Genomic DNA, 114,712 nt, shown 5'->3' on the forward strand with positions numbered 1-114,712 from the left:
CTGGTCATGATTGACAGCGGGGGGGGCCACTGCATGGCGGAAACGGCCGGCCAGCTGGTCAGCAATATGAACGCATCAGGGTACCGTCCCGAGCAGGTCGATACCATTTTTCTGACCCACCTGCATCTTGACCACGTGTGCGGCCTGAGCGATGCAGAGGGTAAAGCATTGTTCCCCAATGCCACCGTCTACGTACCGCAGGGTGAGGCCGACTACTGGCTTGACCCCGCAAAAGAAGCGAGCGCGCCGGCTAATGCGAGGGAGTATTTCGCTATCGCCAGGCAAGCGCTGTCTGCGTATAAAGCCGCCGGGCACCTTAAAACCTTCGTCCCGCCAGCTTCGCCTGTCCCGGAAGTCCAGACGGCATATGCCATCGGGCATACGCCTGGCAGTACCGTTTATCGCTTCGCGTCGCAGGGAACGGCTATCAACTTCATTGGGGATTTGATTCATGCTCCTGCCGTCCAGTTCCCGCACCCTGAAGTGTCTATTCGCTTTGATGTCGATCCGAAAAAAGCCATCTCATCCCGGGCGCAGGAATTTAACGCGCTGGCGAAAGACGGTGAGTGGATGGCCGCGGCGCATCTGCCTTTCCCCGGTATCGGTCATATCACCGCCTGGCAGCAGGGCTATAGCTGGAATCCTGTCGATTACGGTCCTTATCAACGTGCGGCCAACGTGCCTCTGCTGAAATAAAGTGAGGTGACGAGCATGAAAAGTTACACCGTAATGGCAAACGGTATCCGTCAGTTTGTGGTTGAAGAGGGTGAAGGCGCACCGGTTATTCTCCTGCATGGTTTTCCTGAAACAAACTATGCCTGGCGCTACCAGATACCCGTACTGTCCCGGCACTACCGCGTGATTGCACCGGATTTACGCGGGTATGGCGAAACGGATAAACCTGCTTCTGGCTATGATAAGCGCAACATGGCGCGGGACATCCGGGAACTGATGCGTGTGCTGGGTTTACAGAAAGTGGTGCTGGTAGGGCACGATCGCGGCGCGCGCGTCGCGACGCGGTTTGCAGAAGATTACCCTGAGCTGGTGGATCGACTGGTGGTGATGGATAACGTGCCAACGCGTATTGTGGCGCGCGATCTAAATGCGTCGATTGCGCGTGCGTACTGGTTCTTCCTGTTTCATCTTGTGCCAGACCTGCCGGAAGCGCTGATTGCGGGTCGGGAGCATATCTGGCTGCGCCACTTTTTCTCGGACTGGACCTACAATCCGTCGACCATCAGCGGCGAGGCGTTTGACACTTATGTTCGGGCGTATCAGGCACCGGGTGCCGTGCGTGGCGCAATGGCTGACTATCGCGCCAACGCAGAGGATGTGGCGCAGGATATGGCTGACGCTGAGGTGAAAATTACTTGCCCGGTAATGTCGCTGTGGGGTAATGATTTTCATGCGGTCGGCAAGCTTTTCGATATGGAAAGCGTCTGGGCCGAAATGGCGGAGAACCTGCGGGCGCAGGGGATTGATGAGTGCGGCCATCTGCCGCAGGAGGAGCAGCCAGAGAAAGTGAACGCGCTTCTGCTGGATTTCCTTGCTGGATGGAAAAGTTAGCGGGCAATAAAAAACCCCTCATGCGAGGGGTTTTGCCGTTTACTGCTGCGGTGCCGCCGGTTCGGCTGGCGCTGCGGGTTCAACCGGTTCCGGCATCCCCAGCGTCGGCATACCAAACATGCCGACGAAGTCTTCCAGCGGCATCTTGTCGCCGTTCAGCGTTACCTGGCCGTTGGCGTACTGCAGGCTGGTGGAAATCGTGTTGTTTTCCACTTTAGTGATGCGGAACATCTGGCCCATTGCCGCCAGACCTTTCACCTGCTGGTTCGCCAGCTTGCCAGCGTCTTCATCGCCGTAGCCTTCCAGCTTCGCAATCTGGGTCATAAACTCGGTCGCCATATCCATCGGGATGGTCAGCTTGCTGTCGAGCGACTTCACGCTGCGATCCACTTCCTGCGCCAGCGTCTGCGGTTCACCCGTTGCGGTTGCCGGATCTTTCAGGAACAGCGACAGGTTAAAGCTGGTTTCGCCTTTGCTGTTTTTCCAGCTCAGCGGCGCAACGGTGATCACCGGCTCGCCTTTCAGCAGGACAGGCAGGTTGTTGAACAGTACCGCCATCGCCTGCTGCTGATACACCTCAGGGTTCTGCTGGAGTGCGGCATCGGTCAGCAGCGCCTGGCTCTCTTTGCTGTATTTCTGGCTAAACTCGTGCCACGCCTGGCCGTCGATATTGCCGATCTTCAGCGATAGCTTGCCGGTGCCCAGATCCTGATTCTGCACCTTCAGGCTCTTCAGCGTGTAATCCAGCTGCGTGTTGATGCTTTTACCGTCTTTGGAAACGTCGGATTTGCCGTTGACGTCCATGCCTTCCAGCACGGCCATCTCTTTTCCTTCAACCGCAATGGCTACCTTGTCGAGAGAGAGTTTCTGATCGCCGATACGCTCCTGGAAATCGGTCATTCGGCTGTTGCCGTCGGCTTTCAGGTTGTTGAAGGTGAGCTGAACCTTTTGGTTATATTCGTTCACGGCATTGACCAGGCCGCTTTCCGCTTCACCCGTCAGGGAGAACACCTTTCCGTCGCGGTCAGCGTCAAGTTTGAAGTGACCGCCGCTGAAGGCGACTTTCTCATTCTCTTTCTCGTAGTTCAGCGCTTTCAGAGCAATATCGGAGCTCGTGTCACCGGCATAGCTGATGCGGGTATTAATATCGAAAGGCGATTCATTCTTCGCCAGGTCAAACAGCGGTTTGGTGACGTCGTTATTCACCAGCACGGTATGAACGGACGCCATCGACGGGATCAGGTTAAAGGACTTCAGCTGCGCCAGCGGCAGCGGACCGTGGCTCACCACCTCGTCCAGCACCACGCTCTGACCCGGTTTCAGCCAGCCGTTTTCAGCACCGGCCACTGGCTTTACCACCAGCTGCATACGGCTGGTAAACACGCCGCGATGATAATTCTGGTAGCTCAGCTCCAGGCCCGCCTCCGGCGCGCTGCGCTTAATCTCTCCGTTAGCCTGCGCCACCATCTCAGCCAGACGGCCTTCCAGCTGTTTCCCGGTAAACCAGGAGGCACCCGTCCAGACCACGCCTAACGCTACAATCACTCCAACCGCTACGACCGATTTTTTCATTGCGACTATCCCTAAAATGAAACCAGGCGGTAAAAACCGCCTGGAGATATTAAGCCTGCATCTAGCTTAGCAAGAGTTGTTAAAAAATTCAGTAAGTGCTTAAAGCTTATTGAAAACGCGCGCTAGGCGACCGGCGCCGCTTACGCTGACCGGTGATTCACTGGCTGCAACGAATGCTGACTCACCGGGCTTAAGCACCAGACGCTGTTCGCCTTTGCGCAGCGTCGCTTCGCCCTCGGCGCAGAACAGAATCGCCGCGCTTTCCTGCGCGATGACGGCTTCGGCCTGGCTCAGGTCGTGCAGGGAAAAAGCAAAATCCTCAACCGGAATTGGGAAGTCCAGCTCTGCGCCGTTTTTCACCGGCTGAGTCAGCAGCTCCGCGGCAGGTTTCGCCACAAACTTCACGTTGGCAACCAGTTCAAGAATATCGATGTATTTCGGCGTCAGGCCTGCGCGCAGCACGTTATCGGAGTTAGCCATTACCTCCAGCGCCACGCCCTGAAGGTAGGCGTGCGGGGTTTCAGCGAACAAGAACATCGCTTCGCCCGGGTTGAGCTTCACCACGTTCAGCAGCAGAGGGGAGAACAGGCCGCTGTCGTCCGGGTAGAATTCGGAGATCAGGCGGATAGTCTCCCAGGGTTCACCCTGCTGGCTGCCCAGAGCCGCTTTCAGCACCGCCAGCGCGTGAGATTTCTCTTCACCCTGCATATTCAGCAGGCTGGCAAACAGCTGGCTCAGCGCGTCCGCGTTCGGGTTTTCAAGGAAGTGGGCGATAGCCTTGTGGGCACCCGCGACCGGTTGCAGCAGAGAAACGATCTCTGAAAACTCGCGGAACGCGTTCATCGCCAGGAACGGGGTCAGCGCAAAGACCAGCTCCGGCTTGTGGTTAGGATCTTTGTAGTTACGCTCGGCGGCGTCTAACGGAATACCCGCCGCGTTCTCTTTCGCAAAGCCGATTTCAGAGGCTTTCTTGTTCGGGTGAACCTGGATGGAGAGCGGCTGGTCGGCGCACAGTACCTTGAACAGGAACGGCAGTTCGCCGAAGCGCTGAGCCACCTTGTCGCCCAGCAGCGCGGCTTTATCGGCGTCAATCACGTCACGCAGGCTGCGAACCTGGCCGCTGGCGTCTTCAATTTTTGAGCTGCTCTTCGGGTGCGCCCCCATCCACAGTTCTGCCATCGGCAGGTTGTTCGGGTTCGCGATACCGTAGAGATCCGTTAACGCAGTTTTACTTCCCCAGGCGTAGTTTTGCACTGAGTTAATGAGTTTTTGCATTATCAAGCCCTGATTCAATTGTGGAATTAACTCCGGGTATTAAAGCAATAAACCTCATGGAAGTAACCTGTGGATGTAAAAAGTCGTACTAGTCTCAGTTTTTGTTAAAAAATTGTGTAGGATAAGCTGACTCGCTTTTAAGCCGGGCAGCGGAACATCTGCCCTGAATAAACAGACCGAAGCAGTAAGTGAGAGACCAATGTCGAATAAACCCTTCCATTATCAGGATCCTTTCCCCCTCAGTAAGGATCGGACCGAGTATTACCTGTTAACCCGCGATCACGTCTCCGTCTCTGAGTTTGAAGGACAAGAGATCCTCAAGGTGGATCCGCAGGCGCTGACGCTGCTGGCGCAGCACGCTTTCCACGACGCCTCGTTTATGCTCCGCCCAGCGCACCAGCAGCAGGTTGCCGATATTCTCAGCGACCCGCAGGCCAGCGAAAACGATAAATACGTTGCCCTGCAGTTCCTGCGTAACTCAGACATCGCCGCGAAAGGTGTTCTGCCTACCTGTCAGGACACCGGCACGGCGATCATCGTCGGTAAAAAAGGCCAGCGCGTCTGGACCGGCGGCGGTGACGAAGCGGCCCTGGCGAACGGCGTCTACAACACGTACACCGAAGATAACCTGCGCTACTCGCAAAACGCGGCGCTGGATATGTACAAAGAGGTCAACACCGGCACCAACCTGCCGGCACAGATCGATCTCTACAGCGTCGACGGTGACGAGTACAAATTCCTCTGTATCGCCAAAGGCGGCGGTTCAGCCAACAAAACCTATCTCTACCAGGAAACGAAGGCGCTGCTCACCCCGGGCAAGCTCAAGAACTACCTGGTTGAGAAGATGCGCACCCTCGGCACCGCGGCGTGCCCGCCGTACCATATCGCGTTTGTGATTGGCGGTACGTCGGCGGAAAGCACGCTGAAAACCGTCAAGCTGGCCTCAACCAAATATTATGACGGCCTGCCTACCGAAGGTAACGAGCACGGCCAGGCGTTCCGCGACGTGCAGCTTGAGCAGGAACTGCTGGAAGAAGCGCGTAACCTGGGCCTCGGCGCGCAGTTTGGCGGCAAATACTTTGCCCACGACGTGCGCGTGATCCGTCTGCCGCGTCACGGTGCCTCCTGTCCGGTCGGGATGGGCGTGTCCTGCTCCGCGGATCGCAACATCAAGGCGAAGATCAACCGCGAAGGCGTGTGGATCGAAAAACTGGAAAACAATCCGGGCAAATACATCCCGGAAGAGCTGCGCAAAGCGGGTGAGGGTGAAGCGGTTCGCGTCGACCTGAACCGTCCGATGAAAGATATTCTGGCGCAGCTTTCGCAGTATCCGGTCTCGACCCGTCTCTCGCTGAACGGCACGATCATCGTGGGCCGCGACATCGCGCACGCGAAGCTGAAAGAGCGTCTGGACAACGGCGAAGGGCTGCCGCAGTACATTAAAGATCATCCGATCTACTACGCAGGCCCGGCAAAAACGCCTGAAGGCTACGCATCCGGCTCGTTAGGCCCAACCACGGCAGGGCGTATGGACTCGTACGTTGACCAGCTGCAGGCCAACGGCGGCAGCATGATCATGCTGGCGAAAGGCAACCGCAGCCAGCAGGTGACGGACGCCTGCCACAAGCACGGCGGCTTCTACCTCGGCAGCATCGGCGGCCCGGCTGCGGTTCTGGCGCAGGGCAGCATCAAGAGCCTGGAGTGCGTGGAATACCCGGAACTGGGTATGGAAGCGATCTGGAAAATTGAAGTGGAAGATTTCCCGGCGTTTATCCTCGTGGATGACAAAGGCAACGACTTCTTCAAGCAGATCCAGTCGTCCCAGTGTTCGGCGTGCGTGAAGTAATTCTGTAAATTGCCGGGTGGCGCTGACGCTTACCCGGCCTATATTCTCGTAGGTCGGGTAAGGCGCAGCCGCAACCCGACACCAAAAAGAGCGCACAAAGCGCCATATCGTTTCCCAGAAGTCATCAATACTTATCCCTTAAGCATGTGAGCAATCCCTCTTTTGTTATCAAGGAGAAAGTAATGACCACGGTACGCCATGAGAAAGACTCGATGGGCGCCATCGACGTCCCGGCCGACAAGCTTTGGGGCGCACAAACCCAGCGTTCGCTGGAGCACTTCCGTATTTCGACCGAAAAAATGCCCGTCTCGCTGATTCAGGCGCTGGCGCTCACCAAACGCGCCGCCGCGAAAGTGAACCAGGATTTAGGCCTGCTGACGGCAGACAAAGCGACCGCCATCATCAACGCCGCCGACGAAGTGCTGGCGGGCAAGCATCCCGACGAATTCCCCCTCGCCATCTGGCAGACCGGTTCCGGCACCCAGAGCAACATGAACATGAATGAAGTGCTGGCAAATCGGGCCAGCGAACTGCTTGGCGGCGTGCGCGGCATGGAGCGTAAGGTCCATCCGAACGATGACGTCAACAAAAGCCAGAGTTCCAACGACGTCTTCCCGACGGCGATGCACGTGGCGGCGGTGATTGCTCTCCGCGAGCAGCTTATCCCGCAGCTTAACGTCCTGAAAGCCACGCTCAACGAGAAAGCGCAGGCCTTCCGCGACATCGTCAAAATTGGCCGTACGCACCTGCAGGACGCCACGCCGCTGACGCTCGGCCAGGAGATTTCCGGCTGGGTGGCGATGCTGGAACATAACCTGAAGCACATTGAATACAGCCTGCCGCACCTGGCGGAGCTGGCGCTCGGCGGAACGGCGGTCGGGACCGGGTTAAACACCCATCCAGAATACGCGGTGCGCGTGGCGGAGGAATTGGCAAACATCACCGGACAGCCGTTCGTCACGGCGCCCAACAAGTTTGAAGCGCTGGCGACCTGCGATGCGCTGGTCCACACCCACGGCGCGCTGAAAGGGCTGGCGGCCTCGCTGATGAAAATCGCCAACGACGTGCGCTGGCTGGCCTCGGGTCCGCGCTGCGGCATCGGTGAAATCAGGATTCCGGAAAACGAGCCGGGTAGCTCCATCATGCCGGGTAAAGTGAACCCGACCCAGTGCGAAGCCATGACCATGCTCTGCTGTCAGGTGTTGGGCAACGACGTGGCCGTCAACCTGGGCGGTGCGTCCGGCAACTTCGAGCTGAACGTCTATCGCCCGATGGTGATCCACAACGTTCTGCAATCGATTCGTCTGTTGGCGGACGGTATGGAGAGCTTTAACGAGCACTGCGCGGTAGGGATTGAGCCGAATCGCGAACGTATCAGCCAGTTGCTCAACGAATCCCTGATGCTGGTGACGGCGCTGAATACCCATATCGGCTACGACAAGGCCGCCGAGATCGCTAAAAAAGCGCACAAAGAGGGGCTGACGCTGAAAGCCTCCGCCCTGGCGCTGGGCTATCTGACGGAGGCGGAGTTCGACGCCTGGGTTCGCCCGGAAGCGATGGTCGGCAGCCTGAAATAGTCATCCCGCCACGTACAGGTGCAGCCGCGGAATAATCAGCTGCAGCGGCTGCGCCTGAGGTTTGTAACGGTGCTGGACATTGTCCGCATCGTAATTCAAAAGCTCACCAATATCCGGCACGATGGCCCCCCGATCGGCATCATAGAGCGCAATCAGCGGCGTAGGGCAGGCATACTGAACCTGTTTTTGCTGGCCGGAATACCAGACGCGGGCGATAGGCTGTACCTTCACCGGACGCTTTATCTTGAGGCGCGCGTCCGCCGGGAGTGAGGCGATGCTGTGGTACTCCTGCTCCAGGCGCTCAATCCACTGCTCACGCGACCACGGCGCGACGGTGCGCGGCGTCTTCAGGCTTTTTTCCAGCTGCGCCAGAATCTCATCCCGGGTGAAGTTTTTAATGATGTGCTTATTCGCCCAGCCGAAGCGCAGCGTGGCGGGATGACGCAGTACCGTCAGCGTGCGATAGGCGTTCAGGGTAATCAGCCCCGGAAGCTGACGGTGCACCCATTCAAACCGGGCGGCAGGGGCGAGGCCGGACTCTTCGGTAACGATCTTTTCAAAGGCCGCTTTCAGGGTGTTGATGTGGGTAATCTGGCTTTCCAGCGCGTCGCGCGTTGTCGCATCGGTTTGCAGGCAGATCACGCCAGGCAGACGCACGGCGGCCTTACTGCTGCGGTTTTCTGACTGCTGCTGGATAAACAGGCGGCGATAGTGCTTCAGCGTCAGCTCAAGGGCGGCGCTGCCGATGTGCTGTTCAACCGCGATGGTGTCCAGCGGGTCGTGCTCGGCCCCTTTGGCCACCTCGGGCAGGGTAAAGACGCGCGCGGCCAGCAGACGGCAGCTCTGCAAACGTTCGGTCAGGGTCAGGAGCTCGTGTTCTATTTCCCGAAACGTGCTGTTCAGCCGTTCGAGGAGATCGTAGGTCGCCATAAGCACTCTCGTTAGTTACAACATACTTATCATATAGCACAGCACGCCGGGTCAGGCCAGCGTGCGGTTGAAGTCAGGCAGGGACGGGAAGGGCGATGTTATGGTATACCGGCCAGCTAAAGCAGAAGCGCGCGCCGCCGAGCTCGCTCTCTTCGCAATGCACCGTGCCGCCCATCGCCTGCGCGATAGAGTAAACAATCGCCAGCCCCAGGCCGCATCCGCCAGTGGCGCGATCGCGGCTGGGGTCGAGGCGGACAAACGGTTCAAACACGGTTTCTCGCGCTTCCGGGGCAATCCCCGGACCGTCATCCTCCACCGTCAGGCTGGCCTGATTGCCCTGCAAATCCAGCCCAATCTGTAGCGTGCTTTCGCTGTAGCGCATGGCGTTGTTCATCAGATTGTCCAGCACGCGCTCCATCAGGCGCATATCGAGCGCGCCGTAATCACCCGGCGTGACGCGCGTTAACAGCGTGCGCTGCGGGTTCACGCTCTGAACGTCATCGATGTGGGTTTGCAGCCAGGCAGGCAGGTCCGGTGTGCTGAGGTTCAGTTCGTTTTGCGGACGATCGAGTCGTGCGTAGGTCAGCAGCTCCTCAATCAGCGCCTCAAGCTGGCCGATATCGCGGTTAAGCGCCTGAGACTCCGCTTCCGTCAGATTCTCGCTCATCTCCAGACGATAGCGCAGGCGAACCAGCGGCGTGCGCAGCTCGTGCGCAATCCCGTCGATCAGCTGCTTTTTACTGGCGATCAGGGCATTGATGTTATCGGCCATCTGGTTAAAGGCCACGCCCAGACGTTCAAAGCTGGAACCGCTGTCGAAGTGAATGCGTTCGGTAAAATGCCCTTCGCCAAAACGCTGCGCGGCGGATTCCAGCTTCAGCATGTCCTGCCAGTGCGGGCGCATCCAGATAAAGACCGGAAACGCGAGCGAAATGGCGATAAAGGCCATCAGCGCCATGTCCAGCAGACGCATCTGGTGCAGGTAATAGAGATAGGGCACCGGCCCGACGGCCAGCACGTAATGGCTGCGCGGAATACGCTGGATAAAGGTGTATTTCTCGTCCAGCGCGACGATGTCCCCGTCGCGCAGACGCTGCATGGCGGGCGGATCCAGCTCAAAATCTTTTAACGGCTCGATGCGTAAATCGAATGACAGGTTCAGATCCAGCTCTTTGAGGGTTTTCGCCCAGTCGTGCGGCGGGATCTCTCTCAGCTCGCTGCGCATCAGATAGAGCGAGCTTTTCATCAGATCGTCCAGCGACTGCCTGCCCGCACGTTCGGCGGTGAATTTATAGACCAGCCCGACCAGCATGGTCATGACCAGGAAACAGACAAACAGCAAAAGATAAAACTGCACAAACAGCTTTTTCATTGGATCTCACCGAAGAAACGCTTTGTGCAGAATATACATGAAAACCCGTCGATATTTTCATGTCTGTGGAGCGCGTTACATGGCAATTGCGCTGTTTTTTACCTTGGCGATGAGTGTTTCCGTTACGGCCAGTCCTTCCGCAATGTGCATATCAATCACATCGGTACCGAATTCGTTAATTAAATCCAGAAGTATTTCGTAAGTCTGGATGAGCTCAAGGAGATCAAAGAGCGCTTTTTGATCGGCGCGTGAGGGGGAGGAATGGCTAAGCGCAGCCTGATTAACAATCCATTCAAGATTGGTTTTGATGGCCTCTACCTGACTGTAGCTATACATATTTCATGGGCTTAAATCCTCATTTCAAGATTTTATGGGAGAGGTATCGTGAGAGCTTCACGGTGAAAAAGAGTCTGCATGTCGCCGGGGCAGTGCTGGCTGTAGAAAGGATGGCTGAAGATTTAATTATGGGATAGTTCGCGTGCTTAGCAAGTTAATTGTTGCGCAAACGTAAAAATAAACGCGCGAAAGGGAGGACATCGCGGTGTAATGCCTTCATTTCGCGCACGTTATGCTAGCCAGATAACGGAATCAGGTTTCCCAGGCGTGCGGGGCAAACAGATAACCCTTGTTACGCACGGTTTTAATGCGGTAGGGCTCGGTAGCGTTATCCTGCAGCTTTTTGCGCAGACGCGAAATCGCCACGTCAACGCTGCGGTCCATTCCGTCATAGCTCACGCCACGCAGGTTTTTCAGCAGCGCGTCGCGGTCCATGATTTGCCCGGCGTGCGTTGCCAGCTCCCACAGCAGGTCAAAGTCTGCGGTGGAGAGGGCGATAAGCTCGCCGGAGAGCAGCACCTGGCGGTTAATGGGGTCAATAGACAGCGTACCGAAGCGCATCGCTTTGTGCGGCGTCAGAGACGGCGCGGGCGCTTCGCGTTCGATGCTGGCGTGCTGGCGCAAATGCAGGCGCAGGCGGGCAAGCAGGACGGCAGGCGGTGTGGTTTTCAGAATGTAGTCATTGGCGCCCATCTCCAGCGACAAAATGTGGTTCATATCGCTGTCCAGTGAGGTGAGCAGGACGATAGGACCCTCCCACCGGGCGCGCAGGTCACGGCAGAGCGTCATGCCGTCTTTGCCTGGCAACATAATATCCAGCAGTACCAGATCCGGGTTTTCACGGACGACCACCTCTTCGGCACGATCGCCGCGAGGTTCAACAATGACGTCCATATCATGTTTACCCAGATAGGCGGCGATCAGTTGCCCGACCTCGGGTTCGTCTTCAACATAAACAATCTTATTCATACAGCGTCTGTTTTCGTGAAAAAAGCCAACATACACCGCGGAACCTTAACCTTCCATTAATCTTTCAAAATTAACGCCGGTTCCGTTATTCTGGCTCTTATTGTGAGTTGATTATTCCAGGGAAAAGTATGGGGCTGGTGATCAAAGCCGCACTGGGCGCGCTGGTGGTGTTACTGATTGGCATTCTGGCAAAAACGAAAAACTACTACATTGCCGGGCTAATCCCGCTGTTTCCGACCTTTGCGCTAATTGCTCACTATATTGTGGCTTCTGAGCGGGGTACGGAAGCGTTACGCACGACCATCGTGTTTGGCATGTGGTCTATCATTCCGTATTTTCTCTACCTGCTTTCGCTGTGGTATTTCACCGGTTTTCTGCGTCTTCCCCTGGCGCTGAGCGGGGCGGTGGTCTGCTGGGGACTCAGCGCCTGGGTGCTAATTTTCTTCTGGAGCCGCTTTCACTAGCGCAGCGGGCGCCCGCCGTCCACGGCAAAGGTTCTGCCCGTGACGTAGCAGCTGGTGAGCAGGTAATCCACGAGGTCGATCACCTCTTTCTCGCCCGGCGCGATTTTCATGAGCGACTTATTCAGCGCCTGCTGGCGATACTCCGCATCATCGTTTTCGTTAAACAAAATCATCGCCGGGGCGATGGCGTTTACCTTCACCTCGGGCGCGAGCTTGCGGGCGAACGAGCGCGTCATATTATCCAGTGCGGCTTTACTGGCCGCGTAGGCGATGTGCTTGTCGCTGCCGCGCTCCACCACATAATCGGTGAAGTGAATAATATCGCCGGCCGCGTGCCCATGGCCGCGCAGCAGATCCTGCAGAGCGTGGTTAAGCAGGTAAGGCGCATTGACGTGGATCTGCAGCATGGCGGAGAGCGTTTCGCTGAGTGACGTACCGGGTTTTTCGGCTCGCCATGCGCTGGCGTTATGGATCACGGCGCGCAGTCCCGTCGTGGTGGCTTTTACCTTTTCCGCGAAAGCCAGAATGCCTTCATCGGTCGAAAAATCAGCCTGAATGCAGACCGCCCCGGCTTTGCGTAACCCTTCAATCGACGGGTATTCCGTACGGTAGCTGACAATGACCGGATGGCGAAGGTTGAGAAAGTGATGGGCGAGGGCGAGGCCGATACGGCGGCCTCCACCGGTAATCAGTATTGGGCGAAGCGGTGCATTTCCCATCGTATTCTCCTTTACAGTTCAACAATGGGAAAGGCGATGCTATCCCATTAACATCCAGGTTGCCGGTAGGGCAGCAACCAGTAACAATCCAATTAAGGCCATCTCACGGCGCTTCAGCGCGTTCTCCAGCTGATGCGTGCGGCGGGCGTAGATAAACACCAGCAGACCCGGTGCGTACAGCACTACCGACAGCAGCAGATGCATAGGCCCGGAAGCATACAACAACCACAGGCCGTAAATACAGGCTCCGACACCCACGACATAATGCGCCGGGCGTGTGGCAATTTTTAACAGATACGCACCTACTAGGAAATAGGGTACCAGAATCATCTCCGAGGCGATGGTCAGCAGGGTGTTATAGTCTGAACCTGTGAGCCAGATCAGCACCAGACAGACCTGAACGCTGATGTTGGTTAGCCAGAGTGAGGCCGACGGCGCGCTGTTTTGGTTTTGACGGGCGAACAGGCGTGGAAACGCCTTGTGCGTCGCGGCCAGGAACGGCACTTCAGCCGCCATGATGGTCCAGCTCAGGTAAGCGCCGCAGACGGAGACAATCAGCCCTGCGGCAATCACCACGTCGCCCCAGGGGCCGAGCATTTTCACCATCAGGCCCGCCATTGACGGGTTACGCATTTCAGCCAGCTCAGGACGTGCCACCACGCCCAGCGACAGCAGCGTGACCAGCAGATAGACCCCCAGCGCGGCCAGAACTGCCAGCAGCGTGGCGCGGCCCACATCGCGTTTATTCCTGGCCCGGGCAGAAACCACGACCGCGCCTTCAACGCCGATGAACACCCACAGGGTAATCAGCATCGTGTTTTTCACCTGCTCCCAGACGGGCACGCCCAGCGCAACGCCGCTGAAATCAAGCTTGAAAACGTCCATACGGAACGCAATAAAGGCCAGAACGATAAACAGGCCGAGCGGAACCAGTTTCGCCAGCGTCGCCACCAGGTTGATGCTGGCGGCCGTTTGTACGCCACGCAACACCAGCCAGTGGACGAACCACAGCAACACCGAGGCGCCCACAATAGACTGCCAGGTATTTCCATCGCCAAAGAGGCCCAGCTCAGGCGTATCGGTAAAGAAACTGAGCGCCGAGAAGACGATCACCAGGTAGGAGACGTTGGCGATAACGGCACATAGCCAGTATCCCCACGCGGAACAGAAGCCAATCAGCTCGCCGAAACCTTCACGCGCATAGGTGAAAATGCCGCCGTCAAGATCCGGACGAATGCGGGTGAGCAGCAGCATGGCGAAGGCCAGCAGCAGTATGCCGACACCCGTAATGCCCCAGCCAATGATGAGCGCGGATGGGCTGGCAACGGCCGCCATATTTTGCGGCAAACTGAATACGCCTGCACCCAGCATTGAGCTTAAAACGAGTGCAGTCAGAGCACTCAGGCCAAGTTTCTTTTCCATTGGCTTCCTGTTATGAAAGGTCAAAATCCAGAATAATTATTTCGCTCAGGCGCATAAAAATGGTGGATCACACTAAGGCGCGGAATTTTACGGAGTGTAACGAATGCATGCAATGACGTGAGGCAGAAATTCAAAAAAAGTAACAAAAAAAGGCGGCATTGCGCCGCCTTTCGTCAACGATGTTGTTACTTGTACAGATCGGCGCTGATGGTCACATTGTTACCACGTTCCTGCCACTGGCGGGTGATGTGGTAGTACTTCGCCCCTTTCTTCGCCGCACGCTTCGCGACCTGGTAAGAGACTTCCGTCATGTTGCCGTAGTTGCCGGTAAACTTGATGCTGTCGAACGGCACCATCTGCGCTGCAGTGGCGTTGTTCAGCTCTTCAATTTTGGTACCGTCAGGCAGCGTAACGGAGTAACGGCCACCTTTCGTGGACTGCGTTTCGAAGAAACGTCCCACTTCAGCGCTTGGGGCAGCCGTCGTTGCTACGCCTGGAATTTCAACTTTCTTCGCTGCTTCGCCGCCTTTCGCTATCGCCGCGCGACCTGCTTCTGAATTCGCCGGGATGGCATCCGGGCTCTGCAGAACACGTTTTTTCGCATCTTTTTTATAGATGAACGCGGTAATACGCTGGTTGCCACCCTGGTTAGCATCGACCTGACGCACGATGAAGAAAGAGTAGGCCCCTTTCTCTTTCGCGGCTTTGGTGATGGCATCGTTCACTTCAGGCTGGCTGCGATAGAAGCCCTGAACGGTGACGGTGTCGTATGGTTCCAGCTCAATCGCCTGATCTTTCGGCAGTTCAACAACACCGTTGATCACGCGGTTTTTCGGTGCGTCAGCTTTTGGCGCATTGTCTTTGAACAGCGCGATGGTCACGCGCAGGTTACCGCTGTTGCCGTAATCGGACTGGTCAACGACATAAAACGAGGCCGCCCCGTTTTTATCAGCGGCTTTTGATGCAGCGGCGACAGCGTCGCCAATAGAATTATAACGACCCACAATGACCGTATGGTCAAAAGGTTTTAACGCTGCCGCTTGCTCCGGCGTTAACTCTGTTGCGGCATTCGCAGACAGGGCGGTCGCGGAAAGAAGTGCGGACGCCAGGAGTGTGTTCTTAAGCTTCATAAAAATGATCCTTCGCCTTGCGCAAACCATGTACTGGTATTGTTGTTAATTTGAGACGGTCCCGATTATTGCATTTAAAACCCGTCGCTGTCTGCGCCATTTTTCACTGCCTGTGCTTACTGAATCACCGAATTCGATAACATTTAGTGATATGTTGAAAAAACACGCGTTTGACAAGTAAAACTGATAAAGCATATGACTTTTACAAGTTAATTTAATGTTAATAAGTTGTTCTGTCATGGCGCTATATCATGTTTTTACCGCTTCGCTTGCGCGATTTATAGGTTCTGGCAGTGAATTTAAGGTAAATATCACTGTCAGTGACGCCGATCGCTTATTTTTCACAGATAAAGTAAGAAATAGTGTTTTCTGGCGGTAGATCACGGGCGCTATTTTCAGTAGGTTATAGACAGTTTGTTACTGTTTTATTTTCCGGGGTTAATCATCTCTCGTCGCTCGCGCGATGGCGAAAATTGATACAAACCGCGGGCATTTATCGATAAACCATCATCAAAAACCGATGGAAGGGAAAACTATGCGTATTGGGGTACCAAAAGAACGGTTAGCCAATGAAACCCGCGTAGCGGCAACACCGAAAACGGTGGAGCAACTGCTTAAACTGGGTTTTACGGTCGCGGTTGAAAGCGGCGCGGGCAAACTGGCGAGTTTCGATGACGAGGCCTTTATCCAGGCTGGCGCGGAAGTGGTCGACGGTGCTGACGTCTGGCAGTCGCCGGTGATTCTGAAGGTCAACGCACCGGAAGAGAGTGAGATTGCGTTGCTGAATCCGGGAACAACCCTGGTGAGCTTCATCTGGCCTGCGCAAAACCCGGAGCTGATGGAGAAGCTGGCGGCCCGCGGCGTGACCGTGATGGCAATGGACTCCGTGCCGCGCATTTCGCGCGCGCAGTCGCTGGATGCCTTAAGCTCCATGGCAAACATTGCCGGCTACCGCGCCATTGTTGAAGCGGCCCACGAGTTTGGTCGCTTCTTTACCGGTCAAATCACCGCCGCGGGTAAAGTCCCTCCGGCGAAAGTGATGGTGATTGGCGCAGGCGTGGCGGGCCTTGCCGCAATCGGTGCGGCAAACAGCCTGGGCGCTATCGTACGCGCTTTTGACACCCGTCCTGAAGTAAAGGAACAGGTCCAGAGTATGGGCGCCGAATTCCTTGAGCTGGACTTCAAGGAAGAAGCAGGCAGCGGCGATGGTTACGCGAAGGTAATGTCCGAAGCCTTCATCAAAGCCGAAATGGAACTCTTCGCCGCTCAGGCGAAAGATGTCGACATTATTGTCACCACCGCGCTTATCCCGGGTAAACCGGCGCCGAAGCTGATCACCCGTGAGATGGTTGACTCCATGAAGCCGGGCAGCGTGATTGTCGACCTGGCCGCCCAAAACGGCGGTAACTGTGAATATACCGTTCCAAATCAGGTAACCACGACCGCTAACGGCGTGAAGGTGATCGGCTATACCGATCTGCCGGGCCGTCTGCCAACGCAGTCTTCTCAGCTCTACGGCACTAACCTCGTTAACCTGCTGAAGCTGCTTTGCAAAGAGAAAGACGGCAACGTCACGGTTGATTTCGACGATGTGGTGGTGCGCGGCGTCACGGTGGTCCGTGAAGGTGAAATTACCTGGCCTGCGCCGCCTATTCAGGTTTCTGCTCAGCCTCAGGCGGCAACGAAAGCGGCACCTGAGCCAAAAGAACCCGCCAAACCCGCTTCTCCATGGCGCAAATACGCGATCATGGCGCTGGTGATTATTCTGTTCGGCTGGCTGGCTGACGTCGCACCAAAAGAGTTCCTCGGCCACTTTACCGTCTTCGCGCTCTCCTGCGTCGTGGGCTACTACGTGGTGTGGAACGTCTCCCATGCGCTGCATACGCCGCTGATGTCGGTAACTAACGCCATCTCCGGGATCATCGTGGTGGGGGCGTTACTGCAGATTGGTCACGGCGGCTGGATCAGCTTCCTGAGCTTTATCGCGGTGCTGATCGCCAGTATCAATATTTTCGGTGGTTTCACCGTGACTCAGCGCATGCTGAAAATGTTTCGTAAAGGCTAAGGGGTAGCATATGTCTGGAGGATTAGTGACAGCTGCATATATTGTTGCTGCAATCCTGTTTATTTTCAGTCTGGCGGGGCTTTCCAAACACGAAACGTCTCAGCAGGGGAATAACTTTGGTATCGCCGGGATGGCGATTGCGCTGATTGCCACCATCTTCGGGCCGGATACCGGCAACGTGGCGTGGATCCTGGTAGCGATGATCATCGGCGGCGCGATTGGTATTCGCCTGGCAAAACGCGTTGAAATGACCGAGATGCCGGAGCTGGTTGCCATTCTGCACAGCTTCGTGGGTCTGGCTGCAGTGCTGGTGGGCTTCAACAGCTACCTGTATCACGAACCGGGTCTGGAACCGATTCTGGTGAACATCCACCTGACGGAAGTGTTCCTCGGTATCTTCATCGGTGCGGTGACCTTCACCGGCTCCATTGTGGCGTTCGGCAAGCTGCGCGGGAAGATCTCCTCTAAACCGCTGATGCTGCCAAACCGTCATAAGCTGAATCTGGCGGCGCTGGTGGTGTCGTTTGTATTGCTGGTGGTCTTCGTGCGTACCGAAAGCGTCGGCCTGCAGGTACTGGCGTTGCTGGTAATGACCATCATCGCGCTGGCGTTTGGCTGGCACCTGGTGGCGTCCATCGGCGGTGCGGATATGCCGGTGGTTGTCTCGATGCTGAACTCCTACTCCGGTTGGGCGGCAGCGGCGGCAGGCTTTATGCTGAGCAACGACCTGCTGATCGTCACCGGTGCGCTGGTGGGTTCTTCCGGTGCGATCCTGTCTTACATCATGTGTAAGGCGATGAACCGCTCGTTCATCAGCGTCATCGCCGGTGGTTTCGGGACCGATGGATCTTCTTCCAGTGCGGATGAAGAAGTGGGTGAGCACCGTGAAATTTCTGCGGAAGATACCGCAGACATGCTGAAAAACTCGCATTCCGTGATCATCACTCCGGGCTACGGCATGGCGGTGGCGCAGGCGCAGTATCCGGTTGCGGAAATCACCGAGAAGCTGCGCGCGCGTGGCATCAAGGTTCGCTTTGGTATTCACCCGGTGGCAGGGCGCCTGCCTGGCCACATGAACGTGCTGCTGGCGGAAGCGAAAGTGCCTTACGACATCGTGCTGGAAATGGATGAGATCAACGATGATTTCGCCGACACCGACACCGTGCTGGTTATTGGTGCTAACGATACCGTTAACCCTGCGGCGCAGGACGATCCGGGTAGCCCAATCGCAGGTATGCCTGTTCTCGAAGTGTGGAAGGCGCAGAACGTGATCGTCTTCAAACGCTCCATGAATACCGGCTATGCCGGGGTTCAGAACCCGCTGTTCTTCAAAGAGAACACCCACATGCTGTTTGGCGATGCCAAAGCCAGCGTGGATGCGATTCTGAAAGCGCTGTAAGTTGCGTTGAAACGAAAAAACCGCCGAATTCGGCGGTTTTTTTATTGCCGGGTGGCGCTGACGCTTACCCGGCCTACGGTTTTGTTGGCCCGGCAAGCCTGCGCCGCCTGGCGTCAGGCGTTAATCGTCTTCAGGATCGTCCAGCTCAACCGGCGTCTGATACTCATCCGGCTTAATGACCAGCAGGTCGCAGCGCAGATGGTCGATCACCTGTTCGGCGGTATTGCCGAGGAAGGCGGCAGAAATACCGGTTCGGCCAATGGTGCCCAGCACCACAATCCCCGCCTGCAGGTGTTCCGCCAGGTCCGGGATCACCTCTTCAGGCAGCCCTTTTTCCACGTGAGTCATTTTCTCATCGATGCTGAATTTCTGGCGCAGCGCTTTCATGGCCAGCAGATGCTGACCGCGGATCGCGTCGTTGTACACGCTCGGGTCAAATTCAGGGAGCTCAATAGCAATGTTAATCGGGGTGACCGGATAGGCGCCAACCAGATGCACTTCGGTATGATTCACCTGATCGGCAAGCTGGATGGTCTCCTTCACCAGCTTCTCGTTCAGCGAATTGTGGTAATCCTCTTCGCTCGCGAGGTTTACCGCCACAACGGCTTTCCCGCCTTCAGGCCACGGCTGGTCTTTCACCATCCAGACCGGGCAAGGGCATTTGCGCAGCAAGTGCCAGTCGGTCGGAGTGAAGATCACGGATTCCAGCTTGTCGTGCTGGTGCGCCATCTTCAGCAGCAGGTCGTGCCCACCGGCGACAATTTCCTGGATGATGGCTTCGAAAGGTCGGTTATGCCAGACCACTTTAATATCAATGGGCACGCCCGCTTCCAGGTAATACTTCGCCTGTTCACGGATCCACGCGGTACGCTGGCTGATGACGCCCTGACGCATAGCGGTGCGCTCGTCAGGCGACAGAAGGGTGGTCATCTCATACGAGAAGTCATAGATCGGCAAAAACGCTTTGATTTTGCCACCAATCCGTTGATGTAAATACACAGCACGTCGTAATGCCGGCTGATCGTCCTGATTCGGATCGATAGCTACCAGCATGTTTTGATACTTGGCCATACAGGTCTCCTTACTACTGTCACCACAGTCTGTAATTAAAAGAGTAACCTATATATCCTGAATGAAACAGAGGGGAGGTTTTGCCAGATCAATAATTCATGAAAATTTATCAGAGGAAAAGTACCGTCGTCGTCACCGCGATAAACGCAATAAACAGCAGCACCATCACCGCTATCGCAAAGGTCGTGGAATCCTGGACGTAGGTTTTTTCTTCCCCCTTCATCGGGCCGACAAGCATGATCCAGATGAAGATAAAGGTCACAGAGGCAATCACGACTGAAACGAAAAACAAACTTTCTCTCAATTCATAACCTCAACGAGAACCTTTCGGGCGCTGTGTGGGGACGTGCTACGGTGAAAATTTCTTGAAACGGAAGTGATTACACCAGACCAATAAATCACAAGAATTTATGGTCTGGTCATCAACATGCGGAGAGTTACGCCACGTTGCGGGCGTGCCCGGCAAGAACGGCAAGCGCTTCACCGTTTTCGATAGTGATGTATTTACCTTTAACGGCCAGCATCCCGCTTTTCTGGAAACGGCCCAGCAGACGGCTGATGGTTTCCACGGTCAGACCCAGGTAGTTGCCGATATCGCCACGCGTCATCGTCAGACGGAATTCACGCGGCGAGAAGCCACGCTCGGCGAAGCGGCGGGAGAGGTTGTAGATAAACGCGGCCAGGCGCTCTTCTGCGTTCTTTTTAGAAAGCAGCAGAATCATGTCCTGATCGCCTTTGATCTCACCGCTCATCAGACGCATCATCTGCTGACGCAGGTTAGGCATCTTACCGGACAGATCGTCCAGGGTTTCAAACGGGATTTCGCAAACCATTGAGGTTTCGAGTGCCTGAGCAAAGCTCGGGTGATGGCCCGTGCCGATGGCATCAAAGCCCACCAGGTCACCCGCCAGATGGAAGCCGGTGATCTGCTCATCACCCTGTTCGGTGATGGTGTAGCTTTTGATGGTGCCAGAACGGATAGCATAGAGCGATTTCAGTTCGTCTCCCGCTTTAAACAGCGTCTGCCCTTTCTGAATAGGCTTTTTGCGCTCGATGATATTATCAAGCTGATCGAGTTCATGCTCATTCAGGGTAAACGGGATACAGAGCTGGCTGATGCTGCAATCCTGGCAATGGATAGCACAACCGCCAGACTGAATGCGTCGTATAATTCGCTTTTCCGGGATCATAGGTTTGCTCAAGCCTTAATTGATATTGGTCAATTTTAACATCTTTTTGGTAAGTACGTAAGCCTGACAAACCCTCAATAAGGACAAGAGACGGCAACGTGTCGCCATCTTCTTGAAATTCCACAGCTTGATTATGGATTTTTAGCCTAACCGGTAGAAAATTAAGCACAAAAAGCCTGGGAGCTAGAGCAGGAGATACCCTTCGTGACGCAGTAACCACTCTTTGCGCTGCACGCCGCCGGCATAGCCTGTCATGGTACCGTTGCGGCCAATGACGCGATGGCAGGGCACCACGATGCTGACCGGGTTAGAGCCGTTGGCGGCACCCACCGCGCGTGCGGCCCCCGCGCGGCCTAGCTGTTCCGCGAGCTGGCCGTAATGCATCACCTGCCCGCACGGAATCGACCGCAGCGCCTGCCACACCTCGCGCTGAAAAGGCGTGCCTGCCGTGGCGGTCGGCAGAGTATCAATGATGCTGAGATCGCCTTCGAAATAGGCCGCAAGCTTGTCGCTCAGCCCGCCCGGGTTGGTGGCGCGGATACGTTCATACCCCTGCGAGCGGTAGTGAACATTGAGCAGTTCTTCCATCCGGTCGCTGTGCTCTTCCCATTCGACGGCGCGCAGGCAGAACTGCTCGTCCGCGATCACCCACAGCGGCCCGAGCGGCGTCGCAATCTTATCTTCGAGTAATCTCAGCATCCTCATTCCTTTAGTTCAGCCTCGGGTAAATCCCCGGCCCAATCGGCAGGCCGACAAGATACCATGCCACCAGCATCACCAGCCATACCCCTAAAAAGATAAGCGGGTAGGGTAAAACCAGCGAATAGTAGGTACCCAGTTTGGCCTCGGGTTTATAGCGCTGCAGGAAGCCTAAAAACAGCGGAACAAACGGCGAAACCGGCGCCAGCGGAATCACCGAGGAGTCCGCGATGCGGAACAGGATCTGGGCAAACGCAGGATGAAAACCCAGCATCATAAACATCGGTACGAAGATCGGGGCCAGAATCGACCAGATGGCGGAGCCGCTGGCGATAAACATGCACAGCAGGGATGACAGCAGCGCCAGGCCGACAAACGCCGGTACGCCGCTTAGCCCGGCCGCCTCCAGCGCGTCGGTCAGGCCCACGGCCATAAACTTGCCCATATTGCTCCAGTTAAACATCGCCACAAACTGCGCCAGCGGGAACACCATCACGATAAAGCCCGCCATCTCCTTCATCGGCTCGATCATCAGCTGCGGCAGATCGCCCTGACGGCGGATCTTACCGGTCGCGATACCGTAGGCGAGCGAAACGACAAAGAAGAAGAGGATAATCAGCGGCACGATGCCCTGAATAAACGGCGACGGCAGGATGGTATGTTTAACCGGATCGCGCAATATACCGTTTTCCGGCACCACCATCAGCGCCACCAGCGCGATAAAGGCCAGCGAGACAACGCCCGCCACGCGCAGGCCGAAGCGCTGCTCTTTGCTCAGGGTTTCCAGCTTTTCATCGCTACGGCCTTCCCATTTACCCAGCCGCGGCTCGATGATTTTATCGGTAATCAGCCCGCCGACAATCGTCAGGACAATCACTGAGCTCGCCATAAAGTACCAGTTGTCGATCACGCTGACGTGCATGGCCGTATCAATGGTCTTCGCCGCCTCCGTGCTGATGCCAGAGAGCAGCACGTCGGTGGTGACGATCAGCAGGTTAGCGGTAAATCCGCAGCCCACGCCCGCAATCGCCGACAGCAGGCCTGCCACGGGATGACGCCCGACGGCGAGGAAAATCAGCGCCCCCATCGGCGGCATGATCACCAGCGCGGCGTCGGAGGAGATATGGCTGAAGAAGGCGATAAACAGCACCATATAGCTCGCGTAACGCGCGCTGACGTGAGAAGCCATCTTCACCATTAATGCGGGCAGCAAGCCCACGCGTTCAGCCAGCCCGGCGCCCAAAACCAGCGCCAGAATGGCGCCCAGCGGGGCGAAGCCGCTGAAGTTTTTGATGACGTTGGGTAAAAACCAGTGCAGCCCGTCAACGCTGAGCAGGTTTTTCACCGCCACCAGGCTGCCGTCAGCCGGGCTGCGCACGCTCACGTCAAAGGCGGAGAGCACGGCGGTGGCGACCATTAAAATCACAATCAGATAGATAAACAGCAGGAAAGGGTGCGGCACTTTATTGCCGATCCTTTCAACCCAGCCATAGAGCTTACCGGATGGGGAATGCGAAGGTATGGATGACATACTCATGGGCGTTCCTCGGGAGTGTTGTGTTGTTGTGTTGTGTTTTTTTATTTTAAAGGTGACGGTGTCACGCCCTGTGGGATCGGACACACGTACGGTTTTTCTTGTATTTGTTGTTCGAACTCTTCACGGCATTTTTTCAGCAGCGCCGCGTCCTGCAGCAGATTGAGCGCGGTTGCGCCCATCACTTTTCCGGCCAGCAGCATGCCTTTGTGGGCAATGGAGGTACGGCCCTGCGCCACCAGCTGCCAGGTGTGCAGCGGCGTGCCGACGGTAAAGCAAGGGCTGAAGCACTGGGCGACCGGCATTTTCCAGCTGACGTCGCCCACGTCGGTTGAACCCGCCAGCACGTTGTCGGTGATGGCATAGGGCGCGACTTCATCCACCAGCAGCGTCTCCTGATGGCGCCGGGCAAAGGCTTTACCCGCGTCACCGCCCGTCGCGGCAATATTTTTCAGGCTGTTTTGCAGATCGTTGGGCGTCAGGGTGGCGCGGATCTCGCGGGCGAAGGCGCGTTCCTCCTCCGTCCAGAGCGGCGTGCCGTAGTGCTGCAACGCGCGATACATCGCCGCTTCAAGCGTGCGGTTCGGCAGGTAGCTGGAGCAGGCTTTATCAAAGCGGCACTCGACGGTGGTTTCGGTCATCATCGCCGCGCCCTGGGCGATTTTTTCGATGCGTTCGTAGATCTGCTGCGCATCGGCCATCTCCGGGGCGCGGATCAGGTACAGCACCTCCGCCTGCGCCTGCACCACGTTGGGCGAAATCCCGCCGGTGTCGGTGATGGCGTAATGGACGCGCGCTTTCTCAATGATGTGTTCGTTGAGGAAGTTTGTGCCGGTGGTCATCAGCGTCACGGCGTCAAGCGCGCTGCGTCCCAGATGGGGGGAGTTGGCCGCGTGTGCCGCCACGCCGTGAAAACGCCAGGCGGCCTGAATATTCGCCAGCGTGCTGACGTTAAACATCCCGGCGAAGGCTTCCGGATGCCAGGTGACGGCGGCATCGACGTCATCAAACAGGCCTTCGCGCACCATAAAGGTTTTCCCGGAGCCACCTTCCTCGCCGGGACAGCCATAAAAACGCACCGTTCCGCTGCCGCCGTGCTGCTCCAGCCAGCTTTTCACCGCCACCGCGCCCGCAAGCGCCGCGGTGCCTAAGAGGTTATGCCCGCAGCCGTGGCCGTTGGCTCCCGGCGTGGCGGATTGCGCCGTCGCGCAGTGCGCCTGCTGGCTTAGCCCGGCCAGCGCGTCGTATTCGCCCAGCAGGGCGATGACCGGTTTCCCGCTGCCGAAGCTGGCGATAAAGGCATTTGGAATACCGCCGGCCTCGCGCGTCAGCGTGAAGCCCTCGGCCTCAAGCTCGCTGGCGAGCCGCTCGGCGGACCAGAACTCTTCAAAGCGGGTTTCAGGACGATCCCAGATCGCGTCGGCAATATCGGTTAACGTCCGACATCGCGTGTCGATCGCATCGGCAATAAAAGCGTAGTTCTCCTGCATTACACACCTCGCGTCCACGGGAAATTGAGCGCAGTTCGCGCCAGCGTTTCAATGGCAATCGCCATGACCTGCTCATCGAAGTCGAATTTTTCGTTGTGATGTCCGGCGCTCAAATCCGTGCCGAACACCATATAGGACGCCATGCCGCCGTTCTCCTGCACGCGGGCCATCATCAGCGTGGCGTCTTCGGAACCCGCTGGCGCTTTCACCTTGTCGATGGCGTGAATAACCCCGGAAACCTGGCTCGCCTGTTCGCGCAGGTAATCCACCCACGCCGGTGTCGGCGCGCTGGACGTCGCGGCCCCCATCAGGCGCATCTCAGCGCGCACGCCGTAGAGCGCCGCTGCGCCGGTAATGACCGCCTGCGCGCGTTCAAAGACGTACTGATTAATCGCTTCGCTTTCACCGCGGGTTTCAACCTTTATCAGAGCATTCGCGGGCACCACGTTGCGTCCGCTGCCCGCCTGCATCACCCCGACGTTCACCCGGGAGGCGCCGTCGCTGTGCGGGGCGATGCTGTGCAGGGCGAGGGCGGCCTGCGCGGCGGCGAGCAGGGCGTTACGTCCGTCCTCCGGCTTACCGCCCGCGTGTGCGGCAACGCCGGTAAAGTTCACGTCGAACTTGGTGGTGGCCATAAAGTTATCGCTGCCGCAAATCACCGTTCCGGCAGGGACGCCGGTACCAATATGGATGGCCGTAAAATAGTCCACGTCGTCCAGCGCCCCGGCGGCAACCATGGCGCGCGCCCCGCGGGTGCCTTCTTCGGCTGGCTGGAAGATCAGCTTGATGGTGCCGTTGAGCTGTGCGTCATTCTGCTTAAGCACCTGCGCCAGCCCCAGACCAATAGCGGTGTGGCCGTCGTGCGCGCAGGCGTGCATCATGCCCGCGTTGCAGGAGGCAAACCCGTCGCGGAACGGGCGATGGCTTTCATCCAGCGCTTCGCTTAAGTCAAGGGCATCCATGTCGACGCGAAACGCCAGGGTCGGTCCAGGGCGGCCGGTATTGAGGGTCGCCACAATGCCGGTAAACCCGCCTTCAAACGGCGCCAGCCATTTCTCAGGCGCGCCCTGCGCCCGCGCGCGGGCAAACTCTTGCGCCAGGGTAGCGGCATCGGGCAGCCCCATCCGGCTTTCGGCATCGACGACGTCGCGGCCCATCGCCAGTTCGTAGCCCAGCGAGTCGAGGATTTCCGCGACTTTCGCGGCCGTTCGAAACTCTACCCAGCCGGATTCCGCAAAATGGTGAAAATCGCGACGCCATGCGCTCAGCTGCGGGGATAGTGTCTGGATGTACTGCGCCAGTGTGTCCATATCTGTTCCTGTCATCATTAAAATATGTGAACTGCTTCACGCTGTGATAGATTTTACTTATCACTAACCGATTTTTCACAGTTTTAACCGTTCAGGAATTACCCTCGCACATCCCTTTCCATTAAGGTAGATGACAGTTTCTTTACTCTGATAAACAACGGTTATCGGTCGGGCTATGACATTCCAGATTAAATTTCATCAAATCCGGGCGTTTGTTGAGGTAGCGCGTCAGGGCAGCATTCGCGGTGCCAGCAGGACGCTGAATCTTTCCCAGCCGGCGCTGACCAAATCCATCAAAGAGCTGGAGGAGGGCATGGCGGCGCAGCTTTTCGTGCGCAGGAGTAAGGGCGTCGCGTTGACCGAATGCGGTGAGGGTTTTTACCAGCGTGCCAGGTTGATTCTGGAAGAGCTGCGCGCGGCGCAGGATGACATCCGTCAGCGGCAGGGTGAGCTGGCCGGGCAGATCAACATCGGGATGGGGGCCAGCGTTTCACGCACGCTGATGCCCGCCGTTATCACCCGCTTTCATGCGCAGCATCCGCAGGTCAAGGTGCGGATTATGGAAGGGCAGCTGGTATCGATGATCAATGAATTACGCCAGGGCGAGCTGGACTTCACCATCAACACCTATTATCAGGGACCTTACGACCAGGAATTTACGTTTGAAAAGCTCTTCGAAAAACCGTTTGCGGTATTTTGTCGGGAGGGGCATCCGGCAATGGGGGCAACGTCAATTAATGAGCTCCTGCATTATAACTGGACAATGCCGACGCCGCGGGGAAGTTATTATAAGCAATTAGAGGAGGTATTTAGTCATCGTTCGCAAATACCGCGAATTGGTGTGGTTTGCGAAACATTTTCTTCCTGTATTAGCCTGGTCGCGCAAAGTGATTTTTTAAGCATATTGCCGCAGGAGCTAGGCTGTGACCCGCTGCTGGCACACCGTCTGGTCATGCTGCCGGTTGTCGAATCGCTTCCTAAAGCAACCTATTATTTAATTCAGCGCCGTGATTCACGTCAGACGCCCCTTGCTGAGTCATTAATTACGCAGTTCAGAAGGGAAGCGAGAAAAATAATCGTCGCGTGAAATGCAGATTAAAAAAAACAGGATCTGCCCGACATCAGACAGACCCTATAGTACACACAGCAGTGCGTCCTTTCGCCAATCCTGGGTATTATTTCCATGAGGCAGGTATATTTAGGTATAACACCTTTTCTGAAAAATGAAAGGCGGGCGAGTGATTGATTTCACGAAATTTTAACATAAATCACGTATTTTACCTTTGCTGAAATTTTAGTTAAGTCTGATTTAAATCTATTTAATAATTACTATATATATTCATCAGGTTAATATTATTACCGCGCATTGCCCCGTAACGGTGATTGAGGCCGGTCTCTGGCGCAGGTATAGTACAGCCCTCGGATGTAGCCGGAGGATGTCCATGAACCCTGACGACAAATCATTTTTTCTTGACGCCATGGAAGATGTCCAGCCCCTGAAGCGCTGCGCGGATATTCACTGGCAGCCCAGCCGCAATACGCGGACGCGCGAGGAGGTGGATAGCGAACAGCTGGATAACTTCCTGACGCTGGATTTTCTTGACATGCTTCCCCTGGAAGAACCGCTGGCGTTCCAGCGCGAAGGGGTACAGCAGGGCGTTATCGATAAGCTGCGCTCGGGGAAATATGCCCGCCAGGCCAGCTTAAACCTCCTGCGCCAGCCCGCCGAACGCTGCCGTCAGATGCTCTATTCTTTTATTCGCCAGGCCGGACGCGACGGGTTACGCAATCTGATTATCATTCACGGGAAAGGGCGCGAGCAGAACTCGCATCCCAATGTGGTGCGCAGCTATCTGGCGCGCTGGTTAACCGAGTTCGAGGAAGTGCAGGCCTTCTGCGCGGCGCTGCCGCATCACGGCGGCAGCGGGGCATGTTATGTTTCACTGCGAAAATCGGATGAGGCAAAACGGGAAAACTGGGAGCGGCACGCCAAGCGCAGCCGCTAGCGGGCGATCTCCTCGCCCGCCGGTGACTCAGAACGTTTCCCAGTTGCTGTCGGTGGAGGCGGTTGTCGTTGCCGGGCGCAGCAGCTGTGGCGTTTTCAGACTGGCCGGGCGCGGGGCGACCGCTTTTTCTTTGCCGTTCAGGCGAAACGCGGCTACCGCCTGGCGCAGCTGCTCGGACTGATCTTCCAGTGCCGCAGCCGCCGTGGCGGACTCCTGCACCAGCGCGGCGTTTTGCTGCGTCACGCTGTCCATCTGCGAAACGGCCAGGCTCACCTGCTCAATACCGCGGCTCTGCTCGTCAGAGGCTGATGAAATCTCACCCATGATATCGGTCACGCGGGTGACGGCGGCGACAATTTCCTTCATGGTGGTGCCAGCCTCGCTAACCTGCTCAGAACCGGTATTCACCCGGCTGACGGAGTTCTCGATAAGCCCTTTGATCTCTTTCGCCGCCTGCGCGCTGCGGCTCGCCAGCGTACGGACTTCACCTGCAACAACCGCAAAACCACGGCCCTGTTCCCCGGCGCGTGCTGCTTCCACCGCGGCGTTAAGCGCCAGAATGTTGGTCTGGAACGCGATGCTGTCGATCACGCCGGTAATATGCGCAATTTGCTGCGAACTGTCGGCGATTTCGTTCATGGTGCGAACCACGTTATCCACGACGTGACCGCCGCGCGCGGCCGTTTCAGAGGCGTTTTTCGCCAGCAGCGTGGCCTGACGGGCGTTATCGGAGTTCTGCTTAACCGTCGCGGTCAGCTCTTCCATGCTGGCGGCGGTCTCTTCGAGCGAGGCGGCCTGCTGCTCGGTGCGGGCGGAAAGATCGTTGCTTCCTGCGGCAATTTCGCCTGCGCCGGTGTAGATGGAATCCGTACTTCCCCGTACGGCGCTGACGGTGGTCACCAGCGACTGCTGCATCTCATGCAGGCCCGCGGCCAGCTGGCCCATCTCATTGCGACCGGAGATAGCGATCTCCTGCGTCAGGTCACCCCCTGCAATGGCGCGAATATGGTTCATAATGGAGTGGAGGGGTTTTAACAGCAGGTGTTGTAAACCCTGCCAGATGACCACCAGAACCGCGATAACGGCCAGCAGAATCGCCGCCAGCGTCCACTGCATCTGCGTGAAGCTGCTCTGGTTCTCTTCGGTTGCGGCCTTCAGCAGGGTGTTGTTTTCGGCGCGCCAGCGGTTATAAACCGCCTCCATCTCGTCCTGCGCCTGCTGGGCGTCCAGATCGCCATAGGCCTGATAGTTGTCGGCACGCAGATACTCAATCGATAGGCGCATCACTTCGTGCATCTGGTTCCAGGACTTCTGCATCTCGTCGGTTAATGCCGCCTCCTGGCCGTTAACCTGCGGCAGCTTCTGCCACTCTTTGTTATAGGTTTCGGCTTTTGCCAGCGAGTCGGCTGCGGTGCCAAGCAGTTTATTGATCGCCGCAAGGGAAGCCGGATCGCGCTGGTTTTTCAGGTAGCGGATCGCCACCCGGGTGACGGTGACGCGCGTTTTCACCAGCGTGTTCACGCTGTCGCTCAGGCTTTCCTGCTGGGCATTGAGCACGCCGGAATTCTGGAAGTTATGGCGATCGTTGCTGACGGCAGAGTAGAACAACCCTCCCGTGACAACTTGCAACAGACAGAATATGGTGAGGGCAAAGATAATACCGGTAATCACGTGCAAATTTTTCAGCATAGCGGTCGTCCGTTAGAAAGGATGCAGAGGTACACCAATACTATCGTCGTATAGAATTTAAACTTTAATTTAACTCGCGCTTAACTAAGGGCTCCGGTGAGGAACCTGTTGTAAATCCGGATCATTTTTATGAGGAAGGTTAACATGAGCAGCATTGATAAAAGCGGGACGTACGCGCTCGGGACGCGGACGGTAAAACGACTGGGCTACGGTGCGATGCAGCTCGCCGGGCCGGGCGTCTTTGGTCCACCGAAGGATAAGCAGGCCGCGCTGGACGTGCTGCGCGAAGCGGCGGCGGCGGGGGTGAACCACATTGATACCAGTGATTTTTATGGTCCTCATGTCACTAACCAGCTGATCCGCGAGGCGCTTCACCCTTATCGGGACGATCTAACGCTCGTCACCAAGATTGGCGCCCGTCGCAACGACAAAGGTGCCTGGCTACCGGCCTTTTCCGCGCAGGAACTGACCCAGGCGGTGCATGACAACCTGCGTAATCTGCAGCTGGACGTGCTGGACGTGGTGAATCTCAGAATCATGTTTAGCGCGCACGGGCCGGCGGAAGGGTCAATTGCTGAACCGCTCTCCACCCTGGCCGAATTACAGCAGCAGGGGCTGGTGCGTCATATTGGCCTGAGCAACGTCACGGCCACCCAGGTTGCGGAAGCCCAGAAAATGGTTCCGGTGGTGTGCGTGCAGAACATGTACAACATTGTGAACCGGGGTGACGACGCGCTGGTGGATCTGCTGGCGCAGCAGGGGATCGCGTATGTGCCGTTCTTCCCATTGGGAGGCTTTACGCCACTGCAATCTTCCGGGCTGAAGGCCGTCGCGGATTCACTGGGCGCCACGCCAATGCAGGTTGCGCTGGCATGGCTGCTGCAGCGTTCCCCGAATATTCTGCTGATCCCAGGCACCTCTTCCGTAGCGCATCTGCGGCAAAACCTCGCGGCGGGGGAGCTGCGTTTGCCGCCTGAAGCACTGGAAACGCTGAATTCGCTGAGGGATTAAAAGTGACACGCGCAAAGCCTGGAGGGTGCTTCCGGCTTTGCGCGCTTAGGCTCCTGTCTGACTTTTCTGCCTGTGAAGCGCTAACGCTTCCGCCACAATCTCCTGCTTGCTCTTACGCGTCTCAAAGGCGGTGGTTCTGATGTACTCCATCAGATCGGGATCGATGCGGGCGCTCAGCATCCTGAGATCGGCCTCCTTTGCCAGACCGCGTGCAACACGCTTGTCTGGATAGTCACGGGCTGGCATTGAAAATATTCTCCAGTAAGTCTTGTTAATTCGTGCCGTAAAATATGCTTTTATCTGACTTAAAAGTCAACATGTAGTTATTGCATAGTGATGTTATTTTTTATAAGTCATAAACTAGATGACTTTTATATGACTTGTGCTGTCAGGCCTGTTAACGGCGGGCAACGTTGCTAAATTAAAACCGCTCAAACTTCAACGCGTTTGGGTTCGCCTTTGGAAATGACCTTGATCCTTGTCCATAATCCGTAATACTGTATTTATATACAGTACCTGGCGAGAAAGGCATTATGGACACTCTCTTTTCTTATCACCCAAAACAAGACATTGAATTACCTTTGTTTTTAGAACGCGTTGCCTGTGGTTTCCCCAGCCCGGCGCAGGATTATGTGGAGGATCGTCTCGATCTTAACCGGCTGGCAGTCAGACACCCCAGTGCGACCTATTTTATCAAGGTGAGTGGAGACTCCATGATTGGGGCGGGGATCGGCGACGGCGATCTGCTGGTGGTCGATCGTTCGTTAAATGCCGAACACGGGGATATCGTCGTGGCGTCGGTCGCCGGTGAGTTTACGGTGAAAGAGCTACAGACCCGTCCGGTTCTGAGACTTCTGCCGCATAATGCCCGCTATCAGCCGATTACCTTTCAGTCTGAAGAGGAGCTGCAGATCTTCGGCGTCGTCACCCACACGCTCAAAACGCATAAACATGTTCGCGCTGGTTGATGTGAATAGCTTTTACGCCTCCTGCGAGCGGGTCTTCCGCCCCGATCTGCAGGGGAAACCCATCGTGGTGGTGTCCAATAACGACGGCTGCATCATTTCGCTGTCGCGGGAGGCAAAGCAGTTCGGCATAAAAATGGGTGAGCCGTATTTTAAATTCAAAGAAAAGCTATATCCGTCAAAAGTTTACGTCTTTAGCTCGAACTATGCGCTGTATGCCGATCTCAGCAGTCGGGTCATGCAGACGCTGACCGATCTCGCCCCGGCAATAGAGATTTACTCCATCGATGAAGCGTTCGTGAACGTTTCAGGGGTCAGCCACTGCCTGTCGCTGGAAGCGTTCGGTCACCAGATGCGCACAGAGGTCTTTAAAAATACGGGCCTAACCGTTGGCGTCGGTATTGCCCCGACCAAAACCCTTGCATTATACAGTGATCAAGTTTTTTGTGATTTTTTTTGAATGATGAGAACTTTCACATGAGCTAGCAGCATATGTAGCTCCGTACTGTGAGATCATCAGCTGGTATTGAGAAAACCTGCATGAAACGCATGGCGCAGCTGCTGGCCCACGCCGTAAACAGGCTGGAGTATTTGCCCGGGGACTCCTTGGCAGTATCTTCATGCTGCTCGATTTGGGTGACAAATACCGTAGTCAGTTTTTTCCCCTTATGGATCCATGTTAACTATTATTTTTTATTAGGTTTAACAATATCAATGAGTTGCATTGATACTTTTAACTAATTATTTTTGCGCGCTAAACATGCATGCCACTTTATATGAAAAAGATCTTTACTCATTTTCCCCGTGAAAAGGAGGCCATACAGTTGTTTTTCGGGAAAGGATTAGAAGGGTTATGACATATTCATATTGCTCGGATTGTATTTTCATTTCACGAACTGAAGCGTCTTTATCTGCATGAGGGAACCAAATTGATGCTGGGATCTTCATTCCTGCTCTTTCCATTGAAACGTTCTGGTTTGCAGCAAGCGATCCTTCTGGAATACATACAACATTGCGTTGTGTGCGAAAGAAGGCTCCGTTACGGCGAGCCGCCGGGCTGGAAAAGGCCCATTTCATGTACCCGTCACGAGATAAAATGAATACGGCATTTTCTTCAGTACATTCAAGCCATTTCAATGCAGCTGCTGTCAGCGATACCCCATAACGAATCGCATACTGGCGTAATACTTCAATATCAACGTCTGGCGTCAACTGTTTCCGGAAGTCATTGAATGGCATCAGTAAGTAAGAAGCAAATAAATCTGCTTCTGATTCAATATTTTTATCTTCCCAGGATAGCATATCATCACTGCTACATCTGAACTCATCACGATTTAGACGATGAAGTATGTAATGTCCCAGTTCATGTGCCTGAGTGAATCGAATTCTACCAGGGGATGTTAAACCGTTATTGTAAAGTAACATCCAGCGGCTTCGGGCTTCATTGGCAATTAATGCACCATCAAATCCTTTGATGTCAACGGGTTCTATTTTTACTATAGGGTCAGCCCATTGGAATAACTCTGCTGCCCCCAGAGACAACTCACCAACGTTAACAGGAAATCGTTCTGTGCCGTGAATCTCACTGAAAGTATCGCAAATTTTTGTTAGCCGAATAGCTGCTTTTTGAGGCGTCCATATCTCTTTTTCGGACATAACTAAAAGTCCTTTTTAAAGGTGTCCAATATTTTTCTTAACTGTGCTTTAGCCTCAGGTTCAAGGTTTTTATAGCCCCGGAAGAAAGCATCATCAAGATGCCTTTCTTCCGGTTCTCGAAGATCATCTTCTAAAAAGAAACTAGTCCCAACTCCCAGTGCATCTGCCAGGGCAGTGAGCTTTTCTGCCGAAGGACGTTGAGACTCGCGATTTTCCAGTTCCCATAGATAGCTTTTACTGAGTCCAGCCATGTCAGCGAGTTTTTCCAGTGTTAATCCACGCTGTTTACGCAAATCGCGAAGTTTTTCGCCAAGACGGGTTGCCATTGTTACATCTCCTCATTTAACTCTTTCATCATTGTACCACTATTCCGAACAAAAAGTTTGACAAGTATGAAAAATGCACTCATTCTTATAAAAAGTTCGCTATACCGAACTTTGTGGCCGACGAAAATGAACATGACATGTCGTCCGGCTTGGATAGAGTGAAGACTTCTAGTGAGGATGAGATGTCAACAGAACATGTCGACCATAAAACTATAGCGCGATTTGCCGAAGATAAGGTAAATCTTCCAAAAGTAAAGGCTGATGATTTCAGGGAACAGGCCAAGCGATTACAGAACAAACTGGAAGGGTATCTTTCTGATCATCCTGACTTTTCATTAAAGCGAATGATTCCATCAGGTAGTCTGGCTAAAGGAACTGCTCTTCGCTCGTTAAACGATATTGATGTGGCTGTGTATATCAGCGGCTCTGATGCACCACAGGATTTACGTGGGTTGCTTGACTATCTTGCTGATAGATTGCGTAAAGCATTTCCTAATTTTAGCCCTGATCAGGTTAAACCCCAGACATACTCTGTAACGGTTTCCTTCCGGGGCTCTGGCTTAGATGTCGATATTGTCCCTGTATTGTATTCGGGGTTACCTGACTGGCGAGGTCATTTGATAAGCCAGGAAGATGGCTCGTTCCTTGAAACCAGTATTCCTCTGCACCTTGATTTCATCAAAGCCCGCAAGCGTGCTGCCCCGAAGCATTTTGCTCAGGTTGTTCGTTTAGCGAAATATTGGGCTCGTTTGATGAAGCAAGAGCGACCGAATTTTCGCTTTAAATCGTTCATGATTGAATTGATTCTTGCAAAATTACTGGATAATGGTGTGGATTTCTCGAATTATCCGGAAGCTTTACAGGCATTTTTTTCCTATCTGGTGAGCACCGAATTACGTGAACGCATTGTCTTCGAAGATAATTATCCTGCGTCAAAAGTAGGCACGTTGTCAGACTTAGTGCAGATCATCGATCCCGTTAATCCTGTTAATAATGTTGCTCGTTTATATACGCAGTCTAATGTGGACGCCATCATTGACGCCGCAATGGATGCCGGTGACGCTATTGATGCTGCATTCTATGCACCAACCAAGCAATTAACCGTAACCTATTGGCAGAAAGTTTTCGGTTCTTCATTCCAGGGGTGAAATCATTATGTCTTCTTATAGTTATACGGTAGCAGAGACGCAAACTTTCAGCGTAACCCACGCTCGTCACATGGCTGCTAAAGTTGCAACTGACTTGCGGCGCATGCAACGTTTTTATGGTTACCCCAGTGATGCCGACATTGAAGCATACGAAGAAGAATTGGTTGTGTTTCTTAAGGCTGGATATTTGGGTGAGGTCTCTTATGGTTTTCAGAAAAATAATAACTGGATCGAGCCGACCCTTCGATATACCGCAGGCGACTTGCTTGGCTCAGGAACAGATGACGATCCCGGAAAAATCCGCCCAGGAAAAGATGTATCGGGTGCATCCTTCTACAGTTTTATGACTTATAGCTCGAAATATCTGAATGCTACTCAATCGGAAAAAGATACTGCTTTGAAAGATCTACCATTCAAACGGGTTGGTGCCCAGTCTCCAGGGATTAATGGCTACCTCGAAAATGATAAGACTTACTCGGCCGGTGGCCGCTCCCTCACTCGCACTAGCGTAAGGAATTTTGTATGAACGTAAAACCATCACTTGATGAATTGTTTGAGCGGCGTATTAACTTCCCTGACTTTGAGCCTCAGGAGCGTCTGGCTCGTTTAGTTGGTCTTGATGAGCACAAAGATCGATTATCAAAAATATTAGGCTTGCTTGTAAATCCTTATGGGATTCAGGAATGGGCCAAAAAATATCATCCAGATGCTCGTGCGGCTGTTGATACAGTACTCAGACGGCCACCTTTAGTTGTATTGGCTGGGGACGTGGGCTCAGGTAAAACAGAGCTGGCGGAAACCATTGGTGATGCTGTAGCCCGGCAGGAAGATATTGATATTACGTTGTATCCTTTGAGCCTTGCTACCCGAGGGCAAGGTAGAGTTGGCGAAATGACTCAGCTGGTTTCAGCTGCATTTGATTACACCATTGAGGCCGCAGATAAATTAAAAAACACGAATGGAAAAGCTCGTGGTGCGGTTTTGCTGCTGATTGATGAAGCTGATGCATTGGCTCAGTCCCGGGAAAATGCCCAGATGCACCATGAGGATCGTGCTGGTGTAAACGCTTTTATTCGCGGAATAGACCGGATCGCCAATCAGAAACTACCAGCGGCAGTTCTTATGTGTACTAACCGGTTGAAAGCTCTCGATCCAGCTGTCCAGCGTCGTGCTGCTGAAATTTTAACATTTTCCCGGCCAAATGATGAACAACGGCACTATTTGCTGCATTCAAAACTTACGGGATTGGGGTTAAATTCCACGGCGGTAGAAGAATTAGTCAGGTTAACCGGTCCAAGGGACCCTAATTCTCCTGGATTTACTTTCTCAGATATTACGCAGCGGCTAATCCCATCAATAATTCTTGCGGCCTACCCATATAATGCAGTGTCAGTCCATTCTGCGCTACAGGTAGTCAATAAAATGACACCAACACCCGCATTTATTGACCGCCAGTAATATAGAACAGATAAAAGCCCATAAATAGTATTATGGGCCATGCATGCTTATGCAGCGTATAAATATTAATGAATAAAGGAATCCATTATGTCAGATTGGTCGCTTTCTCAACTATTTGCATCGTTACATGAAGACATTCAGCTTCGACTGGGAACTGCACGTAAAGCTTTCCAGCATCCCGGGGCTAAAGGGGATGCCAGTGAAGGAGTATGGATTGAAATGCTTGATACATATCTTCCCAAACGCTATCAGGCAGCTAATGCTTTTGTAGTTGATAGTTTGGGTAATTTTAGTGATCAGATTGATGTGGTTGTTTTTGACAGGCAGTACTCACCATTCATTTTCAAATTTAATGAACAAATAATTGTTCCAGCAGAAAGTGTCTATGCGGTTTTTGAAGCAAAGCAATCTGCGTCAGCAGATCTTGTTGCTTATGCACAGCGAAAAGTTGCAAGTGTTCGCAGACTTCATCGTACCAGCCTTCCAATTCCGCATGCTGGCGGGACATATCCAGCAAAACCACTCATTCCAATTTTGGGAGGGTTACTTACTTTTGAAAGTGACTGGAGTCCTGCATTGGGGATGTCGTTTGACAAAGCCCTCAATGGGGATTTATCTGATGGACGACTTGATATGGGCTGTGTTGCATCGCATGGGCATTTTTACTTCAATAACATTGATAGCAAGTTCAATTTTGAACATGGAAATAAACCAGCTACCGCTTTTCTTTTCAGGCTTATTGCGCAACTTCAATTTAGTGGCACTGTGCCAATGATTGACATTGATGCCTATGGAAAATGGTTGGCTAATTGAATGCTGGTTTATTTCTTATTTATTTCGAGAGGATTTGTTTTTTAGATTGTAATTCAGCATTTCATTGATGGTTGTCAGTTTTAATACTCTAAGCTGAAGTTAGTGGAACTCACTTCATAATACTTTGTTATCGTTCAGCTTTTCATGTTGCCTGGGAACGCTATCTGCTATCGCCACTTTCGTAGAACGTCATTCCCGCTTTGTTATGCTGGCATATCTATGCTGCAGGGTATGTGCCGTGCATATCATGAAAGAAGCATTAATTGTTGATTATTTCGTCAGTAACACTTCAAATGGTATAATAAAATAACCAAATGAAGGAATAAGTATGACCATGAAAGTTTTTTCTCCCTCGGTACCCCATACTCAGCCACGGGATCTCTGGAATGTTGTTGGCCTGGAGGAACATAGCGGCATAGCGCTGATGGATAAAATTAATCAGGGGCTGGAAGGCGAAGTCGCTAAGCGTATTTCTGCCTGGGCACAGATCACACCGGCTGAACTGAGGAAAATGTCGGGCATCCCCAACACCGCATTTAACCGTAGCATCAGGGATCGGTTTACAGCCGACCAGAGTGAGCGGATCGTTCGCGTCATCCGGGTCTTAACCCATGCAGTTAAATTGTTCGAAGGAGACAAGGATGCAGCTCAGCACTGGCTTAACGAAAATAACAGGGCTCTGAGCTGGCAAAAACCTGCTGACGTTCTGGCGTCAGAAACTGGAGCACTGGAAGTGATGCGTCTCATCACCCGTATTGAACACGGCGTCTATTCATGATCCTCTACAGGCTGACCAAAACGCGCTGTCAGATGTCGGCATGGCCCGAACCAGGCGCGAAAGAGGCAGGTGTCCGCAGGAATAGCGTGGGTACTGAAATGGTCTACCTGTCTGGAGCAGCATCATTGATGATGCTGGGAACACTGGTGCATCTGAACGCGTCGCAGTTGAACGATGATTTTACCCTCACAGGAAGCACTGAAGTCCTTGATAGCCAGGTAATGGCGTTTGATATAGACATGTTCCATCTGGGTAGGATGAGACGTTGTTTTAGTCGTCGTAAAACAATGCGCCCTGCATTTCCCGAGCGCCAGGGCGGGACTGCATGGCAAGATGGATTATAGCGTTCAGGATTTGCTGTGTAGCCAGGATACAGCTGAGACATTCGACAAATTTTTCATGCCTAAGTAAAGACGAGTATCTCTTTTCCAGTGCCAGCAAATATTTCGCTTCGCCCGATGACTTTAATATATCAATACGTCGAATTTGGCAGATGAAACGATAGTATTTTCTCCCGCAAATTGCAGTTCTGTTCTTCAAGCTTTTTCAGTTCCCGTTCAATCAGAATAATGGTTGTAATAAGGGCTGTTTTGTCCTTACTGGCAAGAAGGTGAGCCCGCCGTAGTTCTGATGCGGTCGGGTCATTAAGAGCCTTGCTTAATGAAATATGTTTTTTGTGACTACCATTTTTTGATAAAGAGTGTTTTTTATATAGTGCATGACATTGCTTGTTCCTCAGTATAGTAGAAGCGGACACACCTTTACCCGCAGGATCTATGTCTTTTGATGCTTGTGCAATGGTAGTGAGGCTAATCCTCTGCTTTCCTGCCAATAGTTCATCAATCGCGCCTTCAACCAGCGATACACTGTTTTCAATACGCCCGCGCTGCCAGGTAAGAATGCCATTCATATTTTTCTTTGCCATATTGTGTATTTCACAAAAGTTAAAATGGGGGCTGTAAATGACGTCTGATGGAGTCAACCTGCTCAATCAGATCCATTTCTTCCAGCATGTCGTTACAACTTCCAATAATTTCTCGCGCTTTTCTCTCTTCCGCCGGTAATTTCTGTTCTCTGGACAGAGAAGCCATCTTTGACCAGGCCTCTCTGTAAATTAAAACATCACTGCGTTTGGCTGGGTCCGGGGCGTTCCCTGCACAACCAATGCAGGCAAACTTGGCCGGGCATGCGTTAGCGATAGTACAGCATCCACCGATAACCGGTATTAATGCACCAACTTTACCCACGGCTTCTGTAAGTTGCTGAGATATCTCATCTTTAGTGCGTATATGACTCTTGGTATAATCATGGCGTTGTGTGAAGATTTGTTGTTGTAGTTCAATCAGTTGAGATGGTGTATGTCTTGCATAATACTCAGTGACGTTGACATCTTTTTGCTTCATCAACTGCGCCAGAACATCCAGCGGTGTATTCAGCGTGCGCATTTCAGTTGCAAAACTATGCCGGAGCAGATGACTGGTGACCTTTATATTCTCTCCGGCTGAAGTTTTTAGCGAAAGACCGTGTAACATGAAGGAAAGTGCGCCATTGATATTTTTTTGAGTAAAGTGTTTTTCATCATTTTGCCAGAGGTAGCTGGCGTTTTTTAATTTTGGCCCCAGACATGCGGCTGCTTTAATTACAGAAAATTTCTGCATTCTGCTTATCTGATAACGCCACCATTCATACAAACTTTCCATGCATTTATTATCAATATAAAAAGGCTCCTCTTTTGTTCTCCCTTTAGGTACTGCATTAAATAATATACATTCTTTATTCTCTGTCAGATTCAATCGATAAAGATGCTCAGGTACCAGCCTTATCTGCAGGAACTCATGCGCCCGAGCGCCAGTCTTTGACATTATCTGCACGGCAGAATGCGCAAGCAGAGCGTCTGTCATTAAAATTTCAATAGGGATAAATATCAGACCTAAATCTTTACTCAATAAATATTGCCATCGACTGGTCGTGGGGCCGTATGGCGTCGTTATTGGTCCCTGAAAAGACCTCTTTGAGACACCATATCGGCTAGTGATTTCAGATGAGGGAGAACCTGATAACGCAGCAAGAGTGATGAGTTCGATGAACCAAAGCCCTTCAACAGGCTGATGATGTTTATCATAACTTCCCTCAAAAGTGACAAACTTAGCATCTTTGTTGTGAATGGTGTGAGAGGGATCAATATCGCGCCATGAATAGGTTTTTTTTGCTGCAACCGGTTCATGTGCTTGTCTCAGTAACATCGCATCCCAGACTTTAAACCTGTGGGTATATGTCTGCTCTGCCCGATTTTCCATAATAACAGATTCTGTATACTCAAATAAAAGGGGGACATTTTTTGCAGATTGTTCAAACAGTATAAAAGCCTTGTCAATCTCCTGTTGAAGCCGATTAATCTGTAACTTTCGCCTTTCCACAAAATCCCGAAGAAAATAAAACTTCTGATGTAAAACAGCTGTTTTAGACTTCCTTTTATGTTTTTGTTCCTGCGAGACCTCTCTGTGCAATGTGGATTTTTTCCAGAATAGATCATCTGACAGACGCGGCAGAGTAAAAGGTAAAAATATTTCCCGCTGATTTTCACTGAGTTTGCTTAGATAATCACCTTGCTTGACTAACAATCGAAAATAAGTCTGAATTATTCGTGCCCGCTGTCCGGCATTGTCTTCAGGAATTAACTCTCCCTGATGGTATGCTTTAAAAAAAGACTCATAGTCAAGTTTGTCTATATCATTCAGCCCCATTGCATAGAGAAATCTGGACATATAATAGAAAAAGGTTATGTCATTCACTCTGTTACTGTAACAAGTTGCCATAATGAAAAATGCAGTATTCCTGAGTCTCGGTTGTTTAATTTCATAAATCATACGTACCTGCGAGTCAGTCAACGGTTTACCCGTTGTAGATGAATCTAAAAATGTTAGCGGTATGGTATGAAGATGTGGATGGACTGTGGATATAAGTTCGCTTAATGGGATGGTTTTCCAGATCCTTCTTCTGGCAATTTTAGTATTATTGCTTTCCTCCCATTTATTGACCATCTCTTTTACTAACCGATAATCCAGGTTAATTAAATTTGTTATATCTGAATGAGTTACTTCACATTTGTTTCTAACTAAATATTCAATGACCAGAGTAACTTTTTTTGCTCTTATTTCTCGTGATTTCTTCGAATTTTGAAGAGGATATCGGAAAGTGGTTACTGTTCTGTTCCATTCAAAGTAGGCAAGGTCATCGGAGACATCCTCGTCAAGCAAACTTATAGCCAGTTCGTTTGCATAAGAATGCCCATATTTTGATATGATATGCAAATCAACATTATAGCGTTCTGAAATTTCAGATGTTTTAAATTCTTCACCCTGAAACTTACAAAAATCGTATAGCCGGTAAATGTGTTTTTTACGTTCTTGTTGTGACAACTGTAACACAGATGTGGATAATTGAGACAAATCAAAAGAAGGTTTCGCACATTTTATTTTTTCCGTTAGAATAAAAATTTGCTCTTCGTTGGAACTGCATTGCGATTTTATTTTTTGTATATAATTTTCATTGCCATTTCTAAGCCCATCCTCGATGCAATAAATTATGTAGCGGTACTTTATTTCCAGGGCGTATCTGCTGCTTCGTATGAAAAATTCGAATGTCAGATAGTCTCGTTCCCATGCAAGAAATGATTGATTACATACGGCCGGGGCGTAGAGGAGTTTAGCAACTATGTTTTCAATATAGGGCATTACATTTTTTTTCAGTTCAAATCGTCCGGTACGCACCCCGGGTAAGTCTTCAACTCTGAACCATACTCCAAATTCCTGACGCTTGATAAGCTCGGAGAATAAAGTATGGTGGTGCAATGTGACGGATAAATTTTCGCCGTTCATAATTTTTCTCCAAACATTTCCTTTAGCATTAACGAAACATGACTTTCCTTATGATCAGATAAGTTAGAAATGGTCGGCGCCTCAAGCTGTTTGCTTTCGATAGATGCATGGATTGTGCTGGCCAATAGCGGTAAATCATGACGTTGCCGGGCTTGATCGTAGGCTGGAAGCATATCCGACCGCCATCCCATTAATACCTGCAGAGCACCACGCTTTTGCAGCAAATCAGCTTCTGACTCAGCGCTGCGGTGAATTTCATTTAATGCCATAGTGACAAACCAATGCCGTATCTGATGCGTTCGGATATTGAGTCCGGCAGCTGTGAGCACTGGTGTCCATCTGTATCGTCTGAAATAATCTGAAGTTAACGGGTGCCCCCTTTTTGTCACGAAAATTGGTAACGGCTGAATATTGCGAGACGGTAAATCAATACGACCGCTGAGATAAGCCTGCAATTCAGGTCTGTCATTTCGGATATAGCGCAGCAGGATCTTTAACGTTTTATCGGTAATGATAATATTCTTGACTCGTTTTCCACGACTTCCTTTGTTTAACGCAATGAATGTGTTGCGAAATCCACTGATCTGCCAGTCCTGTAGCGTCAAAGAGCAGGCCTCATGTATCCTGCAGCCAGTATCAAAAATTATTCTAACAATGGCTGTGTCCTGCAGGCTCCAGCCCCCCGATTCACCAGCCTTTAGCACGCGTCCCATCAGCCCTGGATCGTCTAAATATTCTGGAGTCCATTCATTATCTTTGATTCTGTAATACGAAGAGGCCAGTCGTAAGGGACGCCAATGGTCAACACCGCTGTTTGATGGCATCGGTAAACGCTGATTAAGTTTCACAAACTCATTAAGCTGCCGTTCACGGATCCCTGAAATAATATTTTTGGCCTCAGGTAGATCAAGGGGATGCGGATAGGTATAGCGCTGTATCGCGATTAAAAGCTGATAGAACGAGCGCAGAGCCGCCAGGAGATGATTTATACGGTAGGTTTTTCCCCAGGTAACCTGCACTTTGCGAATATCCTCACCTGAAAGACCTTTCCCAAAAAATAAGGTACAGTGCAACTGACTTGTGAGGAAATATTCAAGTACAGCGCGAACCTGAGCGCTGTTACCCAATAAATCCCACTGTTGACGCCTTACTACCTCGTTCTGCTCTGCCCATGAAAAAAACACTAAAAGATAACGAACGTAAACTTTAACAGTGTTGGCCGAGTGATATTTTCCTGCATGGCATGCGTAGAGCGTTAACTCTGTGTGTGGGAGTCCCAGAGAGTTAGTGATATGAAAGGGAAAATTGCTGCTACCTCGATGTAACCGAAACATAGATGCCTCTCACTTATGCTGGCAGCATATGGTAATTGCATTGATGTAACTGAATTGTTTATGAAGTGTACAACAACAGTGTTACATAGCAAAGCTGGCCAACTATGCGGCGAAACGCTGGGCCAGCACGGGCGGCGTGGTCGATCTCTCAGGCCGCGAGCGGCAGCGTAAGCTGCTGGAAAAGGTTCCGGTAGAGGAGGTGTGGGGCGTAGGGCGGCGCATCACGAAAAAGCTCAACGCTATGGGCATTACCACGGCGCTGGAGCTGGCGGAAGCGTCGTCCTGGGTCATCCGCAAACATTTCAACGTGGTACTGGAGCGGACGGCCCGCGAGCTGCGCGGTGAGCCCTGTCTTGATCTGGAGGAGTTCACCCCCACCAAGCAGCAAATCATCTGTAGCCGTTCGTTTGGACACCGTATTACCCAATATGAAGAGATGCACCAGGCCATTTGCGCCTACGCGGAACGCGCTGCGGAAAAACTGCGCGGCGAGCATCAATACTGTTGTTTTATCAGCGTGTTTGTGCGCACCAGCCCGCACGCGGATAACGAAATTTATTACGGCAATCAGGCTTCCGTCACCCTGATGACGCCTACCAATGACTCACGGGATATCATCCGCGCCGCCACGGAGGCGCTGGGGCGTATATGGCTCGACGGCTATCGCTATATGAAAGCCGGGGTCATGCTTGCGGACTTTTTCAGCAGCGGCGTCGCCCAGCTTAACTTGTTTGACGATAATCGCCTGCGCGCCAACAGCGCGGCGCTGATGGAGATGATGGACAGCCTGAATCATTCCGGCAAAGGGAAGATATGGTTTGCCGGGCAGGGTATTGAGAAATCCTGGGCGATGAAGCGTGAGATGCTGTCACCGGCCTATACGACGCGGTACGCTGATTTGCCGGTGGCGAGGTAGACGATCGTTGCGTTATTTCTTTTGCGTCAACCAGGTTGCCGCAGCCGTCAGCACGCCAATCCACGGCATTTGGCCCGCACCGGCCAGGAAGTTATGGCGATCGATCTCATTATTTTTACGGATATCGGCAAGCCGAGTAAGCGCCTCTTTTTCATCCGCGGCGCCAATCTCCTCAAACTGTTTTTCAAACCCCTGAGCGATGAGCTGAGCGGCCGCATCGGTGTTTGCGCTCTCGATCGCAATGAGGTTCGGGCCTTTTTGGAAAAAACAGTAATCCGGCATAAGTGCTCCAGAAAGAGGAGGATACGGTAAAAACACTCTATTCCTGGTGGTTAAAAAATGCACGTCATTTACGGCGGAAACAATCATTTTTTCTTGAGTATTTCAGGCAGTAACTGCTCGATCACGCTGACGACCTTTCTGACGCGCTGCGGAATAAAGCGGGCGTCAGGGTAGACGGCATAGAGGAAGCGATCGGGTAACCGCCAGTGGGGCAGCACCGGTACCAGCGTGCCCGCCTGCAGCGCCCTGGCCACGAGCGGTCGCTGCATGCCGCCGATACCCATGCCGGATTCCAGCGCCTGCAGCAGCGCGTCGCTGGTGTTGGCACGGAAAACGGTATTCACGTTGATCTCGACCGTTTCCTCGTCGGAAATCAGGCGCAGAGGGGCATCCAGCGGAATACCGCTGAACCGTACGTGTGGCAGCGACGTCAGTTCGCTGACGGCGTGTACCGCCTGAAAACCGGGAGCGGCAAACAGCGCGGCTTCAATACGCGCCAGCACGCGAGCCGCGTGCGCCTGCGGAGGCTCACTGCCCAGCCGTATCGCGACATCCACGCCCTCCGTCACCAGATCGGCAAGGCGGTCATCCAGGGAAATCATCAGCTGCAGTTCGGGATGCAGGCGCTGTAGCGCCAGCAGATGCGGCAAAATGATCTGCCCCAGGCCGCTCGGCAACTGGACATGGACGCGTCCCTGAACGCGATGGTCGGCAGGATGTAAACGCCTTTCCGCTTCCCCCATGGCGTCCAGCACAAGCTGCATATCACGCCGGTAACGTTCACCCTGTTCGGTCAGCTTCATCGTACGCGTCGTACGGTGCAGCAGCACCACGCCAAGCTCATCCTCAAGTGCCGCGATCTGTTGACTGACGGCGGACTGCTTAATCCCGGTCTGACGGGCGGCCGCCGAAAACGAGCCGGCTTCAGCGACGCGTAGAAAGGTGGAAATGGCGGTGAGCTTATTATTCATTTAATGATTCTGCTTATAAGTGCCATCGGTTTCAGGGGATATCTCCAGAAAAAATAATAGATCACACTGCGTCTGTCACCCTTTGCGGAGAAACACCATGAATAAGATGCAGCAACACAACGTCGCCCTGGTCGCGGGCGCCAGCGGCATTGTCGGCAGACAGCTGGTCAGCACGCTTCTGCACCATCAGTGGGAGGTAATCGGCCTCAGTCGCCGCGAGGTAACCCATCCGGACGGCATTCCCATGGTGAACGTCGATTTACTGGATGCGCAGGACACCGCAAGGGCGCTGCACGCCCTGAACGGTGTTACCCACATCTTTTACAGCGCCTGGGCGAACGCGGCGAACTGGACGGACATGGTTGAGCCGAACGTCACCATGCTGCGCAATCTGGTCAGCACCCTCGAAAAAACGGCACCTTTGCAGACGGTCAGCCTGATGCAGGGGTACAAAGTCTATGGTGCGCATCTGGGGCCGTTTAAAACCCCGGCGCGGGAAAGCGGCCGGGTGCCGAATTTAACGCCGCGCAGCTCGCGTGGCTCAGCCAGTTTCAGCGGGGGAAAGGCTGGCACTGGAATGCCATCAGGCCGGGCGTGGTGGGGAGCCCGGTACCGGGCAATGCCATGAACCTTGCGCTGAGCATCGCCCTGTACGCCTCCCTGTGCAGGGCGCAGGGTTTACCGCTGCGCTTCCCCGGTTCGGAACAGGCCTGGCACAGCATCGTCGACCATACCGACGCCGGGCTGCTGGCCGAGGCCACGGTGTGGGCCGCCGCGTCACCTGCGGCACAGAATCAGGCGTTCAACGTGAACAATGGCGATATCTGGCGCTGGAGCGAGCTGTGGCCGCGCATCGCACGCTGGTTTGAACTGGACTCTGCGCCGCCGGTGAGTCTGTCATTTCATCAGCTGTTTAACGACTATCGCGGCGTATGGCGCGAGCTTGCCGAAGAACGGCTGGTGGAAGCGGATATTTTGCAGCTGAGCGACGGGCATTTTGCCGATTTTGTCTTTGGCTGGAATTACGACATGTTTGGTGACGGGAGCAAGCTGCGCAGGGCGGGCTTCACGCAAATGCAGGCGACCGATGAGATGTTTTTCAGCCTGTTCGCGCAGCTGAGAGCCGCGCGGATTATTCCCTGATGAGCCGGGCGTCCTGGGGCAGGCCAGGACGCCGGGTGCTTACTCAACCGTTAACGCATTCACAACCTCGGCCACGCTTTTCACGCTGCGGATGTTCCCAATCCCCGTGCCGAGCGCGATATAGCCTTCATCGGTATTATCTTCCAGCATGCCCAGGCGCAGGCCCCGTAATCCTCCCATCGCCTTGCCCAGCGCGTCGTTGCTTGCGCCAGCTTTATCCATCGCCGCCAGTTTTTCCGCCAGCTTGCCGGGAAGAGCGCGGTAGTAATGGGGCACGGTGCGGAAAAGCAGCAAATCGAGACCGTTGGCGGCAACGATTTTCTCTTTGACCCCCTGCGGCACGCGGCTTTCTTCCGTGCTGATAAAGACCGACCCGGCAAACACGCCTTCCGCACCCAATGCATGGGCCGCTCTGGCGGAGCGATTGTCGGTAATGCCGCCCGCGGCCATCACCGGGATGTGCTTCACGGCATCGGCAATCAGCGGCACGATGGAAAAGGTGCCAAGCACCGTAGCGGGTAACGTCCCGCCCTCATCAAAACCGGTGGCGACGATAATGTCAGCCCCCATTTCTTCTGCGAGGCGGGTGTTCTCAGGCGTTGGGTTGATATCGCGGTAGATAATAGCGATACCCGCCTCTTTTAACTCGCGGAACAGCGCGGGAATAATGCTGCCTTCCCCGTAGCCCGTATACACCACGGCCCTGACGCCTTCGTCTTTCACCACCTGAAGAATAGGCCCTGTCCATACGTCATTAACGGCCGTGGGGATCAGGTTCACGCCAAAGGGTTTCTCGGTCAGCCGTTTGGTTTTACGAATTTCTTCGCGCATTTTTTCGGCGGTTTCTTCCGGCGTGGAGACCGCGGTGTCGGCGGTTAAACCGGCATTGGGCCCCAGCACGCCGAGCCCTCCGGCATTGCTGACCGCAGCAACTAAACGGGCATCCGTGAGCCAGGATAACGGGCCCTGAATAACAGGTTTTTCGATGCTCAGGATCTGACAAATACGGTTATTTTTCATAGCAGACTCTCCCTTACGTTTGAATGGGGAAGAGTGTAGGGCGCAGGATTGTTAGGAAAAATAGCCAAAAAGATTCATCACTGTTATAAAAGTAATAACAATAATATTATTCTGCTCGCGGCAAAAGCATTCCTTATGCAAATAAACCTCTTTGAATCTATTCGAATTTTTATTGAAATTGTCGAGTCAGGCAGTCTTAGCCAGGCGGCGGAGAATCTGCAGATCCATCGTCCGGCAGTCACCAAAGCGTTACAGCTTCTGGAGCAGCACAGCGGCACGCGGCTACTGCAGCGCACAACGCGTCGGATTAGCCTGAACCCGGATGGGGAAGCCTTTTATCGCCGGAGTAAACCCCTGCTGGCGCAGGCGGACGAATTGCTGGAGTCGTTTGGTACGGACCGGGCAATACACGGCCAGCTGCGTGTGGATATGCCGGTCTCTTTTGCCACGCTGCGGGTGATACCTAATCTGCCTGATTTTTATCGTCAGCATCCTGAGATCGACATCATTCTGAGCAGCTCTGACCGCCGTCGGGATATGCTGCGGGATGGCCTGGACTGCGTGCTGCGCGTGGGAGAGCTGGAGGACGGTGACTACATCGCGCGTAAAATCGGGAACATCAAAATCACGACCTGCGCCAGCCCGGCCTGGCTGGCAAAGCACGGTACGCCAGAAACGCCGGATGATTTACGCAAACATCAGGCCATCAACTGGATTAATAACCGCAGCAGACAAATTCATCCGTGGACGTTTACCACGCCAGAAGGCATCGCGGAAATTACCCTGCCCGGTAAGCTTGTCGTGGATAACTCCGAAGCTTACATCGCGGCAGGTCTGGCCGGGCTGGGGTTAATGCAGGGGATGAATCTCTTTCTCCAGCCTTACATTGACCGCGGTCTTCTGGTTGAAGTCCTGCCGGACTATCGTTCGCCGGACCGCAAGCTGTCACTGCTCTACCCACACCGCCACCTCTCCCGCAAGGTGCGGGTCTTTACCGAGTGGCTGGAGAGTCTGGTGTGAAAGCGGCCAGCTCGTGACACAGCGCGCCAATCTGTTCCACGGCGTTCAGCAGGCGGGGCGTGGGTTCGTTTGCGCAGTTCAGCCGCAGAAAGTGCGTTAACTCGGCTGCAGGGGAAAACAGGGGGCCAGGGCTGACGCCAATGCCCAGCGCCAGCGCGCGACGATGCACCTCCAGCGCGTTGACCCGCTGAGGCAGTTCAACCCACAGCAGGAAACCGGCAGCGGGCACGTTAACGCGCGTACCGGGGGGAAAGCTCGCCTTGACCTGCGCCACGACGGCGCGAACGCCCTCTGCGATCCGGCGCTTCAGCCGCCGCAGATGGCGATCGTAGTCGCCGCTCGCCAGAACGTCGCTCGTCGCCGCTTCCAGCAGCGGGGCGCCAGCCCATTCTCCGGCCATGCGGGCCTGTAAGACCTGCGGGGAGTAACGTCCGGCGGCGATCCAGCCGATTCGCCATCCGGGCGCAAGCGTTTTGGACAGGGAACTGCAGTAGATCACATTCCCGCTCTGGTCGAACGCCTTGCAGGCCGGAGGGCGTTGCCCCTCGCCGACCAGGTCACCGTAAACATCGTCCTCAATCAAAGGAATTTCAGCCTCTTCAAGCAGGGCAACCAGTTCCTGCTTGCGCGCGACGGGCATGCTGGCACCCAAAGGGTTTTGCACGGTGGGCGAGGCCAGAACGGCCGCAGGGCGGTGGTGGCGAATGGCGTCCGCCAGCGGTTCCAGCAGCAGGCCTTCCACAGGGTCGGTGGGGATCGCTAAAGCCTTCAGGCCTAAATCCTCCAGCAGCAGGAGCGTGCCAAAGTAGGCGGGCTGCTCAATCGCCACGACGTCACCCGGCTGGCACACGGCCCGAAGGGCCAGGCGCAGCGCCTGCGTCGCGCCTGCGGTAATAATGAGATCGTCCGCGCCGAACCGGGCTCCCCACTGGGCAGAGCGCGCGGCAATCTTGCTTCGCAAATCCCGCCTTCCCGGAGGCAGGCTGTAGCTCTGTCCATGCGCGTCCAGACGACGGCCCGCAGAGTGCAACGCCCGCTGCAGGGCATCTCCCGGCAGCCACGCGGGATCGGGCAGGGCGGCGCCCAGCGGGATCAGCCGGGCTTCTGCACTGCTGAACAGCGACCGGGCCACGGCGGACAGGGTGACGGGGACCGGGCCCGGCGTGGAGCGCGCGGGCTCCGCGCGCGGAGGCTGGCTGGTCTGGCGGATGTAATAGCCTGAACGCGGGCGCGCAACGATCAGCCCTTCAGCCTCAAGGCAGCGAAGGGCCTCCAGCGCCGTCGGAAGGCTAACGCGCTCGCGTTCGGCCAGTTTGCGCGCGGAGATCATCCTGTCACCGGCGCGCAGCGCGCCGGACGTAATGGTAAGACGCAGCATATCCGCAATACGGCGATAGTGAGGAGAGGACTGGGACGGGGCAGACATGGGTAACTGTTCAGGCTAATTTTCGATAAAACTGACTATACAGCCAATGATGCGCGCCATCTATAGTGTCCGGCATGTTCAGGACAAGGAGGCATTATGCACAGCGATAACTTCAACATTTCCACCTATTTCAACCGCATAAACTATACCGGACCGGCGGCTGCCGATACGGCCACCCTGCATGCGCTGATGCGCCATCAGCTCTTTTCCGTTCCCTTTGAAAATCTGGACGTGCAGGCGGGCAAAGTTGTCTCGCTGGCGCCAGACGATATTGCCGATAAGGTGTTAACGCAGGGGCGCGGCGGCTACTGCTATGAGGTAAACGGGCTTTTTGCCATGGCGCTGGAGGCGTTAGGGATCCCTTACCGCTTCGTGGCGGCGCGCCCGATGTTCTACCCCGCGCGGCGGCCGAAAACCCACATGGCGATCGTCGCTGAGGTAGATAGCCGACAGTGGCTTTGCGACCTCGGGTTCGGCAGCTACGGCATTCGTGCGCCGATGGCGCTGGACACGCTTGATGTGGATATCACGCAGGATTTCGACACGTTCCGACTGAGCCGCAGCGCGGAGGGCGAGTATCTGCTTGAGGCGAAGGTTGAGGGAGAGTGGGCCCGGCAGTACGGCTTTGATCTCACCCCTCAGGAATGGATTGACTTCGTTCCGGCCAACTACCTTAACTCCACGCACCCGGATGCCATCTTTGTGCAGAAGCGGGTGGTGGTGCAGCACAGCCCGGAGGGACGCCAGATTTTACTGGGCGATATGCTGAAAACCATCACGGCGAACGGCACTAAAACGCGGCAGCTGGCGGAGGATGAAATCCGCCATGTCCTGAAAGACCTTTTTGCGCTGACCGCCGCGTAATCTGCCGGGAAACGGTGGAGCCTCAGCGCAGCCCGTCTTCTGCGGCTTTGCGCTGAGTTCCCCACTGTAACAGCAGGCTAAACGACGCGGGTAATACGGTCAGCGTCACCAGCGTCGCGACCAGCAGCCCGCCGATAATCGCATAGGCCATTGGCCCCCAGAAGACCTGATGAGAGATCGGGATCATGCCCAGAATGGCGGCGCAGGCGGTCAGGCAGATGGGTCTGGCCCGGTGCTCCGCGGCCGCCATAATTGCGGCATCGTTTGCCATTCCCTGAGCAAGATTGCTGTCAACCTCGCTAATCAGTATCACCGCGTTGCGCACGATCATCCCCGCCAGGGCGATGACGCCCAGCAGCGCGACAAACCCCATCGGCGTGCCGCCGGGCAGCATAGCCAGCACGATCCCCGGCAGGCCAAACGGGGCCATCAGGAGGGCCAGCAGCATCCGGGAATAACGCCGCAGCTGAAGCATCAGCAGCAACAGCATGAGGACCAGCGTTACCGGAAGAACGCTAAAGACGGAGCTGTTCCCCTTGTCCGATTCGGCAACCGCGCCGCCCTCTTCAATGCTGTAACCTGCGGGCAGGCTCGCGCGCAGCTTGTCGACCGCCGGACGAAGCGCCGCGGATACCGCTTCAGCCTTCAGCCCCGGGGCAAGGTCCGTTTGCACCGTGATGAAGGGCACGCGCTGCCGACGCCAGACGACCGGATCGTCCACGCCCCAGACCGGCGTCGCGACGGCACTGAGCGGAATTTTTTTACCGTCATTCCCCTGAATCGTGAGCGAGGAGAGGGTGGAGGTGCTGTGACGTGCATCGTCCGTGGCCCGCAGCACCACGTCGACAAGGCGGTCGTTATCCCTGATGGAGGTAACAACGCTGCCGGACCAGACGGTGTTCAGCGTGCGGGCGAGGCTTTCTGACGATACTCCCGCCGCTCTGGCCGCCGTCTGATTCACCTTAAGGGTGATGACCCTCTCCGGCTCTCCGGCCGTCTGGTTAACGTCGCGTGAGAACGGAGACCGGCCAATCGCGTCCGTGAGACGGTTCGAAAACGCCCGAACCTGCAGATAATCTGGCCCGCTCACCCGGTATTTGATGGGCCAGCCGACGGGCGGCCCCAGCTCAAGGGGCGACACGCGCGTGATGATGTCGCTAAACTGCGTCGCCAGGATCCTGTTGAGCTGAGCATGCAGACGATCCCGCGCCTCAAGATCTTTAGCCACCACGACCATCTGGGCGATATTTTCATTTTCCAGCAGCACGTCCATCGGCAGGTAAAAACGGATGGCTCCCGACCCGACGTACGTCGAATAGCGATCGATGTTGCCGTTGCCTGCCAGCGCCTTTTCCAGCTTTTCCACCTCTCTTAACGTTTCCGGCTGCGACGCGTTGGCCGGAAGCGTCAGGCTGACCAGCAGCTCTGGCCGGTCCGAAGCGGGGAAAAACTCGCCCTGCATAAACGTTGTGCCGTACGCTGACAGCCCCAGCGCGACAAGCGCAATCAGCACGGTAGCGAGCCGGTGGCGCAGTGCCAGGCGTAAAAGCCGTCCGTACCCGCGCGCGATCCTGCCGGGGCCTGCCGCGTGATGTCTGACTTTTTCCGGCAGCAGCCACGTGCCCGTCAGCGGCGAAAACAGGATCGCGACAGCCCAGGAGCAGAGCAGGGCAATGAGCACCACCGCAAACAGGGAAAAACAGTATTCACCGGCGCTGGAGGCCGCAAAACCAACGGGAATAAAGCCGGCAATCATCACCAGAGTACCGGTGAGCATCGGGAAGGCCGTCGTTTTGAACGCATGCGTGGCCGCGTGCCGACGGGAATCCCCCGCTTCCAGCCGGGAGACCATCGTTTCGACGGCGATCATGGCGTCATCCACCAGCAGGCCCAGGGCAATGATCAGCGCCCCGAGCGAGATACGCTGAAGGCCGATGCCGGCGAGCATCATGCCGGCAAACGTCATGGCGAGCACCAGCGGAATGGCCGTCGCCACCACCAGTCCGGCCCGTAACCCCAGCGAGACAAATGAAACCGCCAGCACGATAACAACGGCTTCGATAAGCACCCGGATAAACCCGCTTACCGCGTCACTGACCACCGCTGATTGGTCGGCAACTTTCACCATCTCGATACCGTGCGGCAGCCCGGCGCTGAGGGCCGCCATTCTGGCATTCAGCGCAGCGCCGAAACGCAGCATGTTGCCCGTTGGCGCCATCGACACCGCCAGCCCGATAGCCGGTTTGCCGTTCACCCGGTAGGCCGGGGCCGGTGGCTCGGCGATTTCCCGGGTGACGGTGGCAATGTCGGTCAGCGGAATATAGCGATTGTTCACGTGCAGCGTGACGGCGCGTAAGCTCTCCTCGGTCGTGAGCGCTCCGCTGACCTTGATCGCCATGTTCTCTTTTTCGGTACGCATTGTTCCTGCCGGGACAACGGCGTTTTGCGCCCGGAGGGCGTCGGCGACCGCCTGAATATCGAGCCCCATCCCGGCCAGGCGCGCCGGAGAAAAGGCGAGAACCCACTGCTCCTGCTGTTCGCCCAGCAGGGTGGTTTTGCCTATATCCGGCAGGGACATGAGCTCGCGCCGTATTGTCTCTACGCGATCCCGCACCTCCCGCAGGGTAAAACCTTCGGGAATAAAGGCGTAAATTGTACCGAACGTGTCGTCAAACTCGTCGTCCACGGCAGGACCTTGCACCCCTTCGGGCAGGGACGGCGCGATGTCCTGCATTTTTTTGCGAACCTGATACCAGATATCCGGCACGCGTTGCGGGGGCGTATCGTCACGGAGGTTGACGTGGATAACGGTGCGTCCGGCCCGGGTTTCACTTTCGAGATAGTCCAGCCAGGGCGTTTCCTGCAGCTTTTTTTCAAGCGTATCGGTCAGCAGGCGGGTGGTATCCGCCACGGAGGCTCCCGGCCACTGCGCGGAGACGACGGCCGTTTTAATGGTAAAAGCCGGATCTTCGTTACGCGGCAGCTTCTCATAGCAGAACACGCCCATCGCAATCACCAGCAGCATGAAAAAGCTGACCATCTGCTGGTTCTTCAGCGCCCAGGCGGAGAGGTTAAATTTGGCTTCCGGTACTGTGTTCATGGCTGAACCTCTCCGGCAACCACCGGCTCGCCGGATCGTAATGTGCTCACGCCCGCCGTAATCACCCTGTCGCCCGGCTCAAGGCCGGAGGCAATCATGACGGAGGTGGCCGTATAGCTCGCGGGCACCACCGCGCGCAGCTGCGCCCGCGACTGCGGGGTAATCACAAAAACGGCCGGTTTGTCGCCGATGCGGGTCAGCGCCGAGGCGGGAAGGGTGTAGCCGCGCGGGGCAGACGATGGCAACGTGACGGTTACGCTGGCGCCCAGCGCCATGGCCGCCGGCGGGTTTTGCAGGGTGGCCCTGACGCGCCAGGTGCGGGTCTGAGGATCGGCCTGCGGCGTGATATCCCGCAGCACGGCAGACGCCTGCACCGACGGGTCGCTGAGGAGGGAAACCCGCAACTCCGCCTTATCCAGAGGCGGGATCGCATCCGGAGTGGCAATATCAAACGCCACGTCGCGGGCTTCACTCGTTGCCAGCGTCAGCACGGACTGACCGTCGCTGACAACCTGCCCCGCAGAAGCGTTCACGGCGGTGATGACGCCCGCCTGCGGCGCGATCAGGCGCGTCCAGCCGAGGCTTTCGCGGGCATTTCGCCACGCGGCCTCGCTGCTTTTTAAGCGCGCGCGGGCGACAAGCCAGTCCGCACGGGCGCTGTCGAGCTGCGTGCGGGCTATCGCGCCCGTTGGCATGAGCTTTTGCATTCGACTGACGTTAAGCGCGGCGACCTGCGCCGAGGCTTTAGCACCTTCATAGTCGGCCGCCGCGCTGTCGAGCTGGTTTTGCCCGGTCGTGTTGTCAAGCGTGGCCAGCAGCTGTCCGGCAGTGACCCGGTCGCCAATATCAACGCTGCGCGTCAGTATCCGGCCCCCGGTCCGAAAGCTCAGGGTCGTTTCATCGCGGGCATGGATCTCACCGGTTCTTTCCAGCGCGGGAAGGGTTTGGGCGGTGCCAACGACGACGTAGCGTACCGCTCGCGCCGGGTCGGGCTTATTTTCGTGTTTATCACCGCAGCCGGTCAGCGGAAAAATCGCCAGCGCAAGCAGGGCCAGGGGAAGAAAATGCAGCCAGGAAAGGGTGCGCGCCACGCCGTACAAATGATGCAGGCAGTGGCGGAGGGAGAGAAAAAATTCGTCTGACATAACGCCGCTCCATAAAGGGAATGGCGTTATTAAATGCGCGCTACGTCGAGAAAGATTCGATGTTCTGTCAAGGCTTTATCAAGAGTGAAGATTTTCATTACCGGACGGATGGCAGGGCAATAAAATGCGCACGGCGAGGCCGCCGGTTTCCGGTAATGACGCGCTAATCTCACCCCCATGCGCCTCACAAATCGCCCGGGCGATGGATAAACCGAGGCCGCTGCCGCCGGAATGCCGCGCGCGGGACTGCTCCTCGCGGCTAAAGCGTTTAAACATTTCCGGTAAGAACTGTGGCGAGACGCCCGGCCCGTCATCGGTAAATTCGAGGATGTAGCGCCCGCTGGCGTAGTGCAGCGCCACCTCGAGGTGGCCGCCATCGCGTCCGTAACGTAGCGCATTTTCCATGAGGATGGTAACGACCTGTCCAAGACGGAACGCATCGCCTCTGAAGGGGCTGGTGCGCGGGTTGCGAAGCGTTATCCGAAAATGATGCGCGTCAGCCTCGGGCATGATCCAGGCAGCCCGCTCCTGAATCAGCTCATCCAGACAAAACGGCTGGTCCTCCAGCACGAGGTTACCCGCGTCGGCGAGCGAGAGAAGGTGAAGCTCATCGGTGAGGCGGTTGAGGTGCTGGAGCTGTTTCATCACCATGCCGAGCTGCGCCGGGCTGGCGTCAAACACGCCGTCTAACATGCCCTGCAGACGCCCGATGGCGGCCGTCAGGGGCGAGCGCAGCTCGTGCGCCATCGCAACGTGCGAGGCGCGGAGCTCTTTTTCATAGCGGGCGAGCTGTCCCGTCATGGAGTTAAAGTCGGTCGCAAAGCTGACCATTTCAGCCGGCGCATCCTTGATAAGTTCCGCCTGGCGGCCAAACTCCCCGTCGGCGACATCCTTTGCCGCATCGCGAAGGCGGCTGAACTGCAGCGCCAGCGGCCGGGCGTGTTTGAGCCCCATCACCACGATAAACGGGATCATCACCAGCACCAGCAGGGCCACCGTGGCCCAGTCGGCTGAGGCGATAGATGGCGTGGAATAGCTCAGGCCCCACCAGGTGTCCACAATCGAGTGGAAGCGGGCCGGATTGGCCTGCGGGTTCTGGCTGAGCGTCAGAAACTCCTGGCGGACCGCCGCTGGCATTTTGCCCATTATCCAGTAGTTCTGTACCGCATAGCGCAGCCACATGCAGGTGGCAATGACGATCACGCTGCCGATAGCCAGCGCTAAGATGCGCGCGCAAATCCAGCGCCACAGAGAGGAGTGCTGATTTTTAATCATGGCTGTCTGAACCTGTAACCCACGCCGCGAACGTTGATCAGCACGCCGGAGATCCCCGCCGCTTCGAGTTTTTTACGCAGGTTATAAATATGGGTGTCCACCACGCGCTCCAGCGCCTCGCTTTCCGGCAGACAGTGCTCCAGTAAATACTGGCGGGAGAACGGGTGCGCCGGAGAACGCAGCAGCGTTGCCAGAAGCGAGAATTCCGTTGGCGTAAGATCGAGCATCACGGGCGCGTCGCCGCCGTTATCCACGCTCGCCACAATGGCGGCAACGTCCACCTCGAGCGTTTGCCAGCGAAGGATCGCTTCGTCCGTCTCTTTTTTACTGCTGCGCCGCAGCACCGCCTGCACCCGAGCCACCACTTCCCCCGGATGATAAGGCTTCACAACGTAATCATCGGCACCGTACCGCAGGGCACCAATGCGGTCCGGGGTATCCCCCATGGCCGTGACCATGATCACCGGCACATCGCTTTTACGACGCAGGCCAGCCAGCACCTCGGTGCCGTTAAGCCCCGGCAGCATCACGTCCAGCAGGATGAGGTCGGGCTTCCACCGCTGCGCCATATCCAGCCCGGAATGACCGTCTCCGGTAATGGTCACGTCGTAATTTTCCCGCCGTAAATAGGCCTCGAGCACGCCGGCCGCATCGGCGTCATCTTCAATAATCAGCACTCTTCTGGACAACATCCGTTCACCTTGACCATTTCTTAACACTATCCCGACGATTCATTGATTCAGCCAAATCATACTGCGCCAACGTTGTGTGGCCGCCCCCGTATCAGGAGGCGCCAGCGTCCGTATGGAGAGCAGTATGATAGCGATAAAAAAAGTCCTGTATATGTCCGTCCCGCTTCTGATGGCCGTGGCTTCCGGCGCGCAGGCGGATGATGGCTCCGCGTCCGATTCCTTAACCGTCGGGCTGGGGGGACAGTATGCCCCACGTTACTCAGGCTCAGACAAGCAGGTGTGGCAGGTGGTTCCGGTGCTGCAGGGTCGTAAAGGCGCTTTCTTTATTGATGCGCAAAAAGGGGTGGGATATGACCTGCAAAACGACAGCGGCTGGTATTTCGAACACACGCTGGGCTACGACTTCGGAAGGGATGATAAAAATTCTGGCTGGCGTGAGGGCGCAAACAATCTGAAAGGGATGGGAGACATTGATGCCACCCTGAATACCGGCCTTGCCGTCGGCTGGCAGGCCGCGCCATGGCTGAGTATGGAAGGCAAAGCGACGCTGCCGTTAACGGACAGCCAGGGGGCAAGCTATCAGGCTTCCGTTACGCTAATTCCGGTACAAAATAATCAGGACACGGTCGCCTTTCAGTCTGCGGCCCTGTTTGGCGACAGCCGTTATCTGAATACCTGGTATGGGGTCAGCGAGCAGCAGAGCCGCCGCACCGGCTATCGCCGCTATGCTGCGACGGGTGGATTCTATGGCGTCGACACCAGCCTGACCTGGAGCCATCAGTTCGATGCCCACTGGGGAACGGTTCTGAGCGCGGACTATACCTGGCTTGGCGATCGTGCGAATAACAGCCCGATCGTGATGCGGCGCAATGAGGGAGCTGCAACCGCCGCTATCACCTGGACATTTTAAATTCGAGAAGCACGAGGGGACGAGAGGATTATTTCTTCTTATCCATCATCGCTTTTAAATCGGCAAACGGGTTAAACGTGGCGACGCCTACGTCTTTTTGCGCGTCTTCCCCGGCGACCACGGTGGTGCCGTACTGATCCGCTTCGGTGTATTTCGAATGTTCGTGGTCGTGGCAAAACAGGCACAACAGCTCCCAGTTGCTGCCATCTTCCGGGTTGTTGGTATGGTCGTGATCGATATGATGAACCGTGAGTTCACGCAGATTGGAATAGACAAACTCGCGCGAGCAGCGTCCGCAGACCCAGGGATAGATTTTTAATGCTTTTTCGCGATAGCCGCTTTCCAGCCGCGCGTAGTTTTTGGGGATCAAAGCCATTGCCGGTTTTACCTGTGATAAAAATAGTGTGCCAATATAGCCCATCGGGTGCCGTAAAGGTAAACGCCATTGCTCCGTTAGAGTGAAAATGCGCCTTCAAGCGTAATCACACATTTTCCCCCTACGCGAACCACCGCCTTTCCTGACGAGGCATCGTATCCCGCGAACAGCACGCTTGCTCGCCCCATATCAACGCCCTGACTGACGTTAAGGTTAAGCGTCGTTTTATTGCGGTGCAACGCCAGCAGCGCCGTTGTAGCGGCGGTCGCGCTACCTGTTGCAGGATCTTCTGTCATGCGGGGAGTAAACATGCGGGCCTGCACATCGTGAGGTTCATCGGGATCCGTATCCAGGGTATAGGCATAGAGGGAAACCGCGCCATCCAGCGGTAACGTTGCGCGAAAACCCTGTAAATTCGGCACGCACCGACGAAGCGCCTCGCGAGAAGCCAGCTCGGCTATCAGGAAGGGCAGACCTACCGACGCGACAACAGGCATATGTACCGCGGTACGGATATCTTCTGCGTTCAGGGATAAGCAGGCAGCCACGCTTTCCGGGCTTACTTCAGAGCGGCAGGAGAGTGCCTCAGGCACCAGGAGTTCTGCGCCAGTCACGGTATCGTTGTCACGCAGCAGGCGTACTGGCACCAGACCGGCTATTTCCTCGAAGTGCAGCGTTTCAGGCAGGGGCTGATGATTCATCGCGGCGTGATAGGCCAGCACGTACGCAGTTCCAACATTCGGGTGCCCGGCGAAGGGGATCTCGCGCGAGGGCGTAAAAATTCGCACGCGTGCCGTACTGGAGGGATTGTCTGGCGGCAGAACGAACGTGGTTTCGCTGTAGCCAAATTCAACGGCGACCTGCTGCATTTGTGCTTTGCTCATACCCTCCGCATCGAGTACGACGGCGACAGGGTTACCCTGAAACGGGGTGTCAGTAAAAACATCCGCAACAACATAGCGTCTCTTCATTTTCTGTCCGGTGTAAAAATCCTGACATAGAGTAGTAACGTTAAATCAAACCGATAACCAGCCGTTTTTTACCTGACGGACCTGAAAAAAATTCAATCAATTTATTTGAATTATTCCGTTAAATAAACGGCATTTATTCTTACCGGGTAATGCGTAAAGTGTATAGAACGCAAAGCATTCTCAGGACACATGGTTATGAAAAAGATCGGGTTTTTATCCTTTGGTCACTGGACGCCTTCACCGCAGTCCGGCACGCGCTCGGCGGCAGACACGCTGCTGCAGTCCATTGATTTAGCCGTGGCGGCTGAAGAGCTGGGGGCAGACGGCGCCTATTTCCGCGTGCACCACTTTGCCCGACAGCTTAGCTCGCCGTTCCCTCTGCTGGCGGCCATTGGCGCAAAAACGAAAACCATCGAAATCGGTACCGGCGTAATTGACATGCGCTATGAAAACCCGATGTACATGGCCGAAGACGCGGGCGCGGCGGATCTAATTTCCGGCGGTCGTTTGCAGCTTGGCATCAGCCGCGGCTCGCCGGAGCAGGTCATTGATGGCTGGCGCCATTTCGGCTATGTCCCGCAGGAAGGGGAAGACGAATCGGATATGGCGCGCCGTCATACCGAGGTGCTGCTTGAGGTGCTGCGCGGTGAAGGGTTTGCCAAACCCAATCCGCAGCCTATGTTCCCGAATCCGCCGGGGCTGCTGCGCCTGGAGCCGTATTCTGAAGGGCTGCGCGAGCGTATCTGGTGGGGCGCCGGTTCGAATGCGACGGCCGTATGGGCCGCAAAGCTGGGAATGAACCTGCAAAGTTCAACCCTGAAGGACGATGAAACCGGCGAGCCGTTCCATATTCAGCAGGCAAAACAGATCCGCGCGTACCGTCAGGCCTGGAAAGAGGCAGGGCATACGCGCCAGCCGCGGGTGTCGGTCAGCCGCAGCATTTTTGCGCTAATGGACGACCGCGACCGGATGTATTTCGGTGCCAGCCGCAACGACAGCGATAGCGTGGGCTACCTTGATGAGAAAACGCGCGCGATCTTCGGGCGCAGCTATGCGGCGGAGCCGGACAAGCTGATTGAACAGCTGAAAAAGGACGACGCGATTGCCGAAGCCGATACGTTATTACTGACCGTGCCGAACCAGCTGGGTGTGGATTACAATGCGCACGTGATTGAATCCATTCTCAAACACGTCGCACCGGCAATGGGCTGGCGCGAGTAGTTGGCACGCAGGGATAGCGCGTGGCGTGATTCTCAATCTGTAACTATCCGGGCGCTTATCGCGAAGACAGGAGGGGCAATACGTCCCTCCTGTCAGCGCTATTTATGGCTCATATCGCTCAGCAGCACGGCGATAGTTTGCCCGCCCGCCGTCTGTTCCAGACCAATCTTGACGATAATGGTCAGCGGGACGGAGAGCAGCATCCCAACGGGCCCGAGAAGCCAGCCCCAGAAAATCAGGGACAAAAAGACCACCAGCGTGGAGAGTCCCAGCCCCCGACCCATCATGCGTGGCTCAAGAATATTACCGAACACCAGGTTGATGACCAGATAGCCGGCCAGCAGGATCAGCGCGTCATAAAGCCCGCTGAAAACCAGCACCTGGAGGATAGGGGGGATCGCCGCCAGCACGGAGCCGATGTTGGGAATGTAGTTAAGCGCAAACGCCAGTAACCCCCAGACAAACGCAAAGCGAACGTCCAGCGCCAGAAGCATCCCCCAGACAACACCGCCCGTGATCAGGCTAATCGCCGTTTTCAGCACAAGATAGCGGGAGACGCTGTCCAGCGCGCGTTGAATCGCTCCCATTCCTTCAACCGGACGGACCATCATCTGCTGCAGCTTTGCCGGCAGCTGCGGCACCTCCAGCAGCATGAACACCACCGTTAAAAACAGCAGGAAAATGGAGGTCATGGCATTGGAAAGCTGCGCCAGCAGGCTGGTGACGATCGTCATGGCCGCATTGGGGTCGATATATTTCAGGAGTTCCTCAACCGAGACTTCGATGCCCGCGCGCTGCAGCCAGGGTTCCAGCTGCAGCAGCGGTATCGCCAGCGAAGAGCGGTACTTCGGCAGCGTTCGCGCCAGTTCATTGAGCGAGGTCCCCAGATACGCCACCAGCAAGACCATCGCCACAATGATGATGCTGATAAGCAGCGTTATCGCCAGCACGCGCGGGATGCGTAGCCGCGTCATGCGCTGCACCAGCGGGTTAAGGATCACCGCAACAAACAGGGCCAGAATAAAAGGCACAATAATGTCGGCGGCAAAACGAACGCCCGTCAGTATGATCACCAGCATGCCCAGCATGATGACAATTTTTAACCCGTTCAGGGTAATAATGGGTTTAGCCATGGTGACTCCGAATTTTTCTTTATATTTATAATAAAGGTGAAAGGCGTTGCAATAAACTAACCAAAATCAAACGGTATGGGTAAAGAATTGCAAAGACTTTGAGTAAAATCCTGGCTTATGGTACAAATCTGGTGTGTTTAACTACCGAGGACAATTTTCATCCGCAAAGACGAGAAGCAACAACGCGGATAATTGTAATTTTATGGACAATATGTTCAGGACGTACTCTTCAAACAATACCGCTGTCTACTCCACCTCCTTCTGCCTGCTTTCTGGTGAGCAACACTGGCGCACCGCACTATAGTCACGTCTTCTGCCTGAGCTGGCGCTAAGCGCTTAGCTATCTGATTTCAATTCGTATTTTTTTGGTTTGCTGCACGCAGCGAGCCATGATGGATTATATTCTCAAGCAGGAGAAAAACATGTTTTACTGGATCCTATTAGCGCTGGCTATCATCGCTGAAATTACCGGCACGCTGTCTATGAAATGGGCAAGCGTCAGCGATGGCAACACCGGTTTTATTTTGATGCTGGTGATGATTTCGCTTTCTTATATTTTCCTCTCGTTTGCGGTGAAAAAAATTGCGCTGGGCGTCGCGTATGCACTGTGGGAAGGGATCGGTATTTTGTTGATTACGCTGTTCAGCGTGCTGATATTTGACGAAACATTAACAACAATGAAGGTCGCCGGATTAACGACGCTGGTCGCGGGTATTGTGCTGATTAAATCGGGTACCCGTAAGCCTGGCAAACAGCAGAAGGAGCAGAACCATGCAACAGTTTGAGTGGGTTCATGCGGCCTGGCTGGGGCTCGCCATCGTGCTGGAAATCCTGGCGAACGTTCTGCTGAAATTCTCGGATGGTTTTCGCCGTAAACTCTACGGCCTGATGTCGATTGCCGCGGTTCTGGGGGCGTTCAGCGCGCTGTCTCAGGCGGTAAAAGGGATCGATCTTTCGGTGGCCTATGCGCTGTGGGGCGGTTTTGGTATCGCCGCTACCCTGGCCGCTGGCTGGGTACTCTTCGGCCAGCGCTTAAACAACAAGGGCTGGATAGGGCTCATCTTGCTGCTTGCCGGCATGATCATGATAAAACTCGCCTGACAGACCTCTCGCCATGATTTACAGGCAGCGAAATTCGCTGCCTGTATTACGCTTAGAAAAGCAAAACATGAAGAGGATGGCTGATGTATCGCACATTAAGCTGGCGCAATATTCCCAATGCGAGAACGTTGTTTGCCCTGGTCTTCATGGCGGGCATCGGCTTAATCATCTCCATCGTCGCACTGCTCTATCTATCCCTGCATCTTATCAGCACCAAAACCAACGAAATTGATGAACACCGCACGGCGCTTTCCGTGCAGGGGTCTATTCAGACATCGGTTAACCGCGTCTCCTCTCTGGTGCTTGATAACGCCGTCTGGGACGATGCGGTGCGGGAGGCCTACCGTCCCACGCTCGATACCGACTGGTTGTACAACACCTGGGGTACTGGCTTTAAAATCAATAACCTCTATGACGGCACCTTCGTGCTGGATGAGCATTTCAACGTCCTCTGGGGATCGTTTCAAAGCCGGCCCTTTAACGAAAAAAACCTCGACTTCTTTGGTAAAGGCCTCAAAGCGCTTATCGACCAGCACGGGCGCGAGCTTGCGGGCGAAAAAAATATCTATGCGGGGATCAGCCAGACGCGCAACGGCGTGGCCTTTGTCGGCATTGGGCTGATTCGCCCGATGGTCGGCAGCTTACAGGTCCACGACGGAACGCGCCGCTATCTGGTGATTACCCGCCATCTGAACGCCAGAATATTATCCGACCTGGGCGGCACCTTTCAGATCGATAACCTCCATTTTACCCCAGGCAAAATCAACGATCGCAGTATGCCGCTGCACAGTGCGGCAGGGGAGTTAGTCGGATATCTGAACTGGCAGGCGCGGCTCCCGGGCGCACAGGCCGCCCGGGCGGCATCGTCTGATATCAGGCAGATTGTGGTGCTGGTGTCGGGGCTGATTCTGCTCTTCATTCTGGTGAGCAGCGTGGGGCTGTACAAACTCGCGCGCGGCGAAAGCCAGGCGCGTCTGGTTGCAAGAACGGACTGGCTAAGCCATCTGCCGAACCGGCGCGCGCTTATCGAAACGCTTGATCGGGTGCGTTTACGCGGCGATACCGACGTCAAAAGCGTGGTGTTTATCGATCTGGACGGTTTTAAAGATGTGAATGACATCTACGGCCACAGCGTGGGGGACGACCTCATCGTGGCGATAGCGAAAACGCTGAATGAACGCGTGCCGCCGGGCGGGATGCTGGCGCGCATGGGCGGGGATGAGTTTGCAATGACCATCGGCGGTGATGATGCAGAGGCGCAGGCTACCGCCTTTGCCGTTTCCGTGCTGGATTTTCTCACCACCCCGGTTCAACTGGGGGAACGCACCATCCATATCGGTGCCAGCATCGGTATCGCCAGCGGAACTCTGACGGAATGCAACAGTTCCGAACTGTTTCGCCGTGCCGATATTGCCATGTATCACGCCAAAATGAGCGGGAAAGGGCGTATTACCCACTACGACGCGGAGCTGAACAGCGTCCGGGAACGCAAGCTGGCGATTGAAAATCAGATCCGCAGCGGTCTGGAGCGCGATGAGTTTGAGGTCTGGTATCAGCCGATCGTTGACGCCCGCAGTCAGACAATGAGCAGCGTCGAAGCGCTGGTCCGCTGGCCACGTCGCCCGGAGGGGCCGCTGGGTCCGGATACCTTTATCGCCATTGCGGAGACCAGCGGGCTGATTTACAAGCTGGGTCAGTTCGTATTGCAGCGAGCATGTGAGGATCTACAGCCGTACGGTGAATTAAAGCTCTCCGTGAATATCTCCCCCGCGCAATTTCGCGATCCTGCCTTCGAAGAAAAAGTGGCCAGCGTGCTGGAGAGCACCCGTTTCCCGGCCAACCGGCTGCAGCTTGAGGTTACGGAGTCGTATGTACTGGAAAATCCGGAGCGAGCCCGCATGGCGATAGCGAATCTTAAAGCGCTGGGTACGGCGGTGGCGCTGGATGACTTTGGCACCGGCTATTCCAGCATTGGCTATTTGCGGCGTTTTAACTTCGACGCCATCAAGATTGATAAATCCCTGGCCGGGCTGGTGGATAACGATGAACAGGCGGCCGCGCTGGTGAGCGGTACGGTGCGGATCGCCAATGCGCTGGGCATGGCGGTGGTGGCAGAAGGGGTGGAAACCGAGAAGCAAATGAAACTGCTGCGGCTGGCTGGCTGCGATCAACTGCAGGGTTTTTGGTTCAGCCAGCCGATGCCAATTGAGTCAATCAAAGCGTTACGTAAGGTCAGACGCTGCTGATTTACTGCTGCGCCAGCGCTTCCAGCTGGTCGCGGAAACCGGTAACGGACAAGGCGCGGTTATCGGCGCGCCACCGGTCTTTTGCCGCCGGGGCAGAGCTCTGGACACCAATCAACTGCCAGCCATTGTCGGTTTTCAGCATCAGCGGCGAACCGCTGTCACCCGGCAACGTATCGCACTGATGCGAGAGTACGCTGGTTTGCGCCCAGCCCGTCACAATACAGTCGCTGTGCGTATAAAGCGTATCCAGATGATCGACAGGATAGCCTGACTGCGTCACCTTTCGGTCGGCGGCTTTCAGCGCGGCGGTGAGGGCGGCCTTGTCGCCGTCAAATAACGGCAGCGGCGTAATGCCCGAAGGCGGGTAGCGTAAAACGATCAGGCCAAAGTCCCATGAGGCGGCCGCCGGTGGCACTATCCAGCCGTCGCCATCCGGCTTCAGGCGTTTGCCGAGAGACGGATCGACCCGTCCCTCAATGCCGTGGATTTCATAGCGCCAGGTCCCTTTTTGCGACACAAACCGCAAGGCAACCGCTTTATCCGGCTTGCCGTTTGGCGGCGTTAACAGGCAGTGGCCTGCCGTCAGGGCAAGCTGCGGGGTGATCAGCGTCGCGGTGCATAAGTTACCGCTGGCGGTTTCCAGTTGACCTATAGCATCCCAGGGGGCCTGGGTGGGATCGGCGACGCGCGTACGATCGTCATGACCGAAAAAAAGCGTCTTTAGCTCTTTCGCGCTAATGGTGTCATCACCGCCATCATCCGCATGTGAGAATCCAGAAAAAAGACCAAACGTTCCCAGTAACAACACAACAGATTTACGCATATCACACTCTGGTGGGGGTAATTATGATTATTAAAAGTGAACCCTATGAAAATACTATAGACGGGACAGCGCTAAAGTGGGAGTAAAATCAGCGTGCTACAATCAGGAAAGATAAAAATGGCTGGCGATGAGCGCGCATAAAATAAGCAGGATAAGAATCAGCTCAAACCGATAGCGTCGCAGCATACGCCCTCCGGAAATAAAAAAACGGCGCGGAACCTGTTCCGGTTCAGCGCCGGTTTACCAACGTGCCCCGAAGGGCACGGTTAAGCTTGCACTCTTACGCAGCTGGCTGTGCAGCTGGTTTAGCAGCTTCGTGTTTTACTGCTTTTTTGTGATGCTTTTTAGCAGCCTGAGCTTTCTGTTCTACAGCCGGTTTGGTCGCTTTTTTGTGGTGCTTTTTAGCAGCCTGCGCTTTCTGTTCTACAGCCGGTTTGGTCGCTTTTTTGTGGTGCTTTTTAGCAGCCTGCGCTTTCTGCTCTACAGCCGGTTTAGCGGCTTTTTTGTGGTGCTTTTTAGCAGCCTGAGCTTTCTGCTCGGTTGGTGCTGCTGTTGCTGGTGCAGCGGCTTCTTTTTTCGCTGCAGCTTTGTGATGTTTCTTATGGTGAACCGCTTTTGCTGGCGCAGCGGTGGTGGTTGCAGCAGGCGCGGCAGCCGGTGCGGCAGTTGCGGTAGTGTCAGCAGCAAATGCAGCAGAAGACAGACCCATAGCAGCGGCAACAACCAGAGCTAATACTTTATTCATTCTCATACCCTCGAATTTGGTTTTTCATTTAACCCCACTGCGGGGCCGTTGAAATAACTATATCCCTGTAAATTCGAGGTTTCCGTGAGTGATTGGTATCGGCGTGTAACGGAATGTACAGCGGGGAGAAAAGGGTACGAACAGGCCAAACGCCGCTGCTCGTACGGGCCTCTGTTATTTGTTCAGTGTGGCCAGAATAGCCGCCGGAGACTGACTGCCTATAATCGTCCGTGATTCAGGCTCGATCACCACCATTACCGGGGTGATGCTAATGCCCAAACGTTCTGCCAGGGCAGATTGCCGCGCGATCAGATCGGAGCAGGCTGTGGTGGTGTCGTTATCCGGTAAAAATCCTGCCATCGCTTGTTGCAGGCTTTTGACCTTATCGGTTGAACACCAGACGCGCCCCATATCTTCAATTACCGAGTCGCGAATGGCGTTGGGCGCAACGGTCAGAAACGACATTGTCAAACCGGCATCCGTATATTGCTTAACGCTTTTCACTACGTTGCTGCAGTAAATGCACTGATTATCAATAAACACCAGCAGCTTATATTTTTCAGCAGGAGCCTGAAACGTGATGGGCTGGAGGTCTGCAAGAGAACGGGTAATATCGTTGAACGCGTCTTGCGGGGTAGTATCCGTGGCTGCGAAAGTACTTAAACTTGTCGCACACAGAATGGCTAACATCGTTTTCATTATGCCTTTCATCATTCATCCCTTTATTTTTTTAATCCTGACCAGATGGCAGTCTAATTGTGTCGGAAGGACACGCATTCATACACCCGACGCAATCATGACAACATGTGCTAAATCATATTCTTATTGAAAAGGGTGAGAAGAGTGCCGGAGCAGGCTCCGGCAGAGGGATTAAAGATAACGGGAGGTCAGATGTTCGCGGAAGTAACGGATATTCAGATCTTCACCCGTCGCCTGGGTGATTAATTGCGACGTGCTGAAGCGGCTGCCGTGCTGCCAGATGTTCTGACGCAGCCACTCAAAGAGTGCGGAAAAATCGCCCTCAGCGATGGAGGCCTGCAGACCCGGCAGTGCGGTTCGGGCGGCATGGAACAGCTGCGCGGCGTACATAGCGCCAAGCGTGTATGACGGGAAGTAACCAAAACCGCCATCGGTCCAGTGGATGTCCTGCATACAGCCGTTGCGGTAGTTGTCTTTGGTGGATAATCCGAGCCAGGCCTGCATTTTCTCATCCCACAGGGCGGGAATATCGTCCACCTCGATCTCGCCGTTGATCAGCGCACGCTCAATCTCATAGCGCAGCACCACGTGTGCCGGGTAGCTCACTTCGTCCGCATCGACGCGGATATAGCCAGGCTTCACGCGCTGGTTCCAGGCAATGAAGTTCTCTTCGCTGAACGCCGCCTGGCTGCCAAAGCGGGCGTGTACCGCAGGGAGAAGATGCCTGAGGAAGGCTTCACTGCGCCCCAACTGCATTTCAAAGAACAGGCTCTGTGACTCATGGATCGCGGTTGAGCGCGCCAGGGCAACCGGCTGCCCTGCCCACGCGCGCGGCAGGTTTTGTTCATAGCGGGCGTGTCCGGTTTCGTGGATCACGCCAAACAGCGCGCTGAGCAGCTCATCTTCGTCATAGCGCGTGGTGATGCGCACGTCTTCCGGGACGCCGCCGCAGAACGGGTGCGCGCTCACGTCCAGGCGACCGCCGTTAAAATCGAAGCCAAGCATCTTCATGGCTTCAAGGCCCAGTTCACGCTGTGTTGCCGTCGGGAAGGGGCCTTGCGGCGGAATAAACGACCGTTGAGCCTGTTTTTCGACCACGTTTGCCAGCAGGTCCGGGAGCCAGGACTTCATATCGCCGAACAGAACGTCCAGACGCGCGCTGGTCATGTCGGGTTCAAAAATGTCCAGCAGCGCGTCGTACGGCGTACAGCCTTTGGCTTCGGCCCGCAGGCGAGCCTCTTCGCGGCTGAGTTTGACCACCTCTTTCAGGTTGGCGGAAAAACCCTGCCAGTCGTTAGCGGGGCGCTGAGTACGCCAGGCGTGTTCACATTTGCTGCCTGCCAGGGATTTCGCTTCCACCAGCGATTCCGGCAGCAGAGTGGCCTGCTGGTAGTGGCGCGTCATTTCGCGCAGGTTGGCCTGTTCGACATCATTCAGATCTTCACCTGCCGCCGCCGCTAACAGGTCGCCGACTTTTTTATCGGTCAGGATCTGATGTTGCAGGACGCTCATCTCCGCGAGTGCTTCACCGCGCGCGGCGCTGCCGCCCGGCGGCATCATGGTGAACATGTCCCAGCTGGCGATGGAGGAGAGGTGCGAGAAGCGGGAGAGACGCTGGAATACTTTTACAAGTTGTTGGTATTGCGGGGTTTTTTCCATTCTACATCGTCCTTCTAAGTGGGAGTGTTCTAAGGAGCATTCGTGAATAGTAACAAACATTCAACACAATCCCTGCACATTTCCTTCACTGAAAGAGATGGGTATGTATGGAGGAAAAGACACTCTAAACAGATGCAGTGGGTACCGGATTCAGTTCGATATCACATACTCAGTCATGCGCACACCACCACGTCAGATCGTGTGTATAAGACCAGACAGCCGTTGAAACAGATGCTTCTGGCGTTAAATAAGGCCACAGTGATGTCTAGACAAGTCCAGTAAGGAAGGAGGGGGGGCGAAACTCCCCCCGCTGTGCTTTAGTTATCTCTCGTAATTATATTTTTTCAAAACAGTTGCCTCTGTCATGCCTGTGTATTCAGACATCGTTATATAGTTAGGCTTCACTATTGGTTTCAAACAGTTTAAAAATGCTTGTTGCTTATTGTGATAGGTAGGAAGGTGTCCCCACTCTTTGATTTTACTCAGTTCAATGTTGCTCTCAGCAATCTTCGGAAACTCCAAGAGAAATTGATGTAATTCATCAAGGACATAATCAGTTAAAGAAATTGCTGATTCTGTTATATCTACAAATCCACCGCAGAGTTCATCACCAAGCATTTTTCGTACTAAATTCACGTCCCTGTATTCCAAGATACCAACCTGAGACATAACCTCTTTAACCCTTTCATTGATATGGTTTCTTTTACGCAGAAGCTCCATAACTTGATTGTAGTTTTCAAACATCGCGCCAATCTTGACAACATTTCTCCAGGATTTACGCAACTCATCTATTGAAGGTTGCTTAATTTTTCTTCTTAAAATGCGATGAAGGAATGTCCATTTTATCTTTTGCCAAAGACTCTTATTTGCTGCGGGTCTAGTCCTAATGAAAAAAAGCTCATGAGCATTGAATTTAACATCTTCGAGCTTGGTGACTATTGTGGGGAATTCTCCCGCCCTTACCAGCGGGACGTCTGATGAGATGTGCTCGTAATTTGACTTGATTGCTACCAGCTTTGCCAGACATCCATGTGCTAATACAAAAACTTGGTTTGCTGCTACAAAATTGTCTCTGGCAATGTTTTTTAACTCTTGACGTTTGCTTATGCGAACAGCGGAAAGACCACCCAGTAGTGCACCAAAAAGAGCAATCACAAAAGGAAGAACATAGTCCTTAAGATAATCGGGTTTTGGTTGAAGTGCTGATATAGCCTTGGCAATAAGCTCTGCATCATGACTCATCACTTTGATTCCTCATTCTGCATACGTTTCATCCATTCAGCATGGCATGTCATGAGTTGTTGATAAGCTGATGTTTTTTCCATTCTTGTTCTTCCTTATCGTTTTGGGAGTATTGAGGGAGTGTATCGTGAATTATGGAGGATTAGTGCACTTTTGATGCAAGGGGCGCGAAGCCCCTTATTAGTCAGTCGTAGAGCCACTTTCCTGCTTTTGCCGACTCTGCAAACATTCTTACGGTCAACGGTATGCGGGTTGCTTCAACTTCTTCCCGCTTCAGCTTAAACCAGCGATCTAACAATGGGGTGTTCTGCCAGGGAAAATAATGAGACCAGTCCACACCCGATAAATCGACGTTAAACTCTTTCTCGTAACGGGTTAATGCATCATGAAGGTCATCGCCCGGTGAATCGAATAAATCAGAATCCAGTTCCAGAGGGACTTCTTTCCACTGGTTATCCAGATAGCCAGGAATTTCATCCCGAAACATACATAACACGTCGTCTACGATGCTCATCAGAAAGATGTCCACGCTATGCGGTCTTTTGGTCGTGCAATCAAATTGTATTTTTCTTGCGTACGCGTTGAAACTCGATGAAGAGTCAGTGCAAGTGAGGCCCACCCCAGCCAGGGGATATAACGACCAATTACCGCTGCGAGTTTGTTAGTTGGCTGCATCCTGACGCCTACGGGAGTGGGAATTTTAATCCCGAAGGGGAGACGTGCGTCCCGTAAAATTATTCGCGCGTACTTTGAAACAACGCTTGTTCCCAGGGTAGCGCCTTCAGGTTTTGCCCGAGTCCTTAGCCACGGTTGTCCGCCCAAAATAGCCGCGCCTGAAACGGCATCTATCCCCAACTCCATACAAAACTCCTCAAGAAAAATGATCTCAAGTAACTCGCCCGGAGTGACGTTTGAATGACCTCTGTAGAAGTAGGTTCCGTTAATTTCTTCCGTAGTATCCATACCAGTACCCCAGTTACGCTGTCGCCCGTTCATTCCATGCGTCAGAGAAAATGATATTGCCGTCGTTATGTTTCCACGTAATTTTCTCATAGCGCAATTCAACCGTTTCGAGGTGGTTGTTATTGGTGTCGCCCGGCGAGGCCATTGCAGGTGATACTGAAACAATCCGCACGCCTTCCAGAAGAATATTGAAATACTCCGCTTCAAGACCTGCGTCATTAATCTTGTAGAATTTAAGTTCGGCTTTTTGCAGAGCCTGACCTGTCGCGACCGCTTTGTAGAGATAGGGTGATGAGTAATCAAATTCCTTTACGATCATCATTGGGGAGTGGATGCGTTTACCCGTAGGTTTACCCGTCAGGTTATCGGTTGGCGTCGAAAGATTGTGGTGAAATCCTTTGAACTCAATGCTGTATTCCCTGTGCTGCACATCACAACCGCCTTTGATAAGCGCACCACCGTCATCGAACAACCACATATTGCCTGGAATGGCCATTTTAAAATCCCTCTTTTCATACGATGAAGTCGATGAGCTTACAGAGAGAGGGAAGAGAGCTGAATGCACAAAATGGTTATAAAGAATTCGTTTTACTTAATACTGAATTAAGTTTAGCTAACATGAGAAACGCGCCCCCGTACATTAGCTGATATGCGGGGGATAGCGTTTGTTTATTTCAAACGCTGATGCAGGCTTCTCCCCACCAGCAGCGCCGCGCACAGCATCAGCGCGATAAACCCGCCCACGCCGTTCCAGCCGTAGTTATGCCAGAACACGCCGCCGAGGGTCCCGGCGATGCTGGAGCCCAGGTAATAGCTGAACAGATACAGCGATGATGCCTGGCCTTTGGCGCGACGCGCGCGCGGGCCAATCCAGCTGCTGGCGACCGAGTGGGCGGCGAAGAACCCGGCGGAGAAGAGCAGCATCCCGGCAAAGATGAACCACAGCGAGGATAATAGCGTCAGCAGCAGGCCGAGTAACATCACGCCCGTGAAGACCAGCAGTACCGGCCCGCGTCCATAGCGTGCGGTCATCGCCCCGGCTTTTGGCGAGCTCCATGTGCCGGTGAGATAGGCCACAGAAAGCAAACCGACAACGGCCTGATTCAGATGCCATGGCGAGAGCATCAGGCGGTAGCCTATATAGTTAAACAGCGTGACGAAGGCACCCATCAGCAGGAATCCCATCAGAAACAGTCGCGGCAAACCTTTGTCGCGCCAGTGCAGGCGGAAGTTGATAAACAGCGTTTTCGGGCGCAGCGATGTCGGGCGGAAATGACGCGATTCCGGCAGAATTTTCCAGAACATCAGCGCTGATGCCAGCGCAAAACATCCGATTACCGCCAGCGCAATACGCCAGTTAAAGAAGTCCGTAAACACCCCGCTCAGCAGGCGGCCACTCATTCCGCCAATCGAGTTCCCGCTGATGTAAAGCCCCATAGAGAAAGCAACAAAGCTCGGGTGGATCTCCTCGCTGAGGTAGGTCATCCCGACCGCCGCCACGCCGCTGAGCGAGAGCCCAATCAGCGCGCGCATCACCAGAATACCGTGCCAGCTGGTCATCATGGTCGAGAGTAACGTACAGACCGACGCCAGCATCAGCGCGGTTACCATCACCGGTTTACGGCCAATGGCGTCGGACAGCGGCCCGGTAAAGAGCAGCCCAATCGCCAGCATGCCGGTAGAAACAGAGAGCGAAACGCTGCTGCTGGCAGGCGATACGCCAAACTCATGAGAGAGAACGGGCAGGATCGGCTGAACGCAATAGAGCAGGGCGAAGGTCGCCAGACCGGCGGAAAAGAGCGCCAGCGTGACGCGCATAAATTGGGGGGTACCACGTTTAATGAACTGGACCGGCTGCGGTGCTGCGGGTAAATCATCGATATCTCTTGCCGGATCGATATCAATAGTCGTTGTACGGCTCACACAATTTCCTTGCTTAAACATCCCCGTGATTTCTGGTGACGGGTATGACCACCTGTTCAGGGTAGGAAAATGTAAATATTCTGTCTAATATATTAATAATCTCAAATGATACTTTAAAAATATGAATATCGAGCTGCGTCATCTTCGCTACTTTGTCGCCGTCGCCGAGGAGCTGCATTTTGGCCGTGCGGCGGCACGCCTGAATATCTCTCAGCCACCGTTAAGCCAGCAGATTCAAATCCTGGAGCAGCAGGTCGGGGCGCGCCTTCTGGCCCGCACCAACCGCAGCGTGAGCCTGACGGCGGCGGGTAAACAGTTCCTGATCGACAGCCGACAAATTCTGAGCATGGTTGATGACGCCGCCGCCCGTGCAGAGCGGCTCTATCTCGGGGAAGCCGGAGAGCTTCGGATCGGGTTTACCTCGTCCGCGCCGTTTATCAGCGCCGTCTCGGAGACCCTATCGTCATTTCGTCGCCACTTTCCGGATGTTCACATTCAGACGCGCGAAATCAACACCCGCGAGCAGATTGCACCGCTGAATGAGGGAGCGCTGGATCTGGGGCTGATGCGTAACACCCAGCTGCCGGACACGCTGGCGTGGGAGGTTATCCTGCGCGAACCGCTGATGGCTATGATCCCGCACGATCACCCGCTGGCGTCGCGTCCGGAGGTCTCGCTGGCAGAGCTGGCAAAAGAGCCGTTTGTCTTTTTTGACCCGCAGGTCGGGACGGGTCTGTATGACGATATCCTGGGGCTGATGCGCCGCTACGATCTTGCCCCGGTCATCACTCAGGAGGTAGGGGAAGCGATGACCATTATCGGCCTGGTCGCGGCCGGTCTGGGCGTATCTATTCTTCCGGCCTCCTTTAAGCGGGTGCAGCTGCGCGAAATGCGCTGGGTGACCATCGCCGAAGAGGATGCCGTTTCCGAAATGTGGCTGGTGTGGTCAAAACACCGTGAACAGAGCCATGCCGCACAGCGCTTCAAACAGCAGCTAATGAGCGCCTCTGCCGGGCGGCATTTTCACGCAAAAGAGGGTAAAAATGTGCGGTAAATCACATGGCTAAGTAAATATTTGACGACGGACATGCAAGTGCTTCACCATAGCAAACAGTTTATTTCGAAGCTCGAAAATAAGGGAGTACGAGGTGGTTGCTGATAGTCAGCCAGGGCATATCGATCAGATTAAGCAGACCAACGCTGGCGCGGTGTATCGCCTGATTGATCAGCTTGGTCCGGTTTCGCGTATCGATCTTTCGCGCCTGGCACAACTGGCACCTGCCAGTATCACCAAGATTGTCCGCGAGATGCTGGAAGCGCACCTGGTTCAGGAGACGGAAATTCAGGAGCCAGGCAGCCGCGGTCGTCCGGCTGTCGGGCTGGTGGTTGAAACGGAAGCGTGGCACTACCTGTCACTGCGCATCAGCCGGGGGGAGATCTTCCTTGCGCTGCGCGACCTGAGCAGCAAGCTGGTGGTGGAAGACCGGCTTGAACTGCCGCTCAACGCGGAGGAACCGCTCCTCGACGCGATTGTCTCGCATATCGATCACTTCTTTATCCGCCATCAGCAGCGGCTGGAACGCTTAACGGCGATTGCCATCACCATGCCGGGCATTATTGATACCGAAAACGGTATTGTTCACCGCATGCCGTTTTACGACGATGTCAAAGAGATGCCGCTGGGCGAGGTGCTGAAAAACCATACCGGCGTGCCCGTCTATATTCAGCATGACATCAGCGCCTGGACAATGGCGGAAGCGCTGTTTGGCGCGTCGCGCGGCGCGCGGGATGTGATTCAGGTGGTCATCGACCATAACGTCGGGGCGGGCGTGATTACCGACGGACGTCTTCTCCACGCCGGGAGCAGTAGCCTGGTGGAAATCGGTCATACCCAGGTCGACCCGTACGGCAAGCGCTGCTACTGCGGAAACCACGGCTGTCTGGAGACCATTGCCAGCGTGGAAAGCGTGCTGGAGCTGGCGCAGGTCAGGCTCAGCCAGTCCATGAGCTCTTCGCTGCACGGACAACCCTTAACGGTGGATTCCCTCTGCGCCGCCGCGCGCCAGGGCGATCTGCTGGCGAAGGACATTATTACCGGCGTGGGTAATAACGTTGGCCGCATTCTGGCCATTATGGTGAACCTCTTCAATCCACAAAAAATCCTTATTGGCTCACCGCTGAGCCAGGCGGCGGAGATCCTCTTCCCGGCAATCTCGGCCTGTATCCATCAGCAGTCGCTTCCCGCCTACAGCAAAAATATTGCGGTAGAAAGCACCCAGTTTTCCAACCAGGGAACCATGGCCGGCGCGGCGCTGGTCAAAGACGCCATGTATAACGGCTCGCTGTTGATCCGCCTGCTGCAGGGTTAACTCTTTTCCGCAGATGTAAGAAAAATTGCGCTATCTCAAGCCGGGTAGCGCACGCATCCCGTAGACTTCCTCCACTGAATTATTTACCTGGTTTATATTTTCGAAGCATACCCAAGAGGTGGAGTGAGTCATGCTTAAGCGTTTCTTTGTTACTGGTACAGATACCTCTGTCGGCAAGACCGTCGTATCCCGCGCATTGCTGCAGGCGCTGGCAGCAAGCGGTAAACGCGTGGCAGGATACAAACCGGTCGCAAAAGGCAGTAAAGAGACGCCAGAGGGATTGCGTAATAAAGACGCCCTGGTGCTGCAAAGCGTCTCGTCGCTGGAACTGCCTTATCACGCGGTCAATCCCATTGCGTTAAGCGAAGAGGAGAGCAGCGTAGCGCACAGCGGCCTGATTAATTATCCCCTGTTGTCCGACGGCCTGGCGAACCTGAGCGAAAAGGTGGACCACGTGGTCGTGGAAGGGACGGGCGGCTGGCGCAGCCTGATGAATGATTTGCGCCCGCTGTCTGAATGGGTCGTACAGGAACAGCTTCCGGTGGTAATGGTGGTGGGTATCCAGGAAGGGTGCATCAACCACGCGCTGCTGACGGCGCAGGCGATCGCCAATGACGGCCTGCCGCTGATTGGCTGGGTAGCAAACCGCATCAACCCGGGCCTGGCGCACTACGCCGAGATCATCGACGTGCTGAGCAAAAAGCTGCCCGGGCCGCTGGTGGGTGAACTGCCTTATCTGCCCCGCGCCGAGCAGCGCGAGCTAGCGCAGTACATCGATCTCTCTGCCCTCGGTGGCGTGTTGACCATAGACCGAGTCGTGGCGTAACGTCCGCGACAGCACGGACGCCACCACGCAGGCGACCAGCAGGCCGGGCAGTAAAAAATACTGCCCGGTCATTTCACAGACCATCAGCGCCGACATAATGGGCGCATGCGTGGTCGCGGCAAGTAGCGTTGCCATTCCCGCCAGCCCCAGCAAAATCGCCGTCTCAGAGCCCGGCAGCCACAGCGCGAAAAGCTGCGCGAACAGCATTCCTGTTGCCATACCGACAAACAGCGTGGGCGTAAACACCCCTCCGGGCGCGCCCGATCCGCTGCTCGCCAGTACCGCCAGCAGTTTACAGATGAACACCCCGGCAATCACCGACAGCAGCGGCGGGGCGAGCAGAAAAGCCTGAACCACGCTGTAGCCATTCCCCCACACCTTCGGCGTGAGAAGAGACAGCAGCCCGACGATCGCACCGCCCAGCGCCAGCTGCCACGGCGGTGAAAGCTTGAGGCGCAGGAAAAGCCCGTGGCTGACGTCCATCAGCCACATCAGCAGCGGTCCGCAGAGGCCCGCCACCAGCCCCATCGCGACGAGAAGAGCATAATCGGCCGCGGTAAGGAGGCCGCTCAGATGGACCGCGTAGAGCGTACCCGCGCCCGGAGCCAGGAGCTGAGTGGTGAGAAGCGCCACCACCGCCGCGATCACCACGGGGCCGAGAGAGGCCAGCATCAGCGTGCCAAACAGAATTTCCGCGATGAACAGGCTTCCGGCCAGGGGCGCGTGATAGGCGCTGGCCATCCCGGCGGCGGCACCGCAGGCTATCCATAATTTCCATTCGGATTTGGGCGTAAAGCGCCGGGCGAAAAGGGAGGCGGCGAGGGCGGCAAGCAGGATCATCGCCCCTTCACGCCCGATGGCGCTTCCGCTGGCCACGACCAGCAGCGAGGCAAGGGATTTCACAAGGCTGGCGCCGTAGTCAAACTGGCCGTCTCCGGTCTCCAGCGCTTCCATGTAATCGGTGGGAGCATGAGGCCGCTGCGCGGTGAGACGCTGCCATCCCCAGAGCAGCAGTCCGGCGGCCAGCCCACCCAGCGCGGGCGTTAATGCGCGCCGCCAGGGCGAGAGCGACGCGGCCGCATTCACCAGGCTGCCGCTGTCGTTGCTGAGAAGCAGCCACTCCAGCAGGTACATGCTGTGGCGGAATACCGCAACGGCGAGCGCGGCCAGCACGCCGGTGACGGTGGCAATCAGCAGACGACGAAACATCGCGCGGATGTCGGGGTAGGTATGAAGACGTTGCATGGGTCGCGTTTTAACGGGGACGATACGATATTGTGGCGGGAAATCGCGGGGTTAGCAAAAGGTCTGCGTGCGAAAAAGCCGGGCGATGCCCGGCCAGAAAGGTTAGCTGTCGCTATGAATATTCAGCGCCCGACGCGTACGCCCTGAACTCAGGTACTCGGCAATATAGTCCTGCGAAATCTCGCCGTTGTAGCGACCGTCCTCATCCACGATCGGCATCCAGCTGGTATTACTCTCATACAGACGTGAAAGCACCACGCGCAGGTTGTCTTCCGCCTTGCCGGTCATGCGGAACGGATGCAGGATGTCGGCGCAGGTACCGCTGGCGTTACGCGCTTCGCGACGCTTCACAAAGCCCAGCGGTTTGCCGTGCTCGTCAACCACCGTAACGGCCCGAATGTCATTATCATCCATGGTCGCAAAGGCGTCGGGAAGCGGAGTAGAGCCCCGCACCGTAATGGTCGGCTGCTGGTCGGTGACGTCGCCCGCCGATACCAGCAGCAGACGCTTCAGGGTGCGGTCCTGACCGACAAACGAGCCGACAAACTCGTTCGCCGGTTTCGCCAGCAGCTCATCCGGGCTGGCGCACTGCACGATTTTCCCCTGACGGAACACCGCAATACGGTCGCCGAGCTTCAGGGCTTCGTCGATATCGTGGCTGACCAGCATGACGGTTTTTTTCAGCTTGCGCTGCATCTCCAGGAACTGGTTCTGGATCACCTCGCGGTTGATCGGGTCCACCGCGCCGAAGGGTTCATCCATCAGCAGTACCGGAGGATCCGCCGCCAGGGCGCGGATGACGCCGATACGCTGCTGCTGGCCGCCGGACATCTCGCGCGGGTAGCGGTTGAGGAACTTATGCGGATCCATCGCCACCATATCCATCAGCTCTTCGGCGCGGGTTTTGCAGCGCGCTTTATCCCAGCCCAGCATGCGCGGCACGACGGTGATGTTCTCTTCGATGGTCATGTTCGGGAACAGGCCAATCTGCTGGATAACGTAGCCAATGTTGCGGCGCAGGGTGACGGTGTCCATCCCGCTGGTGTCTTCACCGTTGATCAGGATCGTCCCGCTGCTCGGGGTAATGAGGCGGTTAATCATCTTCAGGGTGGTGGTCTTCCCGCAGCCGGACGGGCCGAGCAGGACGCACATTTCCCCTTCGGGCACGGTCAGGTTGACGTTGTCGACGGCCTTAAAGGTCTGGCCGTGCTTCTGTGAAAATTGTTTGGTGAGGTTTTCCAGTTTTATCATTATCGAATCCCCTTTGGAGTCAGAACCACCTGCAGACGGTGCAGCAGCCAGTCGAGCACAATCGCTAAAAGACAAATCATCAGCGCGCCCGCAATCAACATGCGAATATCGCTTCCACCGATGCCGTTGAGCAGCAGCAGGCCCAGACCGCCCGCGCCGATCACGGCGGCAATCGCCATCACGCCGATATTCATCACCACGGCGGTGCGGATCCCGCCGAAAATCACCGGCAGCGCCATCGGGATCTCGACCCAGCGCAGACGCTGCCAGAAGGTCATGCCGATGCCGCGTCCGGCTTCGCGCAGGCCCGGCGGCAGGCTGTCGAGCGCCGTATGGGTATTACGCACAATCGGCAGCAGCGAGTAGAGAAACACCGCCGTAATGGCGGGCAGGGCGCCAATACCCTGACCGATCAGCGAAAACAGCGGGATCATCAGGCCAAACAGGGCGATGGACGGAATGGTCAGCACGATGGTGGCAATCCCCAGCACCGGCGTTGCCAGCCACTTATGGCGGACAATCAGAATGCCCAGCGGTACGCCGATGATGATGGCTAAACCTACGGCCAGCGCCACCAGCCACAGGTGCTGAAGGGTGAGGGTTAAGAGGTAATCCCAGTTGTCGAGAATGTAGTGAATCGTCTCCATAGCGCCTCCTACAGCAGCTGTTTGCTACGCAGGAAATCGCGGGCGACCTGCTGCGGTGACTGATGGTCGATATCCACCTTCTTGTTCAGCTCGGTGATAACGTCGTTGTTGAGCTGCGCCGAGAGGGTGTTGAGCGCCTCTTCCAGACCGGGGTTGGCCTCCAGCGTGTCCTTACGCACCACCGGCGTCACCGCGTAGCTCGGGAAGAAGCCTTTATCGTCTTCCAGCACCTTGAGGTCGAAGCCTTTTACGCGCCCGTCGGTGGTGTAAATCAGGCCGGCGTCGACGAAGCCGTCGCGCACCGCGTTATAGACCAGACCGGGGTCCATCTGACGGATTTGCGGGCGGTCCAGATCCATCTTGTAGGCCGCCTGCAGCGGCTTCATGCCGTCGCTGCGCCCGGCAAATTCCAGGTCTAATCCCAGCAGCCAGTTTTTGTCCGGGTTGGTTTTACGGATCTGCTCAATCTTCGCCACCATCTCCGACATGGTGTTGATGTGTTCCGCCTCGGCGCGCTTGCGCTGCATGGCGAAAGCGTAGGTGTTGTTCATGTCGGCGGGCTTGAGCCAGACCAGACCGTGCTTTGCGTCCAGGCGTTTCACCGTCTCGTAAGACTCCTGCGGCGACATGCGCTTGTTGATATGGTTAAAGATAATCAAGGACGTGCCGGTGTACTCCCAGGTCATGTCAATCTGCTTGTTGATCATCGCGTTGCGGGAGATCACCGTGGCAATGTTGGTTTGCGGCTGGACCTGAAAACCTTTCTTTTGCAGGTACTGCACGGTCATCGCCGAGAGAATATGCTGCTCGGTAAAGCTCTTGGTCGCCAGAATCAGCGGGGCCGCCATCGCCTGGCTGGTGAACAGCGCCGCGGCACACAGCGCCGTCAGGCCGGAAAACAGTCTCATAAAAGCTCCTTGTTATAGTTATCGAGCGAGATGGGGACTCATTACGCGACCCAGCGCCGCCAGCAGGGTGTCGAGGATCAGGGCGAACAGGGCGGTGGCCGCCGCGCCGAGGATCAGGGTCGGGAAATCGTTCAGGTAAATACCGGGGAAAATCAGCTCGCCGTAGCTGCTGGCGCCAATCAGGAACGCCAGCGGCGCGGTACCGACGTTAATGGCGGTGGCGATGCGGATCCCCGAGAGCATGACCGGCCAGGCGGCTGGCAGTTCAACCTGACGCAGACGCTGCCATTTGGTCATCCCGATGCCGTTTGCCGCTTCCAGCAGCGACGGCGGTACCGAGCACAGCCCGGCGTAGGTATTGCGCACGATCGGCAGCAGCGAGGCGAGGAACAGGGCGATGATGGCGGGCGTATCGCCGATGCCAATCACCACCATCGCCAGCGCCAGTACGGCCAGCGGCGGGAGCGTGTTGCCGACGTTAAAAATTTGCATCACATATTCGGCGATACCCCGCGCGGCCGGGCGGCTCAGCAGAATGCCGGCTGGAATACCGACCAGCAGGGCAAAAAACATCGATGAGAAAACCAGAATCATGTGCTGTTGCCCGAGATAAACCAGGTCAACCTGGCGCGCCTTAATCGTCTCCATCCCGATACCCCAGACGAGGAGGGCGAGGACCACGATAATAGCGCCGACAAACAGCAGCGAACGTTTGAGTAATGGGTGCATTGCGGTGTGTCTCCCTGTGCGCATGCGTTATAGCAACCACCGGTTGCCTGTTGTTATGCCATGTTTCGGCAGGGGTATTTCACCTATAGCAAGCGTTTGGGAAGGGTTCCAGCGAAGTGGTAAAATCAGTAACCCTATGAAAACAGTGACAACCTTGGGTTAGGCCTTATGGCATAAGGGCTGATTGAGGGTCAGACAGAATAGTCCTAAAGCGAATTTTTAGATGTGACAGTGTCACATCTAAAGGGCTCATACGCCGGATATCAGACATTATCTTCACAGAGAGGCACGAACCCGTCGAACCCGCGTCGAGACGGTGATAATTGAAACGATAGCGACCACGGCGAGCATCAACCCGAGCGCCAGCATGGCGTTAAACCCGATCCATCTGAACAGCAGCAGCCCCGCGATGCCGCCCGAAATAAACGAGAAAAGGGTGGTTAAGTGGGTTGTCAGCTGACTTTTTTGCGCCGCCGTATCTTTGGAGTAATCCCTGCGCAGCATCGCCACCAGTACCGAGGCCAGGGATATCCCCGCGTCCGTCAGCGTGCCGGTAATGTGCGTCGATCTCACCCGTCCGCCTGAAAGCTGCGTGGAGGTGGAGTTATGAATGCCCATTAGTCCGCACAGAAAAAGAATAATCACGCGGTTGCTGGTGAGGGCATGAAAATACATCTCGTAGAAGGAGACGCCGGTCAGTAATAACCCTTCGACAAACAGGATCTGGCAAAAAACCAGCCTGACGTTATGGATAATTCCCCATATCACAATCATGCGCGCAACAATGGCGCCTGCGACAAAAGAGAGAATAATCGAGCCGAAGAAAATCATATCGCTCAGATCGGTGGAAGAGACTTCGCTCGATAACTGGGAGGTGTTGCCGGTCATGTGTGAGGGGAAAAAACCAAATGCCCCGAGAGCGATGGCATTCAGCAAACCTGCCGAGGTCGCCAGCCAGAGAGCAAGCCGGCGATCCTCCTTATGCGTTCGTTCTTTCTTGAGTCTAATCAGCAAGAATACCTCCAGATTGAGCTTTGCCTGAATATTCAGGCTAGCAAAGCGGCGCAACGGGCTGTCCAGGATATGGCTTAATTATTATTCCCTCTGACGACTTTCAGGGTTTAGTAATTAATTAAAATATCCTTACTCAAAATGGGGTCGAGGGTAATGACTCCAACTTATTGATAGTGTTTTATGTTCAGATAATGCCCGATGACTTTGTCATGCAGCTCCACCGATTTTGAGAACGACAGCGACTTCCGTCCCAGCCGTGCCAGGTGCTGCCTCAGATTCAGGTTATGCCGCTCAATTCGCTGCGTATATCGCTTGCTGATTACGTGCAGCTTTCCCTTCAGGCGGGATTCATACAGCGGCCAGCCATCCGTCATCCATATCACCACGTCAAAGGGTGACAGCAGGCTCATAAGACGCCCCAGCGTCGCCATAGTGCGTTCACCGAATACGTGCGCAACAACCGTCTTCCGGAGCCTGTCATACGCGTAAAACAGCCAGCGCTGGCGCGATTTAGCCCCGACGTATCCCCACTGTTCGTCCATTTCCGCGCAGACGATGACGTCACTGCCCGGCTGTATGCGCGAGGTTACCAACTGCGGCCTGAGTTTTTTAAATGGCGGAAAATCGTGTTGAGGCCAACGCCCATAATGCGGGCGGTTGCCCGGCATCCAACGCCATTCATGGCCATATCAATGATTTTCTGGTGCGTACCGGGTTGAGAAGCGGTGTAAGTGAACTGCAGTTGCCATGTTTTACGGCAGTGAGAGCAGAGATAGCGCTGATGTCCGGCAGTGCTTTTGCCGTTACGCACCACCCCGTCAGTAGCTGAACAGGAGGGACAGCTGATAGAAACAGAAGCCACTGGAGCACCTCAAAAACACCATCATACACTAAATCAGTAAGTTGGCAGCATCACCGGGGTCGAGAATACTTTAAATCATGCCGTTATTTCCGTGACGCAAAAACGCCGGTCGCTGGTTAAGGCGTTCAAACCAGGCCTCAATCGCGGGCACGTCGGGCTTATCAAAGGGCGTCATTTTCCAGCGATTCACCGACAGCCCAAGCACCACGTCCGCAAGGGTAAACGTCTCGCCTGCCGCAAAGGTGCCGGTGCGCTGCAGCTGGTTTTCCAGAATGGTGATGCAGTGGTTCCACTCTTTTATTCCCGCCGCAATACGTTCTGGATCGTTAAAGTCCGGGTTTTTACGCCCCAGCGCCGGGAAGACATAGCGCCAGGCGTTGTTAAATTCGGTTGCCTGCCAGTCCATCCAGCGCTCAACGTTGGCGCAGGCCTGCGGTTCTGCGGGCAGCAGATCGTGACGTCCGGCCTTGCGCGCCAGGTAACGGCAGATGGCGTTGGACTCCCACAGAACGAAATCGTCATCGATCAGCACCGGCACCATGGCGTTGGGGTTCAGCGCGCGGAAGGCATCCGTTTCCGTTGAGGCAAAACCGCTGCCGTAATCTTCCTGTTGATATTCGAGGCCTGCTTCTTCGCAGGTCCAGAGCACTTTACGCACGTTGATGGAAGTGGTTTTGCCGAGGATGGTGATCATTGCGCAGGTGTCCTTTAGAGGAATGAATTGTCTAAAAACAATACACCAGTTGAACGGGGAAGGTTGGGGCAAAATTTAGTGGGATGTACAGTCTTACCCAATCGACCACTTCCGGCGATGCCGATCTTTTTGCCGTCGCTGACAACTGCGCCGCGCTCATACCGCAGGAGTTGTCGATGGTACCAAACCAGCGACCATCGTTTTCCTGCCAAAAAATATAAATCCCGCGCAGGGAATTCCAAAAAATGATTTGTGTGTAATTGACATCCTTTATTGGACACAAAACCGCTCCAATATTGCCGCATATTTATCTAATATCAATCTATATGGAATTATATTTATAAATGATACGATGTTACAGCAAAAAATAACAGAAATTATACTTTATGAACCTCGGCCACTGTTTCGCAATGCGGCCAAAAACAGCATCCAGGCCGTCAATGGCTCTCTGTTAGAGATTGAACCAGATGCGCTATTAGAAGAGGTGCCTCCCTTTACTGATCAAGCGTCTTTATTCGCTGCAGGCCTTAGTGGTGCCGGTGAGGAAATATATTCGCTATTACGGTTAATTCACCATCTAATAATGCAGGGAAAAGAAATTATCGTATGGGTCGCAAAACGGGATGACCTGCTTATCAGACTGATGTACCAGCTTGGTGTACAGACGCTACTCTGCGAAAATTATTTGGAAGAAGAACTCGCTCAGCGCATGTTATCCAAAAATTTCAGTTCAGAATATTTGCCTTTACGCTCTCCGCAAATAAATAACATGAATAGAATAAATAGGCTCACACACTCTGAACTGAATATTCTTATCGACTGCGCCCGAGGTCTGAGTGCCTATGAGATCGCCAGTCTGCGCCATATGGGATATAAAACGGTCTTCACCCATAAACAAAACATCCGGTTGCGTCTGAGCCTGCAAAAGTCAGCCAGTTGGCTGGATCTGCTTAATCGTTTGGATCAGATCTATTCAGTCTGAACATCTGGAGAACTATGTTTACTTTTACTGTTTGTTCCCGTGTGGTTCATCCGACTCTACTGAACGGGTTTCTATCCAGCCTGAAGGCTTTTCGCGAACAAAATCCCGAATGGAATTATGAAGTTGTTCGGCATGATAATGCACATCTGACTTTGCTTGATTTCACTGCATATGACACGCTTACTGATATCTCCGCCGCGGAGTACGAAAGTCTCTGCCGGCCAGGTGAAGGAACTGCTCTGGTTATGCTCTCTGCATGTCAGGAGAAGCTGGCGCATCAGCTCATGAGGTCATACCGATGTTCACTGCTTTGTGTGGATGAACGTCTGCTTGAACTGCGTGAGCTAATAAAACACAGTTTGAAAAAACAACGTTATATCAGTGCTCACTTCCTGCGACTGCAGGAGCAGGAGAATAATATAACCGACGGTATGATTTTTACCGATGCAGAAAAAAAAGTACTTATTGGCCTGAAAAGCGGTAAAACCGGGATTGAATTATCACGCGAAATGTTTCGAAGTCAGAAAACGATCAGTACCCATAAGCGAAAGATTATGTTTAAGCTGGGGGTCAAGAATGATCTGCAACTTCGCAAAGCGATACAAAAGCTCCAGCCGCCGCAATGATGCGGCGGCTGTTCTTACGTCAGGTAATTTATCCTCCGGTATTTTTTGTCAGATGTAACGGCCTAGTGTTAATTATCCGTTAAAAGCGTTTAATATTTTTCAGGCAATTTATTAATTTTTATCAGAATACCTCGATTGATCTCAATATAACCACCGATACGCAAATCGCCCAGTATTTTAATAACACGACTGCGTGAAAGTCGGGTTTTTTCGAGAATATAATCACTGACGTTGATATAAGCACTCAACGCCTCATCTTCATTCATCAGGGCAATCAAATTCAGTATTGTCAACTAACTGCCGAGGCAGTATCGATAATTCCTGTTTTCCCGCCTTCCTGATCACAGAAAGGAAGAATGATGAGGTGGGGGGATTTGTGCACGTCGTTGTTAAGGTTTTTCACTACCGCCTCAATTAAATACGGTGCACTGAACGGGTTGCGCACGATTAATGAAACTTCTTTTTTTGCTGCTTTATCTAAAAACGGGTGCCGCGAAAATTGACAGTGTCGAAGGTATTATGAATGAGGGCAATAGCAACGCAGCCAGTTAATATAGGTAATGTGGCTTTCAATCCTGACTCCACAATAATTAATTGAAACAAATTCCGTAATATTATTATCTGGAGCTCCTTGCAGATCTTAAAAGATGATACTGAGGAAGTTAAAAAAGTCTCTTTTGTAAGTCCTTAAAAGGATTGTGTTCTGGTTGTTACATCAGACTAAATTTCTTTATTTGTCCGCTATTATCATAAAACCGTGTTTATGAACCAACCTGATGTATCTGCAGGCAGGGCTCTTTGGTTGCTGGATTGCGATGGGTTGCTGAGGTGAGGGCGGCAGGAGCGGGGGAGAAAGCTGGCTGCGCAGGAACGTGTTATCTTTTTGTGCATGCGGAAGCTTTGTAAAAGGACGTTATCTTTGCAGGCTTTTCGTAAAAAAAACCGGGCATAACATCATGCCCGGTTTTCGTTCGTGTCATTTATTACCAGGTGTAGCCGACACCGGCATTCAGCATCCACGGTGACTCATAGTTATCCTGACCTTTGGCATAGTTCGCCCCGGCCCAGCCGCTCAGGTTTTTGGTGAGTTTCACATCCGCGCCCAGGCCAACGATGCCGCGTGAACCGTCGGTGCTGTCGTTGATTTTCTCGCCGTTGATGTCCATCGTGTTGCCGTTCTCGGTTTCACCCGCAACGGCCAGATGCACATACGGACGGACCTCGGTGCCATTGTTCAGCGCCATCGCCATACCGGCATTCACACCGCCTTCCAGACCCAGTGACGTGCTGCCGTCATCTTTCGTGTGCAGGCCATTTTTCAGCTTGTAGTCGACGCTGTTATAGCGTGCATATGAAATCTGGGCATAAGGTTCGATATACCAGGCATTAAACTGCTTGTGGTAGCCCGTTTTGAAAGCCCCGCCGAAGCCATTGTTGTTATAGTCACCGGTAGTATGACCGCCGTCCAGAGACGTCACGCTGATGTCGTTTTTCAGGTGCGTACCCTTGATGCTGGCATCAAAGAACAGACCGTTGTTCAGACGCAGTGAGGTATACAGTGAGGCGCCGTAGCTGTCGACATCTGTGCCTGCACTGCCGCCGTCATGCATGTTCACATCCGAATACCCGCGGGTGGCGGCAAAACCGAACAGCAGGTTGCCCGGGGCGATATCGACACGCTTGTCAGCACCTAACATAAAGCCGTTGTTGGTCTGATCGTAGGCAGTACTGGTCTGCTCCATCTGCTGACGGTGGTAGCCGCCGTAGTAGCTGCCCCAGGCGTTCACCGTGCCGTCGCTGCTGCCGGTGAGGCGCTCGTGATCCAGACGGCGGTTCAGCGCATCCTGTTCGTCGCTCCAGATGCTCATCGCTGCCGCACGGGTATTCACCGCAGCCTGCGCGGCGGTCGAGAGCGTGCGCGAATTCGGGTTCGGGTTTGGGTTCGGGTTCGGGCCAGGCGTCGGTTCTGGCGTCGGTTCTGGCGTAAAGTTATCGAGGATCACGCTGGTTGACCCGTCAGCGTTAGCCACGCTGTGTGATTCGTAACGGTAAACCCCGACATCGTTCTGCATGGAGTTGAAGGTCGCACCGGAACCGTCCGTCACCTGAACAATGGTGTTGCCGGTCATATCGCCCGCTGCACCGCTGGAGTTGGAGGTCACGCCGGCATTGAAGCTGCCGGTGGCCTTGTCGGCCGTGAGCACGTAGGCTGAACCGGTTTCCGCGTTGTACGTGGAGTAAATAGTTGACGCCGTCGGGCTGGCCGCCGCCAGCAGCGTGGTCGGTGCGCTGTCGGAAAGACTTGCGGTGTGGATATTCCCGCCGTCCATGACGATGTTGCTGGCACCGGTCAGGCTGATGGCATCGACATCCGTGGCCGCGTTGTTGATCCAGGTTGAGCCGTTGCTGATATTCAGCGCCAGCGCGCCGGTACCGGTTTTCCCGGCACTGCCGTTCCAGGCTGAGCTGTCGATGTTCACCGACTGGTCAGCACCTGAAGAGCTGGTGATGGCGCCGGAAAGGGTGGAGCCGCTGAAACCGACCGTATTCACCGCACTGGTACCGGAAATCTTCAGCAAATTGGTTTTGCCGGTGACGGTCGAATCTTTCACGTTGATGGTGCTGCCAGTGGTATCCCCTTTAAGGATGATGGCTTTATCACCTTCGATCGTTGACCCGGCGCTAGAATTTAACGTGAAACCGCCGCCCAGTGAAATACCATTGCCGGTCGAGGAACGTACCGTGGAGCCATCAATATTGATAATATTATTTTCATTATCAGAATCCTCAGTGGCTATCCCATTTTTAGCCCCGAATACAGTGGTGCCATTAGACAGCGTTACATTGGTATTTTTATTACCGGATGCTGTATAATAAACACCTGTATCATCGCCATTTATAGTTGTGTTAGAAATGTTATAAGCGCTTCCGTTATTTTGTGTTAATCTTAAGCCAGACTGAGCTGAAATAGTGGAGTCCGTGATATCCATTATACCGGAATAACCACCATTGGACGAGATGCCGCGATCGTCCGATTTAATCGTGCTGTTAGTGATATGGACAACACTACTCCCTTCGCTCATAAATACGGCCGCGTCGCCATAACCGCCACCGCTGGCCTCTATCAGGGAATTAGAAATATCTATATTGCTGCCACTTTTTCCCGTTGCTTCCCAAACATACACTCCGTTTTTCCCACCCTTGATTGTTGAGTTTTCAACCTTCAGGTTCGCGTTAGCCTGACCATTAACATTATTACGGACGAATAAACCGGTTTCCACGCCTTCAACATACGCGTTATCCGTGACGTTAACCGCAGCCCCTGTGGAGCTGGCAACATCTATACCAATTTTTCCACCAGAAATAGTGGTCCCTGTACCGCTGACATTCAGTGTTGCGCCTTTCGTAGGATCTGTAAGATTAATGGTTACACTATCTTTATCAGGGGCATTACTTATTTTGCTACCGCCATTGATATTGGCAGTGACACCAGCAGTGTCTATCAGCACGCCATCAGTAACATTTTTACCTGTAACATCGGTATCGGCACTGATGGTTTGTGCAGATGCGCAGGAACCCCAGGAATAAAGGGCGCCTAAAATAACAATATTAATTGCCTTGATTTTTGGTTTAAAACTATTTGGAGACTGCTGTTTTGCGTTTGCCATAATGCACCATAGATAATAATTTCGCCATAAAAATGGCACCGATATATTGCGGCGAGCAATATTAATTGCGGCCGACTAAAAAGTTGGCAAATTTTACTTACAATTAAAAAGAAACACTCAGAAAAAAAAGTCCACTTTAGTACTTTTTCCCCTAAAAGGTCAGATGATTGTTACAAGCGACTCATAGGGTTGTCGTTTTTTGACGTTATTACCCTGGGTTTATCCAGGTAACAGGATTGCACTTTAATGCGAAAATGATGTTAATATTTCTTTAATAAAACGAAAATAAAAAGAAAAATTCCGTTCAGAATAAACTGAACGGCATCTATTATTACGGGACGCATTACAGGTTCTATTATTAACCCGGAAAGGTGCGATAGAGCTGATTCGGCACCGAACGCGCTAAACGCCGGGCGACCTCATTAAGCATTTGAACTCACGGTACAAAGCGCACTGCAGCAGAAAAAATGTCTGCTTTGAACGAAAAGTTGACGTGTAAGCTGGCGTCCTGTCCTCTCGGGAGAAACGGGATACAGAGCGCGTCGTCATGGCCTGTGGTAGAAGAATTCCCGCCCTGATCGAGCGGGGGGGGGCATATTCCGGTTTTGTCCTCACCTGCCACTCCCCTTTAGCGTGTTACAGGGCTGAGACGAGGTTTCTGAAGAGGCAATTTTTGAATCACAGATCCTGATGATTTTCGCCTTCATTTCCTGGCGCACGCCATCTCCTTATTTATGTTCTGAATATGAAACAATGACATTGTTACCATCAACCAGCAGTGGATCCCGACAGACAGCAAAAAAGCCGTAAGCAGTTATCTGCTTACGGCGCCGGGATCGGTGATGGTTTTTCTGACAATCAGGCCGCTTTCACGGCCCTGATTTTTTTCGTGTCAGCCACATCGGATTCTGTTTTACCCGCTGCAGCTGAAGCATTGAGATCGGGAAGCTTGCTGGTACGCAGAATATGCTGCACGGTATCTTTCTGCTCGGCGAGATACAGGCCAAGATTTTCAGCCTGCGTTTCATCCATTTGCATTCCGCTTTGCAACAGCCAGTCGGTGAACGCGTCTGCCATATCGAGCAGCTTGTCGTGAGCGTCAGCCTCTTTCTTACTGGCAAATGTCATTTTCTCTTCACCTTTTCTAACGACAACAAATTTTGTTTCAACAGCCATCGTGCACCTCGCTATACTGTATTTATATACAGTATAGCAGCTCCCGATAGAAGTTGCAGCAAAATATGCATTACTGGCAAAGCTGCTGCGATTCCGGGCCACCCACACTCCGCCGCCACGCCCCGGGCGCCTGACCATACTGACGCTTAAAGCTGCGGTTGAAGGACTGCTGGGAATCGAAGCCCAGCGCGATCGCCACGTTCAGAATCGGCTCATCGCTGCGGGTTAGGCGCTCAACCGATTTTTGCAGCTTTTGCGCACGGATATACCCGGCGAGGGGATAGCCCGTATGCTCTTTAAACAGGCGCTGGAGGTGCCATTTTGAGTAGCCGGATCGCCTGGCAACGGACTCAATGTCCAGACGGCTATCCAAGTTGTTGTCGATCCAGTCGAGTAAATCATGCATAAATGCGCCAGTGTTCATCGGGTTACTCCCACGCTGCCTGTTAAAAGGTATCTTTGTCTGTTGCATTAAAAGGTGGCGCGTTTTTGTATTAATTGCAAGTTTTATTGTTGCATTTAAATCCCTGACCGAAACGGGTCTTTTCACATACGCTCAAATAGCACATAAAGTGCAACAATTATTCTTGCACTTAGTTAAGCGCCTTCCTACAATCGCCGCGATAGTGTATTCGCAACTGTTACAGTTTTGTGGCGATGAACGACACAAATGGCCTTGAGACAGCCACCGGACAAAGGAAGTGGCGCAGTGCCTCCTGCTGCGTCTTGCCCGGCGGCGACAATTACCGGAATAAAAATAATGAGCCTGCAAAAAAACTGGGGTAACTTTCATCTGAACGCGCTGGGGATCATGTTGCTCTCCGTGCTGCTCGTCGGATGCGACAACAGCGTCGCGCAAAACGCCGCGCCGCCTGCGCCCGCCGTCAGCGCTGCTGACGTGGTGGTGAAATCCATTAGCCAGTGGGATAGCTTTAACGGCCGGATTGAAGCGGTGGAGAGCGTTCAGCTCCGTCCGCGCGTGTCCGGCTACATTGATAAAGTGAATTACACCGACGGCCAGGAAGTGAAGAAGGGCGAGGTGCTGTTCACGATTGATGACCGAACCTATCGCGCGGCGCTGGAACAGGCGCAGGCGAACCTGGCGAGAGCTAAAACGCAGGCCAGCCTGGCGCAGAGTGAGGCTAACCGTACCGATAAGCTGGTCAATACCAACGTTGTCTCCCGTGAAGAGTGGGAGCAGCGTCGTTCGGCCGCCACTCAGGCGCAGGCCGATATTCGTGCCGCGCAGGCGGCAGTTGACGCCGCGCAGCTCAACCTGGACTTCACCAAAGTCACCGCGCCTATCGACGGTCGCGCCAGCCGGGCGCTGATCACCAGCGGCAACCTGGTGACTGCGGGCGACACCGCCAGCGTTCTTACCACGCTGGTCTCGCAGAAAACGGTTTACGTCTACTTTGACGTGGACGAGTCGACCTACCTTCACTACCAGAATCTGGCCCGCAGCGGGCAGGGGGCGTCCAGCAATCACACGGCGCTTCCGGTTGAGATTGGCCTGACGGGCGAGGAGGGCTATCCCCATCAGGGCAAGGTGGACTTCCTTGATAATCAGCTGACGCCGAGTACCGGCACCATCCGCATGCGCGCGCTGCTGGATAACGCCCAGCGTCAGTTCACGCCGGGACTTTTTGCCCGCGTCCGCCTGCCGGGCAGCGCGGAGTTCAAAGCCACGCTTATCGACGACAAAGCGGTGCTGACCGATCAGGATCGTAAGTACGTTTATATCGTCGATAAAGAGGGGAAAGCGCAGCGCCGTGACATTACGCCGGGCCGTCTGGCCGACGGTTTACGCATCGTGCGGCAGGGGCTGAACCCTGGCGATAAAGTCATCGTCGAGGGTTTACAGAAAGTGTTTATGCCGGGGATGCCGGTTAACGCGAAAACCGTTGCCATGACCGCCACCAGCGCCCTCAACTGATCCCTTGACCTGAGAATCCTATCCATGGACTTTTCCCGCTTTTTCATCGACAGGCCGATCTTTGCCGCGGTGCTGTCGATTCTGATTTTTATCACAGGGTTAATCGCCATCCCGCTACTGCCGGTGAGCGAATATCCTGACGTCGTGCCGCCAAGCGTGCAGGTGCGCGCGGAGTACCCGGGCGCTAACCCGAAAGTGATTGCCGAGACGGTGGCGACGCCGCTGGAAGAGGCGATCAACGGCGTTGAGAACATGATGTACATGAAGTCCGTTGCGGGCTCCGACGGCGTGCTGGTCACCACCGTCACCTTCCGTCCGGGAACCGACCCGGATCAGGCGCAGGTGCAGGTGCAAAACCGCGTCGCGCAGGCCGAAGCGCGTCTGCCGGAAGACGTGCGGCGCCTGGGCATTACCACCCAGAAACAGTCCCCGACGCTAACGCTGGTGGTGCATCTGTTTTCGCCCAACGGTAAGTACGACTCCCTGTATATGCGTAACTACGCCACGCTGAAGGTGAAGGACGAGCTGGCGCGCCTGCCCGGCGTCGGCCAGATCCAGATTTTCGGCTCGGGTGAATACGCAATGCGCGTCTGGCTGGATCCCAACAAGGTGGCGGCCCGCGGGCTGACCGCGTCGGACGTGGTGACGGCGATGCAGGAGCAGAACGTGCAGGTGTCCGCCGGGCAGCTTGGCGCCGAGCCGCTGCCGAAAGAGAGCGATTTCCTGATCTCTATTAACGCCCAGGGGCGTCTGCATACCGAAGAAGAGTTCGGCAATATTGTCCTGAAAACGACGCAGGACGGTACGGTGGTCCGCCTGCGCGACGTGGCGCGTATCGAAATGGGGTCCGGCAGCTATGCGCTGCGTTCCCAGCTGAACAATAAAGACGCGGTCGGGATTGGTATCTTCCAGTCGCCTGGGGCGAACGCCATTGATTTGTCTAACGCGGTGCGCGCGAAAATGGACGAACTGTCCACGCGCTTCCCGGCGGACATGAAGTGGGCGGCACCTTACGATCCAACCGTTTTCGTGCGCGATTCGATCCGTGCGGTGGTGCAAACGCTGCTGGAAGCGGTGGTGCTGGTGGTGCTGGTGGTGATCCTGTTCCTGCAAACCTGGCGTGCGTCGATCATTCCGCTGATCGCGGTGCCGGTTTCGGTGGTGGGTACCTTCAGCATTCTCTACCTGCTCGGCTTCTCGCTGAATACCCTGAGCTTGTTCGGGCTGGTGCTGGCCATCGGCATCGTGGTGGACGACGCCATCGTGGTGGTGGAAAACGTCGAGCGAAACATAGAAGAGGGGCTTGCTCCGCTTGCGGCGGCGCATCAGGCGATGCGCGAAGTGTCCGGGCCGATTATCGCGATTGCGCTGGTGCTGTGCGCGGTGTTTGTGCCGATGGCGTTTCTCTCGGGCGTTACCGGTCAGTTCTACAAGCAGTTTGCGGTGACGATCGCGATTTCCACGGTCATCTCCGCCATTAACTCGCTGACGCTCTCTCCGGCGCTGGCGGCACTGCTGTTAAAACCGCACGGCGCGCCGAAAGATTTCCCGACCCGGCTTATCGATCGTCTGTTCGGCTGGATTTTCCGTCCGTTTAACCGCTTTTTCCACCGCAGCTCGAACGGCTATCAGGGGCTGGTGGGCAAAACGCTGGGACGACGCGGCTCGGTATTTGTGGTGTATCTGCTGCTGCTCTGTGCCGCTGGCGTGATGTTTAAAGCGGTGCCCGGCGGGTTTATTCCGACGCAGGATAAGCTGTACCTGATTGGCGGCGTGAAGATGCCGGAAGGTTCGTCGCTGGCGCGCACCGACGCGGTGATCCGCAAAATGAGCGAAATCGGGATGAATACCGAAGGCGTGGACTACGCGGTGGCGTTCCCGGGGCTTAACGCGCTGCAGTTCACCAATACGCCGAATACCGGAACGGTCTTCTTTGGCCTGAAGCCGTTCGACCAGCGCAAACATACTGCGGCGGAAATAAACGCGGAGATTAACGCGAAAATCGCGCAAATTCAGGAAGGCTTTGGCTTCTCCATCCTGCCGCCGCCGATTTTAGGGCTGGGTCAGGGGTCGGGCTATTCTCTGTACATCCAGGACCGCGGCGGTCTGGGGTATGGCGCGCTGCAAAACGCGGTGAACACCATGTCCGGCGCGATTATGCAGACCCCGGGAATGCACTTCCCGATTTCAACCTACCAGGCTAACGTTCCGCAGCTGGACGTGCAGGTCGACCGTGACAAGGCGAAAGCGCAGGGCGTATTGCTGACCGATCTTTTCGGTACGCTGCAAACCTATCTGGGCTCGTCGTACGTGAATGACTTCAACCAGTTCGGCCGTACCTGGCGCGTGATGGCGCAGGCCGACGGGCAGTTCCGCGACAGCGTTGAAGATATTGCGAATTTACGCACCCGTAATAGTCAGGGCGAAATGGTGCCGATTGGCAGTATGGTGAAAATCACGACCACCTACGGGCCGGATCCGGTGATCCGTTACAATGGCTACCCGGCGGCGGATCTGATTGGCGATGCCGACCCGCGCGTGCTCTCGTCTTCACAGGCGATGACGCAGCTGGACGCCATGTCTAAGCAGATCCTGCCAAACGGGATGAACATTGAATGGACGGACCTGAGCTTCCAGCAGGCGACGCAGGGCAACACGGCGCTGATCGTCTTCCCGGTCGCGGTGCTGCTGGCCTTCCTGGTCCTGGCGGCACTGTATGAAAGCTGGACGCTGCCGCTGGCGGTGATCCTCATCGTGCCGATGACGATGCTCTCCGCGCTGTTTGGCGTCTGGCTGACCGGTGGCGATAACAACGTCTTCGTGCAGGTGGGGCTGGTGGTGCTGATGGGGCTGGCGTGTAAAAACGCGATTCTTATCGTGGAGTTTGCTCGCGAGCTGGAAATTCAGGGCAAAGGCATTATGGAAGCCGCGCTGGAGGCGTGCCGCCTGCGTTTACGTCCGATTGTGATGACCTCCATCGCCTTTATTGCCGGGACTATTCCGCTGATCCTCGGCCACGGCGCGGGCGCAGAAGTGCGCGGCGTCACCGGGATCACGGTCTTCTCCGGGATGCTGGGCGTGACGCTGTTTGGTCTATTCCTGACGCCGGTGTTTTACGTGACGCTGCGTAAATTCGTGACGCGCGGGAAAAAAGAGGAAAGGGACGTTCTGCCCGCATAGGAACGCTGCAGATAATAAAAAACCGCCTTCATTGTGAAGGCGGTTTTTTTACATCTGAATGTAGGCCGGGTTAGCGCAGCGCCACCCGGCAAGTTCGCTAAGACGTTTTTTGATACTGGGCAATAAGGTCCGGAAGGGGATCCCATCCGCTGCTATCGGCGTTTTTAACCGCTTCCAGGGCGCTTGCCACGGTATGGCGGGCCAGTACGGCTAACGAAGCCTCCTCGGCTTCTTCGGATATCGATTTGAAGTACCAGCAGGCGTTAGCGCTGACCACGCAGCGGGCCGGCACGTCAGGGCGCGAGGCCCACAGCTTTTTATCTTCGATGACCGAAAGGTAGATGTCGCGCAGGGTGATCTCTTCCGGCGGGCGACCAAGATGAATTGAGCCGTTACGGCCAAGCGTTGAGACGATGATGCCGTCACGCGTCAGCGGAACCATCAATTTGCGGATGAAGCTCGGGTTCGCTTCCAGGCCGTAGGCCAGAATCGCACTCGTGGAACGTTCACCCAATTGCTCCGCCATCGCTACGCTGAGAACCATCTGCAAAGCTGTCGGGAAGCGGTAATCTAACATTTTTCTGTCCTGGGTTGCGGTGAATCTTGTTCTTTTTGGCACCGCAGAGGTGAATAAGCAATAAACAACAATATAACAAATACGGTAATTATTTTGAAGCAATCTGCGGCATTTGCGATCGAACTCCCTGTTCTGATTTAGCAAAACGTGCGGTTCGGGAAGTCAACCGTCACCATCAGGCCACCTTCAGCGGATGTACTCAGGTTTACGCTGCTGTTGTGTTGCTGCGCCACCGCTTTGACGATGGCAAGCCCCAGCCCGCTCCCGCTTTGCACCTGATTGGGGTCACGGAAAAACCGGTCGAACACGCGCTCGCGCAGTTCAACCGGGATACCGGGCCCTGCATCTGAAACGCGAAGCCGCGCGAAGCCATCTGCTATGCAGACATCGACCTGAATCCGCCCGCCCTCGGGACTGTACTTCACGGCGTTCTCAATGAGGTTATCAATAAGCGACACCAGGCGTTCCCTGACGCCGGGGATCCAGATGTCATCCTCGGCGAAGAATTCCAGCTCAATCCTGCGCGCAGACGCCAGCGGTTCCAGCTCGGCCATTCGCTCCTGGATGAGCGTCGTCAGCGGCACGGTCTCCATTTCCGTATCAATGCGCGCTTCGCTGTGCATCATCAGCAGCAGCTGGTTGACGAGACGCGCTGCCCGGCTGTTGCTGCGAATCACCCCCGCAAGCAGTTCCTGCTGGCTCTCACTGATGACCCAGGACTGCAGCGCTTCCACGTTGATGCGCATCGCCGCGAGGGGCGTACGCAGCTCGTGCGCGGCATCCGCAATGAAAACCCGTTCCCTTTCCGCGCTTTCGCGCACCCTGGCAAGGAAGTCATTGATCGCATCCACCATCTGGCGAAGCTCCCTGTGTCCGGGAACGGCTTTTAAAGGGGAGAGATCGTCAGGCGTGCGTAGCGTAATTTCATTGACCACCTTGTTCCAGGGGCGCATCGCAATGCGGATTGACAGCCACGCGGGAAACAGAAGAAAAGGGAAGCAGACCAGCAGCGGCATGATGTAGTAGCCGCGCGAGTTCAGGTAGATAAAGAAGTTCCAGCCGCCGGCCGGGGTGAAAAGGGTAACCTCCACGTCGGAATGAGCGGATTTAAGGGTTCGGCTGGTCCAGGTACGACCATCGCTCTGAACACGCTGCATTTCCCCAAACCGGGTGTTGGTTACCCCCGTTGGCGCATCAGGCGATGAAAAAATAATCGCGTTATTTTTGCGCACGATGAAGTTGATTGACAGCGCGGGATCTTCGCCGCCGCCATAGCCCTCACGCAGCGCCTTGCTAAAGGCTTCCAGCACCGCGGTGCGATCCTGCGGGTGTTCGTCCATCCGCTCGACCAGGATAAAAAGGGTGTCGTAGGTATGACTGCCCGTAAGGATGGGAGGGCTGCGCAGGTCCTCCCACAGAATAAAGGTTAAAAATAGACACCACAGCAGGGTAAGCAGCAGCAACTGGGCGATAATAATTCGCCGTACCAGCGTTGGGCGTCTCAGGTGGTACCAGACGTTTTGCATTACCCGGACACCTTCTGGACTGAAACGGTATCAATGACATACCCGACGCCCCGCACCGTTCGCACATAGCCATCGCCAATTTTTCGCCGCAAATTTCCCATATGCACGTCGAGCGCATTGCTGAGGTTCTCTTTGTTACCGAATATCCGTTCTTCCAGAAACCGTCGCGTAATCACGCGGTCAGCGCGCAGCATCAGCGTTTCCAGCAGCGCATATTCACTCGCCGTCAGGTCTACGTGGCGCGCGCTCACCGTCACGCGGCGCGTCGGAACATGAAGCGATAGGCCCCGAATTTCTATCGCCTCATTCTCGAAACCGTAGCTGCGCCGCGCCAGGGCTCTCACCCGCGCCAGCAGCTCGGCGAGAATAAATGGCTTGACGAGATAGTCGTCCGCACCGGCATCCAGCCCGCTCAGCCGATCCTGCAGCGTGCCTCGCGCCGTCAGAATGATGACCGGGATCCCCTTGAGCTGCTGACGCAAACGCGCCATCAGGCTCATGCCGTCGCCGTCGGGCAGCCCCAGGTCGAGCAAAATAAGTTCCGGCACGCAGACGTCCAGCTGATGCAGCGCATCCTCTTTGCGGCGTACCCATATGACGTCAAACCCTTGATCGGAGAGGGCGATACGTACGCCGTTGCCGAGATCCAGGTCGTCTTCGATTAGTAAAATTTTCACACTGGCAACTGTATCAACCGTGAATGAAGAACATCTTAAGAAAAAAACGGTATCAGGAAACCTGCCCGGTTTACAGCGTCTGCTCGCGCTTCAGTGTTTCTTCATGTTCGGCTCATAAGAACCTTAGGGTCGGTATTCAAAATGGGCGTTCTGGCGGTTAACCGCATGCATCGTCATCATTTGAATCCAGAAGGGCTTCTTTAATGAGAAACATCGAACTGCGTCATACGTTTCCCCATTTACTTCCGGGCCGCAGCCTGAAAAACCTCGTGCCGGGCGTCGTTCTGGCGTTACTGGCTACGCCCGTACTGGCGGCAGAACAGAGCCAGGGTAACGTCTTAACCCTGGGGGGCGGCGTGGACGTCGCGCCGCGCTACTCGGGTTCCGATAAAACCCGCGTTTCCGCAGCTCAGGTGGTGGAGTACGCCATGGCAAACGGCTTCTTTATCGGCACCACGCGAGGGATCGGTTACGGCAACAACTTTGGCAATCTTGATTACAGCGCCGCGCTGAGCTATCGAGTTGGGCGTAAAGATAAAGACGTGAGCAGCGATTCCATCAGCTCCGGCAGCGACGAGCTGCGGGGAATGGGCGAGATAAAAGGCTCGGCAATCGTTGTGCCCGGGCTTGAGTACAGGGTGACCGACTGGCTTCACCTGCAGCTGCAGGCAGAGGTTCCGGTTTCTGAGAGGGACAACGGTGAAGCGGTGCATTTCGGCATTTCCAGCCCGTTCTATACCTCACCCAAAAATGAGGTGACGCTGGCGCTGACCGGCAGCTGGGGATCCGACAAGTACATGCAGACCTACTATGGGGTCAGCGCCGCTCAGTCGAGCGCATCGGGTTTTGCCCGACATGACGCCGGGGCCGGGATTTATAGCTACTCGATGAATCTGGACTGGACCCACAGGCTCACCTCGCGCTGGAGCGTCCTTGCCTCAGCGGGCGTTACGCAGCTGACGGGGGATGCGGGTGATAGTCCCATTGTGCAACGCAAAACATCGCCCACGGGGAGTTTGAAGGTGACGTACAGTTTTTGATTGTGGGCCGCGGTGGCTTAACGTTTTGAGCACGCACTTGCGGTAATTAAAGCCGCTCCGGTTGAGATGGCGGGGCGGTTCCCTTTGCAGACAGTTACAGCACTGCACACGTGGTTGACGGATTTATCTAAAGCTCCATTGTGCCGTAATGACAAACACGGAAGGTATGATAATGCCCACATCCATTCCAAAATAAGACGTAAAATTATACTGGAGCCCATGATATATATAGGGCGAAAATCCTATCCCTGTTGCTTTTTTAAAATCATGGTATGAACCATGGTCACCACAATCATCGAAAGTATCAAAGAAAAATTCACCTACATATCCATAGATTCCTTTAAAAACCCAACCGTTATCCCATCCAGCCCAGTCTCTTCTTACGCCGGCTGCCAGGCATCTGTCATTAAAGCTGTTTTTCATTGTCCCTAGCACAAGACTGTATTTCGACGTATCCGATAATTTCCTCTCCACGGATATGAACTTATTTTCAAAGTTCTCCGTGTATTGTCCTCGATTATGCGTCAGATGATAAACGTATGAGCCGGTGTTTATTGAATACAGATTTATTTCATCTGCAGAGCAATACAACGTAAAAAGATAAAAACTTCCGCACCACAGCCATGTGGGGCATCTTTTCCGAACTGTCTGCTTATGTGGAATATTATCCATATTCGCTCACTTTGGCTAACGTACTGAAATTATAAGGACTGTTTTCGGTCTTCAGCTGGATAAATTTTAGGGAAGGTGCGAATAAGCAGGTCATTTCTTCCCAAGCTGACTCGCTGATTAAAATTTCGCGGATCTGGGCCGATTTTTTTCCCGCAAACACATCGAATCAGCCTATTTAGGCTATTTTTTCCACCATTTCTGGCGTTATTTCCGGTTTTTACTGAGATCTCTCCCACTGACGTATCATTTGGTCCACCCGAAACAGGTTGGCCAGGGTGAATAACATCGCCAGTTGGTTATCGTTTTTCAGCAGCCCCTTGTATCTGGCTTTCACGAAGCCGAACTGCCGCTTGATGATGCGAAACGGGTGCTCCACCCTGGCACGGATGCTGGCTTTCATGTATTCGATGTTGATGGCCGTTTTGTTCTTGCGCGGATGCTGCTTCAAGGTTTTTACCCTGCCGGGACGCTCGGCGATCAGCCAGTCCACATCCACCTCGGCCAGCTCCTCGCGCTGTGGCGCTCCCTGGTAGCCGGCATCGGCTGAGACAAATTGCTCCTCTCCATGAAGCAGATTACCCAGCTGATTGAGGTCATGCTCGTTGGCCGCGGTGGTGACCAGGCTGTGGGTCAGGCCACTCTTGGCATCGACACCAATGTGGGCCTTCATGCCAAAGTGCCACTGATTGCCTTTCTTGGTCTGATGCATCTCCGGATCGCGTTGCTGCTCTTTGTTCCTGGTCGAGCTGGGTGCCTCAATGATGGTGGCATCCACCAAAGTGCCTTGGGTCATCATGACGCCTGCTTCGGCCAGCCAGCGATTGATGGTCTTGAACAATTGACGGGCCAGTTGATGCTGCTCGAGCAGGTGGCGGAAATTCATGATGGTGGTGCGATCCGGCAGGGCGCTATCCAGGGATAATCGGGCAAACAGGCGCATGGAGGCGATTTCGTACAGGGCATCTTCCATGGCACCGTCGCTCAGGTTGTACCAATGCTGCATGCAGTGAATACGCAGCATGGTCTCCAGCGGATAGGGCCGTCGGCCATTGCCCGCCTTGGGATAAAACGGCTCGATGACAGCGGTCATATTCTGCCATGGCAGAATCTGCTCCATGCGGGAGAGGAAAATCTCTTTTCGGGTCTGACGGCGCTTAGTGCTGAATTCACTATCGGCGAAGGTGAGTTGATGGCTCATGATGTCCCTCTGGGATGCGCTCCGGATGAATATGATGATCTCATATCAGGAACTTGTTCGCACCTTCCTTAGCATACATACCAAAACTCGAGATATTCACGTCACGGATTGGGGGCTGAAATTACGATAGGACATGTTCTGAGAACCCTTACCCCACGCGCTTACAGGAGTGAAAATCAGCCTTTTACCGCCGCTAAAATCATAGACTCTGAGGTATAATCGCTGTTCAGAAAACGGCAAAGAGGAGGTGGCAAGATGCTGACTTATATCACCATAGGTACAAATGATCTTCAGCGCGCCGTGGCGTTTTATGACGCGATTTTTAACGTGCTTGGCTATTCACGTTTGCCTGCCTGGACCGAGGACTGGGCAATGTGGGGAGATGAAAATAATCCGGATGAGGGGGTTTAGCTTCTGTATTTGTCCTCCATTTGACCGACAACCCGCAACGGCGGGAAACGGGACAATGTTCGCATTCCGTGCAGCTAACGCGGAGCTTGTCAGACGTTTCCATGCGGCAGGCCTTCTTGCGGGAGGGAGGAGTGAAGGCATGCCAGGGACACGAACCGCATACGGCCCCGATTTTTATGTTGCCTATCTGCGCGATCCTGGCGGGCATAAGCTGGCATGCGTTTGTCAGCATTATTCTCCTGAAGCAGATACGTTCCCAGACGAAGAATAGTCACAAGCGGTCGTTTTTGAACTATGTTTAATACCAGTCAGAATAATAAATAGTTCAACTGTTATTAGATTCTGAACAGTGGCGCCTTAATCCGGAGCATTTGAAAGCCAGAACCTCACTGAGAAGTGTGCCAGCATGACGTGGCTAATATCCCTATCCGGAGAACAACGTGTTCGGAAAACAATTGCTAAACTTCATGCCAGGTTTACAAACTTTGTTAGCCTACGATAAAAGCTGGCTAAAACATGATATTAAAGCCGGGTTATCCGTTGCGGCTGTCGCGCTACCCGTGGCTATTGCTTATGCTGAATTGGCGGGTGTTGGGGCAATAGTGGGGCTCTATTCCTGCGTTTTACCGATGATAGCGTATGCACTCTTTGGTTCTTCACGTCAGCTTATTGTGGGCCCTGATGCCACGACCTGCGCGGTGATTGCTGCCGTCGTGTTTCCTCTTTCTGCAGGTAATTCCGAACTGCACTGGCAGCTGACCATTATCATGACGTTGATGATGGGCGGGTGGTGCCTGCTTGCCAGTAAATTCCGCCTGGGCGCACTTGCCGATCTGCTTTCACATCCCATCCTTACGGGTTTGCTTAATGGCGTTGCCGTGACGATTATTGTCGGGCAATTAGGCAAGGTGTTGGGGATAAAACTCGACGAAGCGCAGGTTATTGAGAAAATAATGGCCTTGCCAGGCCGTCTTTCAGAAAGCCATTTATTAACCGTTGGCATATCGCTTTTAACGTTAATTATTTTAATGGCGATCAAAACGTATCGCAGCCACTGGCCGGCACCGTTGATTGCCATTGTGATGACAACGCTACTGGTATGGGCGACATCTGCGCAACAGTACGGTATTGCCACTATTGGGGGTGAAGGCTTCCAGCCTGGTTTACCCGGCGTTGACTGGGGCGCTTTCCAGCCCGGTCCGATGCGTGATTTAGTGATCCCGGCACTGAACCTGGCGTTGGTCAGTTTTGTCAGCCTGATGCTGACCGCCCGCAGTTTCGCCGCGAAAAATGGCTATGAAATTAATGCTGATGCAGAGTTCAGAGCGCTGGGTATTGCGAACATTATGTCTGGGTTATCTCAGGGGTTTGCTATCAGTGGAGCCGATTCCCGGACAGCGGTTAATGATTCAGTGGGTGGGAAAAGCCAGCTGGTTTCCATCGTCGCAGCCTTACTTATCGGTATCGTAGTGGTGTTTTTCACTCAGCCATTACAATTTATTCCGGTATCTGCATTAGGTATTGTTCTGATGTACGCATCCTGGTCATTAATTGATCTGCGCGGGTTATGGAATCTGAGGCGAAGAAATAAACAGGCATTTCGCCTGGCCTTCTTCACGTTTGGCTGTGTGTTAATTATCGGCGTCATCCAGGGGATCGGCCTTGCGGTGTTGCTTGGCCTGTTACAGTTCCTGCGTACGGTGTTTCGTCCCTCCGAGCATTTACTGGGAACTGACGAAAATGGAATGATTCACTCATTAGGGAATACAACCGATATTAAAATGGTCCCGGGCGTGCTGATGTATCGATTTAACTCCCCGTTGACCTATTTTAACGTGGCTTATTTTAAACGTCGGGTATTGAACCTGGTTGATGGTGCAGCAGTACAGCCTAAATGGGTGGTCATTGATGCCGTTGCATGCTTCACCTATTCAGATATCAGCGTTCTGGCAACCATAAATGAGTTAAAGCGCGATCTGAAAGGTCGAGAGATTATGTTAATCCTTGCGGGCAGAAAAACGGAATTAACGCGCTGGTTTAAAGATAGCCGGCCAACAATGAATGATGATGACATGATTCTGGCGCCAGACCTCTATCTGGCACTTCGGTTCATTCAAAGCAAAGAGAGTGCGAGTGAATCAGGTGGCGAGGTATAAGCTAAAGGCTTGCCCGCCGACCGCGAGCAAGCCACACCCTTAGCGATACAGCGTTTTTTCCGCAACCGGAATAAGCAGCCCAGATCGCCAGTCCGCGAGCGTCAGCTGCGCAAGCCTGCCCAGCGCGGTATAAAACGGATGCCCGGCGTTGTCGACAAACACCGACAGGAAGCGGGTGCTCCACGGCAGCAGGTGCCACGCCAGAAGCCGATCGCACTCCGCTTCGCGGCCGTTCTCGGCCAGCCACGCTGCGAGCAGCAGCAAAGTACCGAAATGATCTTCCGGCTCATTTTGCTGCATCTCAAACGCGATATTGTTCTCACGCATCCACTGGCGCAGCGCGAGGGTCGAGTCGCCAAACAATACGGATTCACGGTCCAGCCAGACGGAACCCCACGGCGGAGCGGGCAGGGCATACGGACCAATAAACAGCCGTTGCCAGGCGTCCGTCAGCGGCTCATCGGAAGATGAAGCAAACGTATCGGCAACGGGCTGCAGCGTTTCCGAAGGCAGGGGCCAGTCCTGAACCCATTCGCCAGCGGTGAGCGCTTTCACCAGCGGCGCGGCCTGCTCGCTGTCGGGAGCGAAATAAAACAGCGCGCCCAGCACCCGGGCGCTGAACGCGAACGATTCACGATGTGAGACGTCTTTCATTAAACTTTCCTTGCTCGCGCGGATGACGCCCGCGCGACTGTGTTAACCGATAATACTGACCATAGAATAAACCAGGGTCTCGCGTTTCACCCTCTACACCTTCTCAATCTGCACCAGATTGGTGTGCTGCGGGTTGCCTTTTGCCAGCGGAGAAGGTCGATGGGTCGTCAGCGTGTTGATGCATGAACCGTGATCGATACGATCGCCATTCATATTGGCATCATGCCACGCTCCCTGGCCCATGGCGCTCACGCCGGGCATGATGCGTGGCGTGACTTTCGCTTCAATTCGCACCTCGCCGCGATCGTTAAATACGCGCACCGTATCGCCGTTCTTAATGCCGCGTTTTGCTGCATCGACAGGATTAAGCCACACCTCCTGGCGACAGGCCGCTTTCAGCACGTCGACGTTACCGTAGCTCGAGTGGGTACGGGCCTTGAAGTGGAAGCCGAACAGCTGCAGCGGGAACTGCGCGCGCTCGGGCGCATCCCAGCCGTCAAAGGTCGACGCGTAGACGGGCAGAGGGCTGATGGTCTCATCTTTTGCCAGCTCCCAGGTAGCCGCAATCTCCGCCAGCTTGCTGGAGTAAATCTCAATCTTGCCCGATGGCGTTTTAAGCGGATGGGCTTCCGGGTTCTCGCGGAATTTTTTATAGGCCACAAAGTGTCCGTTCGGATCTTTACGCTTATAAATACCCATTTTTTTCAGCTCGTCATAGGAAGGAAGCTGAGGATCTTTCTCGAGCATTTTGGCATACAGGAACTGCAACCACTGTTCCTGCGTGCGTCCTTCGGTGAATTTCTGAAGGATATCCGGCCCGAGGCGTTTCGCCACTTCGCTCATGATCCAGTAGATCGGCTTACGCTCGAACTTCGGCGCGGTCACGGGCTGGAGGAAAATCAGGTAGCCCATGTTCCCGGCGTAATCGTTAGGAATAATGTCTTCCTGCTCGACGGTCATCAGGTCCGGCAACACGATATCGGCGTACTTCGCTGACGAGGTCATGAAGTTGTCGATGACGACAATCATTTCGCACTTGCTTTCATCCTGTAGGATCTCGTGAGTTTTATTGATATCAGAGTGCTGGTTGATGATGGTGTTGCCCGCATAGTTCCAGATGAACTTAATCGGCACGTCCAGCTTATCCTTACCACGCACGCCGTCGCGTAAGGCGGTCATCTCCGGCCCGCGGGCGATGGCGTCCGTCCAGCTGAAGCAGGAGATTTGCGTTTTGACCGGGTTATCCGGTATCGGCATACGTTCGATGGTAATGGTGTAGGTCGACTCGCGCGCGCCGCTGTTACCGCCGTTGATGCCGACGTTTCCGGTGAGGATCGGCAGCATGGCGATGGCGCGAGACGTCAGCTCGCCGTTCGCCTGGCGCTGTGGTCCCCAGCCCTGGCAGATATAGGCCGGTTTCGCGGAGCCGATTTCACGAGCAAGTTTGATGATGCGATCCGCAGGAATGCCGGTGATGCGTGAGGCCCACTCCGGCGTTTTCGCCGTGTTGTCATCGCCCTGGCCGAGAATGTATGCTTTGTAGTGGCCGTTACGGGCGCGCCTTCCGGCAGCGTTTTTTCGTCATAGCCCACGCAGTATTTATCCAGAAACGGCTGGTCGACCAGGTTTTCGTCGATCAATACCCACGCGATTCCCGCCACCAGCGCGGCATCGGTACCCGGACGGATCGGGATCCATTCATCTTCGCGTCCGGCTGCCGTATCGGTATAGCGCGGGTCGATAACGATCATGCGCGCATTGGATCGCTCGCGGGCCTGCTCCAGATAATAGGTAATCCCGCCGCCGCTCATGCGGGTTTCCGCCGGGTTATTGCCGAACATCACCACCAGTTTGCTGTTTTCAATATCCGAGGTGCTGTTGCCATCGTTGCTGCCGTAGGTGTAGGGCATCGCGCAGGCGATTTGCGCCGTGCTGTAGGTGCCGTAGTGGCTCAGGAAACCGCCGTAGCAGTTCATCAGGCGCGCCACCAGCGAAGCGTAAGGTGAGGAGCGGGTGATATTGCCGCCGACGATGCCGGAAGAGTAGTTGATGTAAACCGCTTCGTTGCCGTATTTGCTAACCACCTCTTTCAGGCTGGCGGTGATGGCGTCAAGCGCTTCATCCCACGTGATGCGCTCGAACTTGCCTTCTCCGCGTTTGCCCACGCGTTTCATAGGGTAGTTGAGACGATCGGGATGATTGATCCGACGGCGAATAGAACGACCGCGCAGGCAGGCGCGCACCTGATGGTTACCGTAAATATCTTCACCGGTGTTATCGGTTTCGACCCAGTACACTTCGTCGTCGCGGACGTGCAGACGCAGCGCGCAGCGGCTGCCGCAGTTGACCGAGCAGGCGCCCCATACCACTTTATCTTCAGCAGGCTGAACGGCGTTCTTCACCGCCGCGGCGGCGCTTTTTAAGCCGAAAGGAAGTGAGATCCCACCGGCGGCCAGCGCCAGAGACCCTATTGCCGTAGATTTCACGAGAGTTCGACGGCTAATTCCGCCGTGATGTTCAGTATCGGACATGGCTCACCCCATCATTATAATTACGTATTATTTTTCCCGAAATGATAACCGGGCTAATGATGGGGTGAGTGTTACTGATTTGGGGGTATTAAATCTTAATCCTCATCAAGTCAAAGGGGATTGAGGGTAAATTACTGCGCTTCAGCAGCCCCGTTGCCTGTGCGGGTGTACAAAATTTTAAAGGTGTCGTTGGCGCAGTGGCCTACCACCTGCGTGCCCGCCTGGTCAGCCTGGTCGTTCGGCACAATGCTCAGCGTAAAACTTGATTCAGGCACGCCGTTGTTGATAATTTTCTGCTGAATGTCGCTTTTCACGCGCTCGCAGGAATCCGGTGCCGCCAGCGCGGCCGTTGAGGCACTCATTAACAGCAGGGCGGTAATCCAGGGTAACCGTTTCATCTCTAGCTCCTTTTCTCTGTGTAGAGATTAATTTTAGCAGGCTTCGTGTAAACAACTGTATTTGCTAATATGATTGGGAATAATCTCCCTGTACGGTAATAAATGTGAAGAAATACGCAGCGATAACGCTACTGGCAGCAACACTGGTGGGGTGCGACAACAGCTCCGCGCCGCTGTCGTTTACGCCCGAGATGGCGAGTTTCTCGAACGAATTTGATTTTGATCCGCTGCGCGGCCCGGTGAAAGACTTCACCCAGACGCTGCTCAACGAGAAGGGCGAAGTGTCCAAACGGGTGACCGGCACCGTGTCGGCGGAAGGGTGTTTCGATACCCTGGAACTGCACGACCTGGAGGCCAATACCGGCGTGGCGCTGGTGCTGGATGCCAATTACTACCTTGATGCGGAAACCCAGCAGCGAAAAGTGAAGCTGCAGGGGAAATGCCAGCTGGCCGAACTGCCGTCAGCCGGGATAACGTGGGATACCGACGACAACGGTTTTGTGGTGGCGGCGCACGGCAAAGAGATGGAAGTGAAGTATCGTTACGATGCGGATGGCTACCCGCTGGGCAAAACCACCGTCTCGGGGGATCAGCACCTGTCCGTGCAGTCGACGCCGTCTAAAGACGTTCGCAAAAGAATGGATTACTCGGCAGTGAGCATGTTGAATGACAAGCCGCTGGGTAACGTGAAGCAGAGCTGCGATTACGATCGACACAATAATCCGGTGAGCTGCGATCTGACGATCACCGACGATAGCGTCAAACCTGCCGTTGAGCACAAATACACCATCAAAAACACGATTGAATACTACTGAGAATAAAACCGCGCAGGTTACTGCGCGGTCGGTTTCAGCAGGCTGGCGCCTGACGGCTTGTGTCCGGCCAGGTGCTGATGCTGGAAGATGCACATGCGAATGGTATTGCGGTATTCGCCGTTGATAAAGAACTCGTGAATCAGCTCGCCTTCCACCATAAAGCCCAGCTTGCGGTAGATATGGATCGCTTTCTCGTTCTCTTTATCCACAATCAGGTAAAGCTTGTAGAGATTCAGAACGTTGAATCCGTAATCCATTGCCAGCTTCGCTGCCCGTGAGGCAAGGCCTTTTCCCTGATGCTCAGGGGAAATAATGATCTGAAACTCCGCCCGACGGTGAACATGGTTGATTTCAACCAGCTCCACAAGACCGGCTTTTTCGCCTTCACACTCCACCACAAAACGACGTTCACTCTGATCGTGAATGTGCTTATCGTAGAGATCGGACAGCTCAACAAAGGCCTCGTACGGCTCTTCGAACCAGTAGCGCATTACGCTGGCGTTATTGTCCAGCTGGTGGACGAAGCGCAGGTCTTCGCGCTCCAGCGGGCGAAGCTTAACGTCGCAGGGCGCCGACATTACGGGGCTACCGTGCGGCCAGTGCGGCGATCCAGGCAGCGCAGGGTGTTTGGCTCCCAGTAGGCGTTGACGTTTGCACTTTGCTGACACTTATCGCGCGCGTCAAAAGCGACATCTTCTTTGTCCCACTCTTTCTCAGCACGTTTGTTGACCTTGTGACGAAGGCTGCGGGTGTCATTCCATTGTTCTTTGTCCATGGCGGCGTTCTGGCGGCTTTGCGCGCTGTCACCAGACTCAATAATGAGCTTGCTGGTTTCCGCTGTCGCAGAGGCGGCAAAGGCGAACGATGACAGCGCCAGCAGGGCTGTCAGACAAAGGCGTTTGCTTAATGTGGTCATAGCGTTTCCTTTTAAACGGGTGCAGATAATCAAGTTACCCCGAACAGATTCTACACCAAAGCGAAAAGACGGCATACCCGCGGTGCAAGTATGGAAAAGTAAAGGATATCATCAGGTATGATGTCTAAATAGATCCTCACCTGACGTGAAATATGCTCAAAACGACGCTGCTTTTTTTTGCCACCGCGCTATGCGAAATCATCGGCTGCTTCCTGCCCTGGCTCTGGCTGAAGAAGGGGGGATCCGTATTGCTTCTCATCCCGGCAAGCGTCGCGCTGGCTCTGTTTGTCTGGCTGTTAACGCTGCATCCGGCCGCGAGCGGCCGCGTCTACGCTGCTTACGGTGGTGTCTATGTCTGTACCGCGCTGCTGTGGCTACGCGTGGTGGACGGCGTCAAGCTCAGCGCGTACGACTGGGCAGGCGCGCTGATTGCCCTGTGCGGAATGCTGATTATTGTGGCGGGATGGGGGCGGGCCTGAGCCCCCGGTTTTGTGATCGTTAGCGGATTTTATGATCATTATACTTGTATGGTAGTCTGGTTAGTGGGTAAGTTTCCAGCATCACAACGAATGATGTAAGGAAAGGAATTATGAAGATTGTCGCGGCTGACGTGTTTGTTACCTGCCCGGGGCGGAACTTTGTCACCCTTAAAATCACCACCGACGAGGGGATTGTCGGCCTCGGTGACGCTACGCTGAACGGGCGTGAACTCTCCGTGGCTTCCTACCTGAAAGACCATCTCTGCCCGCAGCTGATTGGCCGCGATGCGCACCGCATCGAAGACATCTGGCAGTTTTTCTATAAGGGCGCCTACTGGCGTCGCGGCCCGGTCACCATGTCGGCCATCTCCGCCGTGGACATGGCGCTGTGGGACATCAAAGCCAAAGCGGCCAACATGCCGCTCTACCAGCTGTTGGGCGGCGCATCCCGCGAAGGCGTGATGGTTTACTGCCACACGACCGGTCACACCATTGACGACGTGCTGGAAGATTACGCCCGCCATAAAGAGATGGGCTTCAAGGCGATCCGCGTTCAGTGCGGGGTGCCGGGCATGAAAACCACCTACGGCATGGCCAAAGGGAAAGGGCTGGCCTACGAGCCTGCGACCAAAGGCGACTGGCCGGAAGAGCAGCTCTGGTCCACCGAAAAATACCTCGATTTCACACCAAAGCTGTTCGACGCGGTGCGCAGTAAATTCGGCTTCAATGAGCATCTTCTGCATGACATGCACCACCGCCTGACGCCAATCGAAGCGGCGCGATTCGGCAAGAGCATCGAGGAATTCCGCATGTTCTGGATGGAAGATCCAACGCCTGCGGAAAACCAGGCCTGCTTCCGCCTCATTCGCCAGCACACCGTCACGCCAATTGCCGTGGGCGAAGTGTTTAACAGCATCTGGGACTGCAAGCAGCTCATCGAAGAGCAGCTCATCGACTATATCCGCACCACCATTATTCCTCAGCTAGCCGCTGCGCTTTTAATGGATTGCTGACCACTTCACCCCATGGCATTAGCCAGCCGTTACCAATGAAGGGAAGGCACAGTGTGCCAACCCTGATGTCGTCGTGAGCGTGAGTCATAGGATGGACTCCATTTCGTCGATGTAGAGGCCCTGAGCAATCAGCCGACGACGGCGGGCGGCACGCGCAATGCACTCCTGCCGTCGGCCTTCCTGCGATTGCTCTATGGCGCGCCGGGTGAACAGCCGCGATTTACCCTGCGGCGTTACGACCTTTGGCTTGCTTGCCAGGCTAAATGTCCGGTCGCAGATACCGTCCTCGTTGAGCCATGTTTCCGACGCGACAATTTGCGCTATTTGCCCGGAACCGCGGGTGATGCCGTTGGCGACCCGGTTGAACTCGATGAGCGTTACGCCCCAAACTTCTCAGCGATTTCGCTGCCGGTTACCGGGCGGCCGCGCGTCTGAATCATCCAGATAACTCGTTCACGGAGGCCGGAGAATTGCCCGGTTCGCCCGGGCCTGCGGTAGAAGGGTGTGCGTTTCATTCGAGCTCCAGAATGCGGTGCTTCGTGTCCGCAACAAGTTCGAGGAAGTCTTTTCGGCGCGCGCGTAGCCGGGCTATTTCTGTTTCACATTCAGCAGCTGTAAGGCGATAGACGATGAGCTGTTTACCGTCCGGGAAGTCTGAGCAGTAGCTGATGAAGTCCACCCAATCCCTGCCAGAGCAATCAAGGTGACCGACCAGTTGCCATCTGTATGCCGGATCACCCCGCTGAACGAAAAGCTGAGCAAGCTTGAAACCCAGCTGCAGGCGAACGCAGAAGGCGAACTGAAAGCCAAGCGCGATGCGGTTAAAGCGAAATTCTCGTTCATGACTGAAGCGGCGATCAACTCGCTGGCTGGCGAAGCGCTGAACGACTTGTACTCACAGTGCCAGACCAGCACCGGTCTGAACCCTGCATTCCAGGGGAATGGCGCTCAGAGCGAAATCCTTAACATGGAGGCACCTGAATAATGGCTCTCGCACCTCGTTTCCATACGGTAATCGCGGGCCCGGCCCGTAAGAATGACCCACAGGTCATTGAAGCAATCATGGCGGCAGCCGCGAAACCTGGCTCACTGGTGATGCTCGACAGCACCGGGAAACTGGCTGTTCACAATGTCGCTGGTGGCGCAGGCGTTGCTCTGGCTCTTCAGCATAACTATATCGGCGGTGGTGACATTCGCGATGCGGTTCCTGCCGGTGATACCGGCGCGGCCATCATGTGCGAAGACGATGTGGATTACCACATGCTGGTCAAAGCAGGCGAAGTGTTGCTGGAAAACGAAGGCCTGGTTTCTGCCGGTGACGGCACGCTGGCCAAGTCGACCACACCAGCCACCGACCAGGTCCTCTTTTATTCACGCGAAAAAATCACCGTTGGCGCAGAAGCTCAGCTCGTGAAAGTTCGCAAATCAGGGAAAGCAACCGCATGAGCATGATCGTATTCAACAAAAAGCTGGTTACTGAATATAACCAGGTAAAGCAGGCGTGGAATCAGCTGCTGATGCAGCGTGAGTCCTTCAACATCAACCAGAACACTATTTCCGCCCAGTATGGCGGCGCACTGGAAGTTAACCAGGCTGCGCTGATCTCCAAAGACTACTGGCGTGAAGTGGATAACATCACTACCCGAGTCTTCCGTAATGACGAAGGCAACGGCCTGCTGGATGATCTGCTCGGTCTCGGTACGCCGATCTCTATCGGCAAGACAGCTGCGCTTTACCGCGTCTCCAGTGACGCGGGCAAGGTTCATCGCACACTGACGGGCCACGTTCCGGAAGAACTGGATAAAGTCATCTACGACGAAGCTGGTGACCCAATCCCGATCTTCAACACCGGCTACAGCCGTGAATGGCGTGAGTGGAACGGCATGCAGTCCGAAAATCTTGACGCAATGGCAGATGACCAGGAAGCGCACGTTGCAGCCATCCGCGAGGATATGGCCGACTACATGCTGTCTGGTGACGCGAAAGTGAAGGTGAAGGGGTATGTCGGCGCAGGCATCACCAACCACGCCAACACCAACCAGGTGGATCTGAGTGCGTCCGGTCTGAATATCGACCTGACCACCGCCACCCCTGACGAGATGGTCGCATTCTTCACCGGCCCGTTCGCTAAGCTCCTGGACGATAACTACGTGCAGGAGAAGGTGAAGGTGTGGGTGTCGCCTGACATCATGCGCAACATGAGCAAACCATATTCCTCCGCTGCCGGCTTCAAAGAAGGCACCGTGCTGGAGTACATCCTGCGCTACGGCCGTATCGAGTCTGTTAACCAGACCTTTAAGCTGACTGGTAACCACTTCATCGCGTACGTGCGCAATTCGCAGTACATCAAGACGCGTATTGCCGCGCCGGTGGGCACCTTCATGATCCCGCGCCAGAATCCGTTCGACAACTACAACACTCTGGTCTGGAGTGCTGTCGGTCTGCAGATTAAGCGCGATTTCAACGGTCGCTCTAAAGTGTTCAACGCACAGGGTTAAGGGGCTTCGGCCCCTTTTCTTCGGGAGAGAGCATGAAAAAGTTAAAAGTCGAGAAGGCTGGTTGCTGGGGAACGATTAACGGCGTATTCCAGCAACTGCCGGTTGGTCATGAGTTTGTTGCGGTTGATGTGCCGCCAGCTTTCGCTGGTCGCGTATCGGTCGTTAGCGAAGTTGAAGAGCAGGAGCTTGAAGTTGCCACACCTGGTGCTGACGATAAATCTGCAGAGCAGGCAGAGCAGGCAGAGCAGGCAGAGCAGGCAGAGCAGGCAGACACCACCGCTAAATCGAAAAAGGCGAAATAACCATGGCTGACCCAATCACGGCGGCAGACGTGCAGGCGTTCCTCGGTGAATTGGGTTACACGCGGCAGTTTAAAGTTGCTTCGAGCCCACGCTCTCAGGTTCTTGGGATTATCGGCGATAGTATTTCCGATAATGCTATTGATGGATCATGGCCTGTTTGGTGCGCAGAAGCACTGGATGGCTCGTTTGGTATTCGTATCAATAGCATCGAAAACAAGGCTATTTCTGGTCAGACGCTTGATCAGCAGATCGCAAACCTTACAGCGAACCCGTTTTCGAATGCATCCATTGTGGCTGTGTTTATCGGTACTAATGATATTCAGGGTGGTAATTCCCTTGCGGCGTTTCAGACATCCTTGAATAACCTGCTTAACACACTACAATCGCAGGGAAGGAGCGCGGTGCTCGTTATCCCGCCGCAATGGTATCTTAAAACAGATACCCCTAATGGGAGTGGCGGTGCAACTACTAACTCAAACAGGGGAGGAGATATCCGTGCCGCTATAGGCCGAATTGCTGCAGATCGTGGATTACAACTCGTGGATATGACAAATTTCACAGGGGCTGTGAATCCTTTGTACCTGCAATCTATATTCGCTGACCCTATTCTTCGTGACAATATGCATCCTACGGCCTATGCATATCGTATTTACGGATATGAAATCGCCAGGGCAATTGCTGCACATGTTTGCCCTGTAGTTAAAACGCCTTCTGACTGGATCGCTTTGCCTGGTCAGGCAGCAGGTTTAACAAATGGTGTTCAGTACCGTTTTAGCAATGTGGGCATCGAGTTAAAGGGGCGCCTTGATGGTGCTTCTGCATTGAATGGCCTTGTGTTAACGCTGCCGGAGTTTCTGCGACAAAGCGCTATCCGTTACTTTATTGCATGGGGTAATACCGGCCCCGTACCAGTTTATTTCAACACGGATGGCACTGTAATGGTTCACAACAATTCATCGTCTACACAGATGTCATTTGATGGTATTGTGCTAACATCTTGAAGATGTTGCTTTCTTGCCACACTCATCAATATAATGAATGGGTGTGGCAATATTATGTTTCTTTAAATTATTATATATTAACTATCTTTAATTTTATGCTGTTAGTTTCTTTAAATATAGAGAGGGTATATTGGAAAGGAAAATATGGCTTGATAACGTTAGAGCTTTATCTTGCTTCATGGTTGTTGTGGTTCATGTGACAGCTTTGACAAAATACAGCATAGGTAATGTTAGCAATGCCCTGTGGGGATTTACTGTTATTATAGATAGTGCATCTAGAATGTGCGTCCCTCTATTTTTGATGATTTCTGGATATATATTTCTCAATGATAAAAGCGTCAGGCCTAGCAATATTATAAAAATTTTCACAGCTCTTGTTTTTTATAGCTTGCTCTGTGTTGCTTACTATAGTGTATTCGGAGGTGTTAACTTTATAGATACATTAAAGACTATTTATCAGAAGCCAGCTATGTATCATTTGTGGTATTTATATTACATCTTTGTATACTATGTGCTTTTCTTTTTTATTAAGGTTAGGAATTTAAATCCAAAGCATGGTTTGATTGCTGTAACTATAGCAATGATAATATTCAATCCAACCTTAAACGATGTTTTTTATTTCACGTTTGGCGTTGAATTAAAGAATGGGTTCGCTATAGATTCACAATATTTATTGTTATTGTTATATTGTTTTTCTGGTGCATTTGTTGGAAGCATGACTCGTGAAGAAGTTCTAATAAAATCCTCAATTGTCATTTGCATTACTTCAATAGCATTAATATCGTACATGACGATAATAAAATCAATTGAGATTGGGTCGCTTGCCTATCAATATCAAAACTATATTACAATTCCCGTGTATATGTCTTCA

The 114,712-nt window shown here is 54.4% G+C and carries 109 protein-coding genes and 6 pseudogenes (2 of these 115 only partly in view); 46 read left to right on the forward strand and 69 right to left on the reverse strand.

The genetic code is table 11. The annotated features are described in order from the left end of the window. A protein-coding gene (locus LBF07_RS21815; protein ID WP_094935369.1) for an MBL fold metallo-hydrolase crosses the window boundary here: on the forward strand, positions 1-696 show its 3' portion. Its footprint begins 285 nt before the window's first position; the window shows 696 of its 981 coding nt (coding positions 286-981); its start codon lies off the left edge, out of view; the stop codon is at positions 694-696. 15 nt (positions 697-711) lie between these two features. Beyond that, complete coding sequence (locus LBF07_RS21820) at positions 712-1,566, forward strand: alpha/beta fold hydrolase (protein WP_094935368.1); 855 nt, start codon at positions 712-714, stop codon at positions 1,564-1,566. Between the two features lie 39 nt (positions 1,567-1,605). Here LBF07_RS21820 and LBF07_RS21825 read toward each other — a convergent pair whose 3' ends face one another. Together LBF07_RS21825 and manA are read right to left on the reverse strand one after the other, a co-directional pair. Then, positions 1,606-3,138 (reverse strand): YdgA family protein, encoded by a 1,533-nt coding sequence (locus LBF07_RS21825; protein WP_094935367.1) that lies wholly within the window; start codon positions 3,136-3,138, stop codon positions 1,606-1,608. Positions 3,139-3,237: 99 nt separating this feature from the next. Beyond that, complete coding sequence (gene manA, locus LBF07_RS21830) at positions 3,238-4,413, reverse strand: mannose-6-phosphate isomerase (RefSeq protein WP_094935366.1); 1,176 nt, start codon at positions 4,411-4,413, stop codon at positions 3,238-3,240. Positions 4,414-4,612: 199 nt separating this feature from the next. Here manA and fumA point away from each other — a divergent pair, with 199 nt between their 5' ends. Both fumA and fumC read left to right on the forward strand, forming a co-directional pair. Beyond that, positions 4,613-6,259 carry a class I fumarate hydratase FumA gene (gene fumA, locus LBF07_RS21835; protein WP_094935365.1) on the forward strand — a complete coding sequence of 549 codons (1,647 nt, stop codon included), beginning with the start codon at positions 4,613-4,615 and terminating at the stop codon, positions 6,257-6,259. 182 nt (positions 6,260-6,441) lie between these two features. Next, a complete protein-coding gene (gene fumC / locus LBF07_RS21840; protein ID WP_094935364.1) occupies positions 6,442-7,836 on the forward strand; it encodes a class II fumarate hydratase in 1,395 nt (464 codons plus the stop codon). On the opposite strand, the gene tus is transcribed toward fumC, so the two are convergent. From tus to rstA, 4 genes are all read right to left on the reverse strand, one after another. Beyond that, complete coding sequence (gene tus / locus LBF07_RS21845; RefSeq protein WP_094935363.1) at positions 7,837-8,766, reverse strand: DNA replication terminus site-binding protein; 930 nt, start codon at positions 8,764-8,766, stop codon at positions 7,837-7,839. Between the two features lie 73 nt (positions 8,767-8,839). Further along, on the reverse strand, positions 8,840-10,138 hold the full coding sequence (gene rstB / locus LBF07_RS21850) for a two-component system sensor histidine kinase RstB (protein WP_033145344.1): 1,299 nt from the start codon (positions 10,136-10,138) through the stop codon (positions 8,840-8,842). 75 nt (positions 10,139-10,213) lie between these two features. After that, positions 10,214-10,474 (reverse strand): hypothetical protein, encoded by a 261-nt coding sequence (locus LBF07_RS21855; RefSeq protein ID WP_033145345.1) that lies wholly within the window; start codon positions 10,472-10,474, stop codon positions 10,214-10,216. Between the two features lie 252 nt (positions 10,475-10,726). Continuing rightward, entirely contained in the window at positions 10,727-11,443 is a 717-nt protein-coding gene (gene rstA, locus LBF07_RS21860; RefSeq protein WP_021241154.1) for a two-component system response regulator RstA, read from the reverse strand. A gap of 128 nt (positions 11,444-11,571) precedes the next feature. Here rstA and LBF07_RS21865 point away from each other — a divergent pair, with 128 nt between their 5' ends. Beyond that, positions 11,572-11,907, forward strand: a complete 336-nt coding sequence (locus LBF07_RS21865; protein WP_028017326.1) for a GlpM family protein — start codon at positions 11,572-11,574, stop codon at positions 11,905-11,907. Here LBF07_RS21865 and folM read toward each other — a convergent pair. The 3 genes from folM to ydgH form a co-directional block, all read right to left on the reverse strand. After that, positions 11,904-12,626 carry a dihydromonapterin reductase gene (folM, locus tag LBF07_RS21870; RefSeq protein WP_033145346.1) on the reverse strand — a complete coding sequence of 241 codons (723 nt, stop codon included), beginning with the start codon at positions 12,624-12,626 and terminating at the stop codon, positions 11,904-11,906. The genes LBF07_RS21865 and folM overlap by 4 nt on opposite strands. 39 nt (positions 12,627-12,665) lie before the next feature. Next, positions 12,666-14,048: an amino acid permease gene (locus tag LBF07_RS21875; protein ID WP_094935362.1), complete on the reverse strand. Its 1,383-nt coding sequence runs from the start codon at positions 14,046-14,048 to the stop codon at positions 12,666-12,668. A 185-nt stretch (positions 14,049-14,233) separates the two neighbouring features. Next, positions 14,234-15,178 carry a DUF1471 family protein YdgH gene (gene ydgH / locus LBF07_RS21880; RefSeq protein WP_033145347.1) on the reverse strand — a complete coding sequence of 315 codons (945 nt, stop codon included), beginning with the start codon at positions 15,176-15,178 and terminating at the stop codon, positions 14,234-14,236. A 535-nt stretch (positions 15,179-15,713) separates the two neighbouring features. Here ydgH and pntA point away from each other — a divergent pair. Next, positions 15,714-17,243, forward strand: coding sequence for a Re/Si-specific NAD(P)(+) transhydrogenase subunit alpha (gene pntA / locus LBF07_RS21885; RefSeq protein ID WP_023311474.1), 1,530 nt, complete (start codon positions 15,714-15,716; stop codon positions 17,241-17,243). Positions 17,244-17,253: 10 nt separating this feature from the next. Next, on the forward strand, positions 17,254-18,642 hold the full coding sequence (gene pntB / locus LBF07_RS21890; RefSeq protein ID WP_032668239.1) for a Re/Si-specific NAD(P)(+) transhydrogenase subunit beta: 1,389 nt from the start codon (positions 17,254-17,256) through the stop codon (positions 18,640-18,642). Between the two features lie 120 nt (positions 18,643-18,762). Here the strand turns inward: pntB and uspE are convergent, their stop codons facing one another. The 7 genes from uspE to LBF07_RS21925 all read right to left on the reverse strand — a co-directional run bounded on the left by uspE (position 18,763) and on the right by LBF07_RS21925 (position 25,936). Continuing rightward, positions 18,763-19,713 (reverse strand): universal stress protein UspE, encoded by a 951-nt coding sequence (uspE, locus tag LBF07_RS21895; protein ID WP_023335478.1) that lies wholly within the window; start codon positions 19,711-19,713, stop codon positions 18,763-18,765. Positions 19,714-19,822: 109 nt separating this feature from the next. After that, positions 19,823-20,005, reverse strand: a complete 183-nt coding sequence (locus LBF07_RS21900; protein ID WP_014883604.1) for a hypothetical protein — start codon at positions 20,003-20,005, stop codon at positions 19,823-19,825. Between the two features lie 145 nt (positions 20,006-20,150). Then, entirely contained in the window at positions 20,151-20,903 is a 753-nt protein-coding gene (fnr, locus tag LBF07_RS21905; RefSeq protein WP_006174991.1) for a fumarate/nitrate reduction transcriptional regulator Fnr, read from the reverse strand. A gap of 183 nt (positions 20,904-21,086) precedes the next feature. Then, positions 21,087-21,602 (reverse strand): methylated-DNA--[protein]-cysteine S-methyltransferase, encoded by a 516-nt coding sequence (ogt, locus tag LBF07_RS21910; protein ID WP_039262722.1) that lies wholly within the window; start codon positions 21,600-21,602, stop codon positions 21,087-21,089. A gap of 10 nt (positions 21,603-21,612) precedes the next feature. Next, complete coding sequence (abgT, locus tag LBF07_RS21915; protein WP_094935361.1) at positions 21,613-23,139, reverse strand: p-aminobenzoyl-glutamate transporter; 1,527 nt, start codon at positions 23,137-23,139, stop codon at positions 21,613-21,615. A 41-nt stretch (positions 23,140-23,180) separates the two neighbouring features. Beyond that, the gene (locus tag LBF07_RS21920; protein ID WP_045888968.1) at positions 23,181-24,626 is read right to left on the reverse strand and encodes a M20 family metallopeptidase; all 1,446 of its coding nucleotides are present in this window, start codon (positions 24,624-24,626) and stop codon (positions 23,181-23,183) included. Then, positions 24,626-25,936 carry a M20 family metallo-hydrolase gene (locus tag LBF07_RS21925; RefSeq protein WP_094935360.1) on the reverse strand — a complete coding sequence of 437 codons (1,311 nt, stop codon included), beginning with the start codon at positions 25,934-25,936 and terminating at the stop codon, positions 24,626-24,628. Before LBF07_RS21925 ends, LBF07_RS21920 begins: the two co-directional genes overlap by 1 nt. A gap of 175 nt (positions 25,937-26,111) precedes the next feature. Here LBF07_RS21925 and LBF07_RS21930 point away from each other — a divergent pair, with 175 nt between their 5' ends. Together LBF07_RS21930 and smrA are read left to right on the forward strand one after the other, a co-directional pair. Next, positions 26,112-27,023 (forward strand): LysR family transcriptional regulator, encoded by a 912-nt coding sequence (locus tag LBF07_RS21930; RefSeq protein WP_069302720.1) that lies wholly within the window; start codon positions 26,112-26,114, stop codon positions 27,021-27,023. Between the two features lie 355 nt (positions 27,024-27,378). Continuing rightward, positions 27,379-27,942 (forward strand): DNA endonuclease SmrA, encoded by a 564-nt coding sequence (gene smrA / locus LBF07_RS21935; RefSeq protein ID WP_094935359.1) that lies wholly within the window; start codon positions 27,379-27,381, stop codon positions 27,940-27,942. A 27-nt stretch (positions 27,943-27,969) separates the two neighbouring features. On the opposite strand, the gene LBF07_RS21940 is transcribed toward smrA, so the two are convergent. After that, positions 27,970-29,631: a methyl-accepting chemotaxis protein gene (locus LBF07_RS21940; protein ID WP_069302722.1), complete on the reverse strand. Its 1,662-nt coding sequence runs from the start codon at positions 29,629-29,631 to the stop codon at positions 27,970-27,972. Positions 29,632-29,775: 144 nt separating this feature from the next. On the opposite strand from LBF07_RS21940, the gene LBF07_RS21945 reads away from it, so the two are divergent. Continuing rightward, positions 29,776-30,642 (forward strand): aldo/keto reductase family oxidoreductase, encoded by an 867-nt coding sequence (locus tag LBF07_RS21945; protein ID WP_094935358.1) that lies wholly within the window; start codon positions 29,776-29,778, stop codon positions 30,640-30,642. A 45-nt stretch (positions 30,643-30,687) separates the two neighbouring features. Here the strand turns inward: LBF07_RS21945 and LBF07_RS21950 are convergent, their stop codons facing one another. Then, positions 30,688-30,888 (reverse strand): hypothetical protein, encoded by a 201-nt coding sequence (locus LBF07_RS21950; protein ID WP_023311485.1) that lies wholly within the window; start codon positions 30,886-30,888, stop codon positions 30,688-30,690. A 287-nt stretch (positions 30,889-31,175) separates the two neighbouring features. Between LBF07_RS21950 and umuD the strand changes: the two genes are divergently transcribed. Both umuD and LBF07_RS21960 read left to right on the forward strand, forming a co-directional pair. After that, the gene (umuD, locus tag LBF07_RS21955) at positions 31,176-31,610 is read left to right on the forward strand and encodes a translesion error-prone DNA polymerase V autoproteolytic subunit (RefSeq protein WP_029740280.1); all 435 of its coding nucleotides are present in this window, start codon (positions 31,176-31,178) and stop codon (positions 31,608-31,610) included. After that, positions 31,594-32,031 (forward strand): annotated as a pseudogene (locus LBF07_RS21960) (DNA polymerase V subunit UmuC); the annotation flags it as partial. The gene umuD and the pseudogene LBF07_RS21960, both read left to right, overlap by 17 nt. 365 nt (positions 32,032-32,396) lie before the next feature. Here the strand turns inward: LBF07_RS21960 and LBF07_RS21965 are convergent. Beyond that, positions 32,397-33,263, reverse strand: coding sequence for an ImmA/IrrE family metallo-endopeptidase (locus LBF07_RS21965; RefSeq protein WP_001290439.1), 867 nt, complete (start codon positions 33,261-33,263; stop codon positions 32,397-32,399). 2 nt (positions 33,264-33,265) lie between these two features. Then, positions 33,266-33,589, reverse strand: coding sequence for a helix-turn-helix domain-containing protein (locus LBF07_RS21970; protein ID WP_001515173.1), 324 nt, complete (start codon positions 33,587-33,589; stop codon positions 33,266-33,268). Between the two features lie 182 nt (positions 33,590-33,771). Here LBF07_RS21970 and LBF07_RS21975 point away from each other — a divergent pair, with 182 nt between their 5' ends. The 6 genes from LBF07_RS21975 (at position 33,772) to LBF07_RS22000 (ending at position 38,130) form a co-directional block, all read left to right on the forward strand. Then, positions 33,772-34,737: a CBASS oligonucleotide cyclase gene (locus LBF07_RS21975; protein WP_224435093.1), complete on the forward strand. Its 966-nt coding sequence runs from the start codon at positions 33,772-33,774 to the stop codon at positions 34,735-34,737. Between the two features lie 7 nt (positions 34,738-34,744). After that, positions 34,745-35,263 (forward strand): CBASS phage resistance system CD-NTase-associated protein Cap7, encoded by a 519-nt coding sequence (cap7, locus tag LBF07_RS21980; protein WP_000100572.1) that lies wholly within the window; start codon positions 34,745-34,747, stop codon positions 35,261-35,263. Beyond that, on the forward strand, positions 35,260-36,195 hold the full coding sequence (gene cap6, locus LBF07_RS21985) for a CBASS phage resistance system CD-NTase-associated protein Cap6 (protein WP_001101343.1): 936 nt from the start codon (positions 35,260-35,262) through the stop codon (positions 36,193-36,195). The genes cap7 and cap6 overlap by 4 nt, the downstream gene beginning before the upstream one ends. Positions 36,196-36,282: 87 nt before the next feature. Further along, complete coding sequence (gene nucC / locus LBF07_RS21990) at positions 36,283-37,008, forward strand: CBASS effector endonuclease NucC (protein WP_001286625.1); 726 nt, start codon at positions 36,283-36,285, stop codon at positions 37,006-37,008. A gap of 328 nt (positions 37,009-37,336) precedes the next feature. Then, complete coding sequence (locus LBF07_RS21995; protein WP_000178098.1) at positions 37,337-37,786, forward strand: antitoxin Xre/MbcA/ParS toxin-binding domain-containing protein; 450 nt, start codon at positions 37,337-37,339, stop codon at positions 37,784-37,786. 86 nt (positions 37,787-37,872) lie between these two features. Then, on the forward strand, positions 37,873-38,130 hold the full coding sequence (locus tag LBF07_RS22000; protein ID WP_223174908.1) for a toxin-antitoxin system, toxin component: 258 nt from the start codon (positions 37,873-37,875) through the stop codon (positions 38,128-38,130). Between the two features lie 128 nt (positions 38,131-38,258). Here LBF07_RS22000 and LBF07_RS22005 read toward each other — a convergent pair whose 3' ends face one another. The 3 genes from LBF07_RS22005 to LBF07_RS22015 are packed head-to-tail and all read right to left on the reverse strand — an operon-like array spanning position 38,259 to position 42,998. Then, positions 38,259-38,711 carry a hypothetical protein gene (locus tag LBF07_RS22005; RefSeq protein WP_001085381.1) on the reverse strand — a complete coding sequence of 151 codons (453 nt, stop codon included), beginning with the start codon at positions 38,709-38,711 and terminating at the stop codon, positions 38,259-38,261. A gap of 19 nt (positions 38,712-38,730) precedes the next feature. After that, positions 38,731-41,664, reverse strand: coding sequence for a site-specific integrase (locus LBF07_RS22010; RefSeq protein WP_001515174.1), 2,934 nt, complete (start codon positions 41,662-41,664; stop codon positions 38,731-38,733). Then, complete coding sequence (locus LBF07_RS22015) at positions 41,661-42,998, reverse strand: site-specific integrase (RefSeq protein WP_001515175.1); 1,338 nt, start codon at positions 42,996-42,998, stop codon at positions 41,661-41,663. Before LBF07_RS22015 ends, LBF07_RS22010 begins: the two co-directional genes overlap by 4 nt. 82 nt (positions 42,999-43,080) lie before the next feature. Between LBF07_RS22015 and umuC the strand changes: the two are divergent. Continuing rightward, positions 43,081-43,914 (forward strand): annotated as a pseudogene (gene umuC, locus LBF07_RS22020) (translesion error-prone DNA polymerase V subunit UmuC); the annotation flags it as partial. Positions 43,915-43,926: 12 nt separating this feature from the next. Here the strand turns inward: umuC and LBF07_RS22025 are convergent. Together LBF07_RS22025 and LBF07_RS22030 are read right to left on the reverse strand one after the other, a co-directional pair. Further along, positions 43,927-44,196, reverse strand: coding sequence for a hypothetical protein (locus LBF07_RS22025; protein WP_058840731.1), 270 nt, complete (start codon positions 44,194-44,196; stop codon positions 43,927-43,929). 83 nt (positions 44,197-44,279) lie between these two features. Continuing rightward, positions 44,280-45,167 (reverse strand): LysR family transcriptional regulator, encoded by an 888-nt coding sequence (locus LBF07_RS22030; RefSeq protein ID WP_094935356.1) that lies wholly within the window; start codon positions 45,165-45,167, stop codon positions 44,280-44,282. Positions 45,168-45,264: 97 nt separating this feature from the next. On the opposite strand from LBF07_RS22030, the pseudogene LBF07_RS22035 reads away from it, so the two are divergent. After that, a pseudogene (locus LBF07_RS22035) lies at positions 45,265-46,310 on the forward strand (SDR family oxidoreductase). Between the two features lie 39 nt (positions 46,311-46,349). Here LBF07_RS22035 and LBF07_RS22040 read toward each other — a convergent pair. Continuing rightward, positions 46,350-47,330: a nitronate monooxygenase family protein gene (locus LBF07_RS22040; protein WP_094935355.1), complete on the reverse strand. Its 981-nt coding sequence runs from the start codon at positions 47,328-47,330 to the stop codon at positions 46,350-46,352. 135 nt (positions 47,331-47,465) lie between these two features. Here LBF07_RS22040 and LBF07_RS22045 point away from each other — a divergent pair, with 135 nt between their 5' ends. Beyond that, the gene (locus tag LBF07_RS22045; protein WP_094935354.1) at positions 47,466-48,350 is read left to right on the forward strand and encodes a LysR family transcriptional regulator; all 885 of its coding nucleotides are present in this window, start codon (positions 47,466-47,468) and stop codon (positions 48,348-48,350) included. Here LBF07_RS22045 and LBF07_RS22050 read toward each other — a convergent pair. Continuing rightward, positions 48,322-49,776: a PLP-dependent aminotransferase family protein gene (locus LBF07_RS22050; RefSeq protein ID WP_094935353.1), complete on the reverse strand. Its 1,455-nt coding sequence runs from the start codon at positions 49,774-49,776 to the stop codon at positions 48,322-48,324. The genes LBF07_RS22045 and LBF07_RS22050 overlap by 29 nt on opposite strands. A gap of 96 nt (positions 49,777-49,872) precedes the next feature. On the opposite strand from LBF07_RS22050, the gene LBF07_RS22055 reads away from it, so the two are divergent. Then, positions 49,873-50,640, forward strand: coding sequence for an arylamine N-acetyltransferase (locus LBF07_RS22055; protein WP_094935352.1), 768 nt, complete (start codon positions 49,873-49,875; stop codon positions 50,638-50,640). A gap of 22 nt (positions 50,641-50,662) precedes the next feature. Here LBF07_RS22055 and LBF07_RS22060 read toward each other — a convergent pair whose 3' ends face one another. The 4 genes from LBF07_RS22060 to LBF07_RS22075 form a co-directional block, all read right to left on the reverse strand. Continuing rightward, complete coding sequence (locus LBF07_RS22060; protein ID WP_094935351.1) at positions 50,663-53,740, reverse strand: efflux RND transporter permease subunit; 3,078 nt, start codon at positions 53,738-53,740, stop codon at positions 50,663-50,665. Next, positions 53,737-54,885, reverse strand: a complete 1,149-nt coding sequence (locus LBF07_RS22065) for an efflux RND transporter periplasmic adaptor subunit (protein WP_094935350.1) — start codon at positions 54,883-54,885, stop codon at positions 53,737-53,739. Before LBF07_RS22065 ends, LBF07_RS22060 begins: the two co-directional genes overlap by 4 nt. 78 nt (positions 54,886-54,963) lie before the next feature. After that, complete coding sequence (locus tag LBF07_RS22070; RefSeq protein ID WP_094935349.1) at positions 54,964-56,160, reverse strand: cell wall metabolism sensor histidine kinase WalK; 1,197 nt, start codon at positions 56,158-56,160, stop codon at positions 54,964-54,966. After that, complete coding sequence (locus tag LBF07_RS22075) at positions 56,157-56,852, reverse strand: response regulator (RefSeq protein ID WP_029739347.1); 696 nt, start codon at positions 56,850-56,852, stop codon at positions 56,157-56,159. Before LBF07_RS22075 ends, LBF07_RS22070 begins: the two co-directional genes overlap by 4 nt. Positions 56,853-56,976: 124 nt before the next feature. On the opposite strand from LBF07_RS22075, the gene LBF07_RS22080 reads away from it, so the two are divergent. After that, positions 56,977-57,762, forward strand: a complete 786-nt coding sequence (locus tag LBF07_RS22080) for a MipA/OmpV family protein (protein WP_094935348.1) — start codon at positions 56,977-56,979, stop codon at positions 57,760-57,762. A 28-nt stretch (positions 57,763-57,790) separates the two neighbouring features. Here the strand turns inward: LBF07_RS22080 and yajD are convergent, their stop codons facing one another. Then, complete coding sequence (gene yajD / locus LBF07_RS22085) at positions 57,791-58,138, reverse strand: HNH nuclease YajD (protein ID WP_003857471.1); 348 nt, start codon at positions 58,136-58,138, stop codon at positions 57,791-57,793. Positions 58,139-58,215: 77 nt separating this feature from the next. Further along, positions 58,216-59,109 (reverse strand): PhzF family phenazine biosynthesis protein, encoded by an 894-nt coding sequence (locus LBF07_RS22090; RefSeq protein ID WP_094935347.1) that lies wholly within the window; start codon positions 59,107-59,109, stop codon positions 58,216-58,218. Between the two features lie 195 nt (positions 59,110-59,304). On the opposite strand from LBF07_RS22090, the gene LBF07_RS22095 reads away from it, so the two are divergent. After that, complete coding sequence (locus LBF07_RS22095) at positions 59,305-60,330, forward strand: LLM class flavin-dependent oxidoreductase (RefSeq protein WP_032657621.1); 1,026 nt, start codon at positions 59,305-59,307, stop codon at positions 60,328-60,330. Between the two features lie 98 nt (positions 60,331-60,428). Here the strand turns inward: LBF07_RS22095 and LBF07_RS22100 are convergent, their stop codons facing one another. Continuing rightward, complete coding sequence (locus LBF07_RS22100; RefSeq protein WP_094935346.1) at positions 60,429-61,463, reverse strand: AI-2E family transporter; 1,035 nt, start codon at positions 61,461-61,463, stop codon at positions 60,429-60,431. A gap of 422 nt (positions 61,464-61,885) precedes the next feature. On the opposite strand from LBF07_RS22100, the gene mdtJ reads away from it, so the two are divergent. From mdtJ to LBF07_RS22115, 3 genes are all read left to right on the forward strand, one after another. Next, positions 61,886-62,248, forward strand: coding sequence for a multidrug/spermidine efflux SMR transporter subunit MdtJ (gene mdtJ, locus LBF07_RS22105; RefSeq protein WP_029739354.1), 363 nt, complete (start codon positions 61,886-61,888; stop codon positions 62,246-62,248). Then, complete coding sequence (gene mdtI, locus LBF07_RS22110; RefSeq protein WP_094935345.1) at positions 62,235-62,564, forward strand: multidrug/spermidine efflux SMR transporter subunit MdtI; 330 nt, start codon at positions 62,235-62,237, stop codon at positions 62,562-62,564. The genes mdtJ and mdtI overlap by 14 nt, the downstream gene beginning before the upstream one ends. Before the next feature lie 83 nt (positions 62,565-62,647). Beyond that, a complete protein-coding gene (locus tag LBF07_RS22115) occupies positions 62,648-64,810 on the forward strand; it encodes a bifunctional diguanylate cyclase/phosphodiesterase (RefSeq protein ID WP_094935344.1) in 2,163 nt (720 codons plus the stop codon). A gap of 1 nt (position 64,811) precedes the next feature. On the opposite strand, the gene LBF07_RS22120 is transcribed toward LBF07_RS22115, so the two are convergent. The 9 genes from LBF07_RS22120 to LBF07_RS22160 form a co-directional block, all read right to left on the reverse strand. Continuing rightward, entirely contained in the window at positions 64,812-65,633 is an 822-nt protein-coding gene (locus LBF07_RS22120; protein WP_033145374.1) for a serine protease, read from the reverse strand. Positions 65,634-65,913: 280 nt separating this feature from the next. Next, complete coding sequence (gene asr / locus LBF07_RS22125) at positions 65,914-66,378, reverse strand: acid resistance repetitive basic protein Asr (protein WP_032657610.1); 465 nt, start codon at positions 66,376-66,378, stop codon at positions 65,914-65,916. A 174-nt stretch (positions 66,379-66,552) separates the two neighbouring features. Beyond that, on the reverse strand, positions 66,553-67,092 hold the full coding sequence (locus LBF07_RS22130; RefSeq protein WP_094935343.1) for a thioredoxin fold domain-containing protein: 540 nt from the start codon (positions 67,090-67,092) through the stop codon (positions 66,553-66,555). Positions 67,093-67,248: 156 nt separating this feature from the next. Beyond that, positions 67,249-68,736, reverse strand: coding sequence for a carboxypeptidase M32 (locus LBF07_RS22135; RefSeq protein WP_094935342.1), 1,488 nt, complete (start codon positions 68,734-68,736; stop codon positions 67,249-67,251). A gap of 321 nt (positions 68,737-69,057) precedes the next feature. Next, complete coding sequence (locus LBF07_RS22140) at positions 69,058-69,978, reverse strand: hypothetical protein (protein WP_206462068.1); 921 nt, start codon at positions 69,976-69,978, stop codon at positions 69,058-69,060. A 184-nt stretch (positions 69,979-70,162) separates the two neighbouring features. Then, a complete protein-coding gene (locus LBF07_RS22145; RefSeq protein WP_094935340.1) occupies positions 70,163-70,507 on the reverse strand; it encodes a DUF1493 family protein in 345 nt (114 codons plus the stop codon). Next, a complete protein-coding gene (locus tag LBF07_RS22150; protein ID WP_094935339.1) occupies positions 70,492-70,941 on the reverse strand; it encodes an STM2901 family protein in 450 nt (149 codons plus the stop codon). The genes LBF07_RS22145 and LBF07_RS22150 overlap by 16 nt, the downstream gene beginning before the upstream one ends. Before the next feature lie 13 nt (positions 70,942-70,954). Then, on the reverse strand, positions 70,955-71,437 hold the full coding sequence (locus tag LBF07_RS22155) for a type VI secretion system tube protein TssD (protein ID WP_094935338.1): 483 nt from the start codon (positions 71,435-71,437) through the stop codon (positions 70,955-70,957). Between the two features lie 173 nt (positions 71,438-71,610). Then, a complete protein-coding gene (locus LBF07_RS22160) occupies positions 71,611-72,864 on the reverse strand; it encodes an MFS transporter (protein WP_094935337.1) in 1,254 nt (417 codons plus the stop codon). A 121-nt stretch (positions 72,865-72,985) separates the two neighbouring features. On the opposite strand from LBF07_RS22160, the gene LBF07_RS22165 reads away from it, so the two are divergent. The 3 genes from LBF07_RS22165 to bioD all read left to right on the forward strand — a co-directional run bounded on the left by LBF07_RS22165 (position 72,986) and on the right by bioD (position 76,059). After that, positions 72,986-73,918, forward strand: coding sequence for a LysR family transcriptional regulator (locus LBF07_RS22165; protein ID WP_048980481.1), 933 nt, complete (start codon positions 72,986-72,988; stop codon positions 73,916-73,918). Between the two features lie 94 nt (positions 73,919-74,012). After that, on the forward strand, positions 74,013-75,233 hold the full coding sequence (gene mlc, locus LBF07_RS22170; protein WP_023311510.1) for a sugar metabolism global transcriptional regulator Mlc: 1,221 nt from the start codon (positions 74,013-74,015) through the stop codon (positions 75,231-75,233). Between the two features lie 130 nt (positions 75,234-75,363). Beyond that, on the forward strand, positions 75,364-76,059 hold the full coding sequence (gene bioD, locus LBF07_RS22175) for a dethiobiotin synthase (RefSeq protein WP_039262691.1): 696 nt from the start codon (positions 75,364-75,366) through the stop codon (positions 76,057-76,059). On the opposite strand, the gene clcB is transcribed toward bioD, so the two are convergent. From clcB to LBF07_RS22215, 8 genes are all read right to left on the reverse strand, one after another. After that, a complete protein-coding gene (gene clcB, locus LBF07_RS22180) occupies positions 75,994-77,304 on the reverse strand; it encodes a voltage-gated ClC-type chloride channel ClcB (RefSeq protein ID WP_064672396.1) in 1,311 nt (436 codons plus the stop codon). The genes bioD and clcB overlap by 66 nt on opposite strands. A 102-nt stretch (positions 77,305-77,406) precedes the next feature. After that, positions 77,407-78,555 carry an osmoprotectant ABC transporter ATP-binding protein OsmV gene (gene osmV, locus LBF07_RS22185; protein ID WP_029739367.1) on the reverse strand — a complete coding sequence of 383 codons (1,149 nt, stop codon included), beginning with the start codon at positions 78,553-78,555 and terminating at the stop codon, positions 77,407-77,409. Next, positions 78,555-79,202, reverse strand: coding sequence for an osmoprotectant ABC transporter permease OsmW (osmW, locus tag LBF07_RS22190; protein WP_006808875.1), 648 nt, complete (start codon positions 79,200-79,202; stop codon positions 78,555-78,557). Before osmW ends, osmV begins: the two co-directional genes overlap by 1 nt. Before the next feature lie 8 nt (positions 79,203-79,210). Beyond that, positions 79,211-80,110, reverse strand: a complete 900-nt coding sequence (gene osmX, locus LBF07_RS22195; protein WP_023327329.1) for an osmoprotectant ABC transporter substrate-binding protein OsmX — start codon at positions 80,108-80,110, stop codon at positions 79,211-79,213. Between the two features lie 18 nt (positions 80,111-80,128). Continuing rightward, on the reverse strand, positions 80,129-80,839 hold the full coding sequence (gene osmY / locus LBF07_RS22200; RefSeq protein ID WP_047061706.1) for an osmoprotectant ABC transporter permease OsmY: 711 nt from the start codon (positions 80,837-80,839) through the stop codon (positions 80,129-80,131). A 276-nt stretch (positions 80,840-81,115) separates the two neighbouring features. Then, entirely contained in the window at positions 81,116-81,853 is a 738-nt protein-coding gene (locus LBF07_RS22205; protein ID WP_094935374.1) for a YoaK family protein, read from the reverse strand. Between the two features lie 164 nt (positions 81,854-82,017). Beyond that, positions 82,018-82,715 (reverse strand): IS1-like element IS1B family transposase gene (locus tag LBF07_RS22210; protein WP_103178130.1). Its coding sequence is split into 2 segments (ribosomal slippage): positions 82,018-82,466 and positions 82,466-82,715, totalling 699 coding nucleotides; the frame shifts between segments, so codons are not numbered across the junction. Positions 82,716-82,785: 70 nt separating this feature from the next. Further along, complete coding sequence (locus tag LBF07_RS22215) at positions 82,786-83,409, reverse strand: glutathione S-transferase family protein (RefSeq protein ID WP_112778047.1); 624 nt, start codon at positions 83,407-83,409, stop codon at positions 82,786-82,788. 352 nt (positions 83,410-83,761) lie between these two features. Here LBF07_RS22215 and LBF07_RS22220 point away from each other — a divergent pair, with 352 nt between their 5' ends. Together LBF07_RS22220 and LBF07_RS22225 are read left to right on the forward strand one after the other, a co-directional pair. After that, positions 83,762-84,391, forward strand: a complete 630-nt coding sequence (locus LBF07_RS22220) for a response regulator transcription factor (protein WP_094935335.1) — start codon at positions 83,762-83,764, stop codon at positions 84,389-84,391. A gap of 14 nt (positions 84,392-84,405) precedes the next feature. Then, positions 84,406-85,017, forward strand: a complete 612-nt coding sequence (locus LBF07_RS22225; RefSeq protein ID WP_094935334.1) for a helix-turn-helix transcriptional regulator — start codon at positions 84,406-84,408, stop codon at positions 85,015-85,017. An 89-nt stretch (positions 85,018-85,106) separates the two neighbouring features. On the opposite strand, the gene LBF07_RS22230 is transcribed toward LBF07_RS22225, so the two are convergent. From LBF07_RS22230 to LBF07_RS22245, 4 genes are all read right to left on the reverse strand, one after another. Beyond that, on the reverse strand, positions 85,107-85,283 hold the full coding sequence (locus tag LBF07_RS22230) for a helix-turn-helix domain-containing protein (protein ID WP_094935373.1): 177 nt from the start codon (positions 85,281-85,283) through the stop codon (positions 85,107-85,109). Between the two features lie 717 nt (positions 85,284-86,000). Then, complete coding sequence (locus tag LBF07_RS22235) at positions 86,001-87,629, reverse strand: autotransporter outer membrane beta-barrel domain-containing protein (RefSeq protein ID WP_165356695.1); 1,629 nt, start codon at positions 87,627-87,629, stop codon at positions 86,001-86,003. Between the two features lie 1,914 nt (positions 87,630-89,543). Further along, positions 89,544-89,861, reverse strand: a complete 318-nt coding sequence (locus LBF07_RS22240) for a YebG family protein (protein ID WP_094935332.1) — start codon at positions 89,859-89,861, stop codon at positions 89,544-89,546. Between the two features lie 70 nt (positions 89,862-89,931). After that, positions 89,932-90,285, reverse strand: a complete 354-nt coding sequence (locus LBF07_RS22245) for a helix-turn-helix domain-containing protein (protein ID WP_033145391.1) — start codon at positions 90,283-90,285, stop codon at positions 89,932-89,934. Between the two features lie 336 nt (positions 90,286-90,621). Here LBF07_RS22245 and LBF07_RS22250 point away from each other — a divergent pair, with 336 nt between their 5' ends. Next, positions 90,622-91,797 carry an efflux RND transporter periplasmic adaptor subunit gene (locus LBF07_RS22250; protein WP_094935331.1) on the forward strand — a complete coding sequence of 392 codons (1,176 nt, stop codon included), beginning with the start codon at positions 90,622-90,624 and terminating at the stop codon, positions 91,795-91,797. 24 nt (positions 91,798-91,821) lie between these two features. Then, complete coding sequence (gene oqxB / locus LBF07_RS22255) at positions 91,822-94,977, forward strand: multidrug efflux RND transporter permease subunit OqxB (RefSeq protein WP_069302742.1); 3,156 nt, start codon at positions 91,822-91,824, stop codon at positions 94,975-94,977. Positions 94,978-95,074: 97 nt separating this feature from the next. On the opposite strand, the gene LBF07_RS22260 is transcribed toward oqxB, so the two are convergent. From LBF07_RS22260 to LBF07_RS22270, 3 genes are all read right to left on the reverse strand, one after another. After that, a complete protein-coding gene (locus tag LBF07_RS22260) occupies positions 95,075-95,554 on the reverse strand; it encodes an Rrf2 family transcriptional regulator (protein ID WP_029739386.1) in 480 nt (159 codons plus the stop codon). 137 nt (positions 95,555-95,691) lie between these two features. Further along, on the reverse strand, positions 95,692-97,080 hold the full coding sequence (locus LBF07_RS22265) for a HAMP domain-containing sensor histidine kinase (protein WP_094935330.1): 1,389 nt from the start codon (positions 97,078-97,080) through the stop codon (positions 95,692-95,694). Further along, positions 97,080-97,757, reverse strand: a complete 678-nt coding sequence (locus LBF07_RS22270; RefSeq protein WP_047061714.1) for a response regulator — start codon at positions 97,755-97,757, stop codon at positions 97,080-97,082. The genes LBF07_RS22265 and LBF07_RS22270 overlap by 1 nt, the downstream gene beginning before the upstream one ends. Before the next feature lie 203 nt (positions 97,758-97,960). Here LBF07_RS22270 and LBF07_RS22275 point away from each other — a divergent pair, with 203 nt between their 5' ends. After that, positions 97,961-98,797: a MipA/OmpV family protein gene (locus LBF07_RS22275; protein ID WP_094935329.1), complete on the forward strand. Its 837-nt coding sequence runs from the start codon at positions 97,961-97,963 to the stop codon at positions 98,795-98,797. A gap of 123 nt (positions 98,798-98,920) precedes the next feature. On the opposite strand, the gene LBF07_RS22280 is transcribed toward LBF07_RS22275, so the two are convergent. From LBF07_RS22280 to LBF07_RS22285, 3 genes are read right to left on the reverse strand one after another with little or no spacing between them, the layout of a single operon-like run. After that, the gene (locus tag LBF07_RS22280; protein WP_224435094.1) at positions 98,921-99,469 is read right to left on the reverse strand and encodes a hypothetical protein; all 549 of its coding nucleotides are present in this window, start codon (positions 99,467-99,469) and stop codon (positions 98,921-98,923) included. Between the two features lie 29 nt (positions 99,470-99,498). Then, positions 99,499-99,705: a hypothetical protein gene (locus LBF07_RS24785; protein ID WP_354022654.1), complete on the reverse strand. Its 207-nt coding sequence runs from the start codon at positions 99,703-99,705 to the stop codon at positions 99,499-99,501. After that, complete coding sequence (locus tag LBF07_RS22285; RefSeq protein ID WP_016156491.1) at positions 99,687-100,667, reverse strand: IS5-like element ISKpn26 family transposase; 981 nt, start codon at positions 100,665-100,667, stop codon at positions 99,687-99,689. The genes LBF07_RS24785 and LBF07_RS22285 overlap by 19 nt, the downstream gene beginning before the upstream one ends. Before the next feature lie 255 nt (positions 100,668-100,922). On the opposite strand from LBF07_RS22285, the gene LBF07_RS22290 reads away from it, so the two are divergent. Next, entirely contained in the window at positions 100,923-101,078 is a 156-nt protein-coding gene (locus LBF07_RS22290) for a hypothetical protein (protein WP_165771881.1), read from the forward strand. Positions 101,079-101,518: 440 nt separating this feature from the next. Next, positions 101,519-103,234, forward strand: coding sequence for a SulP family inorganic anion transporter (locus LBF07_RS22295; protein ID WP_094935887.1), 1,716 nt, complete (start codon positions 101,519-101,521; stop codon positions 103,232-103,234). 39 nt (positions 103,235-103,273) lie between these two features. Here the strand turns inward: LBF07_RS22295 and dmsD are convergent, their stop codons facing one another. The 3 genes and pseudogenes from dmsD to LBF07_RS22310 all read right to left on the reverse strand — a co-directional run bounded on the left by dmsD (position 103,274) and on the right by LBF07_RS22310 (position 106,817). Continuing rightward, on the reverse strand, positions 103,274-103,888 hold the full coding sequence (gene dmsD, locus LBF07_RS22300) for a Tat proofreading chaperone DmsD (RefSeq protein ID WP_094935886.1): 615 nt from the start codon (positions 103,886-103,888) through the stop codon (positions 103,274-103,276). Between the two features lie 93 nt (positions 103,889-103,981). Beyond that, positions 103,982-106,419, reverse strand: a pseudogene (gene ynfE / locus LBF07_RS22305) (selenate/tellurate reductase subunit YnfE). Between the two features lie 131 nt (positions 106,420-106,550). Beyond that, positions 106,551-106,817, reverse strand: coding sequence for a DUF1161 domain-containing protein (locus LBF07_RS22310; RefSeq protein ID WP_094935885.1), 267 nt, complete (start codon positions 106,815-106,817; stop codon positions 106,551-106,553). A gap of 104 nt (positions 106,818-106,921) precedes the next feature. Here LBF07_RS22310 and LBF07_RS22315 point away from each other — a divergent pair, with 104 nt between their 5' ends. Continuing rightward, positions 106,922-107,632: a YnfC family lipoprotein gene (locus LBF07_RS22315; protein WP_033145401.1), complete on the forward strand. Its 711-nt coding sequence runs from the start codon at positions 106,922-106,924 to the stop codon at positions 107,630-107,632. A gap of 17 nt (positions 107,633-107,649) precedes the next feature. Here the strand turns inward: LBF07_RS22315 and speG are convergent, their stop codons facing one another. Together speG and LBF07_RS22325 are read right to left on the reverse strand one after the other, a co-directional pair. Next, a complete protein-coding gene (gene speG, locus LBF07_RS22320) occupies positions 107,650-108,210 on the reverse strand; it encodes a spermidine N1-acetyltransferase (RefSeq protein ID WP_023311549.1) in 561 nt (186 codons plus the stop codon). Beyond that, positions 108,210-108,548 carry a DUF1283 family protein gene (locus LBF07_RS22325; RefSeq protein WP_023311550.1) on the reverse strand — a complete coding sequence of 113 codons (339 nt, stop codon included), beginning with the start codon at positions 108,546-108,548 and terminating at the stop codon, positions 108,210-108,212. The genes speG and LBF07_RS22325 overlap by 1 nt, the downstream gene beginning before the upstream one ends. 152 nt (positions 108,549-108,700) lie before the next feature. On the opposite strand from LBF07_RS22325, the gene LBF07_RS22330 reads away from it, so the two are divergent. Beyond that, positions 108,701-109,027, forward strand: coding sequence for a YnfA family protein (locus LBF07_RS22330; protein ID WP_021241222.1), 327 nt, complete (start codon positions 108,701-108,703; stop codon positions 109,025-109,027). A 110-nt stretch (positions 109,028-109,137) separates the two neighbouring features. Next, positions 109,138-110,001: pseudogene (locus tag LBF07_RS22335) on the forward strand (D-galactonate dehydratase family protein); the annotation flags it as partial. Here the strand turns inward: LBF07_RS22335 and LBF07_RS22340 are convergent. The 3 genes and pseudogenes from LBF07_RS22340 to LBF07_RS22350 form a co-directional block, all read right to left on the reverse strand. Then, positions 110,000-110,128, reverse strand: a complete 129-nt coding sequence (locus LBF07_RS22340; RefSeq protein WP_094935883.1) for a DUF1317 family protein — start codon at positions 110,126-110,128, stop codon at positions 110,000-110,002. The pseudogene LBF07_RS22335 and the gene LBF07_RS22340 sit on opposite strands and share 2 nt — an antisense overlap. Continuing rightward, positions 110,125-110,555, reverse strand: a pseudogene (locus tag LBF07_RS22345) (regulator). The gene LBF07_RS22340 and the pseudogene LBF07_RS22345 overlap by 4 nt, the downstream one beginning before the upstream one ends. Next, on the reverse strand, positions 110,552-110,719 hold the full coding sequence (locus LBF07_RS22350) for a hypothetical protein (protein ID WP_205745061.1): 168 nt from the start codon (positions 110,717-110,719) through the stop codon (positions 110,552-110,554). Before LBF07_RS22350 ends, LBF07_RS22345 begins: the two are co-directional and overlap by 4 nt. Before the next feature lie 24 nt (positions 110,720-110,743). On the opposite strand from LBF07_RS22350, the gene LBF07_RS22355 reads away from it, so the two are divergent. The 6 genes from LBF07_RS22355 to LBF07_RS22380 form a co-directional block, all read left to right on the forward strand. After that, positions 110,744-111,025, forward strand: a complete 282-nt coding sequence (locus tag LBF07_RS22355; RefSeq protein WP_224435095.1) for a hypothetical protein — start codon at positions 110,744-110,746, stop codon at positions 111,023-111,025. Further along, complete coding sequence (locus tag LBF07_RS22360) at positions 111,025-111,486, forward strand: hypothetical protein (protein ID WP_094935865.1); 462 nt, start codon at positions 111,025-111,027, stop codon at positions 111,484-111,486. Before LBF07_RS22355 ends, LBF07_RS22360 begins: the two co-directional genes overlap by 1 nt. Continuing rightward, entirely contained in the window at positions 111,483-112,538 is a 1,056-nt protein-coding gene (locus tag LBF07_RS22365) for a major capsid protein (RefSeq protein ID WP_025913417.1), read from the forward strand. The genes LBF07_RS22360 and LBF07_RS22365 overlap by 4 nt, the downstream gene beginning before the upstream one ends. A gap of 32 nt (positions 112,539-112,570) precedes the next feature. Further along, positions 112,571-112,840: a hypothetical protein gene (locus LBF07_RS22370; RefSeq protein WP_199556851.1), complete on the forward strand. Its 270-nt coding sequence runs from the start codon at positions 112,571-112,573 to the stop codon at positions 112,838-112,840. A gap of 2 nt (positions 112,841-112,842) precedes the next feature. Continuing rightward, positions 112,843-113,841, forward strand: coding sequence for an SGNH/GDSL hydrolase family protein (locus LBF07_RS22375; RefSeq protein WP_094935863.1), 999 nt, complete (start codon positions 112,843-112,845; stop codon positions 113,839-113,841). A gap of 130 nt (positions 113,842-113,971) precedes the next feature. After that, positions 113,972-114,712 carry the 5' portion of an acyltransferase gene (locus LBF07_RS22380; protein ID WP_127341072.1) on the forward strand. Its footprint extends 255 nt past the window's final position, so the window shows 741 of its 996 coding nt (coding positions 1-741); it begins with the start codon at positions 113,972-113,974; its stop codon lies off the right edge, out of view.

Origin of the sequence: Enterobacter cloacae complex sp. ECL352 (assembly GCF_020149545.1) — a bacterium.
Taxonomy (GTDB): domain Bacteria; phylum Pseudomonadota; class Gammaproteobacteria; order Enterobacterales; family Enterobacteriaceae; genus Enterobacter; species Enterobacter asburiae_B.

Coding starts and splice junctions, on each gene's coding strand:
- LBF07_RS21820 (WP_094935368.1), top strand. CDS start 712: ATGAAAAGTTACACCGTAATGGCAAACGGTATCCGTCAGTTTGTGGTT.
- LBF07_RS21825 (WP_094935367.1), bottom strand. CDS start 3,138: ATGAAAAAATCGGTCGTAGCGGTTGGAGTGATTGTAGCGTTAGGCGTG.
- manA (WP_094935366.1), bottom strand. CDS start 4,413: ATGCAAAAACTCATTAACTCAGTGCAAAACTACGCCTGGGGAAGTAAA.
- fumA (WP_094935365.1), top strand. CDS start 4,613: ATGTCGAATAAACCCTTCCATTATCAGGATCCTTTCCCCCTCAGTAAG.
- fumC (WP_094935364.1), top strand. CDS start 6,442: ATGACCACGGTACGCCATGAGAAAGACTCGATGGGCGCCATCGACGTC.
- tus (WP_094935363.1), bottom strand. CDS start 8,766: ATGGCGACCTACGATCTCCTCGAACGGCTGAACAGCACGTTTCGGGAA.
- rstB (WP_033145344.1), bottom strand. CDS start 10,138: ATGAAAAAGCTGTTTGTGCAGTTTTATCTTTTGCTGTTTGTCTGTTTC.
- LBF07_RS21855 (WP_033145345.1), bottom strand. CDS start 10,474: ATGTATAGCTACAGTCAGGTAGAGGCCATCAAAACCAATCTTGAATGG.
- rstA (WP_021241154.1), bottom strand. CDS start 11,443: ATGAATAAGATTGTTTATGTTGAAGACGAACCCGAGGTCGGGCAACTG.
- LBF07_RS21865 (WP_028017326.1), top strand. CDS start 11,572: ATGGGGCTGGTGATCAAAGCCGCACTGGGCGCGCTGGTGGTGTTACTG.
- folM (WP_033145346.1), bottom strand. CDS start 12,626: ATGGGAAATGCACCGCTTCGCCCAATACTGATTACCGGTGGAGGCCGC.
- LBF07_RS21875 (WP_094935362.1), bottom strand. CDS start 14,048: ATGGAAAAGAAACTTGGCCTGAGTGCTCTGACTGCACTCGTTTTAAGC.
- ydgH (WP_033145347.1), bottom strand. CDS start 15,178: ATGAAGCTTAAGAACACACTCCTGGCGTCCGCACTTCTTTCCGCGACC.
- pntA (WP_023311474.1), top strand. CDS start 15,714: ATGCGTATTGGGGTACCAAAAGAACGGTTAGCCAATGAAACCCGCGTA.
- pntB (WP_032668239.1), top strand. CDS start 17,254: ATGTCTGGAGGATTAGTGACAGCTGCATATATTGTTGCTGCAATCCTG.
- uspE (WP_023335478.1), bottom strand. CDS start 19,713: ATGGCCAAGTATCAAAACATGCTGGTAGCTATCGATCCGAATCAGGAC.
- fnr (WP_006174991.1), bottom strand. CDS start 20,903: ATGATCCCGGAAAAGCGAATTATACGACGCATTCAGTCTGGCGGTTGT.
- ogt (WP_039262722.1), bottom strand. CDS start 21,602: ATGCTGAGATTACTCGAAGATAAGATTGCGACGCCGCTCGGGCCGCTG.
- abgT (WP_094935361.1), bottom strand. CDS start 23,139: ATGAGTATGTCATCCATACCTTCGCATTCCCCATCCGGTAAGCTCTAT.
- LBF07_RS21920 (WP_045888968.1), bottom strand. CDS start 24,626: ATGCAGGAGAACTACGCTTTTATTGCCGATGCGATCGACACGCGATGT.
- LBF07_RS21925 (WP_094935360.1), bottom strand. CDS start 25,936: ATGGACACACTGGCGCAGTACATCCAGACACTATCCCCGCAGCTGAGC.
- LBF07_RS21930 (WP_069302720.1), top strand. CDS start 26,112: ATGACATTCCAGATTAAATTTCATCAAATCCGGGCGTTTGTTGAGGTA.
- smrA (WP_094935359.1), top strand. CDS start 27,379: ATGAACCCTGACGACAAATCATTTTTTCTTGACGCCATGGAAGATGTC.
- LBF07_RS21940 (WP_069302722.1), bottom strand. CDS start 29,631: ATGCTGAAAAATTTGCACGTGATTACCGGTATTATCTTTGCCCTCACC.
- LBF07_RS21945 (WP_094935358.1), top strand. CDS start 29,776: ATGAGCAGCATTGATAAAAGCGGGACGTACGCGCTCGGGACGCGGACG.
- LBF07_RS21950 (WP_023311485.1), bottom strand. CDS start 30,888: ATGCCAGCCCGTGACTATCCAGACAAGCGTGTTGCACGCGGTCTGGCA.
- umuD (WP_029740280.1), top strand. CDS start 31,176: ATGGACACTCTCTTTTCTTATCACCCAAAACAAGACATTGAATTACCT.
- LBF07_RS21965 (WP_001290439.1), bottom strand. CDS start 33,263: ATGTCCGAAAAAGAGATATGGACGCCTCAAAAAGCAGCTATTCGGCTA.
- LBF07_RS21970 (WP_001515173.1), bottom strand. CDS start 33,589: ATGGCAACCCGTCTTGGCGAAAAACTTCGCGATTTGCGTAAACAGCGT.
- LBF07_RS21975 (WP_224435093.1), top strand. CDS start 33,772: ATGTCAACAGAACATGTCGACCATAAAACTATAGCGCGATTTGCCGAA.
- cap7 (WP_000100572.1), top strand. CDS start 34,745: ATGTCTTCTTATAGTTATACGGTAGCAGAGACGCAAACTTTCAGCGTA.
- cap6 (WP_001101343.1), top strand. CDS start 35,260: ATGAACGTAAAACCATCACTTGATGAATTGTTTGAGCGGCGTATTAAC.
- nucC (WP_001286625.1), top strand. CDS start 36,283: ATGTCAGATTGGTCGCTTTCTCAACTATTTGCATCGTTACATGAAGAC.
- LBF07_RS21995 (WP_000178098.1), top strand. CDS start 37,337: ATGACCATGAAAGTTTTTTCTCCCTCGGTACCCCATACTCAGCCACGG.
- LBF07_RS22005 (WP_001085381.1), bottom strand. CDS start 38,711: ATGGCAAAGAAAAATATGAATGGCATTCTTACCTGGCAGCGCGGGCGT.
- LBF07_RS22010 (WP_001515174.1), bottom strand. CDS start 41,664: ATGAACGGCGAAAATTTATCCGTCACATTGCACCACCATACTTTATTC.
- LBF07_RS22015 (WP_001515175.1), bottom strand. CDS start 42,998: ATGTTTCGGTTACATCGAGGTAGCAGCAATTTTCCCTTTCATATCACT.
- LBF07_RS22025 (WP_058840731.1), bottom strand. CDS start 44,196: ATGCCGGATTACTGTTTTTTCCAAAAAGGCCCGAACCTCATTGCGATC.
- LBF07_RS22030 (WP_094935356.1), bottom strand. CDS start 45,167: ATGAATAATAAGCTCACCGCCATTTCCACCTTTCTACGCGTCGCTGAA.
- LBF07_RS22040 (WP_094935355.1), bottom strand. CDS start 47,330: ATGAAAAATAACCGTATTTGTCAGATCCTGAGCATCGAAAAACCTGTT.
- LBF07_RS22045 (WP_094935354.1), top strand. CDS start 47,466: ATGCAAATAAACCTCTTTGAATCTATTCGAATTTTTATTGAAATTGTC.
- LBF07_RS22050 (WP_094935353.1), bottom strand. CDS start 49,776: ATGTCTGCCCCGTCCCAGTCCTCTCCTCACTATCGCCGTATTGCGGAT.
- LBF07_RS22055 (WP_094935352.1), top strand. CDS start 49,873: ATGCACAGCGATAACTTCAACATTTCCACCTATTTCAACCGCATAAAC.
- LBF07_RS22060 (WP_094935351.1), bottom strand. CDS start 53,740: ATGAACACAGTACCGGAAGCCAAATTTAACCTCTCCGCCTGGGCGCTG.
- LBF07_RS22065 (WP_094935350.1), bottom strand. CDS start 54,885: ATGTCAGACGAATTTTTTCTCTCCCTCCGCCACTGCCTGCATCATTTG.
- LBF07_RS22070 (WP_094935349.1), bottom strand. CDS start 56,160: ATGATTAAAAATCAGCACTCCTCTCTGTGGCGCTGGATTTGCGCGCGC.
- LBF07_RS22075 (WP_029739347.1), bottom strand. CDS start 56,852: ATGTTGTCCAGAAGAGTGCTGATTATTGAAGATGACGCCGATGCGGCC.
- LBF07_RS22080 (WP_094935348.1), top strand. CDS start 56,977: ATGATAGCGATAAAAAAAGTCCTGTATATGTCCGTCCCGCTTCTGATG.
- yajD (WP_003857471.1), bottom strand. CDS start 58,138: ATGGCTTTGATCCCCAAAAACTACGCGCGGCTGGAAAGCGGCTATCGC.
- LBF07_RS22090 (WP_094935347.1), bottom strand. CDS start 59,109: ATGAAGAGACGCTATGTTGTTGCGGATGTTTTTACTGACACCCCGTTT.
- LBF07_RS22095 (WP_032657621.1), top strand. CDS start 59,305: ATGAAAAAGATCGGGTTTTTATCCTTTGGTCACTGGACGCCTTCACCG.
- LBF07_RS22100 (WP_094935346.1), bottom strand. CDS start 61,463: ATGGCTAAACCCATTATTACCCTGAACGGGTTAAAAATTGTCATCATG.
- mdtJ (WP_029739354.1), top strand. CDS start 61,886: ATGTTTTACTGGATCCTATTAGCGCTGGCTATCATCGCTGAAATTACC.
- mdtI (WP_094935345.1), top strand. CDS start 62,235: ATGCAACAGTTTGAGTGGGTTCATGCGGCCTGGCTGGGGCTCGCCATC.
- LBF07_RS22115 (WP_094935344.1), top strand. CDS start 62,648: ATGTATCGCACATTAAGCTGGCGCAATATTCCCAATGCGAGAACGTTG.
- LBF07_RS22120 (WP_033145374.1), bottom strand. CDS start 65,633: ATGCGTAAATCTGTTGTGTTGTTACTGGGAACGTTTGGTCTTTTTTCT.
- asr (WP_032657610.1), bottom strand. CDS start 66,378: ATGAATAAAGTATTAGCTCTGGTTGTTGCCGCTGCTATGGGTCTGTCT.
- LBF07_RS22130 (WP_094935343.1), bottom strand. CDS start 67,092: ATGATGAAAGGCATAATGAAAACGATGTTAGCCATTCTGTGTGCGACA.
- LBF07_RS22135 (WP_094935342.1), bottom strand. CDS start 68,736: ATGGAAAAAACCCCGCAATACCAACAACTTGTAAAAGTATTCCAGCGT.
- LBF07_RS22140 (WP_206462068.1), bottom strand. CDS start 69,978: ATGAGTCATGATGCAGAGCTTATTGCCAAGGCTATATCAGCACTTCAA.
- LBF07_RS22150 (WP_094935339.1), bottom strand. CDS start 70,941: ATGGATACTACGGAAGAAATTAACGGAACCTACTTCTACAGAGGTCAT.
- LBF07_RS22155 (WP_094935338.1), bottom strand. CDS start 71,437: ATGGCCATTCCAGGCAATATGTGGTTGTTCGATGACGGTGGTGCGCTT.
- LBF07_RS22165 (WP_048980481.1), top strand. CDS start 72,986: ATGAATATCGAGCTGCGTCATCTTCGCTACTTTGTCGCCGTCGCCGAG.
- bioD (WP_039262691.1), top strand. CDS start 75,364: ATGCTTAAGCGTTTCTTTGTTACTGGTACAGATACCTCTGTCGGCAAG.
- clcB (WP_064672396.1), bottom strand. CDS start 77,304: ATGCAACGTCTTCATACCTACCCCGACATCCGCGCGATGTTTCGTCGT.
- osmV (WP_029739367.1), bottom strand. CDS start 78,555: ATGATAAAACTGGAAAACCTCACCAAACAATTTTCACAGAAGCACGGC.
- osmW (WP_006808875.1), bottom strand. CDS start 79,202: ATGGAGACGATTCACTACATTCTCGACAACTGGGATTACCTCTTAACC.
- osmX (WP_023327329.1), bottom strand. CDS start 80,110: ATGAGACTGTTTTCCGGCCTGACGGCGCTGTGTGCCGCGGCGCTGTTC.
- osmY (WP_047061706.1), bottom strand. CDS start 80,839: ATGCACCCATTACTCAAACGTTCGCTGCTGTTTGTCGGCGCTATTATC.
- LBF07_RS22215 (WP_112778047.1), bottom strand. CDS start 83,409: ATGATCACCATCCTCGGCAAAACCACTTCCATCAACGTGCGTAAAGTG.
- LBF07_RS22220 (WP_094935335.1), top strand. CDS start 83,762: ATGTTACAGCAAAAAATAACAGAAATTATACTTTATGAACCTCGGCCA.
- LBF07_RS22225 (WP_094935334.1), top strand. CDS start 84,406: ATGTTTACTTTTACTGTTTGTTCCCGTGTGGTTCATCCGACTCTACTG.
- LBF07_RS22230 (WP_094935373.1), bottom strand. CDS start 85,283: ATGAATGAAGATGAGGCGTTGAGTGCTTATATCAACGTCAGTGATTAT.
- LBF07_RS22240 (WP_094935332.1), bottom strand. CDS start 89,861: ATGGCTGTTGAAACAAAATTTGTTGTCGTTAGAAAAGGTGAAGAGAAA.
- LBF07_RS22245 (WP_033145391.1), bottom strand. CDS start 90,285: ATGAACACTGGCGCATTTATGCATGATTTACTCGACTGGATCGACAAC.
- LBF07_RS22250 (WP_094935331.1), top strand. CDS start 90,622: ATGAGCCTGCAAAAAAACTGGGGTAACTTTCATCTGAACGCGCTGGGG.
- oqxB (WP_069302742.1), top strand. CDS start 91,822: ATGGACTTTTCCCGCTTTTTCATCGACAGGCCGATCTTTGCCGCGGTG.
- LBF07_RS22260 (WP_029739386.1), bottom strand. CDS start 95,554: ATGTTAGATTACCGCTTCCCGACAGCTTTGCAGATGGTTCTCAGCGTA.
- LBF07_RS22265 (WP_094935330.1), bottom strand. CDS start 97,080: ATGCAAAACGTCTGGTACCACCTGAGACGCCCAACGCTGGTACGGCGA.
- LBF07_RS22275 (WP_094935329.1), top strand. CDS start 97,961: ATGAGAAACATCGAACTGCGTCATACGTTTCCCCATTTACTTCCGGGC.
- LBF07_RS22280 (WP_224435094.1), bottom strand. CDS start 99,469: ATGGATAATATTCCACATAAGCAGACAGTTCGGAAAAGATGCCCCACA.
- LBF07_RS22285 (WP_016156491.1), bottom strand. CDS start 100,667: ATGAGCCATCAACTCACCTTCGCCGATAGTGAATTCAGCACTAAGCGC.
- LBF07_RS22290 (WP_165771881.1), top strand. CDS start 100,923: ATGCTGACTTATATCACCATAGGTACAAATGATCTTCAGCGCGCCGTG.
- dmsD (WP_094935886.1), bottom strand. CDS start 103,888: ATGAAAGACGTCTCACATCGTGAATCGTTCGCGTTCAGCGCCCGGGTG.
- LBF07_RS22310 (WP_094935885.1), bottom strand. CDS start 106,817: ATGAAACGGTTACCCTGGATTACCGCCCTGCTGTTAATGAGTGCCTCA.
- speG (WP_023311549.1), bottom strand. CDS start 108,210: ATGTCGGCGCCCTGCGACGTTAAGCTTCGCCCGCTGGAGCGCGAAGAC.
- LBF07_RS22325 (WP_023311550.1), bottom strand. CDS start 108,548: ATGACCACATTAAGCAAACGCCTTTGTCTGACAGCCCTGCTGGCGCTG.
- LBF07_RS22330 (WP_021241222.1), top strand. CDS start 108,701: ATGCTCAAAACGACGCTGCTTTTTTTTGCCACCGCGCTATGCGAAATC.
- LBF07_RS22340 (WP_094935883.1), bottom strand. CDS start 110,128: ATGACTCACGCTCACGACGACATCAGGGTTGGCACACTGTGCCTTCCC.
- LBF07_RS22360 (WP_094935865.1), top strand. CDS start 111,025: ATGGCTCTCGCACCTCGTTTCCATACGGTAATCGCGGGCCCGGCCCGT.
- LBF07_RS22365 (WP_025913417.1), top strand. CDS start 111,483: ATGAGCATGATCGTATTCAACAAAAAGCTGGTTACTGAATATAACCAG.
- LBF07_RS22370 (WP_199556851.1), top strand. CDS start 112,571: ATGAAAAAGTTAAAAGTCGAGAAGGCTGGTTGCTGGGGAACGATTAAC.
- LBF07_RS22375 (WP_094935863.1), top strand. CDS start 112,843: ATGGCTGACCCAATCACGGCGGCAGACGTGCAGGCGTTCCTCGGTGAA.